This is a genomic window from Polyangium sp. 15x6 (assembly GCF_029960785.1).
GTDB lineage: Bacteria > Myxococcota_A > Polyangia > Polyangiales > Polyangiaceae > Polyangium.
Genome location: NZ_JASBQE010000011.1, coordinates 57,672 through 173,014, shown reverse-complemented (window position 1 = coordinate 173,014; position 115,343 = coordinate 57,672). Strand labels below are relative to the sequence as shown.

The window sequence follows — 115,343 nt, the reverse complement described above, 5'->3', positions numbered from 1 at the left end:
ATTTACAAGCCCAAGGATGCGTATGGTGGGGACGTGATCACCGGCTGGATCGCGCGGTTTTACCCATACCTGGTCGGGGAGGGCCGCGCGGCCGAGCGGAATCCGCTGCTGGATCTCCCCCTCGACGAGCCGTCGGGCGGCGGCGAGGACCGCTGGTACCAGGGCCCAGGCATTCGCACCCGCGAGGTGCTCGGTCGCCCGTCGACGGTGCGGATTCACGTGGTCGACATGTTCACGAACGAGCGCCACGTCGTCGCCCTCGACGGTGGCGTGACCGCCGTCTCGCAGGACGCCGACGGCCGCCTCGCCCCCGTCTCCGGCTGGGCCTTGCGCCGCAGCAGCCCTGCCATCGGCGAGGTCCTCGAGCGCATCCGCGCCGGGCATCGGTTCGTCCCCGCGCGGGAGCGCGACGACCGCGCCTGGTACAGCCTCGCCGGCCCGGCCGACTTCATGGCCATTTACCATGCATTCGAAGAAGCGACGTTGTTCGCCGAGACGAACCCCTGGAGGCTCCTCCCGCCCGAGGAGCAGCATCGCGTCGTTTTTTCCTTGCCGTACGAGCGCACGACGGACGTCCAGCGCTTCCTCGACCTGCCCGACGGCACGTTCCTCGCAATGACGCGGCACGACGGCGAGGCGCTCCTCGTCCGCGGCCGGATCGACGCGATCGAGCCTCCGCCCCCGCCCAAGGCGAAGGGGGACCCGTATGGCCCCGAATCCATCGAGGTTTTCCCGCAGCAGCGGCGCTCCAGCCAGTCGTTCGAGGAGGTGACGATTCTTCGCCTGCCGCTCGGCGAGGTATTGACCCGAGCCCTCGACAGCGGCGGCGCCACGGAGTTGCCCGAGGACGGTCGATTGCGCGACATCCTCGCGGAGTGGTACTTCCTGCCCCCGCCGCCGCCTCGGAAGAAAAACCGGCGCTGAAAGGCCACTCGAGGCGGAAACACGAACCGCGCGGGCCCGCGACGCCGGGCGCGGGGTCTTTCTGGTCATGGGCGAGCCGCGCGCGACGCTCGTCCGTCCAGCCATTCTCGGGGGACGCGGCCTGAACGAGCCTCGGGGTAGACCCGAGGGCTTCCGCGCGCCGGCGGCGCCGTACGAAAGAAACGTATTCGCCCGATTCGACGCAGGACGTCCAGAGGGGGCACGCTTGACGTCGATCGCCCCCGACGACATGAGATTGCCTGGACGGCGGTTCGGGCGCGCGCGGGCTCGTGCTCCATGCCGCTCGTGGCGTATTTTCATCCGGGCAGGAGATGGTTCGATGTCGACCCGATGCAATCGAGCGAGTGCCCTCGTCTGGATGGGCAGCGTGCTGATCGGGATCGGCATCCTGCTCTCCGTCCTCCAATGGATTTTGACGGCCTACCTGGTGCTCCATGGACGCGCCGATGACGTGCATAGTGGCGTTCTTCCGCGCTCGCTCGACGTGAATGCCCCGATCGGCAGCGGCAAGTGCATCACCATCAGCCACCCAGGCCTCGTCCTCGCGGCGCTCGGCACCATTCATCATGTCGCGGCGGAATGCCTGCTCACGCGATGGGGAGCGCGTACCCTGGTGCGGGTGGTGAGAGCAAGACGCCGCTTGTGGAGGTGAGGCACCTTGATGTGCGGGGTGGGGCACGCGCGCCTCTGGTCCGCGCTCGCCCGATCCCCTATACAGGGTGGCCATGCTGGCCCGCGTCAAGGGATGGCTGACAGACAGGCGTGTCCCGCTGCTCGTCGCGCTTCTCGCGATTCTCCTGCTCCTGCCCACGCTCGGGGCCGGGGCGATCATGGACGATCACGCGCACCGGATGGCGTATCATCCGACGTTCACGCGGCCCGGGGGGCCCCACGGCGACTGGGATCTTTTCCGCTTCCTCGAAGAAGATCCCGCCGCGCTGAAGTACCTCCGCGATCAGGGGATGTGGCCGTGGTGGACCGTCGACGGATCGAAGCTCGCGTTTCTCCGTCCCCTCGCGTCGTTGTGGCACGCGCTCGATTATCGCGTCTGGCCGAACGCGCACTGGTTCATGCACGCCGAGAGCGTCCTCGTATTCGCGGCGACGGCTTTCTTCGCGGCGCACCTCTATCGAAGGCTGCTCGGCGCCACGGTCGCCGCCGGGCTCGCGGCGCTGATCTTCGCGGTCGACGACGCCCATGCGATGGTCATCACCTGGATCGCCAACAGGCACGCGCTCCTCGCGACGCTGTTCGGCGTGCTCGCGCTCGTCGCGCACGATCGTGCTCGCAGGGACGGCTGGAAGCCGGGCGTCTTCCTCGCGCCGCTCGCGCTGCTCGGGGCCATGTTCTCCGGGGAGACCGGGCTCGGCGCGCTCGCGTATCTCTTCGCGTACGCCCTCTTCCTCGATCGCGCGCCCCTGCGATCCCGCGTGGCCGCGCTCCTCCCGCACGTCGGGGCAGCGCTCGTCTGGTTCGTCGCATACAAGCTCGGCGGTTATGGCGCGGCCGGCGGCGCGTTTTACATCGACCCGTTGCGGCAAACGGGCGAGTTCGTCCGCGCGGTCGGCGAGCGTCTGCCCGTGCTCCTCGCCGGGCAGATGGCCGCGCCGCCCGCCGACATGTGGATGCTCTGGCCGCCGACCGAGACCCGGCGCCTCGTGACGATTTGCCTGCTCGTGCTGCTCGTCGTGGGCGGCGGGATCTTCGCCGTGCTGCGCCGCGATCGCAATGCCGCGTTCTTCGCGCTGGGGATGGTGCTCTCCCTGCTGCCGACCTGCGCGGTTTGGCCGGGCGATCGGCTCTTGCTCTTCGCGGGGATCGGGGGATCGGGGCTCGTCGCGTCGATGCTCACGGCCTCGCGGGAACACCTCGGGCGGGCGGCGCGCATGTACGTGGGCGCGGTGGCCGCGGTCCTCGTGCTCTTCCACCTCGTGCTCGCGCCCCTGCTGCTGCCGCTGCGTGCGTGGTCGACGGGATCGATGCTGCACGGCTTCACCGAGCGGGCGATCGCCAGCATGCCCAGATTGGATGGGGCCGAGGGGCGGACGCTCGTGGTGGTGAGCGCGCCCGACAGCGTGATCGTGAGTACGGTCATGGCGGCGTGGGTCAACGAGAATGCACCGTTGCCCTCGGTGCTCCGCGTGCTCTCGACGGCGGTCGCCGGGACGCTGAAGGTCGGCCGCGTGGACGATCGCACGCTGTCGGTGACGCTCTCCGACGGCTTTTTTCGAGATCCGACGGCAACGGTGTTCCGTGACACGGAGAAGTACCCGCTGCGCGTGGGAGACCGCGTCCCGCTCGGGGCCATGGTGGCCGAGATCGTGTCCCTGACCGAGGATGGCAAGTTCCCTTCGCGGATCGATTTTCATTTCGATCGATCGCTGGATGATCCTTCGATGGCGTGGGTCGTCTGGGAGAGAACCCGATTCGTGCCGTTCGTGGTGCCGAAGGTCGGGGAGACGAGCGAGGTGCCCGTGGCTTCGTATCAGGTCGCGATCGGCGGGTGATTCACCAGCGGGCGCGCATCTCCTCGGCCCAGCCGAAGAGACCATCGACGATCACGCGCTCGCCCCCGTCGCCCTTCACCTCGCCGGAAAAACGACCGAAGCATAGATGGAGATCCGCGCCGGCCACGACGAGCGGCACCTTCGTCCGTTTCTCGTGCGCCGGCTGGAAGTCGAGCCGTACCCGATCGGAGTTTTCCGTGATGATCCGCCAGGGCTTGCGGAAATCGCGGCGGTCGTAGTCGAACCGGACGTCTTCACCGATCTTGTGGAGCCGGCCGTCGATACAGATCCCATTTTCGGTCGCCCCCGTCCCATCCGTCCACTTGCCGCCGAATTGCAGGCCGACGACCTTCCCACCGACGATTCCCGACGCCGACGCCCAGTTCCAGACAGAATGCGTGGGCCAGACGCCGCGACCGAAATCGAGGCAACCGAAGGCCTGCTCGTCCGGGCCGATCACCTGCTCGACGCCGTCCACCCGGACGGTCCCGGTCGCGGGGAGCGTGTTTTGCTTCGAGGTGAACTGGAACAACCTCTCGCTCCACGGCACCACGACATTGAGCGTCTCGTGCCCGGGCGGCCGAACCACGAGCACGTCGGCCTGCACCAAGCGCCCGCGGCTCTGGAACCTGGTCACCAGGCGTGTGCCTCGGCTCTCCTCCCGGAACTCCAGCCGGAGCCCGAGCCCATCGAACACGATATCGCCGCCGCCGACCGTGTCGGGCTGCGAGAACCCGAGCGCGAGCGGGACCGGGACGACCCTTTCGAGCTCGCGGCCGGTCTCCAGATCGAGGAGGAGCGCGCTCGCCATGCCGAGGTAGTCGAAGTCCGCGTACGTCAGCGACAGGACGCCGCCCTTCCAGGTGACGCCCCAGTAATCCCAGCGCTTTCTGCGCCCCCAGGGGCCACCCAGGTTGCATCGATGAAGCGGCCGGCGCGACCAACCCTTCGCCTCGGGGTTCAGCCGACCTTCCAGCGTGCAGAGGGCCACGTCGCGGTGGAGCTCGTGAGAAATTCTGCTCATCCGGAGAGCCTCCACGAATTTTCTCATGAACTTTCTAGCTTGTAAAGAGGCTCGCTGGGGGCCATATCCCGGGGCGCGCCAGGCATCCCCCCGGAGAGTCGACCCATGTCCTCACGATTCAAGCCCGAGGTCTACGCCATCGATTTCGGCACCACCAATTCGCTGCTGGCGGCGGCGAACGCCACGTCCACGTGCCCCCCGATCCCCCTCGACGACGCCGCGTCCGACCCGACCATCCTGCGTAGCCTGCTCTTCTTCGGCAAGAACGAGTTCTCGTGCGGCGCGGTGGCCATCCGCGACTTCGTCGCGAGCGGCATGCAAGGGCGGCTCATCCGCTCGATCAAGAAGTTTCTCCCTGATCGCGGCTTCGCCGGAACGCAGATCAACCAGCGCGTCGTCACCATCGAGGATCTGATCAGCCGCTTCTTGCGGATGATGCGGGACCGCGCGAACCGCCATTTCGACGCCGATGTCACGCGCGTGGTGCTGGGGAGGCCGGCCATGTTCTCGCTCGATCCCGAGGAGGACCGGCTCGCCCAGAGCCGGCTCCAACGCGCGGCGCAGAGCGCGGGTTTCTCCGAGGTCGCCTTTTGCCCCGAGCCAGTCGCCGCCGCCCACGATTTCGAGCTCGAGCTCGATCGGCCCATGACCGTCCTCGTCGCCGATTTCGGCGGCGGGACCTCGGATTACACGGTCGTGCGGATGCGGCCGGAGGGCTTCGCGGCCGCGGACGTGCTCTCGCTCGGTGGCGTGTCCGTGGCCGGCGACGCGCTCGACGGGAGCTTGATGCGCCACAAGATCGCGCGCCATTTCGGCGCGGAGGTCACCTACCAGGTCCCGCTCGGCAAGAACCTGCTCACGATGCCGCGCGGGATCATGGAAAAGCTCTGCTCGCCGGCGGACATGGCCGTGCTGCAGCACCGGGACATGCTCGCGTTCCTGCGCGACGTGCAGGCGTGGTCGCTCGGAGAAGACGACCAGAAACGGATGGATCAGCTCCTCTGCCTGGTCGAGGATTCGCTCGCGTTCCAGGTGTTCGAGGCCATCGAACACAGCAAGTGCGCGCTCTCGGAGGTGACGAGGACGCAGTTCGCGTTCGAATATCCGACGATGAACATCCACGAATGGATCACCCGCGACGAGTTCGAGGCCGGCGCCGAGCGCTCGATCGACGCGATCTTGCGGTCGCTCGATCGGACACTCGAAGAGGCTGGGCTCGGCTTCGGGGCGATCGACGTGGTTTGTTGCACCGGAGGGACGGCGCGGGTCCCGCGGCTCGCGCGCGCTCTCGAAGAGCGATTCGGGCAAGGGAAGCTCCGCAAGCTGAGGAGTTTTCATTCGGTCGTGCAGGGGCTCGCGGAGCGGGCGCGGAAGATGGCGCGGGGCCTCGATTGAAGCCTCAGCCGAGGAGGGGGTGCAGCGGGACGAACCCGAGGTAGGCCTTGGCCGCCAAGGGCTCGTCCGGCGCGAGGACGAGCTTGATCCCGAGCGTGGTCGATACGGGGCTCGGGGCGCGATGCTCGGGCAGGGCGAGCCGCGCGTAGGGTGGGAACTGGAGGAGCGCGTCGCGTTTGTCCGGCGTGCACACTCCCCAGGCGACGAGCTCGTCGAGGATCGGGCACCAGCGAGGATCGCCGGGGGGATGATGCAGTTCGATGCCGAGCGTCGGCAGGACACGGTCGCCCATGTCCAGGTGAAAGCCGATCCGCATGTTCGCGGGGACCGTGGCGGCGAGGAGCGGTTCGAGCCGCGGACGCGCTCCGGGCCATTCGATTCGATCGAGATGAGCCGGGAGCTCGTCCCGGGGGATCGTGGCGACGAGGCGGAGCGCCTCGATGCCGCGCGACGCGAGCGGCGCGACGTGAAGGACGCGGCCTCGGCGAGGCAATCGTTCGACGAGACGAGTCATGGTGTCGAATGTCCCGCACGGGAGCGGGCGCCCGAGCAGGAGCGTGGTCGCGCGGTCGAGGATGTCGAGACAACCGGCGCGCCCTCGTTCGTCCTGCTCCTCCGGCGGCTCTTCGTCGCAGATGTGCCGCTCGATGCAGGCGAACGGGAGCGGCTGCCGCGCGGCGACGGAATCCCCGTTCACGTCGAATTCGAGCCACAACGCGGGAATCTCGGTGTGGAGCGGCGACGCGGGATCGACCCATTGTCCGCAAAAATCGAGCACGCCGCGCCACGCCCGCGCATCGAGCGCGGGAGCGCAACGCAGGAGGGCCCGCGGTCCGCCCGAACGCGCGAGCAGATACATCAGGAAATCGACGCGCGGGTTTTCCTCGAGGCGGCATTCGAGGGCGATGCCGGACGCGGCCCTCGGCAGCCCTCGCGTGACGGCCTGGAGCGCGCTCCGGGCAGAGGCCGCAAGCAGTGCCTCCGGGAGAAGCGGCGCGACGAGATGGAGCATCGCGTCGGGCGCGACGATCACCGCTTGCCCCCCTTCGATAGGCCGTGGATCTCGAAGCCGAGTTGGAGGTTCTGCAGCTCCGCCGGCGCCGAACCCTCGTTCCCGCCCTCCCGACGCGGATCCGCGAACGCCCAGTACACGCCGTGGGGTGCATTCGGTGGGAGGGCGAAACGCAGGGTGACCTTTTCCCCGCCGCGCGTGGTCTCCACTCGCCCGATCTGCCCTCGAATGCGGATCTTGCCCTGCCGCAGCTCGCATCGCGTGAACGCGCCCTGAAGCTTGGTCCCGAAAACCGTGAGGAGAAGCTTTCCGTCCCTCCGATGCCAGAAGAAGCCCGTGACCGTTTGTCGGCCGTAGACCCAGGGCAAGGGCGTCGGTGTGATCAGTTGCGTGCTGGATTCGTTGTCACCGAGCTCGTTCGACAGGGCCTCGAGAATGCGACGCCGATCGCTCGACAGCAGGATCTCCTTCTCCTCCGCGGACAGATCCTCCCGCTGGGATACGACCGCGACCGGATCCCGCCGGTATGCCTCCTGGATATCCGGATCCTGCGAAAGGCTCATGACGAACGCGAGCAGCATGAGTACCTCCCCCTATGCATCGAAGAAATGCACCGTCAGCGCGGGCGACGGTAAAAGACGTAATTGGAATCCATCGTGCTCGCGAGGGCGATATCCGGCGCCGACGAATGCGTGTAGCGGACGCGGATGCGCTCGCCGGGCGAAAGGCGTCGCGCGAAGGAGATCCAGTTGTCGCCGGGGACCACCACGTACGCGCCGCGGCCGAGGAGAGCGCCATCGCGGCGTACTTCGAGGATGTCCTCGACGAGCTGGGCCGATAGGGTCAACCCCGCCTGCGGTCTTTCGATGGCGAAGGACTCGACGGTCTCGACGAGAGCGCTCCGATCGAGATCCGCCACGGCAATCGCCTCGCCAACGCCGCACGTGCTGGAGGACCACGCTGGCGTCGACTCGAAGGCGCGCGGCGTCCCGAGAAAGATGACGAGCGGCGCGCCATACCCGTAAAACTGCGGGCCCCAGCGGCTCGCGAGCAGGTCGAGCGCGCCGTCGCCGTTCACGTCGGCGAGGCGGACGCCCGCGCCCCAGCCCGAGGTGTCCGAGGTCCAGATGGGATCGGAGCCGGAAAAAGGCCAGTAGGCCATCAGGCGTGAATCGCTGCCGATGCCGTTCGCGCAACTCCCGGGCGGGGGCGGGCTCGGGTAGAGGTTGCCCACGTATGCGCGGGGCGTCTCCGGCGTACGAGCCGGCGCGAGATCATCCGGCGGCAGGATGTCCTTGTAATGGTCATTGTAGAACGTGACGACTCCACGACGACCGCCGATCATCCCCACGTCGACGAAGAGCGGAAGGCCGCGCTCGACACGCGCGGTCCAGGAGGCCACCGTGTCGAGGTTCACCTTGCCGTCCTCGTCGAGCGCACCCCGGTGAATCGGCAAACCACGCGCGGCGATGAGGAGATCGAGGACCCCGTCGCCGTCGACGTCCGCGAATTTCGGGGTGAGGGCGTGCATGTGAGCGTCGGATTTCCATGCAGGATCGGACGACAGCATGCCTCCGTCGTTTTCATAGATCCGCACCTGTCCGGGCGAGGACACGAGCTCGAAGGCGACCCCGACGGCGAGATCGAGATCGCCGTCCGCGTCGTAATCGCCGAGCGCGGCGCCGAAGCTCGAGAACTTGTCGGCCGTGCGAAAGCTGGGCGTCCGTTCGAGGGTGCCTTCGCGGTTGAAATAGACCTTCGCGTACCCCCGCGTGTCCGCGTCGAGCCAGGGGCCCACGGTGACCGCGACGTCGACGCGTCCGTCGAGATCGATGTCCCCCACGGCGATGCCGGCATGAAAATCCTCGTCGGCGGAGGACCAGCTCGGCTCGCTCGGGAAGCCACCCCGACCGTCGTTCCGATACACGGTCACGGGTCGCCGCGCGAGGTCGTTTCCATTGGCGACGACGAGGTCCTTGTATCCGTCGCCGTCGATGTCCGCGAGGGCGGCCCCGAGCGAATGCATTTTCGCGTCGGCGGAGCGATACCCCGGCTCCGTCGGATAGGGAGGCGCGGCGCGCGGAGGTCGCTTCTCGACGCCGCCTCCGGGCGCGGGCTCACGAGGCGCCGCCCCGAAGAGGGCTCCTACGAGCGCGAAGCACACCATCCCGATCCCGATCCTGGTCGCGGAGCCCCATGCCATTGCGGTCGGTCCCCCTCATTCCGGCGCTTCGATCCCGAGGCCGGGCGCGAAGATCGCTGCCCAGCGGTCGGGCCGCCGCACGCCGAGTTGCGCCATGACCGTATCGGCGACGGTCACGAGCGCGCGCCCGGCATCGCCGCCGGAGAGCTCGCCCTTGCGGCGGCGCGCGCAGGCCGCGTGAAGTGCCATTTCGGCCTCGTCGAAACCACGAATGGCGGCGTCGAGGTGGGCGAGGGCCTCGTCTTCATGCCCGCGGAGCCGCGCCACGGCGGCCCGAAGCAAGGCCGCGGAAGGGGGAGCGTCGGCGCGAATCTCGCGTTCGAGCCGCGACGCGATTCGCTCGGCTTCCCGCGCGAGCCACGCGCGGCGGCGGGGGGGCACATCCCCGGCAATGGCAATCGCGGTGCGCGCGCGGAGAAACAGCATGTCGATCCGGGACGGCTGCACGCGGAGCTGCTGCGACCGGACAATGGCGCCCCACGCTTGCAGGACGCGCCTCCGCGCCATGGCGGCGTGGTCCTCGTAGAGGTCTGCATAGGCCTCGATCCGGAGCGCGTACATGTGCTGCACGTGCATGCCCCCGCGGGTCCAGGACGCGACGCCCTCGCGCACACGGCGACGCGCCTCCTCGACGTCGTCGGCGGCGATTCGCGTGACGGCGGATGCGCTGGACGCGCTGATGGCCGCGAAGAGATTGCCGAGCGACGTGGCCTCGCGATGCCAGGCCGCGGTGCGCTCGGCGAGTTCCTGCAGGCGCCCCATGGCGTCGAGGGCGATGACGGCGACGACGTGCGCCATGTTGTGGTACATCGCGAGATCGAGCCTGCGGCTGCGGAGATGGCGGCCGATGGCGTCATAACGATCGAGCGCCGCTCGCCAGCGCCCTTCGATCATGGTGGTCGCCGCGCCGTACATGGATACGGTCTCCAGGACATCGGGATCGTCGCAGCCGCTCGCGATGTCCGCTGCCCGCGCGAGGAGGCGCGCCCCCTCGGCCACCGCGGACGGTCCGCCTTGCAGGAGCGACAATTGCGCATACGTACCGAGTGCCTGGGCGATCCGCGCGGGTTCGCCGGCGTCGAGCGCGAGATCGAGGCCGCGTATCAAAAACGCGCACGATCGCAGCGGATCGACGTCCGTCAGGGCCATGCTCACCGCCATGCAAACGTCGATCCGGGCGAGCACAGCAGGATCGACATCGGCGGCGTCGTGCGGCTGGAAATCATAGCCACGACGCCGAATTCGAAGAATCCCCCGGAGGGCCATCATGGCGACGCTCACGGTCGTCCTGGGCGGACGCAGGCCAAGCCCAGGGAGGAACGTCGACAGGACGCGGTTGCCCTCGTCCAGGTGCCCGCCTACGAAAAGTTGCTCGATCGCGCGACGTCGCAGATCGAGCGCCTCGCGGGGGGGCGCGCCGTCGGCGCATTCGAGGTAAACCTCGGCCGCTTCCCGGCAACGGCCCGCGTGCGCCAGCGCGTGGGCCCGACGGACCTTGATTTCGTGCGTCGTCTCCGGGGTATCCGCGGGCCCTCCGCGCCCCCAGTCGAGCGCGAGCGCGTAAAGCTCGGCCGCATGGGCGAAGGCCAGCGCCTCGTTCGCCCGGTCGGCCGCAGCGATCGCGTAATGCGCCGCCTTGTACCTTTCTCCAGCACTCTGGAAATGCATCGCGAGCTCCTCCGGTTCGACCTCGGGCGACGTCTCCAGCACGGAAGCCAAGCGCTCGTGTCGCGCGGCAAGCGCAGAGGCGTCGAGCGTGGCGAGGATCGCGTCGCGGAGCCGATCATGGGAGACTTCGCAGCCGGGGCGCTCATGCACGCTGCATACCCTCAGCAATCCTGCCGAGCGCAGAGGCGTCAGGTAAGCGAGCGCTTCGTCGGCGAGCTCGGCAGCCGCGAATGCGATGTCCTGTTCGAGCGGGCGCCCTGCGACCGCCACGATTTCGAGGAGCCGCCTCGAGGGCGCGGGCGCCGCGCTGAGCCTCTCCCGCATCGCCTCGCGCAGATCGACCCGCGGCACGGCGCTTGGCCCGGCCGCGCGGACGTGCCGCGCGAGCTCCTCGATGGAAAAGGGATTGCCCTCCGATTCCCGCAGGATCGCCCGCGCCGTCGCCTCGTCCGCCGAGGGCCCGAGGCGCTCCATTGCGAGCGCGATCGCCTGCTCGTGCGTGAGCGGCCCGAGGTCCACGTCGTGGAGCCGGATCCGGCCTCCCGCCGCGGCGACGAGCTGCCCGAAGCGCGCCACGAATACGCTCCGCTCGACCTCGTCGCTGCGGTGACAGGCGAGCAGGAGCATCGCAGGCGCGTCGGGCGGCGAGAGCAGCTCGAAGAGGAGCTCGGCGCTGTCGACGTCGCCCCATTGCAAATCGTCGATGCAGAGCACGAGCGGGCCGCGCGCGGCGAGGCGCCGGAGGAGGTCCTTGAGCGCCTGAAATGCACGAATACGCGCCCTGGGCGGGTCGATGGCCTCCGCTCGGTCCTCCGCCTGCGGGGCGGGGTCGATGAGCCCGAGCACGGGGAAGATTCGCTCGAGGTCCTCCAGATTCGGCGGAACCAGAGACCGCGTCTCCTCCGGCGGGAGGTTTTTCACGTACCGCGCGAGCGCGTCCACGAGGCTATCGAGCGCCTTGTACGGCACCGATTCGCGATCATGACAGCGGCCGCGAAGGACGATGGTTCCTTCCCAGCGATGGATCGCCGCGAGGAACGTCGATGCGAGCGCGCTCTTTCCCACGCCGGACGCGCCCGTGAGCCGGACGAGCACCGCGGGGCCGGACGAGCTCTCCCGGAATGCCTCGAGGAGCGCCGCCATTTCGCGCTCACGCCCGACGAGGGCGTGCCTTTGCCGGATCTCGACGAGCCGTGGATGCTCGACCTCCGCGGGCGCCTCCGTCACCTTGAGCCGGGCGGCGATCTCCTCGTCCGACGGTCGCCTCCTCGGATCGCCCCGGAGCAGCGCAAGGCAAAGCTCTTCGAGATCCTCGGGCACGTGCTCGGCGAGGATCGACGGAGGAATCGGGCGGGTCGAGAGCTTCGCGCAGAGGACGTCCTCCACGCTGCCCTCGAACGGGAGGTGCCCCGCGAGCGCCTCGTAAAGCATCACGCCCACGCTATACCAATCGCTTTCGCGGCTGCTCGGTTCGCCCAGGATCTGCTCGGGCGCCATGTACGCGGGCGTGCCGACGATGCCCTCGTGCACAGCCGGAAGCTCGCCGGACGGCAAAGGCGAGAGCTCTCGCGCGAGCCCGAAATCGAGGATCACGACCCTGTCGGCCTTCGTGAGGAGCACATTCGAGGGTTTCAGATCCAGGTGCAATACGTCGGCGGCGTGGAGCGCGCGGACGCCACGCACGAGGCGGGAAAACACGAACCGGAGCCGCGCGGCGTCGAGCGGACGCGCGGACGCGCGCGGGACGGCCCCATCCTCGATGTCGCGGGGAGGCTTGCGCCGCACGGTCGACGCGGAGAGGTCACCCGTGCGTTCAGGCACGAAGCCGCTCAGCAAATGTTCGCCTTCGACGAACTCCATCGAGAGCGCCCAGCGGCCCTCGTCGTAGATGAGCTCGTGGAGCATCACGAGGTTCGGGTGCGTGATGTCCGCGAGCACGCGGAACTCCTGCTTGAAGCGGAGCAGCGCCGCCGCGTTGTCCTGGTAGAGGACCTTGAGCGCCACCCGCGCGCCGTACCGGAGGTCGATCGCCTCGTAGACGACGCCGAACCCGCCGGCGCCGAGGCGGCGGAGGATCGAGAATCGTTCGCTCGATTGGTTCTCCTTGCGTGGAGCGCCCATGGTGTACGCGGCGAGGAGGCGCGGCGGTCTTGCCGCCCTATGGTGCCGGCGTGGACGTTCGGCATCCGGTGGACGCCACGAATTTCACGCGGCCACGTCGGCCGGCTCGGCGTCCTTACTTCGCCCATCGACCCGCGCGCGTGGATCGGACAAGATTGCAGGAGACCAACATGGGTTCACGCGCAGCGCAAATCACCGAGACCATGCCTCTCCCGCCTGGCGGACGCGAGGTCGGTGCCGCCATGCGGCAGACGCGCAAATGGCCGACCCTGCTCGTCTACCATCGCGACGGCACCGAGCTCGTCGAGCTCCGGCCCGGCGTCCGGCAAGTCATCGGACGGACGTCCCCGTCCGACGTGCAAATCGACGACGATAGTTTGTCCCGACAGCACGCTTGTTTCACGCTGCTCGAGAGCGGGGGCGTGCGCGTCGAGGATCTCGGCTCGCTGAACGGCACGTGGGTGCAGGGCGAGCGGGTGACGGAGGGCGTCGCGCGGATCGGCGACGAGGTGATGCTGGGGCGCGTGATCATCACGATCGGCGAGCGCGCGCCGGAGGCGAGCCTGCTCGCCGGGCTTTTGAGTTACGAGCGGCTTCGTAGCACGCTCGAAGACGAGGTCGTGCGGGCGCGTTTTTTCGGGCGCAGCGCCGCGATTCTGATGGTGCAGGCCGGCGGCCGCGAGAGCTTGCACGTGAGCCGGTGGCTCTCGCGGGTGCAAGCGGAGCTCCGGCCCATCGACAAGGTGGGGCTTTACAGCCTCGACGCCGTGGCCGTCCTCCTGCCGGAAGCGACGCTCGGGGTCGCCTGCGACCTCGCACAAAGGATCAGCGAGCCCAAGGAGGGCGGCCCAACGCTGCTCGTGGGCGTGGCCGCTTCGCCGGAGACCGCGACGTCCGCGGAAAAGCTCCTCGAAGCTTGCCGCGCAGCCCTGCAACGCGCGGCGCCCGGGCGACCCGTGCATTCGCTGCCGGGCGGACCGTGGACGTGGGGAGGTCCGTCGGGACAACCCAATGCGAGCGAGCAGCCCGTGGTGGAGAGCGCGGCCATGCGCCAGGTCTTCATGACGGTGGCGCGGCTCGCTCGCTCCTCGATCCCCGTGCTTTTGCAGGGGGAGACGGGCACGGGCAAGGAGGTGATCGCGCGGGCGCTGCACGAGCAGAGCGCCCGGCATGCCCGTCCGATGGTATGCGTGAACTGCGGCGCCATTCCGCAGCAGCTCGTCGAGAGCACGCTGTTCGGGTACGAGCGCGGCGCGTTCACGGGTGCGGTCCAGCAACAAAAGGGCATCTTCGAGGCCGCCGAGGGCGGGACGGTGTTCCTCGACGAGGTCGGCGAGCTGCCGCTCGCGGCGCAGGCGGCGCTCCTGCGCGTGCTCGAGACGAGGCGCGTCGCGCGGGTGGGCTCGACGAAGGAAATCGACGTCGACGTGCGGCTCATCGCGGCGACGCACCGGGATCTCGAAGCGATGGCCACGTCCGGCAGCTTTCGATTGGATCTCCTGTTCCGCCTGAACACGATGACGCTGGACATTCCGCCGCTCCGGGAGCGCGTGGAAGAAATCGAGCCGCTCGCGATGCGCTTCCTGCAGCTCGCCAACCAGGCGAACGAGCGCCGGATCCAGCGCATCCAGCCCGACGCGCTCGCCCTTTTGCGGAGCTATCCGTGGTCGGGCAACGTGAGGGAGCTGCGCAACGCGATCGAGCGGGCCGTGGTCATCGCGGAGGGGGACTCGATCTCGGTGCACGACCTGCCCGAGCGCGTGCGCGCGCAAGGGCGGATCGGCTCGCACGCGGCGAAGGAAGTCATCGTCGCGTCCGCGGAGCCCGCCCCGGCGAACGACGCAGGCGGGCTCCGCGCGCGAATGCAAAGTTACGAGGCGCAGGCCATCGTGGAGGCGCTCCGCGCGTCGCAGTGGAACCAGACGGAGGCGGCCCGCAAGCTCGAAATGCCACTCCGGACGCTCGTGCACCGCATGAAGGTGCTCGGCATCAAAAAGCTCGGGTTCGGGACAGCCGAGCCGCTCTCGCAAGCGCACCCGTCCGACGAGGGCGGGAGCGACGACGAACCGGACGAATGAGCCCGAGCGAGCGCGCAGCGTGGGGGGCGTGATCGAGCGCCCGCCGCGTCACGCTGCGCGCGGTCGGGAGCTCGACGATGAACGTCGCGCCTCGTCCAGGCTCGCTCTCGACGCGGATCGACCCGCCGTGCGCCTCCGCGGCCGCACGCGCGATGTAAAGACCGAGGCCGAGGCCGCCGAAGCGCGAGGACGAGACCGCTCGTTCGAATCGCTCGAAGATGCGCGCTTGGTCCTCCTTGGCGATTCCGATCCCGTGATCCTGCACGACGAGCCGGGCTCCGCCCTCCACCTCCGCGACCTCGATGGCCACGGGCCTGCCTTCGCCATAGACGAGCGCATTGCGGACGAGGTGCAAGACGAGCTGCTCGACCAGCATGCGGTCCCATTGCCCGCGAGGCGCGCCGGAGACGCGGATCGTGACGAGCGCGCGGGCGTCCGGGCGCTGCGCCACGCGGTCGACGATGTCGCCGACGAGCGCGGCGAGATCGACGTCCTCGCAGGCGAGCGGGAGCTCGCTCGCCACGATTTGCGTGGCGTGCAGGAGCTCGTCGCAGAGGAGCGCCAGGCGCCCGAGCTGGCGGTCGAAGGTCTCCACCATGGTCGGAATACGCGCCGGGGCCTCCTCGGGGTGCTGCGAGAGGAGGCGCCGCATATGCTGCGCCTGAAGCCGGAGCGCGGTGACCGGGGTCAAGAGCTCGTGGGAGGCGAGCGAGATGAACTCGTCACACGGCGCCCGCATGCAAGGCGGTTTTTGTCGGGCCTCGACGGGGGAGCCCGATCGGGCAGCGAGGGCGGGGGAGGGATGCCGAGCACACATGGTTGGACTCCTCGTCGGTTTTCCCTCGAGCATCGACCGTGCCAGGACACGCATCTCTTTCTTTCGCCGGATCCGCGCGTAACTCGCCATTGATTCGGGCCCGCTCGGTCGCCGTTGCCTTGCGTGGTCAGGCAACGAGCGGCAGACGCCGCCGCCCGTTTGCCGCGACGCGCGCCCAGGCCGGCAGGCACCGAATTCTCCGGCGAAGCGCATCGATGTACGAGCGCGCGGGGTGTGGTTCGCGCCTTGCTCGGGCGCCCCTGAACCAAAACGCGTGACGTGACCCGCGCTGCGGCCGTCACGCGAAGGGAGCCTTCGTGCGTTTTTCGTCCCGCATCGGGGCACGGCTCGGCGCCGTGCTCGCCCTCGCCACGCACGCGCATGCAGCATCCGTCGGAGCGGCCCGGGGCCGCTCCGGTCAAAGCGAGCGCGTGGAGCCATCGAAAAAGGTCGGAGCAGGGAGCCTCCTGTTGCTCCCGCCCGGGGTCGTCGTCCCTTATGCCGCCACGACCCTCGACGGCGCCCTGTCCGGCGAACGCCAGATCGACCTCGGGCTCGGCGTCCTTGGGGCGCCGCGGACGAGCTGCAAATCGAAGCGCCCCTCGGGCCCATTCACCTCGGTCCCGCGCAGGGCCAGGGCGCGCATCGCCCCGAGCCGAGCCTCGGATTGTCCATCCCGATTCGCGCTCACCTGCCGCTGTCGAGGCACGTCGAGGTGCGCCTCGACAGCGGGCTCGAGGTGAAAAAGCTCGGCGAAGCGCCGGCCGCCGTTCCGCTCGGCATTGCATTGCGCTACAAGGCCAGCCGGTCGCTCGGGGGCTGGTTCGTCTTGCCGCATATCAGCGGGCCGCAGCTCTACACGCCGCAGACCGGGCGTGTGGATACCGGCACGTTCAGCGTGGGCGTCATCTTGGGAATTCCCTTGCGACGCTGAACACCGAGCGGCTGCTCGCACCGCTCGCTCCTCGGGTGCCCGGATGCGTTACGTGTGCTCGGACCGGCGCGGGTTATACCACCTAGGAGCGCGGACTATACTGCAGGCATGTCCAGAGGGCGGGACGAGCCCGCGACGTTCGGCCCCTACTGTGTCCGAGGCATCCTCGGGCGCGGGGGAATGGGGATCGTCTACTGGGGCGAGCACCGGGACACGGGGCAAGAGGTCGCCATCAAGACCGTCCAGGCCGCCTTTGGGCAGGAGATCGCCAGCATTCGACGCGAAATCCACGCCCTCGGCCGCCTCCGGCATCCGAGCATCGTCCAAATCCTCGCCCAGGGCGTGGACGACGGGCGGCCGTGGTATGCCATGGAGCTACTCCGCGGACGCACCTTGCGCGCGTTCATCGAGACGCGGCGCCCCGGCGAGCCTCTCTCGCCCGAGGAGCTCACGACGCTCTGCCGCATCATGCGCCGCCTCTGCGAGGCGCTGTCGTGCCTGCACGGCGCCGAGTTCGTCCACCGCGACCTCAAGCCGGAGAACATTTTTCTCCGGGACGACGGCGAGCCCGTTCTCGTGGATTTCGGGATCGCCGCGAGGTTTTGCGGGACGAGCGGGCGCGACGCGCTCGAAATGGGCGTGGTGACGGGCAGCCCACCTTACATGTCGCCCGAGCAGATCCGCGGCGATCTGGTGGACGCGCGAAGTGACCTTTATGCGCTCGGCTGCATCCTCTACGAATGCATCACGGGTCGGCCACCCTTCGAGGGGCACACGCCCCGCGACGTGATCGCGAAGCACCTCAGCGAGGCGCCCACGCCGCCGTCGGCGAGCGTGCCCGGCATTCCCGCGGTGCTCGATCGCCTGGTCCTCGATCTGCTCGCCAAACGACCGCAGGATCGAATGGGTTATGCCGAGGACGTGGCGGCCGCGCTCGCCGCCTTCGCGCCGGCCGAGGCCACGCAGCGGTGCTGGGCGGAGCCTTATCTCTATCGACCGAGCTTCATCGGCCGGCACGACGTCGTCTGGAAGCTGCAACGGCACCTCGGCGCCGCGCGGAGCGGAGAGGGGAAGTGCGTGTTCATCGGCGGCGAGAGCGGCATCGGCAAGACACGCCTCGTCGCCCAGCTCGCCGGCCTCGCGCTGCGGGCGGGTTTTTCGGTGGTGACCGGCGAATGCGTCGCATTCGGCGCGCACGGGGCCGGCGCCGCGCCGCTCCATCCGTTTCGTCCGCTCTTGCTCGCCATCGCCGACCATTGCCGTCGTGTAGGTCCCGAGGAGGCGGCGCGCATTCTCGGTGATCGCGCGGCCATGCTCGCCGCGTACGAGCCTGCCCTCGCCATGCTCGCGTCGGAGGCGACGGCGGACGAGCCCCTTTCCGCGCTGCCCTCGGCGACAGCCCGGCAGCGGGTCGTCGCGGGCTTGACCGAGACGCTGCTCGCATTCGCCGAGACCGAGCCGCTGCTTCTGGCGATCGACGATCTCCAATGGGCGGACGAGCTCTCTCTGCGACTCCTTCGGGATCTCGTGTTCCGGCCGCTCGCGGGCCAGCGCATGCTCGTGGTGGGGACGTACCGCACGGACGAGGTGAGCGACGCGCTCGCGGGCCTGCTCGCCGCACCTCGAGCGAGTCGAGTCGAGCTCGGCGCCCTCGATCCAGCGAGCACGCGGCAGGTCGCGCGCGACATGCTCGCATTGCCGGACTTGCCCCGGGCGTTCCTCGATTTCGTGGTCGACGCCTCCGACGGAAACCCGTTTTTCCTGGCCGAATATTTACGCACGGCTCTGTCCGATGGGCTCTTGTACCGGGACGCGGGCGGTGTCTTCCGTGTCGCCGCGAAGGGCCAGGATCCGAGCGCGGTGCGTGCCGCGCTCGGTTTGCCGCGCTCGCTCGCGGGCCTCATCGAGCGGCACCTCGCCGGCCTCGACGCGCCGAGCCGCTGGCTCGTCCATCTCTCGGCGACGCTCGGACGCGAGGTGGACGAGGAGGTCCTGCGCCGCGCCGCGGATCTGCCCGAGTCGACGTTGATGGATGCTCTCGGCAGCCTGCGGCGCGCGTACGTGCTCGAGGACGGAGGCGGGGGCCGGCTCCGGTTCCTGCACGAAAAGCTCCGCGAGCGCGCTTATGCCGAGATCCCCGAGGACGAGCGGAAGGATGCGCATGCGCGCGTGGGGCGAGCGCTGGAGGAGGTTTTTCAAGGCGAGCAGCGAAGGGAGCATGTCGAGGCGCTCGCGTATCATCATCGGCAGAGTGGCCAGTTCGAGAAAGCGGCGCAGTATGCCGTGGAGGCCGCGGCGAAGGCAGCGCGCGCGTACGCGCTCGACGATGCGCGGCGACGTTACGGCGACGCGCTCGCCCTGATGGAAAAACTCCCCCAGACGGAGGACGTCGCGAGGGAGCGCGTGAACGTCACGGTGCGGTGGGCCGAGGCGTGCCTGTACGAGCCATCGCAGCGGCAGATCGAGGTGCTCGCGGAGGCCCGGGAGATCGCGGCTCGGATCGGGGATGCGAGCGGAGTCGTGCGTTGCGATTACTGGGCAGGCTGGATCGCTTATGCGCTCGGCGATCACGCGGGGGCCATCCGGATCTCGGAGCGCGCGCTCGACGAGGCGCGCGCGCTCGGCGACCACAAGCTGCATTACCAGCTCGTGCTGAACCTGGGCCAGAATCACGCCGCGGCAGGGGCATACGACGAGGCCCTCGCGTACATCCACCAGGGCATGTCGATGAAGGAGCAATCCCCCTGGGGCGGCCGGACCGCGGGGTGCGCATACGCCTACGGATACCTGGGCATGATCCACGGCGATCGCGGTGAATTCGCGGAGGCGCACGCGCACCTCGATACCGCGCTCGCCATTGCGGCCGAGCTCGGGCGCCGCTCGCTCGAGAGCTCGGTGCTCGTGCAGCGCGCGATGGTCGAAGCGTGGCAGGGCGCGTTCGAGGCGTGCTCGGCGACGGCGGAACGCGCGCAGCAGCTCGCCGCGGTCCTGGGCGCACCTTACGTCGCGACCATGAGCAAGACCGCCGAGGGGCTTTCGCTGTTCTCGCTCGGCAAGAGAGAGGAGGGGCTCGCGCTCCTGCGGGAGGCTGTGCAATGGATCGAGGCCACGGGGACGCGGCTCAGCGTCTCGTGGAGCTACGGCGCGCTCGCCGAAGCGCTCGCGCTCGCGGGACGGACCGAGGAAGCGGCGGCCTATGCGCGCGCCGCGCTCGCGCGGGCAGAAGCGGGAGATCGGATTGGTCTTTCGACGGCGCACCGGGCGCTCGCGCTCACGGCGCGCGGGGACGCGGCGCGCGTGCACGTCGATGCGGCCATCGAGACGGCGCGCCAGAAGAAATCCCCGCGCGAGGAGGCGCTCGCCCACCTCTGCGCGTCCAGGGTTTTTCGGGACGAAGGGGCGCCCGCCGCGGCGCGCGAGGAAGCGGCCGCGGCGCTCGCCGCGTTCGAGGCCATGGGAATGGCCGGCTTCGTGGTCGAGGCGCGCGCGCTCCTCGCTCCGGTCGCTCTCTCGGGGAGCACGTGCGCCGCATAGAGGTGGTCAGAGCCCCGATACGAGCAGCGGGGCTGCGATCTCGGCCATCAGCGGACCTGCCAGAAATCGACCGATGCAGGCGTGTGAGCCGTAGCCGAAGAGCAGAGAGTGTTCGTCCGGGCGACCCGGCTGGAACACGTCGGGGTCTTCGAGCGCCTCCTCGTCGGCCATCGCCGAGGCGAGCGAGAGGATGACCCGGCTGCCCTTCGCAATGCGGGTCGCGCGGGGTGTGCCCGCAGCGAGCTCGTAATCGGTGAGGGCGGTCCTGTAGAGCAGCGACGGATAGGGGTCGAACCGAGCGGCTTCGAGCAGGATGTCCGTCAGCCGGTCCATGTCCTGTTTCCTCGCGGCCTCGCGCGCCTTCTCGCAGGCCTCGGGCGCGCCTCGGAGGTGCGTGAGGGCATGCAGGAGGGTCATCGCGGTCGGGACCATCATCCCGGAGACGAGCCCGCCCAGGATTTGACGGATGGTCACGCGATCGAGCCCGTGCGTGGTGGAGAGCATGAGGAGCCGGCCGAGCACGTCGTCACCCGCGGGTTTTCCACTCGCGATCGAGAGCTCCCGCGCGCGCAGGAGTTCTTCGAGGTAATGCTGGTATGCGATTCCGGCCGCAGCGCCGGAGGCTGCGCGCTCGCCGCTCGGCAGCGGGAAAAAGATGTAGGCCGACGCCACGCTCAGCCAGAGGAAAAGGTCCTCGTCGGAAGGTCCGGGCACGCCGAAGTATTCACCCGCGACACGCACCACCGAGGCGATGACGACCTGCGGAAGAACGTCCGGCGCGCCGCTGCCGCGTTTCTTCAGGAGATCGAGGACGACGGGCGTGACGAAGCGGGCACGCTCGAGGAGCCTCGGCAGGTCCCGAGGCCGGACGACGAGGCGCGCGAGGGATGCCTCGCGCTTGTGGCGCTCGCCGTCGAAGCCCAGGAAAAACGGGCCCACGGTGGCCGCCATGCGAGCACCGTATTCCTGGGCCGAGAAGACCTCGGGTTTGGCGAGGACCTCCTGCACGTCCCGGAAGCGCGACACGAGCACGCCGTGCGGGGTCTCGAAGATGGGCTGCTCCTGGCGCAACGCGCGCCAGTTCTCCGCGGTGTCGCAGAAGGGCCTCTGCGCGGTCACGGGGTCCAGGAGGCAGGCTTCGACGCAGTCCTTCTTGTCCTCGTCGTTTTGCGCGAGCGCGTACTTCTGCAGGAACTTTTCGATTGCATCAGGCTTAGGTTTCTCCGCGTCCGCGATGTACCGGATCGCTTCGATGCCGGGCACGAAGAAATACGCGCCTCCGCGCACCCGGACGAAGCTCGGTAGCCCGCAAAGGGTGTGGACCGAGGCGAGCTCACCGTTCGGGCCGGCCGCGGGAATGGTGAACGTCCCCTGCGGGAAGGGAGAGCCTGCGACGGGGTCGTGGACGGTGCTGGGCTCGCCGCTGACGTTTCCGTTGTTCAGCCATTGCTGCACGATCTCGAACTGGAGCGAGAGCGAGGCGCAGTAGGCGATGAACATGAGCCCGCGATCCACGTGGTCCTCGTCCTGGCCCTCCAGAAGCGGCGGGCCATACGCCATCCCGCGCCGGATGAGCCGGTGCGTGCGGACGGCGGTGCGCCTCGCAATGGGCATGGCGTCACGCGGGTTCACGCGACGGATGTGGGCGCCGAACGGGCAGCGGAGGCCCTGCGAATCCTGCTCCTGGTAGCCGAAATCGTCGCGCCGCTCGACGGGCATGTCGGGTTCGTCCTTGTCGGGGGCGAGCACGAGCGGGACGCCGCTCCGCCACCGGCCCATGAGCTTCGCGGCGACGAGCTCTTCGTCCATTCCGAGAATGGCCGCGTTTTTCGCGACGAAACGGCGAAATCCGGGGACGTCCTGGCGTAACTTGCGCAAGGCGATGTACGTGCCATTGCGGCGCAGCGCCTTCGGGCTCGGCCGAGCAGCGACGGCACCGAAATCATCGGGGTGATCGAGCAGGAACGCGCCGGGCTCGAGCGCGCGCTCCGGTGGTGCGTCCGTCCCGTCGCCGACGATGCTTGGATTGCTGCCGCCGTCGGCGAACCCGAAATGCTCCCGCCCACCCTCGAGCCCCGCCGCCGTTTGCACGTGGAGGACTCGCACCCGCGCGTTCTCGGCCTGGGCGCGCAGTTCGTCGGCGCGCGCGTCCGCCTCGGCATCGCTGCGCGCATAGACGATCGCCATCGCGTGCAAGGCCGGCGCGCCGCGGGGCAGGAGATCCCAGCGCTCGGGCGCGTCCTCGCCGACGTCGCCGAGGAACGCCGCGCGCCGCGCCATTCCCTCGCGAAATTCCTCCGGGAAGCTTTCGAGCTCCTCGGCGGAGAGCCCGAGCGCCCCGAGCCCCTCGAACGTGAACGCGAGGTTCAGCGTGGTCGGCGGCCCCGGCGGCCTGGTGCGGGCCGTCGTGACCTCCGGGATCTTCGTGGCGATGAAGTGGCGCCCGGCATCGGCGTCCTCGAAATGGAGGAACAGGAAGCGCGCGTGGCGCATGTGGAATGTCTTGGCATAGGAGAGCAGGAGGTGGCCCTGCACGTCCTCGAACTCGATCATGGAGTCTTTCCTCGTTTTCATGAATTCTCCCCCTGCAATGTCGCCATGACTTCCTCGAAATGACGCTCGATGGGCTCGATCTCGGCCGGCGCGAAGAGCCTCTGGTCCTTGAGGCCCTGGATGTCCGCGCGAACGCTGCTCGCGATGGACCGGAGGAAGCGGCTCTCCGCTGCCTCGTCCACGCCGGAGAGCCGCGCGATCCCACGCTCGAGCTCGGCGAACAACGAGACGAGGTCGCCGCCGCAGCGGGCCTTGCGCCGGAATTCCTCGAATTGCACGTGGAGCGCCTTCCACCACCGGATGTCGATGACGGTCACGCCCGGGTTCGCCGCGTAAAACCGGTCCGCCTGCACCATGTGGCGCTTCACCCACGCGACGAACGGCTCGAACTGCGCGGCTCCGGGGTATCCATCGCAATGCATCCAGACGAGATCGAGGCCCCAGGCCATGCGGACCGAGAAGTCTTTCAGGTACGGCTCGAGCTCGCCCACGAACATCGAGACGAAGAGGAGCCGCCGGCCGCCGTCGAGGATGGACCACTGGGCGAAATGCACGGCGTCGATGAGGTCGAGCACGCTCGGCCCCGTGTCCTTGCCATCCGAGGACCCGGCGAGGACCACCCGGAGGCGATCGACGTACCGGAGCGCGGGGAGCGAGGGCACGAATCCCTGCAGGATCGGCGTGACGAGCACGAGCGATTGCACACGCGTCGCCGGAGCGATGGTTTCCAATTCACGCATGATGTCTCCTTGATCGTACGGGCAGATCGTCGTGAAAACTCATACCTCGGGCGTGAACCGCAGCTTCCCCGCCGGACTGAGCTTGCGCTCGGCGAAAAAGAACTCGTCGGTCGGGTGGCGCTTTCGCCACGTCTCCTGGAGCTCGGACCACCGGGCCATCAGATCGACGAGCGCGTCCATCCGCGCCTCGGCCTGGTGGAACCATTCGTCCTCGGCTGGGCTCACGGAGCCGTACCATGGTTTGTCGCTGCGATAGGCTTCTTGCTCCTGTTCGAGGAGATCGTGGAGCTCCTGCCTCAGGCCGTTCGTGGTGAAACTCTTGCAGAGGCGCCCCAGCTCGACCTCCATGCGGGACATCAGGAGCACCGTGCGTACCCATCGATGCTGCGGGAAATCGAATCGTTCGAGAAAGAGCCGCGCCGCGGTGTCGCCTTTCGCGACGAGCCTGTCGATGGTCTCGACGTTCATGTCCAGGTTGAGCCCTCCCTCGTGTTTTTCGAGGTAGACCTGGGCGACTCGCTCGCGGTAGCCAGGCAGCGCGGCCTGGCTATCGTCCCGAAAGCTCTGCGCCAGCTCGAAGACCGCCCATAAAAAATCCTTCATGTCGGCGATCTCGCGGAACGTGGGGCTCGACGTGTGTCCGTCGCGCGGCTCGGGCAAGGAGACGTCGTTCCCGCTCGCGTGGTGGCTCTCCTTCGCGCGAGGCGCCTTCTCCCGCAGGTTGATTCCGAAGGTCGGAAAGCGGGGGAACCAGCTGTCGAAGAAGTGGATCGGGAAATTGATCCCGATGCCGCCGTCGCTGAACCAGTGGCGCCGGAGCGCCCCCGATTCGTCGACGGTATACAGCGGCACCGCGCAGAGCAGCACGGGAAAACTGAGGCTCATCCGCATCGCCACGAGGACGGGCATGTTCTCGTCCATCGAAAAGACGTGGTAGCCCGGCGGGAGCGCGGCGCTCTCGTGCGGGGGCGCGACGTTCACCAGGAAACGGACCACGCTCTCGGGGAAGAGGCGCCGCATCTCGTTTTCGTCGAAGACGAACGAGCGGTCTTTTTTGATCGTGCCGTCGAGCTCTTCCTCGGGCATTCCGCGCGGCTGCCGGACGTTGAGGTCGGAGGTGACCACCTTGAAACGAATGCCCCTCGCATGAAGCATTCCCACGGTGAGGGGGCGATCGACGGGCAGGCCGGCCATCTCCTGGAGGCCCTCGTGCATCCATTCGGTGAGGGGGCCCTGATCATGGCGCGAGCCGTCGTCGATCGAGCCCGTGCACAAGCCGAACAGGCTCTTGCCCTCGTCGTCGTGGACGTGCCGGAGGCACGCGAAGAGCGTCCCCACGATTCCGCCGAGATAGGCTCCGGAGACGAGGAGGCCCCCGCAGAGGGACAAACCGAGGAGCAGGGGGAGCCACGAGAGCTCGCTCGCGAGCGCCATTGTAAAGAGCGCCGCGGTCGGGACCACGATCGCGAGGGAGACGAGGGCGCCCATGCGAGCGCCGCACCGCCGACCCCGCGTGTAGCCTTCACCGGGGCAGGCCGCGCAAATGGAATCGATGCCCGACTTGCGCACCTCGGTGAACAGGCGCCGAGCGGGGTGGGGCGAGCGTCTTTCCTCGCCGTTCTGCGGCTGCCTCTCACGCAGCCGCTTCGCGAGGAGGAGCATTTCGAAGATGGGGCGAGCCTGCGGTGTCGGCTGGAAGAGGCCCATCAAAAAGCCCTCCCGGTCGAGGTCCTCTTGCATGCGCTCGAACCGAGCGAAGCCACCTCCGTCGGCTCGGCCATACTCGGCCGCAGCGGCGGCCGCGGCCGCGATGGCGCCGGCCGAGGCGCCGCCAATGCAACGAAAACGGCGCTCCTTGGCAAGGCGGAGGACCGCCGAGGGATACACCACGCCGCTGGTGACGCCGCCCTTCATCACGAGGTCACACCGGGCGCGATCGTCGTCCGGGACGCGCCGATAGACCTCGTTGGGATCGCCGCTCGTTCGATAATTCATACCTTTACCCCCCGTGCCTCACGCCGAAGTGCAACCGTGAGGCCAGGCGCGCCGCCGAGCGTCCCGGCGGCCGCAGCTCACTTACGATTCGCAGGAGAAACGCGGTTTGGCGCCGATCCGTCATGCTACGGTTCGGCCGTTCTTCGGGGGAGGGATGGGGCAGGTCCTTGCGTGATCAGGCAAGGCGGAGAGCCGACGTGCGGGCCCAGAAATCCCGCAGGATCCGAAGCACCTCGTCGGGCTCCTCGACGTGCCCGAACGAGCCGCTGCGCTCGAGCACGCGAAATTCGGCCGAGGGCGCAAACGCCAGCGCCTGGGCGAGCAGTCCGGCGGGGCCGAGGCCGGCCAGCAAGACCACGGTCTCGCCTTTGCCGGCCTGCTCCACCCACAAGCGATGCCCGCCGACGTCGTGGAGACGCCCTGCGGGGTGAACGAACGCCCGAGGCTCCGCGGCCGCGGCGGCCTTTTCCGTGCTCATGGTGGCGCTCCTCCTCGTGAATCGTCGAGCTGAAGCTGCCGCTCCCTGTCGCGGATCTTGTGGTAATCGGATAGCACCTGCGAGCGGTCCGCGTGCGCGAGGACCACGAAGCCGAGGTCCAGGCTGCCGAAGAGATCCCTCGTGGGCTGCAATCGATCGCCGTTCCGGAAGCGGATCACCGAGAAATGGTGGCTCGGGAGCGCCTCGACATCGGCGAAGACCTCCGCATTCCGCACGATACCCGGCGCCCGGACGATCAGGAACACCACGAGGACATGCGATTGCAGGCCGAAGCCTTCGCGGACGTACCCGAGCCGAGCGAAATATCGCACGGTCCGGTCCACCTGGCTGTCGCCGGTCGCGACGCGGCAAAACCTCGGCTGGCCGCCGCCGTGCGGGCGCGCGCCGACCTCGATGAGCCGAGGCCCCTCGCGGGTGAGCATCAGCTCCACGTGCGCCGCGCCGAACCGGATCCCGACCGCGTCGAGCACGCCACGCGTGTAGCCGATCAAGCGCTCGATCCCCGGAGTTTTGGGGGATAACCATTCCATGCGCTCGTACACCGCCATGTGCGGGCCGTTGTCCACCTTGTGGTAGCGGCACACGTCGGTGACGGTGTGTTTGCCCTCGTAGGTGAACGTGTCCACCACGTATTCGGTGCCGATCACGTGTTCCTGCACGACGAGCCGATCATTGACGATGCCGAGGCGGTTCGGACGGCCGAGCATCGAATGAAACACCTCCCGCCAACCTTCGCCGCGGGGGACGCGGGTCACGCCGTCCGTGCTGGCGCTCTTCGGCGGCTTGATCACGAGGTCCCGGCCGGCGAGGTGCGAGCGGCAGAGCCATGCCTCGACCTCGTCGGCGTCGCTCGTGCAGAGCTGGCGGATGATGGGCAAGCCGGCCCGGGCCACGGCCGCAGCCATGTCGCCTTTGTGCCGGCGCGCGCTCGCCTTCTCGGGGTCGTTGGCGACGTCCGGGACGACCCGCGGGGCGAGCGCGTCCGCGAGCTCCACGCCCGATTCGCAGCCCGGCAGCACGCACCGGGGGCGCAAGGCCCGCAGGCGCGCGACCAAGGGCTCGAGGTCGTCGGTCGCGGTGAGGATCGTCTCGAAATGCTCCGGTCTGTAGGAGGCAGCGTAAACGGCCGGCGGCGAGGGGCTGGAGACGACCGCCACGACCGGAACGCCGGCCGCCGCGAACGCGGGCGCGAAGAGGGCGCCCGAGGAATAGGGGTCGACGATCACGGCCGGCCCATTCGGGTTACTTCGCCACATGGTCTTCCTCCACGCAAGCGAGCCGGGCCGCACGGCTGCAGTATCTGGCCCACGCGTCCTCGACCTGCGGACAGAGCCCGCGCGCGCGGACGGCGGAATGCACGAGGCCGGGCTCGATGACGAGGTCGACGGCAATGCGGTGCGCGCGAAGGTGGCGTGCGTAGGCTTCCGCGTCCACACGCAAGGAGTCGAGCTCCGCGCCCATCAGGTACGCAGGCGGCAGGCCGTCGAAGGCCCCGCGAAGGAGCGGGGACACGTACGGGTGCGCGACCTGTCCGGGATCGGGCGCGTAGCAGGCCGTGTAGTATTCCATTTCGCCGCCCGTGAGCAGCGGGGCGTCGGCGCCGCCGCGGCGCCAGCGGGTGAAGTCGAGGACCGGGCTGATGAGCGCCTGGCCGCAGAGCCTGGGGCCGCCGCGGTCGCGGGCCATCATGGCCACGGCGACGGCCATGTTCGCGCCGGAGCTGTCGCCGGCAATGACGATCCGGTCGGGATCGATGCCGAGCCGCGCGGCCTCGACGACGATGCCGCAAAGGGCGCCGTAGCAGTCCTCGAGGGCCGCCGGGAAGGGGTGCTCGGGTGCCATGCGAAAGTCGGGTGCAATGGTGACGAGCCTCGAGCGGCTGGCGAGCTCGGCGACGACGGTGTTGTGCGTCTCCAGCGAGCCGACGACGAACCCGCCGCCGCGAATGTAGACGAGCAGGCCGCGGCCCACCGGGGAGCGCGGTCGATACACGCGCATCGACAGGCGCCGCCGCCCATGGGCGACCACGTCGTCGGTGATGGTCACGTCCGGCGGCACCTCGTACGGGAATTCGCGGGTGAGCCCGAGATAGAGAGCGCGCTGCTCCACGAGGGGGCGCGTGTAGAAATCGGGCGGCATGGCCCGATTGCATCGGTCGATGAAGGTGTGGAGGCCATCGGCGAGAGGCATTCAATCCTCCTCGGGGGCGCTCGGAGCGCCGGTGGGGGTCGAAGGGCAGGGGGAGAGGACGCGGCCGCGCGCGGCGGCCCAGCGCTGGACCAGGCCATCGCGAATGCCGAGCGTTGGTGACACCGATTCGGAGAAAAACAGGCGCGCATTTCCGATCTTAAAATCGCGGGGGTCGGGGCACAACGCGAGCAGGTACGACGTATATGAGACCTGGAAGAAAAGCGTCGCCGTGCCGGCGAGGGCGACCAGGACGAGGAGCAGCGGGAACGAGAGCGCGCCGAGGACGGCGAGCGCCGCGACCGTCAAGAAGATCACGGCTTGTGAGGCATCACAGATGATCATCGTGAAGCGCCGCGGCAGCCGGTCGACGACGGCACCCGCCGGCAAACCGAACAGCAAAAAGGGGACGAAGAGGACAAAGGGCAACAACGCGGCCCCCTTGGCCTGCGTATTCATGCTATTGCCCGCCTCCCACGGCTTTCGGGGATTCCCCCGGGCGCAGCTTGATCACGCGCGCGGCCACGTCGGCGCCGATGGCGCATTCTGCAGCGTTTTTTCCTGTCGTGACGACGTACGCGTAGCGGCTCGTGACGTGCCCGGCCGGCGGCAATTCGAGGCGCTGCCCGGGCGTCGCGAGGGCGGCTGCGACGTCCACGGAGGCCGGCAGGGCGGCCTTATCCATCTCCACCGCGCCCACGATCGTGTCCTCTGCCGGATAGAAAAAATGCACGGACGCGACCCGCAGCCGGCTCGGCGTGGCGCGCGGCGAGCGGCCACAAGCCACGTCCACGGCGACCTGCCCCGCGTCGATGCCGGAGGCGACCCAGCCGATGTAAGGAATGAGGTCGCCGCCCAGCCGGGCGTTGATTCCGATCACCTTGGGACCGGCGTCGGTCAGGCGGAGCCCGGTATGCGTGATCCCGGTCCGGAAGCCGACCGCCCGGTGCGCCGCGTCGAGCACGCCGAGCAAGGCCGGGTCGAGGAGCAGCGGATCGGCCGCGTCCACGACGTGCCCGATTTTCTCGAAATGCGGAGGGAAGCCGAGGATCTTGCGCGCGACGAAGAGCGGGATCGGCCGGCCGTTCACCCACGCGGCGTCCACGCTGATCTCCGGCCCTTCGAGGTACTCCTCGACGAGCACGCTCGCATCGTAATGAGGTACGCCGTCCTCCGTCGACGTCCGGGCGTGGTGATACGCCGCGGCGAGCTCGTCGGGGCTCTCGACGCGGCTCACGCCGATGCTCGCGCCGAGCGCGCGCGGCTTGACCACGACCGGGTACCCGATCTGCCAGGCCGTCGCGGCCGCCTCCTCGACGGAGGAGACAAGCTTGGAAATCGCTTGCGGCACGCCAGCCGCGGCCAATGCGCGGCGGGTCTGGTGTTTGTCGCGGCACCGGGCGACCGCGACCGGGTCGGTGCCCGGCACGCCGAGCGCCTCGGCGACGCGGGCCGCGTGCACCATGCGGATCTCGTCCCAGCAAATGACGCCGTCGATCGGGATGCGCGCCGCGACCTCGCGGACGGCGGTGATCATGGCCTCCGCGTCGAGCGTGTCGACGATCTTGGAATCCGTGATGTACGACCGTTCCCAGGAAGGCTCCCGGTCGAGGAAGAGAATCACCCGCGCGGCCTGCGAGATCATTCGCAGGAGATATTCGCGGTAAACGTGATACCCGCTGCTCACGAGGAGGACGGTGGGACGGCCACTCGGGTCGGCATTCGGATGGACCTTCGGCATCGTGGTCTCCTTGTTTTCTCGTTGGGCTCGGGCCCCTCGGCGCCCGCTCACTCAAGCGTCGTGCCACCGAGCCACGATCCCCGTCCGGGCCACGATCCGGGGCGTTTGTCGCTTCCTTGTCGACCGGACGAACCCCGCTTGCTTGCATGGTCGAGCAAAACCCTGCAAGACAACGCAAGAGTCAGCAATGCTCGGGCTCGGCAGGCGCGCGGAGGTCGCCGGAGCGGGCAACAGCGGCGCTGGCGGCCTGAAAGACGCGAATCGTGTCTGGCACGCGGAATGCTGTGAGGGGGGCTTGCAGCACACCGCCCAAAGGAGGACACATCTCGTGAAGTTGTATGAGGGAATGAGCGGAAAGGACCGTTCACCCGCATCCGATACGGGTCCGCAATCGAACCGGGAGCAGCGGCGAGCCCCCCGCGCGAAGCTACGCGTGGTGGTCGATCGAGCGCGCGCGAGCGCCCTCGTCGAGGAGGGCCGTCACCTCGCCGCGAGCTTCCAACTGGAGCGGGCCCTCGAACGATTCGAGGAGGCCTCGACGCTCGACGCCGACAACGAGGCCATCGTTCTGACGATGAATGGGCTCCAGCGCAAGCTCGTTCCACGCTGTCATTTCGCGATGCTGAACGATCACGAGCGAAACCAGGCCTTCGAGCGCGCGCTCGAGATCGCCATCGGAGGCTCGCCGTGCACGGTGCTCGACGTGGGTTCCGGGACGGGGCTGCTCGCCATGATGGCGGCCCGCGCGGGGGCCGGGGCCGTGTTCACCTGCGAATCGGTCGTGGCGATCGCGCGATTGGCACGGCGGATCATCGCGGAGAACAAGCTCGACCATCACATCTCGGTCATCCCCAAGGTGTCGACGGACCTCGTCGTCGGCCGGGACATGCCCCGGCGGGCCGATTTGCTGGTGACCGAGACCGTCGATTGTGGTTTGCTCGGCGAAGGGATCTTGCCCATCGTCCGCCACGCGCGGGAAAAACTCCTGCGACCGGAGGCGAAGATCATCCCGGGGCGGGCGAAGGTCTGCTTCCAGCTCCTCGAGAGCGACGCCGTCCATCGCAACAACTTCGCCTTCGAGGCAGGCGGCTTCGACGTGAGCCTGTTCAATCAGGTCTCGACGAAGACGTATTTTCCGGTGCGCCTGCGCGCGCACCCGCATGCCTTCCTGAGCCCGGCCGCGGAGGCCTTCGAATTCGACTTCGAGCGAGGCCCCCTGGATCCGCGGACATGCACCGTATCCGTCACGACGAAGCAGCGGGGCCGCGTCCACGGCATCGCGTTCTGGTTCGAGCTCGATCTCGGCCGCGGGGTCGTGCTGACGAACGCACCGACGAACCACCAGAGCCACTGGATGCAGGCCGTCCAGTGCTTCGAGACGCCGATCGACGTCGAGCGCAACCAGGTCGTGACCGTCACGTGCAAGCACGACGACACGAGCATCCGGTTCTCGATCGCTTGACTCACCGACCGATCCTCCATGGAATGACGATGCAGCACAAGAAACGCCCCCGCTCGGATGAACGCCCCAAAATCCCGGCCGTCGACGATTACGATTTCTTCGCGCGGTGCCTCGAGGAGTTCGGCGAGAGCAACCTCTTCGCCGACATCGAAACCTGGCTCGTCGAGGACAACCCGTACCGCCGCCCGCTGCGGCCGCACGTGTTCAAGTACCTCGATTTCGGCAAGCCGCTCGCCCGCGAGGAGCTGCTCACCTACACCAGCCTGACCGCGTGTCGCACGTTGCTCACCATTTACGAGAGCGACTTCATCCTGCTCCCGCGCCGCGACCTCGCGTCGAAGCGCGCCGATCTGGATGAATTCTACGGGCGGCGCGCGCAGGTCCTCGGCGCCATCGTGCGCCCGTGGCTGGAGTCGTACCTGTTCGGCTTCCTCGACGACGCGATCTCGATCTCCGGCCGCTGGACCCTCTCCTCCATGAGGGAGTATTTCGAGAGCTTCGTCGCCGAGGAGCGGCGACGGAGCGATTGCTCGATGGCCACCGCCATCCTCACCTCGGACAACCCGCAGCATGCGGCCCGGACGTGCCTCGTCCAGCTCGCGGGCGATTTCCTCCTCGAATCGTCGGCGATGGGGCGGAACGTGGGCGGCAGCTACGGGCCGCTCCAGTCGGAGATGTTCAAGATCCTCATCGACGAGCTCGGCTACGGCGTACATCGGACCCGGCACAGCTCGCTCTACGAGGCCACCATGGAGAGCGTCGGCCTCGCCTCGATGCCGCACACGTACTGGCAGTTTTACCTGACATCATCGCTCCTCCTGAACAACTACTACAATTACGTGTGCCGCAACCACGGCCGTTTTTTCCGGTACATCGGAGCGCTCTTCCAGGCCGAGACCGGCTTCATCGAGATGTGCCGCCGCATGGCCGACACGCTGCGCAAGGTCTTCGGCCCGGGCGTCGATGTCCGTTACTTCCAGGAGCACGCCCATATCGATCAACACCACAGCCGGATGGTCTTCGACAAGATGATCCTGCCGGCCGTGGAGATGTTCGGGGAGGGCATCATCCCGGACATCGTGCGCGGATTCGAGGAGGGCAAGTTCCTCACCGGGATCGCGAATCAGGATTTCCTCGATCAGGTCGTCTGGTCGGACGGCAGCGCTCACTGGAAATTGCTGGCCCCGGCGATCCACCGGAACATCGAGCAGAGCCGGGAGAAGCCGAAGGTGCAGCGGTTCATCGAGCCACGCGGCGAGCTCTCGGTGACCCACGTGCACGACGGCGACGAGCTCTGCTTCATCCAGTCCGGCATCATGCGATTCGTGACGGGCCACGAGCGGTCCGTGCTGCTGCACGCGGGGGAGGGGACGGTGATCCGTCGCAATCGGCTGCACGGCGCGATCATCGAGTCCGAGGAGTGCACCTACGACATCCATTCCATCGGAGATTACGAGCAATGGCTGTCGTGACGTTCGATCCGGGCCACGCCCGCTTCGTGAAGGCGGGGAGCCGGAGCTTTTTCCTGAGCACGACCGATGGGCGCGTCTTTCATCTGCTGCGAACGACGTGCCCGCATCGCGGCGGTCCGCTGCACCTCGGGCAGCTCGACGCGAGCCGCGGCGTCATTCGTTGCCCGTGGCACGACAACGACATTCCGCTCCGTTGCCTGGAGCGCGACGCCGCGCCGCTCGTCATGCGACCCGGCAGCGCGACCGCCGTCCTGCCGGACCCGGGCGGAGAGCCCATCACCGTCGACGGCCGCCTGATCCTGGCGACGCAGCGTTGACCCGATCACCCGGATGGTGTAGGGTTTTCGCGTTCAGGTGGCGCCATGAAGGTCTTCCGGTAGCAACGCGGTCCTCTCGCCGGGCGGGTCTCCCCGCCGCCCGCGTTGCTCTTGCCGGCGCGCTTCGTCGCCGTTTGTCCCGCGCTCACATTGCGCGAGCGAGCCGGCCTGCGTTCGACCTTCGACCACCGAGGACCTCATGGCGCCCTGTCTTCCGCTTGCCATCAAGCTCACCCGCCGCGCCGTCGCGCGGCGTGACATCTTCTGCGAGCTCGTCCAGAAAATCACGAAACCTTCCCAGGCCGAGGCGGCCTTCGCGTTTCATGCATTCGCTTTCAAGGCGGACGAGCATGCATTCGCCCGCGAACTTCTCTCCCGCCGTACCGAGCTCTGGCTCTTCCGCGCGAACCAACGCGCCTTTTGTGGCGATTTCCTGGCCGTCGACATGTCGAGCCCGCGGCGGGCCGAGCGGCGGGCATACGTGATCGAGCTGAAGCGGGGGATGCCGATGCGGATCGGCGGTGGGGCGGTGGGGCTCCAGCTTCAAAATGCAACGGTCGCCGTGCGAGCGCTCGCGCGGGAGCGTGGCTTGCTCGGGGACGAGGCCCCGTGCGTCACCGTGTCGGGGGACGGGGCGGAGATCATCGGGATGTTCACGTCCGCGCGTTCGACGACGGAATACGCGTAAGGCGCCCCTCCAAAACAGCAGCGTGGACATCGTGCTCGCGGCCGGGGTCATGAGCGTGTATGAGACCGCGCTCTGCTGGAGAGTTCATGGCAAAATCGACGAATTGGGCCGTTCTGCCCCGTGTATCGGATCTGTCTCCGCCGCTTTCCGGTCGGCCGGCGGCGATCGACGAGACTGTCGTGGTCGCGCCTCGCGGCCTCTACGTCGCGGTCTTCGACGCCCTCCCGCCCGAAGCCGAGAACGAGCGCGACGACAAGGACGCCCTCCGGGTCCGTGTCTTCTCGCATGATGGGCGCACTTTCACCGAGGTCCTCGACCACAGCCCGGCGCGCATCGGTTATCGCTTCGGGGACGCGCGGCTCGGGAAGGCGGCGGTGTCGGATGCCGGCGTCGTCGCCTTCGCCGTGGGGAGCACGATCCACGTCGTCCGACCCGGCGGAAGCGCGTCGAAGATCGAGGCCCCCGGCGCGTGGCCCTTCTTCGATCCCATCACGCCCGAGCGGCTGCGCCTCCTCGTGTACCGCGACGGCGGTGAGGTGATCGAGACGCACGACACGAGCACGAACACCCTCGTCGACACGCTCCGCATTGGCAACAGCGGAGGTGTCCCGCCCCAGGTCGATCCGGCGACCGGCGATGTCCTGCTCTACGACGGCTGGTACGCGCGCGAGGGCGGTGCCTTCACCCCGATCGATGGCGGCCAGAGCCCCGGCCATGTGCTCCGCGTCGGACGTGGCACGCTCCACCTCGGTCATGACGTCGAGCAACCCGGCGCCACGCAACGCCGCGGCCGCGACGGCACAGAGATCCCGGTGCCCGAGGCGTTTCAGGCCTGGCGACGCGCGGACGCACGGCGCGCGCGTAACCCGATGCTCGCGAGCGTCGACGGCCGCTTCATCCTCGGTCGCTATGTCGGCAAGGACACGCTCTTCGACGCGGAGCGCCTCGAGCCGGAGGAGCTGCCCGTGGTGCCGCCCCAGCATACGCTGCGCGGCCCCGGGGTCTGGGCGCTCCTCGACGAGCACGTGGCGATCGCGTCGCGCTTCGGCCTCTTCCTCGTCGACCCGCGCACGGGGCGCCCGATCGGCGACGGACCCGTGGCGTTGCTCGGCCTCGCGCTCGCCGGCGAGCGTGTCGTCACGCTTCATGAAGACGGTGTCCGCGTCGACGGCGGCGCGCCCATCCCGGTCACGCCGGCCGTCGAGCCCGTCCTCGATGGGCTCCGGATCTCGCCCGGAGGCCGCTGGGCGGCGGTGCGCTGCGGCCATGCCGGCTTCCCGGTGGTGATCCTCGACCTCGCCGAAGGCCGCGAAGTGCGGCGGATCGAGCCCGCCGCCTCCGTCGCGTGGATCGACGGGGATCGGCTCGCCGTCCACGGCTCCACCGGTCTGCGCGTGCTCGACGTGACGACCGGCGTGCTCACGGCGCTCGGTGACCTCCCGGGCTCCGCTTGCCTCGGCAGCGACGGCGCGGGCCGCTTCTTCGTCGGCACCGACACGACGCTCGTCGAGCGCGACGCAAGCGGCGCGGTTTTGCGCACGCTCCCGGTCCCGAAGAAGCTCAAGGGCTACACGTGGCCCTCGGAGCTCGTCGTCCACGGGAGCGAGGTCTACGCGCTCGCGAGGTGCCGCATCTTCCGCTGGGATGCGGCCGGCAACTGCGAGCGGCTCAACGCGCTCGAGAACGGCATCGGGGGCGCGAAGACCGATCCGAAGTTCTCCGACGGCCCCTTGCGCAGCGTGGCCGTGAGCCACGACGGCCGCTGGATCGCCGCGACCGCGAAGACGAAGAGCCACGCGCTCGGCGTCGTCCTCTGCGATCGCGACGGCACCATCGCCGGATGGACCGGCCCGATCTTCGGCCGCCGGAGCGTCCACGGCGAGCGCGCCTTCTGCGCCTTCCGCGGCAGGACGCTCGTGGTCGGCACCGAGCACGGCGACGTCGGCGTCTACGCCCTGCCGACCTGAGAGGCCGCGCTCTCCGCAGGTCACGCGATTTTTTTCCAGGAAATGCCGTGGAGCGAGGTGATGTCGTCGTTGATGCGCGACGACAAGTCGTCGTACACGCGCGTCATGAGGACGCCGTTCGGCTCGCAGAGCGCCCGCAGCCGGTGCACGACGCGCCGTGGCTGCGTCGTGTAGTCGGGCGGCAGCGGGCCCAAGCCGCCGTACCGCGTGGCAATCGCGACCAGGCGAATCCCGAGCGGCCGGCAGAGCGCTTGCTCGATGGCCTCGACGATCGCGAAGCGCAACCACGGCATCTGCCTTCGCAAATAGAGGCCGTTCAGCAGGACCGCGGGCCCATCGTCGCAGAGCCCGAAGCTGCCAAACACGAAACCCTGCGCCTCCGCGACGCCCGCGCGGGGCGCGCGCACGACCTGAAAGCAGAAGGAGAGCGGGTCCTTCCAGAGCGCGAGCACCATGCGCTGGGTGCCCGAATCGTGCCCGTACGCATACATGGAGCTCGTGCTGTTGAAGCAGCACGGCACGCAGTCGGCGAAGCGCAAGAACGCCGCGAAATCGCGCCGTTTGTCGAGGTACCGCAGCGCGAGGGTGCCGTTCGATCCCAGGGGCAGCGGTCGCATCAACGCGGGCACGGGCGGCGCGCCTTGGACGAGCGCCTGCACGGCGTGGTCGGCGCCGGGCAAGTGTCGGCGCAGGCGCGCGATCGGGCCGACGGCGACCGGGCCGACGTCCTTCTGCAAGCGCTCCACGATACGCTGCCAATCGCGTTCACTCCACGCGGCTGCGTTGTGCCCCGGCGACACGGGGCACAACGCGGAGAGCAGCCGCAGCCGATCTGGGTCCTCGGCGAGCCCACGCACGAATTCCTCGGGATCATGCTGGAACAGTGCTTCGCGACGTTCGAGGATCTGGCGCACGCGCTCCTCGCCGGCCTCCGGCAGATCGGGCGTATCCACGATCGCCAGCACCTCCGGGCCGGGAGGCGTGCCGACATCGCGCGTAAAGGTCCGGACGAAGTCGGCGAGCCACGAGGAGACACGATCGCCGAGGCGCAACATGAGGCGCGTGAACACACACCGGTGCGCGTTCGCGGTGCCGGGCGGGAACAGATCCTGCTTCTCGATCTGCTCCGCGGCCCAGCCTGCCTGTCGATCGCGGGCGAAGACGTCGTAACGCTCGACGAAAACCTCCGTCGCGCGCTCTGGCGAGAGCACGGCGAGCGCTTGGAACAGGCCTTTTCTGATCTCCCAGTGCCCGATGTGTTTCGCCGAAAGCGCGTGCGCGCGTTGCAGGATCGTCGCGGCTTGCTCTCCGCCGAGGTTCTGGAGGCAACGAATCCGCGATATCGTGGCGACACGCGTTTCCTCGCCATGTACGAGATCCACGTCGAGCACGCGGCGCAGGTGGGCGCGGGCCGCGTCGAGCAGCGCCACGCGGCGCCGCTTGCGCATGCTCGTGATCGAGATCCCCTCGTCGTAGTGGGCGCGCGCGGCGCCGAGGGCGTCGCGGAAACGTGGATCACGACGGCAGCGATCCCAGCTCGACGCCGGGCCGAGCGCGCCGAACGCGAAGGCCGCCTCGGGCGTGACGGGCCCGTCGCCGTCGAGCTCGGCGAGCGTGCCCTGCAGCGTGGAGGCGCTCGCGAGGAGCTTCAGGCAGTGCTCCATGATCCACGCCGCGTCCGGGACGAGAACGTCATTGCCCGGGTTGATTCGATGGAACAACGCGCGGCGCAGCGAAGCATCCTCGAAGGCACGACGCGACAGCAGGCCGTCGTGGTCGTCTCCACCGCGTGCACGAACGAGCGCGTGCCGGAGCAGCCATGCCTCGCGAGCGAGCAGCGTCTCCATCGGCTCGGGCTCGCCGGGGAGCCGCGGATCGTGCAGCGCCGCGCGCCGCGGCGGGACGAGCAGCGTCATCGGCAAGGCAAGCACGCGCTTCTCGGCTCGCCGCACGAGCCCTGCGTCGAGATCGAGGCGCGCGAGCAAGAGCTGGATCGCGGGTGCGAGCGCGGGATCCTCCACGCGCTGGATCCACCGCCTTGCGGCGAGCCGCTCGCCCCGATCGGCGAGAGACCCCGCGATGGCAAGCTCGGCGCGACCTCGCAGATAGCGCCCCGGCGCGTACACGAGCAGCGCCTCGGCGTGGTCCAGGCGCTCCGCGTGGAGCGCAGCCCCGACCGCGCCGAGCCAGCCATGATTCCACGCGCTTCGATGCCGCACGGCGCGCAGAAGCGCGATGACTCCCGCGGGCCCACGCTCCGGATACCGCGCAATCGCAAGGAGCGCGCGCGCCTCCTGTCCTGCGCTGCCGTCGATGCGCGGCAGCATTTCCTCGGCGAGGGACAACGCGTCCCCGCCCATCACGAAGAGCTCGCGCACGAGCGGCAACGACGGCGTATACACGCGCGCCTCCTCCAGCGAATCGAGATTTCCCACGAACGAACACGCGCGCTCGCGCCCCGGGTGATGCTCGATCCCGTCCTCGATCCGCGCGAGGGCGCGCTCGCGCAGCCATCCCTTCGGCAAAGCCCTCGCGCGCTCGAGGGCCTCGCGACGCCGGCCGCTCGAAAGCTCGACGCTGAAACGATGGATCCGCGCGAATTCGACGCTGCCGAAGAGCCCTTCCGCGCGCTCGGCGATCCGCGTGAGGGCCCGCGAGGTCGGCATTTCCTCCGCCGCGAGCCGCTCCTCCAGATACGTCACGAGCAACGCTCCCGCCGGGCCGGCCTCACAATCCTCGCGTAGCCCCACGAGCGTGCGCAGCGACGCGAGGATCTCGCCGGAGAGCTCACCCTCGCGCGCGACGGACCCGAGATATCGCCGCTCCAGCGCACGCGCAGCAGCGGCGAGGTGAATCAACGCGCCGGCACGCACGGCGGGCCGGCGGAGGACTGCGGAAATGGCGACCATTCGACGAACAAAAACAATCACGCGCGCCATCGAGCCCGTTGCAAACGGGTTCGATGCGCCATAGGCGGAGTCCATGCGCTCCTCCATCGGGCGGACGCGGACGAATGGCGCGTACGCGGCGCGGCTTCGGTCGGCCAGCAGATCACGTGCAGCGCGCGCACTCGTCCCCGTCCGCCCTGGGTACGAGAAACACCAGGGGCGACGATGTGGGACGGGCCTTCGCGCTTACACGAAGAAGAAGAGCATGGCGGCGTGAGCTTGCACGCGTTGAGGGTGCCTTGTCAAGAGCCCACGCGCCTGCCTGCACGGCGCGGCGCTCACGCCCCGTTTGGCCCTCGGACGTACCACGGCTACCATGCGGGTCCCCCATGAAGGAGAAGCTCGACCTCTCGGCCAAGCAAGCACGGCGTATCGCCCTCGCGGCGCAAGGTTTTGCCGAAGCGCGCCCGGCGAGCGTGAACCGACGCCACTTCGCGAAGACGGCGGAGCGGCTCGGCGTGATCCAGCTCGACAGCGTCAACGTCCTCGTCCGCACGCACTACCTCCCCGCATTCTCGCGGCTCGGCGTGTATCCGCAGGCGCTCCTCGAAAAGGAGGCCTGGGGCAAGAAGCGCTCGCTCTTCGAGTACTGGGGGCACGAGGCCTCGCTGATGCCGCTCGCGCTCCAGCCCTTGCTGCGCTGGCGCATGGCGCGCGCGCGGGCGGGGGAGCTCTGGGGCGGGCTCGCGCGCTTCGCCAAGGAGAAGCGCGCTTATATCAAGAGCGTCCTCGCCGAGATCGAGAAGCGCGGTCCGGTCACGGGGGGCGATTTCGCCACGGGCCCCCGGGGCGCGCCGGGCTGGTGGTCGTGGTCCGACGGCAAGAGCGCGCTCGAATGGTTGTTCTGGGCTGGATACCTGACGACGGCGACGCGGCGCGGCTTCGAGCGGGTGTATGATCTGACCGAGCGGGTCATGCCTGCCGACATCATGGCCTTGCCCACGCCGCCCGAGGCCGACGCCCAGCGCGAGCTCGTCCGTATGGCCGCGCGTGCCATGGGCGTCGCGACCGAGGCCGACCTGCGCGATTATTTCCGATTGCCCGTGCAGGTGGCTCGCGCCCGCGTGCAGGAGCTCGTCGAGGCCGGCGACCTCTTGCAGGTGTCGGTCGAGGGCTTCCAGAAGCCGGCGTACCTGCATCCCGAGGCGCAGACGCCGCGTCGGATCGCGGCGCGCGCATTGCTTTCGCCGTTCGACAACCTGATCTGGTTCCGCGACCGCACCGAGCGGCTCTTCGGGGTGAAGATCCGGCTGGAGATCTATACGCCGGCCGAGAAGCGCACCCACGGCTATTACGTGCTCCCGTTCCTCGAAGGCGACACCATCACCGCGCGGGTGGACCTGAAGGCCGACCGCAAGGCAGGCGTGCTGCGGGTGCAGGCCTCCCACACCGAGCCCGGGGCGGGGCCCGACACGCCCGACCTATTGGCGGTGGAGCTCTCCCATATGGCCGAATGGCTCGGGATGGAGCGCGTCGAGGTGGCGGCGCGGGGGAACCTGGCGAAAGCGCTCGGGGCAGCCGTCTCGGCGCTCCCCGCGTGACGACCTATCTTTCCGCGCCGAGCGCGAGCGGCTCTCGCGCGGCGATCCATTCGGCTGGGATCGACGCGCGCCCGGCCGACAGCGCCACGACGCCGCCCGCCATCGCGCACGTCGTGTCCCGATCCCCGAGACCGCCGACGGTCGTCCAGAGCGCTTCCTCGTAGCTGTCGAGGTGCCGCGCGGCGCACCACAGCGCAAACGGCACCGTGTCCCACGAAAGCACCCGATACCCCGATCCGAGCGTGCTCGCCGCCGTGCGCGGATCGTCCTCCAGCGGGATCGTCAATGCCTTCGCCAGACCGTCCTTCGTCTCACCGTCGGGCGTGAAGCGGAACGCCGCGCGAAGCAACGCCTCGCCCGATCGAACCTCCTTGCCCGTGCCCATCTGCCACGCCACCGCCGCCGCGACCGCCACCGCGACGGCGCCTGCCTGGCCGTCGGGGTGGGCATGCGTCACCTCGGCCGAGGCCTTGGCTTGCCGCACCACCTCGTCGAGATCGTCGGCGAAATAAGCGCCAAGCGGCGCGACGCGCATGGCGCCGCCGTTGCCCATCGAGCCTGTCCCGCCGAAGACCGCCTTCGCCGTGACCTGCCACGGAGTCCCCGTGACGATGTTCCGCAGGATCTCGTGAGCCGCGCCGCCGTACCCGCGATGCGGCTCGGCGCCGTACCGCCTGGCGAACACGCGCGCCAGCGCGTCTTGCTCGATCGTGCCGAGGCGCTCGAGCACCTCGACGATGCCCAGGGCCATCACGGTGTCGTCGGTGTACCTCCAGGGAGCGGCGGGGACGGCTCGCTCGGCGATCAGACGCTCGACGTGGTCGGGGTGCACGAAGAAGCGCTCTCCGAAGGCGTCCCCCGTGGAGAGGCCGTCGAGGGCGAGCAGGGCGCGTTCCATGCGGGCTGCGTGATCGGCGGGGAGGTTCATGGCGGGGGAAGAATACCTCAGGTGCCGCGCCGAGCGGTCCGGGTGATTCCGCCAAAGGTCCAGGCGCGCCCCGTCTCGGGTCCAGGCGCGGCTGGGTCAACCCTGACCGCTCCGTCCTCGGCTTCAGACGCTCCGTGCGGAACCTCGCGCATGGCTTCGCCGAGATCCAACCGCTCGACCTTCGGTCCAGGCGCCGCGCGCGCAGCCCGCGCACGGTTCCGGGTCAGGTCCACGCGTTCCCCGGTCAGGTCCACGCGTTCCTGGGTCAGGTCCACGCGCGGTCGTGTGAACCCCACTACGGTTCCGCATCAACCGCATGCGGTCCCTGGAGAGCCCCACGCGCCTCCGGCCCAGGTCCAGCCCTACTCCAAGGTGCCGGTGAGCTGCACGCCCGCACCGTCGTTCGACACGCTGGGCTGGATGATGACGCTGGGCTCGCGGGGACGGCTGGCGACGCCGATGATCAGGCCGGTCAGCGAGATCCCTGTGAGAATACCACCGGCGGCGGCAATTCCCGTCCACGTCGCGGCTGCCGATTTCGACTCTGCGTTATTCACCATGACGAGGCCCGTGACGACAGCCCCGACGCCGAGCCCGATCCCGACGCCGCTTGCGATCATGAGCTTCGTCGGCCAAGTCGGCTCCTCATTCTTCCCCCCGGTAGCGAGGTTCGCGTTGACGCTGAAATTCACAGGGCGGCTGAATCCAACAAAATGAGTATCATACTTCGTTTGCATTGCGATCGACAGCGGCTTCCGCTCTCCGGGCCCGACCTCCACATAGGTCTGATTCATCCAGTACGAGTCTTTCTTGGCCTTCACGGTGTGCTTCCCGGGCTCCACGTAGATCTCCGAGAAGTAGGGCCACTCCCGGACGTCCTCCCCGTCGATCGTCACGCGCACGTCGGGTACGTTGATCTTGATGGCAATCGCGCCAACACTCTTCTTGCAATGGCTGAAGACCTCGCGAACCAGCTCGACCGGACGCACGAAATCGAGTTGACGCGTCCAGCCCTGGAGAGCGGTCTGGAGGTTCCGAGCGCAAGGCAGCATGTTGCCGGCCCGCGCGTCGGCGAGGCCGAGCTCGACGTAGGTGTTGCCGTACGGCTCCAGTCGCCAGGCGTCCCTGTACTTTTCGAGAGCCTCGTTGGTCTTCCCTTCCTTTTCGAGCGTCTGGGCTTCCCGGAGCAGAGCCAGCGTGTCCGGGTACCACGTCGAGAGGGCCCGGCCCGACGTGTACGACAGGTACGGGATCTTGGGGGGCTCGGTCGGGGAAGCGTCCACCGTGGGGGCCGCCATCACCGACGAGGAGACGAGGGAACCAGCGAAGAGAGCCGCGCTTGCGGCGTGCAGGAGTTTCATGCGCGCGAGCGTACCCCCGATCGACGAGGCCGGTCAAGACAAACCGTTTGCCCAGGTGCACGCCGGCAAACCCGGGGTTCGTCCAGGACCAACGGTCGCCGCGACGTGGACGGGCGGCGTGCAGCTCACCTTCGCCTGCCGGTCCTCGTCTCCCGAGTCCCTCGCACACTCGACCTACAGAGGCGGCTGCCCCTCTGGATACACGAGCTTCAGTCGTTTCTCCCGCAGTCGGGCTTCTTCGCGACAGACGTCTTCGATCTGTCGGACCAGCTCTTCGGAGAGCCCGAGCTTCGCTGCCATTCGGATCACCATCGCCCTCTCCCGGTCGCTGCATTCGCCATCCGCGCTGCAGGCTCGAATCGCGTCGTAGACGAGAAAACGCCGGCAAGCATTCGACTCCGGCGTCGACGAGATGAGCTGCTCGATGTCTTCGTCGGCCCCGTAGGATTTGAGCTCGTCGACCAGCGAGTCCGGCGCGCCGAACGCAGCAGAGTGACCGACCGCCCAGTCTCTCTCTTCGGGTGCCAATGTACCGTCACCATTGGCACAAATGAGGACCGCCTTCATGTAACCTTCGAACGTGGCAGCCGTTGGAAGTGCGCGAAAATCGGCCTTGTCTTTGAATAACCACAAACATCCGCGCTCGCGATTCGTCGTCATATTCACACCTCGGTGCTGCGGCAGCCATCGTGCCAGGCCGCCCGCATGGCGCGCACGGTTTCATGCCTTGCAGGAGGTATCAAGTTTTCGTTTCGCCCACCAGGCGCCCCTATCACCCATGCGACCCGCGCCTTCGCCCCGAACTCCCTCTGCGCCAGACAATCTTCATGTCAGCACCGTGCGGCTGAGCCGTAGCGATTCACAGCGCGTCCCCGCCGGCTCCGCCGCCGTGGGTTGCTCTCCACTCCCTCTCCGCCTTCGAAGGCATCCCTCGGGTCATCTTCTCGAGCGCGCGCATGCTTTCTCCGAGCGAGTCCCGGACGGGCATCTCGACGGCAAACTCCTCCGCCGCCGCCTCCGCGACGCGCCGCCACTTTTCATCGACTGGCTGTCCGAGGTCTTCCGACAGCTCGACCAGTGCGGGGAAGTAATATGCGGCGCGCGCCAGAAACTTGGGGTCTTGATGGCTGAATGCCTCCTCGAAAGCCTCCAGGGCTTCGCGATGCCTTCCGAGGAGCTCCAAGATCCCCGCCTTTTCAAGGCCATACGACCATCGATCCGTGACGTTCTCGAATCCGAGCTGCGCCTTGGCTTCGGATGCTTGCAGGGCTTCCTCGTACCTGCCTGCCTCGTAGAGAATGTTCGCGCGCTCCGTTGCGATGCTTCGATCCATCCATCCATCATGATCACGATGGCGGTTCGCCTTTTCGAACCCATCCACCTGCGCGAGCGCCTCGTCGTATCGTTTGCTCTCCAGGAGCTCGATGATATCGATGGTTTTGTACTCCACCGCCTCTTGCACCTCCAGCCGGTCGAGGCACGTGGCGCACACCTCGTTCGTGCGCCCCGCGCGCGTGTATGTATTCGTCGCCTCTCGCTTCTCGCAGAACGAGCAAGGTTGAGCTTTTTCACTGGGAGACGGCATGATGTTTCACTCGTCGAGTTGGGGAGGCTTGCGAGTCCGGTCGTCGTTTTCCGAGTCCCTCGCACACTTCGGCAGCATCTCCCGGGTCATCTCCGCGAGCGCCAGCATGCGCTCTGCAAGCGACTCATGAGCGGGCATCTCGATTCCATAGGCTTCCGCCACCGCTTCAGCGAGGCTCTGCCACTTCGGGTCGACAGGCTGTCCGAGCTTTTCCGAAAGCTCCACCAAGGCGACGAGCTTTTCCCCTACAGAAAAGAGGTAAGGGTCTCGATGGCCGAGCGCATCTTCGAGGGCAGCCAACGCTTCTCGCGGTCGCCCGAGCGCGTCCAATGCCAGAGCTGTTTCGAAGCCATGCTCCCATCGCTCCGACACCCTGGTGAAGCCGAGCTGTGCCCACGCTTTACAGGCTTGCTCCGCCTCGGCATACCGGCCCGCGTCGGAGAGGATCATCGCGCGGACATGAGCGACCCTGCGGGCGAACCGTCGGTCATGGTCACAGCCTCGACTCTTCTCCAGAAACGCATTCAGGCGCTCGAGCGCTTCGTCGATGTGTCCACGTTCCGCAAGCTCCAAGCTTTGACCGAGTACGTGCTCCAATTCATCTCGCATGCTCAGCCACTCGAGACACCTCGCGCAAACCAAGGTGAGGGGTGCCCCAGGGTACGCGAACGGCTCCGTCGCCTCATTTTCGTTGCAGGACCAGCAAATCTCAGGTTTTTCGTCGGGAGCCTGCACGGCGCTTCACTCCTGCAAGGGCATCATTTCGGGCGAGAACCTGGACGCGGGCACTTGTCTTCAGGCCACACGGCCTTCTTTACACAGTGGTCGAAACATGCTTCACATTGCTTGTAATTGCCGAACTTCCTCCTGTTCCACTCTGGTTGCCATGGGTTCTCGAGACACTCCTCCAGCAGCGGGTAACACAGCTTCTCGACCTTCCTCGGCCGCCGACGGATCGCCTCGGCCGTCTCCTCCACGGCATGCGCGGTGACAACCACGATGATCGTCACCCCCGCGGCAACGATCAACACCGGCACCAGGCTCACGGCGGGTCCCAGGACCACGACATTCCCCATGGCGCCGCGGGCGTGCGGGGACAGCATCACGCCCTCCGGCGCCGAGGATCGCAGCGGCGTGACGACCCCAGGCAACGACATCGCCTGGAGCGCGTGCTCCATGCACGTTTCGATCTCCCGATCGCCGATCTCCGACTCCCGGATCTTGGCCGCGCGGACCTCTCCGCTCTCCATTACGTCGACGTCGAAGATGATGGCGTAGTGGGTGCCCTTCAGCCGACCGGCGCCATGCTCGGCGCACGCCTCGAGCTCGGAGACCGTCGCCGCAGGGACCGACGGGCCATCGCCCGAACCGTGATGGCTGGGCCGCGGGTTCCCGATGGGGCCGCTGCCACAGCCGAACGGCGTGAAGACAAAGCCCAAGCCGAGGGCGAGCCCCAAGGATGCCGTAAGCCTTGTTGCCATGGAGTTCATGTTTGACAGTTTACAGGTCCACCCATCAGCAACAAGAGCGGCGCGGACTCGTGGACACATGTGCGCTCGCTCATGTAGCGTGCGCAACCTCCAGGGAGGACGTTCCGCATGGCGCTCGACTTGACGACTCTTTCTCCGGAAGCTCGCGCGGCCTTCATCAAGGATGGCGAGCGGTTCGGCTCCGAGGACACGCTCGAACAGGCCAACCAGACCTTGAACGCATACCTGACCCACGGCTCGAAGCTCGTGGCCTTCGGCTTCGCGCCCGAGGATGCCGCCGAATTGAAGGACGCGCGGGATCTGCTCATCGGGGCGGGCGTGGGGCGCAATGCGAAACGTACGAACAAGAAAATCGACACAGCCGCGCACGCAAAGGCCATGCGGGACGGGCAGGGGATTCGATTGCGCGCCCGCTCGGTGCTCGCCGGATCAAAACGCGCGCTGCTCCTCGCGGGCCAAGCGGAAGCGGTCCAGAAGATCGACGTGCTGCTCGGCCAGGACTCCGCGGCCGCGGACGACGCCGAAGGGCTGGCCCAACAACTCGATGCCCTGCACAGCCAGCTGAAAGACACCACGGTCGCGAACTTCGCCAAAAATCGCGGCGGGCCCCAAGCGGTCCTGGATCTGCAAGCGAAGGCGCAAGCCCTGCGCGACGCCGCGAAGGTGAAGGCAGAGCCGCGGGGGACGCCCGTGGAGACGGAGACGCTGGACCTCATCGACGGCATCATCGTGAGCCTCGCGCGCACGGCGAGGGAAGCCGCGGAGGCGGCGGCGCGGGAGCTCGGGGAGCCGGCGATTGCGACGGCATTCGAGCTGTCGGCCCTGTACAAGCGGCGCGCGAAGAAAAAGGCCGAGGAGCCCGCGCAGGGCGGTTGATGCGCTTGCCGTTCGTCCCTGACGACCGGTATCCTACCGCGCATGGCCGAATCCCTGTTCCAGCTCCTGCTCGACACGCGGAAGGATGCACAGGGATTCACGCTACGGCTCCTCGATGCCCGCGGCGTGCAGATCGACGCCCGCGAGGTGCGCCTCGCCGACCATCCCGCGAGCGATTGGGAGGGCATCTGGGACACCCGCGCCCACGTCGGTCGGGTCGCCAAGGGGCCCGGCGACGAAGCACGCGTGCTCGACGAGGTCGCGGCGTTCCTCGGCAAGGCGATCCTCGGAGAGACCATCACGCGCGCCCTCGCCGAGGGCAAACGCCAGCGCACGCTCCTCGTGCGGATCCCCGCGCCCGGAGACGACACGAAACGAAATCAGCTCGCCGCGGCGCTGGCCCGCATTCCCTGGGAGCTCGCGCGTGCGCCAGAGGATCCGCTCCGCCTGCTCGACCGGAACCTCGTCGTCCGCGTCGCCTTCGGACGAACGGCGGATGCGATTCTGAACGAGCCTGTCGAAATCGGCGCCGAGGAGCCGCTCAAGGTCTTGCTCGTCTTCGCCGAAGCCCCCGGCTCCTCGCGCCTGCTCGCGGCCCGGCTGGAGCGCGAGCGGCTCCTCGCGCTTTTCTTCGACGAGATCCTGCCGCACCGCCGCGTCGAGGTCGACGTCCTTTGCCACGGCGTGACCCGCGCGCGGCTCGCGACCCAGATCAAGAACCGCGGCGGGTATCACGTCGTCCACTGGAGTGGCCACGGCACGCAGGATGGCTTGCTCGTCGAGCCCGACGAGCCCGGCGGCCCGAGCGTATCGCTCCGCGGCAAGGAGCTCGCCGACATCTTCGGGGAGAGCGGCTTCTTTCCCTCGCTATTTTTCCTCGGCGCGTGCCATGGTGGCCACATCCGCGAGGCCAGCGAATGGGCCGCGTTGCAAGCTCGCGCGAGGCACCCCGAGATGGGCGAGGAGGTGCGCAGCGGGGAGCTCGCGCCCTTGCCGAAGATCGTCGAGGAGACACGCGGCCACGTCGGCACCGCGCTCGGCTTGCTGGAGGCCGGCGTCGAGCAGGTCGTCGCGATGCGGTACGAGGTTCGGGACGTGTATGCACGAAGGCTCGCGCGTCGTTTCTTTCGCCATGTGCTCGCGGACGAGGCGTTGCATCCGGCGGATGTCGCGCTTTCCCTGGCGCGCAAGGAGCTGGTCGACGACGCGCAGCGCGCCGGGCAGTACCATCCTGCGGATCACGCTGATCCCGTGATCCTCGGCGCCCGACGCGTGCAACTTCGTCCGGCCTCTGGCGCGAGCGCGCAGATGGAGCGCCGAGATCCTCGGCCACCGCCGCTCTTACCGCGGCCCATACGGGATCTCGATCCGCCGCACGGCTTCCTCGGCCGCTCCGTCGAGCTCGGCAGGCTCGGTCGCGAGTGGATCGATGGCACGACGCAGCCCATGGCGCTCCTGACGGGGCTCGCCGGCATGGGCAAGACGACGCTGGCCGCGGAGGCGATCCACCTCTGGCACGACCGGTTCCGCGTGGTGCTCGCGTTCCAGAGCCGCGCGGTGCCTTTGCGGCTCGACGAGCTTTACCGACAGGTGCACACGAAGCTCCTGCTCGAGTTGCCCCATTACCGGGAGACGGTTCGGAAGAACCCGACACGCGCGATCCATTTCGAGAAGCCGGGCGACCTCTCATCTGACACCTGGCTCGATGCGCTCCAGCAGAACCTGCTCGACGTCATGCGGAGGGAGTCGATTCTGCTCGTCCTCGACAACTTCGAGACGCACCTCGGCTCCGAGCGCGCCGAGCGTGGGTATTCCTGCCTGGATCCACGCTGGGACGCGCTGCTTGGGGTGCTCGTAGACGATCTCGCGGGACGCGCGTCGCGTGTGCTGGTCACGAGTCGCCACGTGCTGCAAGCATACCGACCTGGCAAGGTTTGCTGGGTGCAGATCGGGGCGCTCTCGAAATGGGAGACTGCGCTCTTCGTCCAGGGCCGGCCGCATCTTCAGGCGATGGTGGATGCGGGCGGCGAGACGAAAGAACTGCTCGACAAGATGCTCACGCGAAGCGGCGGGCATCCATTCGTGCTGGCGCAGCTCGATGCGCTGGTGAGGCAACACGTGCGGCCGGGACGCGGGTTGTCGGAGAAGGGGCGGGCAACGATCGAACAGGTGGTGGATGGACTGGAGGTGCAGGGGTTCTCGGAAGCGCCGGGGTTTTTCGAGTCGGTGGTGACGGGGGCGGAGCGGGAAGCTGCGCAGGCCTATTGGGAGGAAGTGGCCTTCAAGGCGGCGGATCGTTTGATAGAGCGGCTGTCGGTGCCAGCGCGGCGGCTTTGTTATGTCGTCACGCGGGCGGAGGAGGCCGTGCCGGAGGAAATGATCGAAGCCGTTTGGCGAGAATGGGTGCCTGCGGAAGGAACGACGCTCGAAGAGTTGTTGGAGGAGCTTTCGACGAGCGGGCTTGTGCAGCGCGGAGATGGGATGCTGGGGTTCCATCCGCTGGTGGGGGAGCGGACGGCGGCGTGGAGAGCGGCGCGGGCGAAGGAAGCGGACGGGTCGGAGCAGGCAGGGATCCTGCGGGCATTTGGCGGGTGGTACGCGTCACGATTTTGGACGCGGATGCAGGGCGGTAAGATGGTCGAAGCGCTGGAAGCGGGGCGGCGTGGAATCCGAGAGTTGGTGAGGGCAGGGGCGATCGAGGGGTTGGCCCGCGTTGCGCCGGGAATGGTCACCTCCACAAGGGACCCCGCACAGCTAAGTCCGATCATCGCGGATCTTCGGGCCGTGATCGATCTAACACCGCCAGGAAGAGCCCGTTGGGTCTTGCGATCAGCACTGGCAGATGCCCTGGATAATGTAGGGCGGCCCAACGACGGGCTCACGGTCTTCCAGCAGGCCGCAACCGAGGCAGAGGAGGCAGGGCACCATGAGGACCTCAGCATCATCCTCCAAGACTGGGCATGCGCACTCGTAGGTGTGGGTGAATTCGAAGAGGCGAGGCGAACGTACCAGCGCAGCGCCAGGGTAGCGGCACAGGCAGGCAGGCACCGCGTATATGTACTCGGGAGCGAGCTTGAGGCCCTGCGGATCGACGTGATCCAGGGCCGAGCCGCAGACGTGCTTTCCGCCATCGAGGCACGGCTGGGGGAGGTGCACGCCTTCTGGCAGCGTCGACAAACGGGTGAGGAGGTTCCAAATGCGCCTGGTGTTGAGCAGCTTGCCCGTGTCCTGATCAGCGCTCTGGATATCGCGCGCGAAGCCCTCTCTAACCTCGAACAGTGGCAGGAAGCGCTGGATCGAATTGATGCAATCGAAGCTGTGGACCGCGCTCGTGGTGAGAGCATGCACACGCTCGCACGCACCCGGTTCAATCGGTACCAACCGCTCCTTGAGCTTGCCCGCCAGGCATCTACCAGGGGAAACGCGACTGAGGAGCGGCGCCTGTGCGAAGTGGCCAAGCGTCTGCTAGAAGAATGCCTCGACATCTTCCGAGGTGCCGGGGACGTCATTCATGAAGTCACTGCGCGATCCGCACTGGCCAACGTCTGGTCCAGGCTCGGCGACCCGGCGCAGGCCCTCAAGCAGGAGCAAATGGCGCTCGATGTACGAAATGCGCAGCCCGCTCCTGAAGCTCGCTCGGTCTCGCACCATAACCTTGCCGCCTACCTCCAGGCAACTGGCAAAGGAATGGAAGGCTCCCGGCACTGGCTCGCGGGGCTTGTTTACCGTCTCGCGACTGGCCTTGATGTGCACCCCTCACTCCGCGCCTTGGCCTTTCACCACCACCTTACCTCCTCACGCGGTGAAACCTTCACCCCGCCCACTCTCGCGTCCCTCCTCCAGGATCCCGAATTCGCCCCCCTGCGCCAGTTCCTCGCCGACCGAGGCGAGGACATCGAAGCCCTCGACGACCGGATCCGCGCCGCCATCGAAACGGCATCCGGGGCCGAGAACGAATGACCGCTCGCGCGCCAAGCCGGTTCGCCCCATGAAACGCTCCCCCCTCGTCCTCCTCGCCCTCGTCGCAGCCTGCGGCGGCGCCCCCGCCTCGCCCTCGGCCTCCGCCCCGCAGGCCCCCGGCTCCGCGCCGACCGCGCCCGACGCCTCGTCGGCGGCTTCGCTCCTGCCGCGACCGGTCTTCGACCTCCCGCCCGCCGAAAGCCCATCCGCCTCGCTCGCCGACGCCGTCCGGGCGAGCCACAAGATCCTCGTGGGCACGATCTCCGAGATCCATGCCTTCAAGCGCCCCTGCGAGGTCGACCTCGTCCTCGAAATGCGCACCGAAATGGTCCTCCGCGGCGATACGCCGCGGTGGGACACCTTGTTCGTGTCTTTCCCGCGCGCCGCGGGCGCAAACAAAGATTGCGCCCGCATACCGATCGGATATCGCGGCGCGCCCGCGCCGTCGCGCCTCGCCGTCGGGCAGCGCCTCGTCTTTTTCGTGGGCTGGCACCGCGAGGTCGCGCGGGAGCCCTCGCCCCCCGCTTCGCGCTGGAATTCGCACGCCCTCCACGATCGCCACATCCTCGGCGAGGATCTCCTCGCCGTCGCGGACGTGGACGAGATTCCCGCCATCGTGCGCCTGCGCGGGCCGCTCGTCACCGACGCGCAGCTCTCGCCCCTCGCCGGAAAACCCTCCTCGCGCGTGGAGGGCGACGTCGTGATCGACGCCGCGACGGGCCTCGCGTGGCAGCGGGGCGTCGCGCAACGAGAGCTCGCGATCGTCTCGGCCACGCACCATTGTGAAAACCTCGTGCTCGGGGGCCACGACGATTGGCGCTTGCCTCGCTTCTTCGAGTGGCTCTCCATCGTCGACCACGGCCGCGCGAGCCCCGCGCTCGATCCCTCGGTGTTTCGTGGCCCTGCTGAAGGCCTGCTCTGGGCCGGCACCGAGGACGCCGGCGCCAACTGGGTCCTCGATGTCGCCGATGGAAACCTTCATTCGACCCATTACGACGATCCGAGCCCCTACGGAAAGTACCACGTCCGCTGCGTGCGCTCCGCGGAGGGCCCCTCGCTGCGCGCCGCGCCGCCCGGCGCGCGTTACCGGAAGGTGGGTGGGCTCGTCGAGGACGCGCTCCAGCGGCTCGGTTTTTCAGGCGCGATCGCCGCGCCGATGCGCTGGGCCGAGGCGAAAACGTTCTGCGAGGCGAAGGTCGAGGCTGGTCACGACGATTTTCGGCTCCCCACCGCGCGCGAGCTCGTGAGCTTGTCCGAGGCGAGCCTCTGCGAGGACCTCTGGCAGGACGCCCCGGAGGGCGAGCAGGGGCTCTGGACGTCGACGCTCCATCCCAGCGACAAAGGCCGCGCGTTCCAGGTGCGAAACCTCTGCTCGCCGCAGTACTGGTCCGAGCCGACGGTCGGGCCGCCCGACTTCGCGAGCGAAGGCGAAGACCACGCGCGTTTCCGGGCCCTGTGCGTGCGCGACCTCGCGCCGCTCCCCAAACCCGGGGCCCTGGTCCAGAGCCGCTACCCGAGCGGCCACGCCTTCGCCGAGGGCGCGCTACGCAATGGGAAGCGGCACGGCACGTGGACATACCACCACGATCAGGGTCCCCCGTGGATGCGCCTCGAATACCGGGACGGCGTGCTCGACGGGGCATTTTCGATTTTTCACGACAGCGGCGAGCGCCGCGCCGAGGGCGCGTACGCCGCCGGCGCGCCGGCCGGGACGTGGACGCATTTCGACGCGCTCGGGCGGCGTGAATCCGTGGTGCCCTACGAACGCGGCCTGCGCTCCGGACGATCGACGACGTATGCGCCCGAAGGATCGAAGCTGCGCCTCGAAGAGACCTGGGCCGAGGGCCTGCGAAACGGGCCGGTCGTCGCGTACGACGAGGAGGCGGGGACGAAGGCGAGCGTGACGCTCTACGCGGCCGGCTTTCGCGAAGGCGCCATCGAGACGTTCCACCCGAACGGCAAGCGCGCCATGAGCGGCGCGTATCGAGAGGACGAGCCCGTCGGCACCTTCACGCGTTTCCACCCGAACGGCGCGCACGCCGCCGTCTTCTCCTTCCGCGGGGGCGAGCTCGACGGCCCGTACGAGTCCTTTCATCCGGACGGCAAGCCCCACGAAAAAGGCACGTACCACGAGGGCTTGCGCGACGGCGATTTCATCGCGCTGTATCCGTCGGGCAAACGCGCCGCGGAGGGCCCGTTCCAGCGAGGGACGGGGACCTTGCGCGAATTCTACGAGAACGGCAAGCCGCGGTACGAGCAGCCGCAGGTGGGAGGGCTCCGCGAGGGGCTGACCGTGTTCTTCCGGGAGGACGGCTCGAAGGACCACGAGGTCGGCTTCTCCCGCGACGGCCTCGACGGCCCTTGGCGCGAGTACGATCCGAGCGGGCGATTGACATTCGAACGGCATTTCGACAAGGGCCGGGAGCACGGGCCGTACGTGCGATTTCACTCGAATGGACAGAAATACGAGGAGGGCACGTACGCGCAGGGGCTGAAGGTCGGCCCCTACCGGCGCTGGGACGAGGACGGCAAGATCTCCGAGGAGGGCGAGTTTCTGGGCGGCCTGTACCATGGAACGTGGACCGACTACATCGCCGGCAAGCCCTTCGTGCGTCGTTTCTACGAGCGCGGGGTCGAAGTGAAAGATCCCGAGTGGATCAGGTGACGAGGAACGTGCGCCGGTCGACGGCGCGGCCCCATCACCAGCGGATCACGAACCGGCTGGCCGGGAACAGGCGTTTCGTCGTTTCCCGGCCGCCCGGGTGCATCAGGCCGTCCGCGCCGCTCCCCGAGAACCCCAGGGAGCGCTGGAACCGGGCCACCGCAGCCTTCGTCTTCGTCAGGTAGTTGCCCGTGATGGGCAGCTTGGCGCCGACGCGGGCATTGAGCTCTCGCTGGAGCGCCTTGACCGAGTCCGAGTTCCTCTGACCGTATTTCAATTCTTTCCAGTGCACCTCGACCTTGCCGCCGCGAGGCCGCGGCGGCTTCGGCGCTCCGCCCTTTGCGGCCACAAGGATCCGAGGGTTCACATCGTCGCCGTAACGATACGGAGACCTCCGCACCTCGAAATGCAGGTGCGGTCCGGTCACCTTACCGGTCGCGCCGGAGAATCCCACGAGCTCACCGGCCTTGACGACCTGGCCGCGCTTCACGGAGATGCGGGAAAGGTGGGCGTAGAGGGCCTGGTATTTGCCGGTCTGGATGACCACGCAATACCCATACGAGGGCCCTTTGCCACCGCCGCCCCAGTTCGCGGCGACGACCTTGCCCCGGGCCGCGGCGACGACCCGTGTGCCCTTGGGACAAGCGTAGTCGGCGCCGGTGTGATAACCGCGTGCCCACTTCTTGCCACGCTTTCTCCACGGCGTGGTGATGCGGTGCCCGGGTACGGGATTGGCCATGTCGCCCCTCTCCTGAAGCCCGCGGCGCCATTCCTTCGCGGGGAGGGCGCCGCAGTGGCAGCCATACGTGCTCTACCGTGTGCATGGAGCCCGAAGGAGGTGCGTCAAGGCCGCGGTTTCGGCCCCCCGAACCTACCGCGCCGGCACGATCCGAAAGATCCCGCCGGGACCGACCACCCATCCAGGCTTCGCCCCCGGTGCGAGCACCCATCAGGTGATCCTGGTGGGCGAGGGGATGCAAGGGTTCGACGGGGAGGGGATGCACGACGTGGCGTCGTTCGAGGCGCCGGCCGGGTGGTTCACGTCGGCGGTGACGCAGGACGGGAGGACGGTCGTGGTGCGGGAGCTTCTGGAGACGGAGTCGAGGTAGGGATGACCGCGCCGGCGAGGGCCATCGCCCTCACGGCGCGTCCCTGCCGGCTTCGCCGCCCTGTTTCCTTCTCCACTCCCTCTCCCTCTTCGACGGCAGCTCTCGGGTCATCTCCGCGAGTGCGAGCATGCTTTCTTCGAGCGAATCCCGTACGGGCATGTCGACGGCATACTCCTCCGCCGCCGCCTCCGCGACGCGCCGCCACTTCTCATCAACTGGCTGCCCGAGATTCTTGGAGAGTTCGACCAGGCGGGGCAAGTAATAACGAATGCCCGATGCGTACGTCGGATCTTGATGACTGAATGCCTCCTCGAAGACCTCCAAGGCTTCCCGATGCCTCCCGAGCGCTTGCAGGGTATGCGCTTTTGCGCTGCCGTGCGACCATCGATACGTGACGTTCTCGAATCCGTGCTGCGCGACGGCATCCGAGGCTTGCAGCGCCTCGGTGTATCTCCCCGCTTGGTAGAGGATGAACTCGCGCGTCCATGCGACGCTTCGAGCCAGCCATCCGTCACGATCGCGATGACGGTTTGCCTCCCAGATGGCGTCCAGGCAAGCGAGAGCCTCATCGGACTGTCCACCCGTCGCCAACTCATACAAGTAGATGGTCTTGTCCTCGATCGCATCTTGCACGGCCATACGGTCGAGGCAGTTGGCACAAAGGATTTCGTCCATTTGGCCGCGTATGTACCTCTCGACGGCCGGATGCTTCTTGCAGACCGTGCATGATCGAGGGCTATCGGGGTGAGATTGCATGATTGACTCCTGGCGGCTCAGTTCGGGGGGCGGCGATAGCCGGGACGCGGACACTTGTAGTCAGGCCACTCCCTGTCCCTCAGGCACTCGGAATAACAGTCCCCACACTGCTTCCAGTCCCCAAACCTCTTCCGATTCCACTCGGGCTGTGGTCGGTACTCCAGACATTTAACCTCCTCCCTTTTGCACATCCTCTCGATATCGCGCCTCCGACCGGCCGCCTCGGCCGTCTCCTCCACGGCATGCACCGTGACAACCACGATGATCGTCACCCCCGCGGCAACGATCAACACCGGCACCAGGCTCACGGCGGGCCCGAGGACCATGACGTTCCCCAGGGCGCCGCGGGCGTGCGGGGACAGCATCACGCCCTCCGGCGCCGAGGACCGCAGCGGCGTGACGACCCCGGGCAACGACATCGCCTGGAGCGCGTGCTCCATGCACGCCTCCATCTCCCGATCGCCGATCTCCGACTCCCGGATCTTGGCCGCGCGGACCTCTCCGCTCTCCATCACGTCGACGTCGAAGAGGATGGCGTAGTGGGTGCCCTTCAGCCGACCGGCGCCATGCTCGGCGCACGCCTCGAGCTCCGAGACCGTCGCCGCAGGGACCGACGGGCCGTCGCCCGAACCGTGATGGCTCGGCCGCGGGTTCCCCATGGGGCCGCTGCCACAGCCGAGCGGCGTGAAGACAAAGCCCAAGCCGAAGGCGAGCCCCAAGGATGCCGTAAGCCTTGTTGCCATGGAGTTCATGTTCGGGAGTGTACAGACAGTCCAGGCCACGCGCCTCCCATCTGGACACCTGTGCGCTCCCTCATGTAGCGTGCGCAACCTCCAGGGAGGACGTTTCACATGGCGCTCGATTTGACGACTCTTGCTCCGGAAGCTCGCGCGGCCTTCATCAAGGATGGCGAGCGCTTCAGCTCCGAGGACACGCTGGAGCAGGCGAACCAGACCTTGAACGCATACCTGACCCACGGCTCGAAGCTCGTCGCCTTCGGCTTCGTGGCCGAAGACGCCGCCGAGCTGAAGGACGCGCGCGATGCTTTGATCGAGGCCGGAATCGGGCGCGAGTCGAAGCGGACGAGCAAGAAGGTCGATACAGCCGCGCACGCGGCGGCGATGCGGGACGGGCAGGCCATTCGATTGCGCGCACGTTCGGTGCTCGCCGGATCAAAACGCGCGCTGCTCCTCGCGGGTCAAGCGGGCGTGGTCCAGAAGATCACCGTGCAGCTCGACCGGGACTCCGTGGCCGCCGACGACGCCGAAGGGCTGGCCAAGCAGCTCGATGCCCTGCGCGCCGCCTTGAAGGAGCCCCCCGTCGCAGAGGCCGCGAAGACCCGCGGCGGGCCGCAAGCGGCCCTCGACCTCGAATCACGCGCGCAGGCGCTCCGCGACGTGGCGAAGACGAAGGCGCAGCCGCGGGGGACGCCCGTGGAGACCGAGACGCTGGACCTCATCGACGGGATCATCGTGAGCCTCGCGCGCACGGCGAGGGAAGCCGCGGACGCGGCGGCGCGGGAGCTCGGAGAGCCGGCCATCGCGACGGAGTTCGAGCTGTCGGCCCTGTACAAGCGGCCCGCGAAGAAGAAGCCCGAAGAGCCGGGGCAGGAAGGCTGATCGGCGCGCCCACGGCAGCGCCCCCTACTCGATGGATCCAGCGAGCTGGACGCCGCCGCCGTCCTTGGCGATCTGCGGCGTAATGATCACGTTCGGGGTGGGCGTGGGGCGGCTGGCGATTCCAGCGGCTCCGATGATGAGGCCGGCCAGGGAGAGCCCCGTGAGGCCACCGCCCGCGTAGGCGATGCCTTGCCCCAGCGTCGCGGAAGCGTCGCTCGTAGCGTTCGAGTTCATAATCAACCCGGTCACGAGAGCGCCGACGCCGAGGCCCATCCCGATGCCGCTCGCAACCATGAGGTTCCGAGGCCACGTGGGATGGTCGTTCTTCGACGATGTCGACAGGTTGGCGTTGATCGAGAAGTTCACGGGCCGCTCGAACCCGATGATCTGCGAGTGCACCCGCTCCTGCATGGCAATCGAGAGGTCCTTCCGTTCTCCCTTGCCGACCTCCACGGCCGTCTGGTTCATCCAGAACCCGAGCTTCGTGGCTTTGATGTGGTGCTTGCCCGGCTCGACGTAAAACTCGTTGAGATACGGCCACTCCGCGACCTCCTCGCCGTCGATGGTGATACGTGTATCCGGCACGTTCACCCGGATGGCGATGGTCCCGATGAATGGCTTGATGGCGTTCAGATACGTCCACAACTCCTCGCTCGTGTGGACCGTGAGGCCCGAGGCATGCCCCGTCGCGAGCACTTCCTGGAGCCGCCGAGCGGCGGGCAGGTAGTTCCCCGCCCGCGCCTGCGCCAGCGCCACCTCGACCTGTACGTCGATGAGGGGCTGTTGGTGCAAGGCATTGTCGTACGCTTCGAGTGCTTCCTCGATTCGCCCTTCCTTTTCGAGGGCCTGGGCCTTCATGAGGCTCTCGCGGCTCCGGAGAAAAAACATCTCCTTCGAGCGACGCGACGTATACGACGTGTACGGGATGATGGGCCGCTCCGCGGTGGGCGCCGGAGCGGGGGGCTCATCGGCCCGAGCTGGCAAGCCGACGACGAGCACCGCGAGGAGAACCGCATTTGCGAGGCGTAGGTGATTCATGCAGCCAAGCCTACGCCCACTCGCATAGGGCGGTCAAGACGAACTCTGTTCTCGGACGAACCCCGAGGCGTTCCTGGGCAAACCGAAGGTTCGTCCAGGACCAACCGGTCCTACCGCGCCGGCACGATCCTAAAGATCCCGCCGGGACCGACCACCCAGCCTGGCTTCGCCCCCGGCGCGATCATCGACGAGAGCGCCGCTTCTTTCCCGGCCGCGCTCGTGTCCACGCGGCGCAGGGCCTTGCCGTCCCAGCGCAGGAGCGTCGCGCCGTCGCCCGCGATCCAGACGTCGTTTGGCTTCGTCGCCGCCACGCTGCGGAGGAGCACCGGGTGCCGCGCGCCGCCGTCGCGCTCGAGGTGGAAGGCCTCCACCGTGTTGCCTTTTGCGTGGAGGACCGCGCCGGCGAGGCCGACGGCCCACGCCTCGCCGGGGCCTGCGGCCGCCACGGAGAGCAGCGCGCCGTCGGGCGCGCGGTGGCGCGTGAAGGTGCGGCCGTCGAATCGGACGAGCGTGCCCTCGCCCTCGGGCAACACGCGGCCGTCGGACATGCGGGTGCCCGTCAGGCCGCCGGCGAACCAGGCGTCGTCGTCGGCTCGGACGGCCACGTCGGCGTAGGCCGCGGGCGGGAGGCCTGCCACGAGGCGCACGCCGCGCGGGCCTTGGATCACGGCGTGTGGGCCGTCGTCGTCGGCCGCGGAGACGGCCCAGATCGCGCCCGAGGGCGCGACGGTGACCGCGGCCAGATCCGCGAGGGGCGCGGGCTCGGGGGACGCGCGTCCGCCGCGGACCGGGAGCCATCCCTCCGGCGTGAGCAGCGCGCCTTCGCCCGCGGCGGTCGGCGCCACGCACCGCTGACAGCCGAGCGCTTTGGGTTTTCGCTCGGTGCATTGCGCGCAGAGGTTGCAATCCGGCTCGGGCGCGTACCAGCAGAAGAACGGCTCCGGCTTGGGCGCCTGGTAGAGCACGCGCGTGCGGGCGCCGTCGTATTCGATGACGCGCGCGCCGTCGTGCAGCCAGACGACGCCGCCCGGGCCCTCGGCGACGTGCAGGGCGGCGCGGAGCGGCTTCTGGCCGTCGACGTCGAGCACCACGCGCTCCAGGCGATAGGACGGATCGGCGCCCGCGACGGGCAGCGCGACGCTCGGAGAGGCCGCCGGCGGCGGAGGCGAGGTCGTGCCTTCGAGATCGGCCTCGGCCCGGGGCTCGGGCGTGACGTGCCACAGGCCGGCCTCGCCGTAGAGCCACACGTCTCCGCGGCCGCTGCCGGTCACGGAGAGGCCGCTCATGCGCTCGATCCCGAGGATGCGCCACCAGCGCTGGCCGTCGAAGCGCGCGACGTCGCCTTCGATGCCCGTGACCCAGACGTCGTCCCGGCCGCTAGCCCACGTGGACCTGGAGGGGACGGGGCTCTCGTGGTCGCCGAGGACATCGGGGATCTCGAGACCCTCGCCATCCGGGACGATCCTCGGCTTGACGCCGCTGCCGAATTCGACGCAGACCGCAGGATCGCTGCTGCACAGGGCTTCGCGACCGCCAGCGCTCACCGTGTGGGTCAGCTTCGTCCCGTATTCGATCTCGATCTTCGAGAAGGTGGCGCGGAGCTCCCGCCGCTCGCGATAGGCCGCCCCCGCGCGCTCGAGCACGCACGGGCGCACGGCGCCCCCGACACGCACGCCGAGCACGAGCAGCGCGCCGGTCGGGTTGCGCGAGAGGTTCAAGGGGACGAACCTGCTCGCGCGCGCCGGCGCGCCTTCGGCGAACACCTCCTTGGGGAAGCTCATCGACGGCACGCCGAGGTCGGACCAGGTCCGGCCGTCGTAATGGAAGAGCCGATCGGCGTCCTCGCCCGGGGCTCGCTCGCGCTTGCCGAGGACCCAGACGTCGTTCGGCGCCGCCGCGACGACGGATTGTACGTGCTCGAAAGGTTTTTCCGTGGAGAGGCCTTCCCGCTGGGCGCGATAGGCGATCGTGGGCTTCCAGGGCACCGGCGGGGGCGTGGGATCTTCCTCGTTCCGCTTGTTTTTTCGCTTCTCGACGACGCGCACGCCCTCCACGGGCCGAGACTCCGCGGTCTCCCGCACGGCGCCGCGATCGACGAGCACCGCCCCGTCGTCCGTATGCACGCGGAAGCTTCCACCGGCGCGAGCTTCGATGCGGGAGACGGAGCCGCGCACGCCGAGCTGGTAGAGCGGCTTGCCGTCGGCTTCGAGCGCGACGAGCGAGCCGTCGGAGGTGCCCGTGAGCACCGTGCCGTCGGTCCCGACGGCGACCTTGCGGGAGCCCTCGGGCAGGGTCGGATCGAGCGAAGGGAAGCGGCCGACGTGCACGCTCCATATGGGCTCGCCGTCCGGTCCGAGCCGGGAGACGTGGCTCCCGTCGGAGACGGCCATCACGCCTGCGCGCGCGTCGATGTCGGAGAAGCCGAGAGAGACATCTCGCAGGAGCTTGCCATCTCCTGCGTCGAGCACGTGCAGGGGCCTCTTGCCCTGGGGGTTCGGGCCGGAGAACTCGAACACGAAGAGGCGATCGCCGCCGCCGTTGGGCGACGCGAGCGCCTTTCCCGCGGGTCCGGCGCGGAAGAGGCGCCAGGTAAAACCCCCTTTTTGGAGCGACGTCCTCCATGTCTCCTGGCCGCGCGCGTCGATGCGGAGGACGACGGGCGTGTAGGGGTTCTTCGGCGCTTGCTCCATCACGACGGCGTAGGCGCCGCCGTCCAGCGCGCCGAGCACCGCGAGCGCCCACCCGATCGGCGCCTCGTACAGCTCGTCGCCGTCGGGGTCGTACCCCGTGAGCACCGTCTTGGCGTCCGTGCCGGAGAGCTCGATCCACGGCAAGCGAGGCGCAGGCGCGGGGGCGGCCGCGGAAGCCTTGGCCGAAGCCGAGGGCGCCGGGACGTGCGCGGGGGGCGGCGGCGGCGGCGCGGCGCTGCACGCGCTGGCGAGGAGGAGAGGGACGAGCGCGCGCCTCACGGTTTCTGCCCTCCCGGCACGCGGAACACGGCGCCCATGCGGAGTTCTCCCTCGCCCGTCGTCCCCTTGGGGTCGCTGCCCACGAGCCAGAGCTCGCCCGAGGAGCTCCGCCATGCGTGATCGATCAAAAGCGGAGGCGCGGCGCGGCGCAGCGCGGCGCCGTCCCAGTGATACAGCGCCTCCTCGCCGAGCAGCCAGAAATCCTTGCCGTCGCCCTTCCTGTACGTGGCGCCGGGCGCTTCGAAGCGCTGCCCGCCGCCTTTCTCGGGCTCCCACCGGACGAGTTGCTCTTTTCCCTCTCCCTCGGCGCCCAGGATCCACGCGGCTTCTTTCGCGTCGAACCAGATGTCGTTCACCCCTACGAGCCCGAGCGCGAGCGGCGTCCAGGAGAGGCCATTGCCACGCCACGCGCGGTCGCCGGACAGCCAGAGCCAGAGGTCGTCGGGCGCGCGCGCCGCGATTTGCGCGTCGGGCCCGTATCCCAGGTCGTTCGGCAGGGGCACGCGCCGGCCGTCGAGGAGGAGCAGATTGCCGCCATACGCATTGACGAGCACGGCGGAGCCCTCCAGGCGGAGCGAGGCGCCGTCGACCGAGATTTCGACGGCATGCCCGCCGTCGCCGCGCCCCTCCGAGCCGGGGTAGACGTAGTCGTCCGCGCCTTGCTCGCACGCCCAGCGGCCCTTCTTGCCGAGCCGCGACTCGACCACGCTCGCGCGCATGCCGCCCGTCTCCACGAAGGCGCGGACGATCACGTCGTCGCCCTCGACCCGGATCGAGTTCCACGTGACCGGCAGCGCGCAGCTCGGGCCGAAGGGCTGACAGTTCTCCACGGCCTCCTTGGCGCACATGGCGGGCTGCTTCGCGCAATCGACGAGCGTGCCGCAGCAGCTATCGGTGAAGCACTGGGGCGTGCCACGATCGTCGACGCGCGCGCCGTCCCAGCGCAGCACGTGCCCGTCGACCGAGACCATCCACACGTCGCGCTCATTGCGCGCGTCCACGCCGACGATCTGGGGCATCCGCGGCGGCAGCGGCACCGGCTCGAAGCGGCCCGCGAACGTGGCCACCGGGCCCGCGGCGAGGGTTACGGCGGAGGGGGGTTCGTCCCCCTGGAGAAGGCTCAGCTTCGGCGGCGCGGCGGGGCCCTTGGCCGCGTCCGTGGGCGGAGGCGGCTCCGCGGGGGCTCGGAGGGGCGGCGGGGGCGGCGAGCCGCTGCACGCAGAAAGCGCGCCGAGCACGAGGGAGGGGACGAGGGCGCGCGCGGCGCGCGCCGGACCATGGGAATTCGCCATGAGCGAAGAAGGAAGGTCGACGATCCAGGAAGTTTCGTCAATGCGATTCGCGCGCGCGAAGGCAGCGCGAGGCATTTACGAAAGGCGGGGCGCGAGCCATGACCAAGCGTGGGGGCTCGTGGGCGCGGCCCCGCGGAACGGGCAAAGGGGGAGAGATGCGGCGGCGGAAGTTCGGGGGAATCGGGCTCGCGCTCCTCGCCTCGCTGCTCGGATGTGGTGGCCGATCCGAGACGGCGACGCCTCCGTCGGGCTCCCTGGAAGATCGGCAGGTGCGCGCGCTGCTCGATCGCATGACGCTCGAAGAAAAGGTCGGCCAGATGAACCAGTACATCGCGCCGATCTACGCCCGGAGCATCGATTCCCCTGATTTCGCGAAAAAACTCGACGATCTGCTCGCGCGGGGGCTCGTCGGATCTTTCCTGTTCGTCACGGATGCCGAGGAGGCGAACGCGCTGCAGGAGAAGGCCTCGCGCTCTCGGCTCGGAATTCCGCTGATCGTCGGCATCGACGCGGTGCATGGCCTCGCCCCGGTGCGCGGCGCGACGATCTTTCCCACGCCGATCGGCATGGCCGCGACGTTCGACGACGATCTCGTGGAGCGCAGCGCGGAGATCACGGCGCGCGAGATGCGGGCGACGGGCATGCATTGGGCGTTTTATCCGGTCCTCGACGTGGCGCGGGATCCGAGGTGGGGCCGGACGGCGGAGACGTTCGGCGAGGATCCTCTCGTCGTCGCGTCGATGGGCCGCGCCACCGTCCGCGGCTTGCAGGGCCCCGACCGCTCGCATCTCCGCACTCTTGCTTGCCTCAAGCATTTCCTCGGCCCGGGTGTGCCTCTCGGCGGCCGGAACATGGGGCCGGTGGACGTCTCCGAGCGGACGTTGCGCTCGATGTTTCTCCCGCCGTTCCAGGCCGGCGTGGAGGCGGGGGCGCTCTCGGTCATGGCCGCGTACAACGAGGTCAATGGGGTGCCGAGTCATGCCTCGGGTGAGCTGCTCACGCGCATCCTTCGGCGCGAATGGGGCTTTCGGGGGTTCGTCGTGAGTGACTGGGGGGCCATCGAGATGCTCCACACCACGCACCACGTGGCCGCGTCGAAGAAGGACGCGATCCGGCAGGCGGTGCTCGCCGGCGTCGACATGCACATGCAAGGCGAGGGGTTTTCCGAGCCGCTCCTCGAGCTCGTGCGGGAGCGCGCCGTGCCTGCGTGGCGCATCGACGAGGCGGCGGGGCGCATCCTGCGGGTGAAGCGCGCGCTCGGCTTGTTCGAGCAGCGGTACGTGGACGCGTCACGCGCCTCCTCGGTGCTCGCGGCGCCGGAGCACCTCACGGTGGCCCTCGAAGCGGCGCGGAAGTCCATCGTGCTCTTGCGGAACGAGGGAGGCGTCTTGCCCTTGCGCAAGGACCTGAAGAAGGTCCTCGTGACCGGCCCGAATGCGGAGAGCACGGCCTTGCTCGGAGACTGGACCGTGCCTCAACCCGCGGAGAACGTGATCACCGTGCTGGAAGGCATTCGCGCGGCGGTGTCTCCGGCGACGGAGGTTCGATTCGTGGATCCGGGCCGGGTGTTCGAAGAGACGAACGAGGCCCTCGCGCTCGCCGCCGAACAAGCCCGCGGCGCCGACGTGGCCATCGTGGTGCTCGGAGAGAACGAGACGCGCTACGACGAGGCCGGCGTCCTCGACCGGCCGCGGCGCGAGCGAACCGGCGGCGAGGGCGCCGATCGCGCCGATCTGACGCTCGTGGGCCGGCAGATGGAGCTCGTCCGGGCGATCGTCGAGACGGGCACGCCGACGGTCGTGGTGCTCGTCAACGGTCGACCCCTCGCGATTCCGTGGATCGCGGAAAACGTCCCCGCCGTGCTCGAAGCCTTCGAACCGGGCCTCGTCGGGGGCCGGGCCGTCGCGGAGGTGCTCTTCGGCGACGTGAGCCCGAGCGGCCGGCTGCCGATGTCCATTCCGCGCTCCGTGGGGCAATTGCCCGTCCATTTCAATCACCCGCCGTCGGCCGAGGGGACGTACGTCGACGAGAGCTCCGAGCCGCTTTACGCATTCGGCCATGGATTGAGCTATACGCGGTTCGCCTATTCGAACCTCCGGGTCCCCGAGCGAATCCGGCGCGGGGAGGCCGCCTGGGTCTCCGTCGTCGTGCAGAACGCCGGCGCGCGCGAGGCCGACGAGGTGGTGCTCATGTTCGTGCGCGACGTCGTCTCCAGCGTGACGCGGCCGGTGCGGCAGCTCGGCGGCTTTCAGCGTGTGCGGCTCTCGCCGGGGGAGAGCCGGGTCGTCCACTTTCGGATCCCGTTCGAGTCGCTCGCGCTCCATGACCGCCGGATGGCGCGGGTCGTGGAGCCGGGGCGATTCGAGGTGTCGATCGGCGGTCTTTCGGGATCGTGGATCCTCGAATGACGATTCCCCCACGCGCCGCCCGCTCGTGTAGCCTGGCCTCGTGGATCGCCTTCTCGCTCTCCCCTCGTCGGCGCTGTGCGTCGGGGCGCTCTGGCTCGTGCTTTCGCTCGTGCTCCTCGTCGCGTGGGTGCTCGCGCGGAGGCCCGTTCGGCGCCTCGACGAGGCCATCGCGGGCCGCGGCGCGCTCCGGCGAGGGCCCGCTGCCATCGGCGGCGAGGTCGAGCTCGCGCCCGACGAGCCGGTCCCGCTCGAGGTGACGATCGCGCAGACGGGGACACCGAAGAAGCTCTACTACGCGCCGCCGCAGAACGTGCGGGACGTCCAGACGATCCACTATACGAACTGGGAGACGTCGAGCGAAAAGGTCGCGGCGCGTCCTTTTTTCGTGCGCCGCGCGGACGGCGAGCGGGTTTTGGTGGAGCCGCCCGCAGAGGTAAAATTCCGCGGCATGATGGATGTCTGCGTGGAGCACACGGAGCTGTTCCGCAGCTTCGAGGGCCGGCTGCGTCCGGGGGACAAGGTGTTCATCGAGGGCACGCTCTCGCGCGCCGAGCCGGAGCGTCCGCCGGAGCCTGCGCCGGAGCCGGAGACGAAGGGCGGCGGCGGGTATCGCGTGGCGGCCCCGCGGGAGGTCGTCGCGCCCGAGGTCGTCCCTCCGATGTGGATCCTCGGTCCGCGCGAGGGAAAGCCCATGCTGATCACGCGGCAACCTTTCCGCCGGCCGATCCCGGGCGCCGCGGAGCGACGGCGCGCGCACGCGCTCGGCGTCGGGTTCTGGTTTGTCGTGGTGCTCGGCGTGCTCGCGCAGATCGTGCTGCAGTTTCCCCTGCTGGATTGGGCGTACGGCGTGGTCGCCGTCGCGGCCGGCGCGATGATGCTGATCGCCGTGGGGATGGCTTTCGAGAAGCAGACGCTCCCCGAGCCGGAAGATGGGCTGGAGGCGAAGCTGACGAGGAACGAGATCCCGAGCCGGCTCCAGGTCCCGTGGCATCAGCCGGGCCTCCAGGGCTGGGACCGGGTCGTGGAGTCGCCGAATGGGGGGCTCGGGACCGGCGTGGATGAGAATGGCGAAGGGTATGGGAGGATCGGATAGCCTGTCGACGCCCTGTTTAAGTCACTTGACTTCATCAGTCACACGCCTTAAACCCTCCCTGACCGAAGTTCTGGTACGCTGATGAGGATCATGGTCAGCCCGAGGATCAGGCAGACGCACGGAAGCGAGACGCGCGAGGTCATCCTCGCCGCCGCGGAGCGGCTCTTCGCCGAGCACGGGGTGGCGGCGGTCTCGAACCGGCAGGTGAGCGAAGCGGCAGGACAGGCGAACAACTTCGCCGTCGGCTACCACTTCGGCACCAAGGCCGACCTCGTGCTGGCCATCGTGCGCCGGCATGCGCCCGCCATCGAGCGGCGGCGCGAGGAGATGCTCGCGGCGATCAAGGGTTCGTCCGACCTCAGGGACTGGGTCTCCTGCCTCGTGCGGCCCTCCACCGAGCACCTCGCCACGCTGGGCAGCCCCACCTGGTATGCACGTTTCATGGCCCAGGTGACGACGGACCCCGCGCTCCGAGAGCTCGTGATCGGCGAGGCGATCGCCTCGCCGTCGATGCAGGCGACGATCGAAGGGCTGAACCAGCACACGTCGATCCTCCCCGCGGACGTGCGAGCGGAGCGCGGCGACATGATCCGGCAGCTCATGGTGCACATCTGCGCCGAGCGAGAACGCGCGCTGCAAGCGGGCACGCCGACGCCGCGCGCCTCGTGGGAGGCCGCCGCGGTGGGGCTCGTGGACGCGATTGTCGGGTTATGGCTGGCGCCGGTCTCCGTGACGGAAACATGAAACGAGTTCATGCAGGACGGGTGAGAGGAGAAGAACCATGCGCGTGATCGTGGATCTCGATAAGTGCTGCGGGGCAGGCCAGTGCGTGCTGGTCGCGCCGAAGGTGTTCGACCAGCGCGACGACGGGATGGTGATCCTGCTCGACGCGTCGCCGCCGGAGGAGCATCACAAGGCCGTGCGCGAAGCCGCCACGGTGTGCCCCGGCGCCGCCATCATGCTGGAAGAAGGCCAATGACGAGCCCGTCGAGCGTGCTCGTCGTGGGCGCCTCCGCGGGCGGCCTCGCCGTCGCGGAGGCGCTGCGGCGCGAAGGGTTCGCGGGCCGGATTTCGCTGCTCGGCGCCGAGCGGCATCTGCCCTACGACCGGCCGCCGCTGTCGAAAAAGGTGCTGTCCGGCGCCTGGAAACCCGAGCAAGCGCAGCTCCGCCCCGAGAGCGCGCTCGCGAAGCTCGATGTGGAGTTCGTCCTCGGCGACCCCGCCATTCGCCTGGATGTCGCGGCGCGCGAGGTCGCGACCGCCTCGGGACGTAGCCTGCGCGCGGACGTCGTCGTGCTGGCGACGGGTCTCGAGGTGCGTCGGCTGCCGGGACAGGAGGCATGGGCGGGCGTGCACGTGCTGCGCACCGTGGACGACGCGCTCGCGCTGCGCGCGGATTTGCTCGAGGGGCCGCAGGTGGTCGTCGCGGGCGACGGCGTGCTCGGCACGGAGATCGCCGCGACCGCGCGAGGCATGGGCCTCGATGTCACGTTGGTCGGCCCGCAATCGGCGCCGCTCGCGAGTCAGCTCGGATTGCAGGTCGGCGGGTATCTGGCGAGGTTCCACGAGGAACAAGGCGTGAAGCTTCGTCTCGGGATCGGCGTGCAGGAGCTCTGCGGCGCGGAGGGACGGGTCACGGGCGTCCGATTGGCGAACGGCGAGGTCTTGCCCGCGGACGTGGTCGTGGTGGCGATTGGCTCACGCCCGGCGATGGGATGGCTCGCGGGCAGCGGGCTCGCGCTCGGCGATGGAATCGTGTGTGATTCGCGGTGCCAGGCGGCTGCGGGCATTTACGCCGTCGGCGACGTGGCGTGGTGGCACCACGAGGGGCTCGGAACGGGGGTGCGGCTGGAGAACCGGACCAATGCCGTCGAGCAGGCCATGGCGGTGGCGGCCAACATCCTCGGAAAGGATCGGCCGTACACGCCGGTGCCGTATTTCTGGACAGACCAGTACGATGCCAAGATCCAGGTGCACGGCTTCATCCCCGCCGATGCCGAGGTGGCGATCGTGGAGGGAGATCCTGCGCTCCGGCAGTTCGTCGCGCTTTATGGGAGCCGCGGGAAGGCCACCGGGGTGCTCGGGTGGAACATGGTGAAACAAACCCGGCAGCACCGGCAGCACGTGGTGGATGGAACGGCGTGGGAGGCCGTGCGGGCGCTCGCCGTACCGCAATGAGCGTCAGAGCGCCTCGATGAGGCTCACCTGCCAGAGCGCGCAGGCTTCGCGCTTGCCCCCGGCCGGCGCGCGTCCGCCGGTGATCCGCACCTTCGAGCCCACGCCCACGACCTTGCCGTCCTTCGTGTGGAGCTTGAGGTCCTTGTCCGTGAAATTCTTCGGCAGCCTCTCGATCTGATTCTTGCCGTCGCCGACCGGCACGTCGGCATTCACGCGTTTGCCCTTGTTGCCGGGCTCGGAGAAGAGGTCGAAGTCACACGTGTCGCTGCAGACCTTGAGCATGCTCCGAGGCGCGCCGACGTAGCCCTCGATAGCCACCTTCTTGGTGACGTTCAGGCCCTTCTCCATGGTGGGGTCGAACTCGGCGGCGCAGACGTTCTCGAACGTGACGGGCGTGCCCGGCTTGGGCTCCTCGCAGCCGAGGCCGAGGGTCGCGAGGAGGGCAGCGGCGACGAGAACGATGGGGAGACGGTTGGAGGAGGCTGTCATCGTGCGGCCGATGTTACGCGGAATCGAACGGGCGGCCACATGTTTGTACGAACCCCCTCCCGTGGTGCTAAGAAACGAACCTGTCATGCAGCGATTTTTCGTTTCGATGCTCGCCCTCGCGCTCGTCCCGCTGGCCACGGCCGCCGCGGCGCCGAAGGATCCCAAAGCGGGGCTCGCGTATTACGAGAGGCCGAGCACGCTCTCCCACGTGGCCGCGAAGTTCGGCATTCCGGTCGACGAGATCGCGCGCCTGAACGGCATCAAGGACAAGGACCGTTTCCATCGGTACGGCATCGTGCTGCCGGACGTTCCCTCGACACGGAAGCTGCCGCGCTACGTGCCCTGGGCTCCGGCGCGGCCGCGCGCGATGTGTGCGGTCACGTCGTGGAAGCTCGTCGCGGCCCAGGAAAAGGGCTGCACGGAGGCCTATTGCGGAACCGGCCCCGGAGGCGGGCGCGCGTGCCTTTGCCGGGACGATCAGGCGGAGACGACGATGTCGCTCACCACGAACGGGAAAACCCTGCGCTGGCCCGCAAGCATTTCGATGTGGAACCCGTGGGGATCGAGCTTCGTGGACGTGACGTCTGCCGACCTCGACGGCGACGGCTCGCCCGAGGTGATGCTTTCGACGCTGGGGGCCGTGTCGAACGGGCTCGGCCAAGAGTATCGCGAGTTCATCGTGGTTCGCGACGGCCGGGAATGGTTCCGCTACGACAGCGGCACGTTCACCGCGAAGACGGCGCTCGTTCGCGTGGGGAACGAGTGCCACCTCGCTTCGGCTCACTGGGAAGAAGTGACCCATCCGCTGAAGGGCCCGGCGCTTCACCTCGTGGAGCGGACGTTCGACCCGACGAACCTTCGTGTCGATCGCGAGATGGTGGGCATTCGCGCCGGCGAAGGCCAAGCTTACGAGCTGCCTTTCGACCCGCTCGCCCCGCGCACCCTGCCGACGCAGTCCGGCACGGTGGTCGCGATCTCGCGGGTCGACGTCGGCACGACGATCAAGATTCGCACGGATGCGGGGACCAAGACCCTGCCGGACGCCCGCTTCGGCGACGCGAGCACGGGGCGCGTGCTCCCCTTCGGCTTCCTTCCGAGCAAGGGCTCGGTGGGGAAGGGGAAGGTGCTCTTCGGACGCTCACACGATACCGATATCGTGTGGCTGCCCGGCGCGAAGCAACGTTAAGCCGACGCTTGTTGCTCGCAGAATCGCTTCAGGATGCCGAGCGTCGTTCCCCAGTAGAAGTCGAGGTGCTTGTATACCGCGTAGTCGACCAGATTGCTCAACGTCAAATCCAGCCGCGTGCCGCTGCCCGACGGGGTCGATACGAACCTGATGACGACGTGATTGTCCGGGGCATCGGGGAGCGCTCCCCTGGAGAGCGTGCTCCAGTGGGTGTACTCCAGGATGCGCTCCGGATCGAACGCTCGAACCGTTCCTCGGTTCTCGAAAGGGATCTTTCCGTGCAGCTTTCCGCGGAAGAGGATCGGGCTCCCGAGCTCCCAGTTCGTCGTCACTTCGATCTCGTCGTCGTCCGCAATCCACGCTCGGATCGAGCGCGGATCGGTCAACGCGCGCCACACGTCCGCAGGCGAAGCGTGGATCTCGACGCTTTTCGTCACGTTCTCGGGAACGTCCTTTGCGAGCTCGGAGGGCATCCAGAAATCCTCGGGTGAGGTGTGCCATGAATCCTGGGCTCACAGCAAGCCCAGGAAGGCTGAAGGTCAGCGCGGGTGGCGCTGGGCGGCATGCTGCTCGGCGCGCGCCTTGCTCCAGATATCCATCATCCAGCCCGGGTACTCGGCGCGCAGCTTGCTCACCTCGTCGAGCAGCCTGAGCTCGTCGGCATTCAATGTCACATGGACGGAGCCGAGCGTATCGTCGAGCTGCTCGATGCGTTTGGCGCCGAGGATGACGCTCGTCACGGTCTTCTGGTGCAAGAGCCACGCGATGGCGAGCTGAGCCACGGTGACGCCTTTGCGCGTGGCCATGGCGGCGAGCGCGTCGAGGACGTCGTAGCCCCGATCGAGCTCCACCGGCGGGAACGCGTTCGTCGCGCGCCTCGTGCCCTCGACCTCCTGCATTGCGCGGGTATATTTGCCGCTCAGGAAACCGCCGGCCAGGGGGCTCCAGACGAGGAGCCCGAGCCCTTCGCTCTGCAGCATGGGCACGATCTCGCGCTCCAGCTCCCGACCGACGAGCGTGTAATAAGCCTGCACCGAGGCGATCTTCGCGAGCCCATGCAGCGCCGACAGGCCGAGCGCCTTCGTCATCTGCCAGGCCGCCCAGTTGGAGACGCCGATGTAGCGGACGAGCCCTTGCCGCGCGAGATCCGTCAGCGCCTCGAGCGACTCCTCGATGGGCGTGGCCGGGTCGAAGCCGTGGAGCTGATAAAGATCGATATGGTCGAGCTGCAGCCGATCGAGGCTCGCTCGGACGGCGTCCATGATGTGGCCACGGGAGCTGCCGTGGCGGTTCGGGCCACGCCCCGATTCGCCGAAGACCTTCGTCGCCACGATGATCTCGCTGCGTCGGACGCCGAGGTTCCGGAGCGCCTGGCCCGTGATGCGTTCGGACTGCCCATCCGAATAGACGTCGGCGGTGTCGATGAAATTGACGCCCGCCTCGAGCGCCCTCGCCACGAGCGCGTCCGCCTCCGCCTGCTTGACCTGACCGAGGTAGCCGAGGGCCCACTCACCGCCGAACGTCATGGTGCCGAGGCACAATTCCGAAACGAAAAGACCAGTGCTCCCGAGCTTGTTGTAACGCATGAATCACGACCTCCGACGGCGCGTATAGCCTCGCGCCTACTTTTCGAGTAGAGTCCACGATCGGAAAGGGCTCATGAGCCTGGTTCAACGATGAGACGAGAAGATTGGCCCGATCTCGCGGCCTTCGTGACGATCGCCGAGGAGCGCAGCTTCACGCGGGCCGCCGCGCGCCTCGGTGTCTCCACGTCGGCGTTGAGTCACGCGATGCGCGCCCTCGAGGATCGCCTCGGCGTGCGGCTCTTGAGCCGCACCACCCGCAGCGTCGCCCCGACGGCGGCCGGCGAGCGGCTCCTCGCGACGTTGAAGCCGGCCATGGACGACGTCGCGTCGGCGGTGGAGTCGCTCGACACGCTGCGCCGAGAGCCTGCCGGGCACGTGCGCCTGACGGTGCATTCGCTCGCCATGCAGTCGATCGCGCCGCGCTTGCCCGCGTTCGCCCGCGCCTATCCCGATGTCGTCGTCGACATCACGGTCGACAACACGCTGACCGACATCGTCGCGAACCGCTTCGACGCCGGCGTTCGTTATGGAGAGCTCGTCGACAAGGACATGATCTCCGTGCGCGTCGGCCCGGACGAGCGCGGCGCCGTCGTCGCTTCGCCCGCTTATTTCGAGCGATTTCCCCCGCCGAAGAAGCCCCAGGACATCGCCCGGCATCGCTGTCTCTGCGCGCGGATCTCGCCCTCGGGACCGATCTATCGCTGGGAGCTCGAGAAACGAGGGCGGCTCGTGCGTGTCGAGGCGTCGCCGGTCTTCATTACCAACGACGCGGACACGCTGCTCACGGCGGCGCTCGCGGGGATGGGCCTCGCCTACGTGATGGAGTCGTACGCATTGCCGCACCTGCATTCGGGCGCTCTCGTCCGAGTGCTCGAGGACTGGTGTCCGCCGTTCCCGGGAAGTTTCCTTTATTATCCGAGCCGCCGTCAGCTCACGCCGGCCCTGCGGGCGTTGATCGAGGCGCTCCGTCATCCCGCGCCGGCGGAGCCTCGCGGAGCTCGGCGGGTGGGGGTGTGACGACGATGAAGCGCCACGTTTGGTTTCTCCTGGCGATTGCTCCCCTCGTCGCGGTCCCCGCGGCGTTCACCACGGTCCTCGCCACGGGATCGCCCGTGCTCCGCGCCGCGATTCCAATCGAGGCGCATGCAAGGGATCACTGCACGTGGCACTGCCACAACCACGGCTGCTCCCACGCGCCACGCCTCCCGCGCGCGCTCGCGGGCGACGAAGGGCTGTACGGAAAGACGATCGCGGGGCTCAAGGCCGCGGGAAGGGCTGTCGTGCCGAGCGCGCCCCACGTGGGCTATGGCGTCGTGAACCTCGCGCTGTTCTGCGTCGCGTGGCCCGGGATCATGTACGCGCTTTATCTCCTCGTGCTGTCGCAGCGGCGCAAGATCCGCGCGCTCCGGCGGGGTGCGTCGTGACGGAAATCGGGTTCGCCATCTATGCCGCCTGCGTGGACTTCATGATCCGCGCGGCCGCGCTCGCGGGAGCGACGTACCGCGACGCGAATGCGTTCATGTTCTTCGTGCTGTGGCCCGCGGTGACGGTCGTGCTGCTCGTGGTCGTGGCATGGCAAGCCGTCGTGCTGCGGCGGCTCGAGCGTCGCCGGTGAAACGCTCAAAGCCCGCGTGTATGCTCGGGCCGGAGCTCGATCCGGCCCGAGAGCGCGGCGTCGATGACGTCGAGGATCCGCGCGCGATCCTGGGGGAGGCGTCCGCCGATGGGCAGGTAATTCGAGGCGTGGTTCGTCCGGAAAAGCGCCTTCGTGGGCGCGGCCTCGGCGACGAAGGTGCGCAGCTCGCGGAGCAGGCCGTGTACGTCCGGTAAAACGAATCGGCCGCGGCGCGAGAGTGTGGCGAGGGGTGTGTCGGGGACGACCGTCAGCGTGAGCGCCGCGAGGTACTCGGGATCCATCGCGGTCGCGAGGCGAGCCGAGGCGCTCGCGTGCTCGCCCGTGCGCTCGGTGCCGCCCGCGCCGAGGAGGAAGATCGCCGAGGTCTTCATGCCCGCGGCGCGGGCGCGGCGCGCGGCCTCGACGTGGTCGTCGAACGAGGAGCCCTTGGCAATCCGCTTGAGCACGAGGTCGTCGCCGGATTCGGGGCCGATGTAAAGCAGGGAAAGGCCTTGCTCGCGCAAGGCGCGGAGCTCGTCCGCGGTTTTCTCGAGCAGATTGGTCGCCATCGCGTAGCAGCTCACCTGCCGGAGGTTCGGAAAGGCGCGGCGGCAAGCGTCGAGAAGGGGGAGCCAATGGTCGAGGGGCATGACGAGGGCATCACCGTCGGCGACGAAGACCTTCTCCACGTGGTCGCCGAACGCCGCCCCCGCGGACGTGATGTCTTGCAGGGTCTCGGCGAGGTCGCGGATACGAAAGGCCTTGTCCCGGTACATGTCGCAGTACGTGCACTTGTTCCAGGAGCAGCCGATCGTGGCCTGCAAGATGTACGAGTGCGCCTCGCTGGGCGGACGGTAGAGCTTGCCTTCGTAGCGCATCGCCAGCGTGGAGCCTACACGAGCTGCGCGGAGGAGGCCAGCGGTCGGCCTACCGCCTCGCTGTGGGTGTGATATCGTGCCGGCCCTGACGCCTCCCGCCCCGCGACGGCGATCCCTTGCAGCACCAACCATCTGCGCCGCGGGCCGGGAACCGAGACGATGTCCTCCCGCAACGCCACCGCGACCGGCTTCTCGGCCATCCTCCTCTGGTCCCTGCTCGCCCTCTTCACGGCGGCTTCGGGCAAAGTCCCGCCATTCCAGCTCGCCGCCATGACGTTTCTCGTGGGCGGCCTCGCGGGTGTCGCCACCTGGATCCCGCGGCCGCACGCGATTCGATCGCTCAGGCAACCGCCCATCGTCTGGGCCCTCGGCACGGGCGGCCTCTTCGGGTATCACGCCCTTTATTTCGCGGCATTGCGCCTGGCACCGCCCGCCGAGTCCGGCCTCGTCAATTACCTCTGGCCCCTGCTCATCGTGCTCTTTTCCTCGTTCCTGCCCGGCGAACGATTGCGCGCGGCCCATATCGGCGGGGCGCTCGTCGGCTTCACCGGGATCCTCGTGCTTTTCCTCGGCCGTGGAGCCCTCGACGCCCGCGCCGAGCACCTGCCGGGGTATGCCTGCGCGTTCGCAGCAGCCTTCGTGTGGGCGGGTTATTCCGTCCTCTCGCGGCGCTTCGGCGAGGTCCCGACCGATGCCGTGGCGGGCTTCTGCCTCGCGACCTCCGCCCTGAGCTTCCTCGGTCATCTCGCATTCGAAACGACCGTTTGGCCCGAAAACATCACGCAATGGCTCGCGCTCCTGGCGCTCGGCATCGGTCCGGTCGGGATCGCGTTTTATGTGTGGGACATCGGCGTGAAGCGCGGGGACATCCGGCTGCTCGGGGTGGCGTCGTATGCCGCGCCGGTGCTATCGACCTCGATCCTCGTCCTCGCCGGCCACGCAGAGCCGAGCATCACGCTCGCCGTCTCCTGCGCGCTGATCGTCGTGGGCGCAATGGTTGCGACGCTCGGGACGAGGCGCCCCGATCCACATGCGAGCGGGAAGGGCACGGAGGCGAATCCCATCACTCCATAGCGCAGCCTATTTTCCCGACGGCGTCCCCGATCGCTTCTCCGAAAAACCGTGCTCCTCGAGCTTCGCGTAGAGCTGCGGGCGCGGAATGCCGAGGAGCTTGGCCGCCAGGGTGCGGTTGCCGTCGGCGCGCTGGAGCGCAGAGGCGAGCAGATCCCGCTCGAGGCGCGCCACGGCCTCGCGCAGCGGTAGGCCGAGGTAGCGGTTCATCGGCTCGGTCGGAGAGGCAGGGGTCGCGAGCTCGGGCGGGAGCGCGCCTTCGTCGATGACCTCGCCATGGCACATCTCCGCCGCCCGGCGGACCACGAGGAAGAGCTCGCGTACGTTGCCCGGCCAGTCGTGGCGCACGAGCGCGGCCATGGCTTCCTCGGAGATCGCGCGCGCCCGCGTCCCCACGATCGCCCGCGAGACGAGCAGCGGCACGTCGCTCCGGCGCTCGCGCAGCGGCGGAACCGCGATTTCGAGGACCGCGAGCTGATAATAGAGCTCGGCAATCAGCGGAACCTCGAGCGAGCCCGGCGCGAGGCGCGCCAGCGTGACGACCCGGACCGGCGGGGACTCGGAGAGCCACGCGGCGAACGCGCCCTGCGCCGCCGGCGTGAGATCCCCGGCGCCGTCGACGAGGAGGGTCCCGCCCGCGCGCGCGCCCGCGAAGAGGCCTCGGAGCTCGGCGGCGTCCGTCGACGGATCGACGCGCACCACCACGAGCGGCTCGCTGGCGCGGCTCGAATACTCGTGGATCGCGCGGGCCACGAGCTCCTTGCCAGCGCCGGCCTCGCCCTTGACGAGCACCGGAGCCTGCGAACCTGCGGCGCGGCCGATGAGCTTCCAGACCGCGTGCATGGCCGCGCTCCGCCCCACGAGCGGCGTGCTCTCCGCGTGCGCCAGAGCGGCCGCCGGAGGCGCACGCCGCTGCTTGATGGCGCGCGCGACGGTGGCGACGAGCCGTTGCAGGTCAAAAGGTTTTGTCAGGTAGTCGAAGGCCCCGTCGCGCATCGCCTCGATGGTGCGTTCGCCGTCGTCGTACGCAGTGGCCACGATCACCGGTAGATCGCGGTGCTTGCCCGTCCGAAGCTCACGCAGCAGCTCGAGGCCGCTTCCGTCCTTGAGCCGGATGTCGACCAGGGCGCAGTCGAAGCTGTTCGGCTCCTCGAGCCGCGTGCGGGCTTCGGCCAGGCTCGCGGCGGCCACGGTCGTGTGACCCACGCGCGCCAGCGCTGTCGCGAGCCCGAGCCGGATGCCTTTTTCGTCGTCCACGATGAGCACCGTGCTCATGCCGCGCCTCCTTCGGCCGGAACCGAGAGCTCGAACCGCGTGACGCCGCCCTCGCGAAGGTACGAGAGGCGCCCGCCGCTCGCGACCGCGATGGCCCGCGACACCGCGAGGCCGAGCCCCGTGCCCTCGGGTTTGGTCGTGAAAAACGGCTCGAAGAGCTCCGGGATACGCTCCTCGGGCACGCCGGGGCCGTCGTCCTCGACCGTCAGCACCGACAATCCCTCGCGCCGCTCGATCCGCACGCGCACCTCGGCGCCCGTAGGCGACGCCTCGACCCCGTTCTTGACGAGGTTGTCCACGGCGCGCGCGCACGCATCGGGGTCGACGACGGCGCGCGCGCGGCCGGTCACGGCCAGGGTGACGCCGCGCTCCTTCGCCCAGGTCGCGAGCAGCTCGAGCCGCCTTTCGACCACGTCCCGGAGCTCCGTGTCCACGCGCCGTCCGATCCGGCGACCGCTGACGACGAGGAAATCCGTGAGCAGGCGATCGAGCCGCGTGATCTCCTCGTCCACCGCGTCGAGCTCCGCCACGACGTCGGCCGGCACGCCCTCCGAGGTGCGCGCCATGTCGACGCGCAGCTTGATCGACGCGAGCGGGTTTTTTACTTCGTGCGCGACGCCGGCGACGACCCGGCCGAGGGCGGCGAGGCGCTCCTTGCGGCCGAGCTCCTCGGCGAGGCGCTCGTGTTCGCGCTCGGCCGCCGCGAGGCTCGCCGCCAGGCTCGCCACGCCCTCGGCCACGCTCGACAGCTCGGCGATCGCGGGGCGCGGCACCTCGGCCGAGAGATCCTCCTCCAGCGCCGCGAGCGATCGCTTGAGCCCGCGCGCCCCGCGCGTGGCGGCGATCACGGTGCCGAGCGCGATCACGCCGAGCAGCACGGTCGCCGACGTGAGCAGGCCCGTGATGAGGCGCCAGTTGGCGACGAGCTTCGACATCGACACGGTGTACGCGGCCCAGATCAAGCGGCCGTCCGCGCGCCGCCGCGCCCCGAGGAAGAGCGTGCCCTCCTCGACGTCGAGTGATCCGACCTCGGCCCGATCCCGCTTTGCGACCGCCGCGAGCGTGGAGAGCGCCCGATCAACTTCGCTCGAGATGCCCGAGCGGATCGGGATCGGCCCTCCCGGGACGGCCGGATCCAAGGCCGTTCCGCCGCGCAGCCCGAGCAGCGTGAAGCGCGCGGGGCCGTCGCCTGCGTCGGCCTCCTCGGCCCAGCGCGCGAGCTCGCGTTGCACGAGATCGCGGCCTCGCTCGAGGCGCTGCTCGCTCGACATGCGGATGAGGCGGTTCACGGACACCACCGAGACCCCGAACACGAGCGAGGCCAGGATCGTCACCGCTCCGAGCAGCCACCTCAGCGAAACACGCGGGAGCCTCATCCAGCCCGCGAATGATGTCCCGAATCCTGACAGGTGTCATCGCCCGTGACGAAGCAGGGGCAGGGCTCGATCGGGCCGAGCCTCGGCCCTCGGAGAGGCGGTAGAGGGGGAGGGCGAGGAAACGCCTGATGACGGTCCGAAGGTCGTTCTTGCCCACGCTACTCGTCTCGCTTCTCTTGCTCTTCCCACGCGGCGCGCGCGCCGGATCACTCACGCTCGAACAGGCCGTCAAACAGGCGCTTTCGAACCACGAGCGCGCCGGCAAGGCGCCGCTCCGCGTGAAGGCCGCCGAAGGCCAGCTCGACCGCGCGCGCTCTTCGTTCCTGCCGAGCCTGGTCGCGGGCGCGAACGCGACGCTGCGCGGGACCGAGGATCGGATCGGCCGCCAGCTCTTCGGCACGGGCACGGTCACGTTGACGCAGCCCATCCTGAACCCCTCCGCGATCCCGCAGTACACGCAGGCGCGGCGCCAGCTCGCGGCCGAGCGCTGGGGCGCGGTCGAGGATCGGCGCAGCCTCGCCTTCGACACGGCGCGCGCGTTCCTCGTGGTGCTCACGCGCGAGCGCGTGCTCGAAGCCGCGACGCGCAGGCTCGAGCGGGCCCGCGCCAACCAGCAGAACGCCGACGCGCGCGCGCAGGCGGGCCTCGCGAGCACGAACGACGTGACACGCGCGCTGCTCGAGACCGCCGCAGCTGCCAGGGAGGTCGCGCAGGCCGAGGGCAACGTCGCCACCGCTTATCTCGAGCTCGGCTTCCTCGTGGGCAGCCCCGTCACGGGGCCGCTCTCGGCGCCGGATCGCACGACGCGCGCCGCGGAGAGCGGAGGCGTGCGTGGCGAGGACGAGGTCCGGCAGGCCGAGGCGCGAAGGCCGGATCTCCGCGCCGCCGAGGAGCGCACCGCGGCCCTCCGCGCGTCGGCCCAGGAGCCTCTGTATCGCCTCGCGCCCACGCTCACGCTCTCGGCGCAGGTGCGCTTCAACCCCGCGCCCGCGCCGCCCGACACGACCCACGACGAGACGCTGCAACTGAACCTCACGTGGCCCATCTTCGACGCGGGCGCGCGCTACGGCGATCGCAAGACGCGCGTCGCGCAGGCCGAGAGCCAGGCCCTCGACGAGCGGCAGATCCGCCGCTCCGTGGCGACCGACATCGGCATCGCGCGGGCCACGCTCAAGGCCGCGCGCGATAGCTACCGCATCGCCGAGGAGGCCGTCGCGGCCGCGCGGAAGAACACGACCGAGACCGAGATCCTCTACCAGCAGGGGCTCGCGCGGGCGATCGAGCTCGTCGACGCGAACGCCCGCCGCTTCGAGGCCGAGGTCGCCCTCGCCACGGCGAAGCTCGCGATGGAGCAGGCCTACCTGGAGCTGCGCTTCGCGCTCGGCCAAGGACCCACCGACGACGACACCGAACGTTCCGCCGCGACGAACGGAGGTGCGCAATGAAGCTCGCGCGTGTGCTCTTCCTCCTTTGCTTGCCCCTCGCCGTGTCCTGCAAAGGCAAGCCGACCGAAGGCGGCGCCGCCGGCGGAAGCAAGCCGGGCCGCGAGGGCGGCGGGGGCCTCGCGTTCGCCGTCGACGTCATGCCCGTCGAGGCCAAGAAGGTCACCTACACGGTGAACGCGCCGGGCACGATCGAGGCGTTCGAGCGGGTCCAGGTCACGGCGCGCGTGGCCGGCGTCGTCGATCGCGTGGCCTTCACCGAGGGCCAGGAGGTCAAGAAAGGCGACGTCCTCGTCGTCATCGACTCGGAGCGCTACCTGCTCGCGGTGAACGGCGCCAAGGCGGCGCTCGCGAAGACCGAGGCCGCGGTCCGCGACATGGAGGCCATGGTGGCGCGTCGCGAAGGCGCGAGCGGCATGAACCCCGGCCTCATCCCGGGCGAGGAGCTCGACAGTTACAAGAGCAAGGTCCTCACCGCCAAGGCCGATCGCGACATCGCCTTCCAGGCGCTCCGCACGGCGCAGCTCAACCTCCGCGACTCGTCCGTGCGCGCGCCCATGGCCGGTGCCATCCAGACGCGCACCGTCGAGACGGGCCAGTACGTACAGGCGGGCTACGTCATGGCCACGCTCCTCCAGAGCGAACCGCTCCTCCTGCGCTTCCAGGTCGAGCCGCTCGAAGCGCCGCGCCTGAAGGTCGGCACGACCGCGACGTTCACGATGCGCGAGACGCTGCGGAAGTTCTCCGCGAAGATCACGCTCATCGCGGCGGCCGCCGATCCGACGACGCACATGGTCCCGGTCACGGGCGAGGTCGACGACGACGGCCACAAGTACTGGCTGCGCCCCGGCTCGTTCTGCGACGTCACCGTCGACATCGGCGGTCAGCGCGAGGCCGTCACGATCCCGCGTCTCGCCGCGCGCGCCACCGATCACGGCTACGTCGCGTACGTCGTGGAGAACGGCGTCGCCAAGGAGCGCGTGCTCTCGCTCGGGATGAGCACGCAGGACGGCTGGGTCGAGGTCCGCTCCGGCCTCGCGGCGGGCGACGTCCTCGTCGTGCGGGGCGCCGAGGCGCTGAACGACGGCGCCAAGGTCAAAGCCACGACCATCACACCAGAAGCGCTCCTCACGGCCACCGCCCCGAGCGCCAAGCCGACGGCTTCGAGCGCGCCGCCTCCGGCCGATCCTGCATCGGGCGAGCCTGCACCGAGCCCGCCCCCGACGCCGACCGGATCGGCCAGCGCGGGGGTGCGGCCGTGAACCTCACCGACGTCTCCATCAAGAACCCCGTCTTCGCCTGGATGCTCATGGCGTGCACGATCCTCTTCGGGATCGTCGCGGCCACGCGCATCGGCATCAGCCAGTTCCCGGACGTCGACTACCCCAACATCAGCGTCAACCTCTCCTGGCCTGGCGCCTCGCCCTCGGCCGTCGAGCGCGAGATCATCGAGCCGCTCGAACAGGCCCTCGCGCAGGTCGAGGGCGTCAAGGAGATCTCGTCCCAGTCGCGCCAGGGCTCGGCGCGGATCACGGCGAGCTTCGACATCTCGCGCAACGTCGACCTCGCGCTCCAGGACGTGCAGGCCAAGGTCGCGCAGGCCCAGCGGCAGCTCCCGCGCGACGTGCCTGCGGCCACCGTCTCCAAGTCGAACCCCGACGACACACCGATCGTCACCGTCGGCGTCTCCGGCCCGTTCTCGCGCCAGCTCCTCGCCGACGTCGCGCGTTACCAGGTCCAGGAGAAACTCCAGACCGTGCCGGGCGTCGGTCAGATCACGCTGAACGGCTACCTCGATCGCAACATCCGCATCTGGCTCGACACGAGCCGGCTCGCGGAGAAGGGCGTCGTCGCGAGCGACGTCATCGACGGCATTCGCCGCGAGCACGTCGAGGTCCCCGGCGGCCAGCTCGAAGCGGGCGGCCGGCAGCTCAACGTCCGCCTCCTCGGCGAGGCGCTCGACGTCGAGGCGCTGCGCAAGCTCGTGGTGCGGCACGTGAACAACACGCCCGTTTACCTCGAGGACGTCGCCGTCGTGGAGGACGGCTTCGAGGACGTGAACTCCGTCGCGCGGCTCGACGGCATCCCTTTGCAGGCGCTCGGCGTGCTCAAGCAACGCGGCACGAACGCCGTCGCCGTGGCGAGCGCGGTGCGCGAAAAAGTCGCGGAGATCCAGCGCAGCCTGCCCGAGGGCATGAAGGTCGAGGTCCTCTTCGACACCACGACGTTCATCGAGGAGTCCGTGCACGAGATCGAGATCGAGCTCGGCCTCGCGCTCGTCCTCACGGCGCTCGTCTGCTGGCTCTTCCTCGGCTCGCTCTCCAGCACCGTCAACGTGATCCTCGCGATCCCGATGTCGCTGCTCGGCACCGTGGCGGTCGTCTACTTCCTCGGCTTCACGCTGAACACGTTCACCCTGCTCGGCCTCTCGCTCGCCGTCGGCCTCGTCGTCGACGACGCGGTGATGGTCATGGAGAACATCTACCGGCACGCCGAGATGGGGAAGGCGCGCGCCACGGCCGCCGCCGACGGCACGAAGGAGATCACGTTTGCCGCGCTCGCGGCCACGGTCGCCGTCATCGCGATCTTCCTCCCGGTCGTGTTCATGGACGGCGTCATCGGCCGCTTCTTCTTCCAGTTCGGCGTGACGCTCTCGGTCGCCGTGATGCTCTCGTACTTCGAGGCGATCACGCTCGCGCCCGCCCGCTGCGCGCAGATCCTCGACACCTCGCGCGAGGGGCGGAGCGCCGTCGGCAAGGCCATGGATCGCGGCTTCTCCGCGCTGGAACGTGGCTATGGCCGCGTCCTCGGCATGGCGCTCCGGAACCCCTGGAAGGTGCTGCTCAGCGCGGTGGTCCTCTTCGGCGTCACGGCGTTCGTCGTCCCGCGGCTCGGCACCGAGTTCGTCCCCGCGCAGGATCAGAGCCGCCTCGACGTCCGCATCCAGACGGAGACCGGGACCAGCGTCCAGGCCGCGGCGCCGCTCTTGCAAACAGCCGAGCAAAAGCTCGCGGCCCGGCCCGAGGTCACGCGCATCCTCACGACGCTCTCCGCTTCGCGCGGCGTGATGAGCTTGACCCTCGTCCCGCCGAACCAGCGCAAGCTCTCCGCGCAGGAGGTCGCGGCCGAAATCCGGCGCGATCTGCGCGGGATCGCCGGCATCCGCGCGTCCGTGCAGGATCCCTCGCAGCAGAGCTTCGGCGCGCAGCGAGGGTATCCGGTGGACTTCACGGTGCGCGGCGCGGACTGGGACACGCTCGTCACGGCCGCGATGCAGCTGAAGAACGACCTCGAAAAGAGCGGCGTCGTGACGGACCTGACGACCGACTACCAGATCGGCGCGCCCGAGGTGCAGATCGTGCCGGATCGCCGCCGCGCCACGGATCTCGGCGTCCCGGTGAGCGACCTGGCGAACACGGTGAGCGCGCTCGTCGGCGGCAACATCGTCGGCAAGTTCTCCACCGGGGGCCGCCGCGTCGACATCCGCGTGCGCCTCCTCGCCACGCAACGCTCGCGCCCCGAGGATCTCGGCGAGATCCGGGTGCGGGCGCAGAATGGGACCACGATCCCGCTGTCGCTCGTCGTCTCGCAGAACGAGACGGCGGTGCTGCAATCGATCAACCGCGTCGATCGGGAGCGGGCGATCCGGATCTCGGGCAACGTGGCGCCGGGGCATTCGCAGATCGAGGCCATGAACATGGTCAAGGATCTCTCGAAATCGCTGCCACTCGGCTACCGGACCGTGGCCGGCGGACAGGCGTCGCAGTTCGACGAGACCACGGGCGGCCTCGTCTTCGCGCTCGTGATCGGGATCCTCGTCGCGTACATGGTGCTCGCGAGCCAGTTCAATTCCTTCCTGCACCCGGTCACGGTGCTCACGATCCTGCCCTTGGCGCTCTCCGGCGCGGCGCTCGGTCTGCTCGTCACGGGGAAGACGCTGAACATCTTCAGCATGATCGGCGTGCTCCTGCTGATGGGGATCGTCAAGAAAAACTCGATCCTGCTCGTGGAATACGCGAATCAATTGCGCGAGCACGAGGGGTTGTCCGCGCACGAGGCGATGCGCAAGGCGGGGCCGCTCCGGCTGCGGCCGATCCTGATGACCACGATTGCGACGATGATGGCCGCCGTGCCGGCCGTGCTAGGCATCGGGCCGGGAACGGAGACGCGGAGCCCGATGGCGGTGGTGGTGCTCGGCGGGCTCACGGTGTCGACGCTGCTCAGCTTGCTCGTGGTGCCGGCGTTCTATCGTGTCGCCGACGACATCAAGGAGAAGCTGCGCCCGAAAGCCGCGCCGGCCGAGGCGAGACAAACATCAGGTTGAACGCGTGAAACCAAAGCGATCGTGCTCGCCGAGGCCTCGAACGGCCAGGGCGAGCCCGTCGCGGAGCGTCGCGAGCGTGCGCACGCGTGACAGATCGAGCCCGAGCGAAAGGATCGTCTGCGCGACGACGGGCCGGATCCCGGTGATGATCCCCTCGGCGCCGAGCAAGCGAACCGCGCCGAGGATCTTCAAAATGTGGCCCGCGGTCGCGGTATCCACCACGTCGACGCCGGTGAGGTCGAGAATGGCGAAGCGGGCTTGTGTATCCGATACCGCGGCGAGAAGATCCTCCGTCACGCGCGCGGCGCGGCGGCTGTCGACGACGCCGACCATCGGCACCGTCAGCACGCGATCCCATACCTGGATGATCGGGGTCTCGAGGTTCCGGATGACGTCCTGCTGGCGTTCGATGAGCGCGAGCTTGGCGGTGAGCTCGGCCTTCGTCCGCATGGACTCCGTGACGTCCAGCGAAAGCGTGACGACCCCCGTCACACGCCCCTCGCCGTCATATGTCGGCGTATGCCAACTTTCCCACACGATCCCATACGACTCCGTGATCTCGTGGGCCGGAGCGCCGGAGAGGGCTTTTCGGAGCCCTGTGGCGCCCTTGTCCTCGAGAACGGCAAAAGCGTTTTGACCGAGGAACTGGCCCCGCCGGTGCCCGACCCGATCGATCGCCTTGCCGTCGTGGAACGTGAAGATGCCTTTTGCATCCACGGCCCACACGACGATATCGAGGTGATCGAGCAGAACGCGGAGCACCTGCGCCATCTCGAGCCTGTGAATGGGCCCCATGGAAGGCGGCGCCTCGTCGGGGACGGCCCTTTGGAGGCGCGCTTCGAGCTCCGCCACACGCGCCCGCAACGCCTTGCACTCCAGCTCCAGATCGTGCTGTGACACCGGGTCTCCCATCCGCGATCCGCTGGTCGCCCGCCGACCATGGCCATCCGCGCGGAATGGGATATTTCAGCATATTCGCGTAAACGTGGTTTGACGCCCGTGTTAAGGATCGTGAAGGACGATGAAAATCACGTGGCGCAGCTTCCACGGCGACAGACCTCGGCTTTTGCGGCATCCGATATCCCCGACGTATTGCCCCGAGCGGCGAAGGTCGTACACACGACGAGGCAACTTCCTTGCGCGACGAGAAGGGCGTGGCGGGTGGCCTTCATGTGCAGCCGCGCGCCTGCGACGTGCGCGGTCAGGCGGGCCGGGGCAGGGAAGGTGCCATAACCCAGCATGGCAGGCTCCTTGTACCAGCCGACGCCTCGCCTGCCCAGGGCGCCCCGAGCAGGAATTCCGCGCTGATCCACTCTGTGCCACGCCTGGCGTCGGTGCCGCGCCTCCCGATGCGCGGCGCCCCGCGCGTGTCGAAAATTCTCCGGGGCACGGCCATTGCTCGTCCGCCCGGCATGAAACGTAGCGTTCTGCGGCGCGCCGCAATCTTGCTCCTCGCGCTCTCGAGCACCTCGGCGCTCTGGGCCTGTGGCGATAACGGTGGTCAACCGAACCCCGGCTCTGGCGGCGGAGACCAGGGCGGCGGAGATCAGGGCGGCGGTGGCCAGGGCGGCGGGGACCAGGGCGGCGGCGGCCAGGGCGGGACCGGCGGGTTCGAGTGGCCCGTCGACACCTATCCCATTCCGATCACCCCGTCCGATGCCTGGAAAAACCAGATCTCGTACCCCTACGAGCCCTTCCTCTCGGAGCCCAATTACAGCAGCATGGATGGCGGCGTCCGGTGGATCAAGTTCACCGTCCTGATGCACGACCCGACGAAGGTGTATTACCAGGACAGCTTTTCGTACCCCTTCCATGCGCCCTTCGCGGTCGAGCGCCTCGATCCGTTCTTCGGCATGTCGATCGCCGAATTCAACGACGTCTCGCTGCACGCCGAAGGCCAGAAAGCCATCCTCGGCGCCGTGCTCATCCCGCCCGATCCGGTGCGCTTCCCCGAATACGGCATCCAGCTCGTCCGGCAGGATGCCTACGACCCCGAGATGGCGCGCGTCGTCCTCGATCTCGTGAAAAAGAGCGTGGTGGCGGAGACGGGCGTTCAGCCGTTTTATTTCCCCACGTACGAGCAGAACGCCTCCGCGCAGGAGAACCAGGGCTTCTTCGCCAATGCGGGCTTCCCCGTGAGCAGCGTCGATCGATGGATCGGGGGCAGCCAATGTTATTCCGCGGGCTGGGCGCTCGGCAAACTCCGCTACGTGCCCGCCGATCAGATCGAGGCCGCCTACACGAACGGGACGCTGAAATCGGAGGACATCCTCCTCACCGATGCAATCCCCGCGGAGCTGCCTTATCTCGCGGGGATCGTCTCCCTCTCGCCGTCGACGCCCAATGCGCACACCGCCATCCTCGCGACCTCGTTCGGCATCCCGTTCGTGTACCTCGGGAGCGAGGCGGAGCGCGAGCACGCCAAGGCCCTCGACGGCAAGGAGATCATCCTGCGCGCGAAGAACCAGTACGCCCGCTGCGACGCCGGGCTCTTCGACGTGGACGGCGCGCTCACGGCCGCCGATCGTGACGCGCTGCTCGCGCAGAAAAAGCCGGATCCCCTGGCCTTCTCGCCCAAGCAGACGCTCGGCGCCATCGTCGCGAACACGAACGATCTCGGCCCGGCCGACATCATTCATTTCGGCGGCAAGGCGGCCAATTACGGCCTCCTCCGCGACGTGATCCCCGACGATTCGCAGGAGGCCCTCGCGTTCTCGTTCGATCTATGGGACGGCTTCCTCGATCAGACCATGCCGGGCGGTAAAACGCTGCGCCAGGAAATCGGCGAGCGGCTCGCGAGTTACCAGTACCCGCCGAACCTCGCCGCCCTCAAGGTCGATCTGGCCGCCATTCGCGCCCGGATCGAGGACGACGCGACCTTCTCGGATGCCCAGCGGCAAGCGGTCATCGCCGCGCTCGCCTCGTTCGATCCGGCGCGCAAGATCCGCTTCCGCAGCTCGACCAACGTCGAGGACAGCGACGCATTCACGGGCGCGGGGCTCTACGACAGCGCGAGCGGCTGCCTCGCCGACGACACCGACGCCGACGCCACCGGCCCGAGCCATTGCGACGCGGGCCAGAGCGGCGAGCGCGGCGTGTTCCGCGCGCTCCAGAAGGTCTACGCGAGCTTCTACAACGACAACGCCTTCATCGCGCGCCTGCTCTACGGCGTGAAGGAGAGCGACGTCGGCATGGGCGTGCTCGTCCATTACTCCTATCCGGACGAGGACGAGATCGCGAACGGCGTGGCCACGAACGTGCGCCGCACCGACCCGATCGACGACATGAAAATCGTATCGCAGATCGGCGCGCTCAGCGTGACGAACCCCGAGGGCGGCGCGCTCCCCGAGGTCGTCCACGGCTTCCGATACCAGTGGGGCACCTCGTTCGATACCGTCTCCGGATCGAGCCTCGTGCCGCTCGGAGGCCACGTCATGGAGTGGAAGAGCGATTACGAGAAGCTCGGCGCGCTCCTTGGCAAGGTGGCGGATCGGTTCGCCGAGGTCCATCCCGGCAAGCAGACGTTCGCGCTCGATTACGAGTACAAGAAGATGAAGCCGAGCGGGGCGCTGCTCATCAAGCAGGTGCGCGAGCTGCCGCTGCCTGACGACAAAGCCTCGCTCACGCCCTTCCTCGTCCCCGAGCAACGCATGCTCTGCACGTTCCAGGGCGAGCAGAGCGACGTCTTCGCCCTCCATCGGCTGAAGGCCCGCGCGTCGCTCCGGGCGCGGACGGGGTTCGTCGACGCGGCGAGCCTCGCGGCCGAGACCTTTTATGACGGTGTGACCTTCGCACACCTCTCGGCCAATGGCGTGGAAACCCTCACGGGCAACCCGGGGACGTGGCCCTCCGCCACGCACAGCTTCATGACAGACCAGACGCTCGATCTCTTCACGTCGGGCAGCGGCGCGGACGCGCGGACCTTCGAGATCATGACGAACCCCGTGCCCACGCTGCTCTCGCCGTCCGACGGCCCGATCCTCGCGCTCCGCGACATGGAGGTCCATCTCGCGGCGGAGTATGCGACGCCGGTCCCGTATCTCGACTGGGATGGCAGCCCGGCGAAGCGCATCCGGGACGAGGCCGTGCGCCTCACCGAGTGCACGGACGAAGGGCCGCTCCCGGTGGGCTCGTCGATGCAGACACGGACGATCGAGGCGGGCAGCGTGAAGATCGTGACGAAGTTCTATTGGCCGGCCCCGCCCACGGGCGTCGTCGCCGGATACACCGCCCCGCTCCTGCGCTGGGAGGAGACGCAAATCGAGGGCCTCACAGCCGCACCCATCGTGCTCAAGGGGCATTATTCGCAGACGTACCGGCCGCAGCACCACAACTTCGCCGAGGATTTCCTCTTCGAGCCGGCCCTCGAGGAGGGCTTGCCCCCGGAGGTACTCACCGAGCTCGCGGCAAAGGGCGTCCGGCAGATTTACGTGCTCGGTACGACCATCGGCACCATCGACCCGGCCGGGCAGATGAAGCAGCTCTGAACCGGCCCTCGCGCGTTGGGGCCGCCGCGCTGGGGCGTTGCCCCAGGCCCCACCAGGGGTTGTCCACCCCTGGACCCGGACCAGCGCAAGCGCTGGACCCTTGGTCGATGAACTGCGCGATGCGCAGTTCATCGAACAGGCCGAGGCAAGACCGGCGACGACCCTGCCAACCAAGACCGCCGTGACTGGCAGCCCCCGCGGGGTCCGGGGCAGCGCCCCGGCGAAGCGCCTCCCAGAGAGAGAGGCTACAGGTTGAACGGGTAGCCGAATCGCTGGATCAGCCGCAGCCGTGGTGTGCGGTCGTTGATCGGCCAACACGTGCCGGCCGTGAGCCTCGGGAAGTCGATGGTTCCCCAGTACTGGTTGGCCGTCCATCCCCATGCGTTGCTGAACAGGTTGACCGTCCACAGCGTCGGTGCATTGAAGGACCATCCGCTGGACAGTGAGCACTGGATTCCGAGGCTACTTCGCCCGCAGAGATCCGCTTTGCCGTCGGCGTTGACATCAGGGAACTGGATCGTGTTGGCGTGGTAGTCGTGATGCCATTGGTTCGCATCGCTGTACATCGTGTCCCACTGGCTGGTGCCCGCGAACTTGGTGCCATCCGAGAGCCCGCAGCGGACGCCGCTGCTGGAGCGACCGCAAACGTCCGCCATCCCGTCTCCGTTGAGGTCCGGAAACTGGATCGTGCCCCATCGGGACGGGGTGGTGTACCATTCGCCGGTATCCGTGAAGTCACCGCTCCAGGAAGACAAGGCGCCGAAGCCCAATCCCGTCGACAATGCGCACTTGATGCCGTCGGTGAGGCGACCGCAGACGTCCGCCCTGCCGTCGCCGTTCACGTCTGGAAACTGAATCGTCGCCCAGAAGTCCACGTGGTCGGTCCAGCTCGAGTTGTTGCCGAACTCCGTCGACCAGAGCAAGTTCCAGCCGAATTGCGTCGAGCCGTTCGAGATGGCGCATCGGATGCCTGTCGTATCGCGGCCGCAGACGTCGGCCCGACCGTCGCCATCGACATCGGGGTACTGGATCGTGCCCCATCGGCTGGGGTCCGTGTGCCACTGCCGCGCGTTCGAATAGTCGGTGGACCACAAGGACAGCGCGCCAAAGCCCGAACCGTTCGAGACAGCGCACGCGATGCCCCCCAAGGCTCGCGCGCAGACGTCTGCCTTCCCGTCACCCGTGATGTCCACGAATCGGAGCGTCGCCCAGATGTTGTCCGCCGATCCCCACAGGTTCGCGTCTGTCCATTGCGAGCCCCAGATCGTCGCTGTTCCGAAGCCGGTCGCACTGCCGAGCGCGCAGGAGATCCCGCTCGCTCCCCGACCGCATACGTCGTCCCGGCCGTCGCCGCTCACGTCTGCGAACTCGATGGTCGCCCATTTGGAGCCGTTCGACCACTCGGGCTGCGCGAACACGGATGCGCCACCCAGGAACGGGCCGAATGCGCTCACGCCGTCGGATGCCGAGCAGCCGGCCCCCGTCGTCGTGTGAGCGCAGATGCCGACCGTCGCGGGCGTGCAAAACCCGTTGTTGGACGTCTCGTGTGATGTCGTCTCGAAACCAAGGGCGCCATTCGGATCGGTGCTGAGACCCTCGGACGAGGTCATGTCCGCGAGGTCGTCTGGCACGGCAGACCCGCAGGCCGTGACGAGGCTCAGGAGAAGAGCCGGAATGATCCTGGTCTGGTGAAATTCGATGGCTCGCATGTCATTCGCTCCCTGCAGAATGGAACGGCTCTCTTCGACGCTCGAGGGCGCCGGCGCTGCATCGAGGAGTCACGCGCGGTGCGCCCGACGAGGGCCACGTCGACGTCACCACCAGCGCTGGGCAGGATCCATGGTCATTTCTATTTCCGTCGATGAAAGCCGGGGGCCGAGAGCTCGGCGCGCGAGGAGACGCCGAGCTTTCGATAGACGCTCGCGAGCTGATTGGCCACGGTGCGCGTGGAGCATCGACGCCCAGCCGCGATACGCGCGTTCGACATGCCGCGCGCGGCCATCGACGCAACGTCGCATTCGCTCGGCGTCAGCGACGCGGCGTCTGGAGAGGCCGCCTCGGCGGCCCCGATCATGACGCGCGACGCGAAGATCGAGAACTCCGAGACCTCCGCGTCTCGGAGCGTCAGGTAGCGATCGACGAGCTCCGTCCGAGACCTCACGCCGAGCTTCATGCGAATCGAACGGATGTGCGTCGCGACCGTGCCCTCGGGTATGCCCAGCTCGTATGCGATGAGCTTGTTCGAGTGCCCGTTCGCCACATGATGCATGATCGGACGTTCCGCTTCGGTCAGCGCGCGTGGGTCGGGGGACGACGGCGCGTTCGGCATGGCGAGGACGAAGCGCTTGCCATCGGTATCGAAGCTGTCGATGAGCGACCAGCGGCCCGAGGTGAGCGCCGTCCACGCGTCGAGCGCCGCGAACGGGTCCTCCCGTCGCTGCCGCCCGCGCGCACGATCGATCGCGATTGCCGCACGTCGAAGGGCCTCGCGCGCAGCGCTCGCGGCCCCGCGCACATGCAGTACCTTGCCGTCGGGCGCGAGCACGGCGTCGGCTCCTTCGGCCACGAGCTTCGCCGCCGATCGCTGACGATGTCGGGGGTACCGCTCGGCATGAGGGAGACGCTATCAGAGGCGTCGACACGGAAATCGGTACGATCGCCGTTTCCGAGCGAGACCCTCTGCCCGCCATTTTCCACCCACGAGCTACGCCATTGCCATACGACGGCGATGACACCCTCGACGCCAAAATTGGGGCTTTCGAGGCCGCCGACCGCCAGCCGACCGTCCGGCAGCGAGATGACGCCCTGACGATCCGCCATGATGCTGAGCTTTCCGGCCTTGTCGAGCTGAATGCGGGCCGCGCCGTCCTTCCCGAAACTCGTGTCGAGCTTGCCCGTCGTGTCCATGCGCGAGAGCACCGCCGAGCCCGTGTTCGGAACCCCATTGCCATCCGGGTCCATCGAGACCGTCCCGCCCAGGACGAGCTTCCCGTCCGGCTGGAGCGCCATCCACTTCGAGTGCGCGTTCTCGCCGGAGCTCTTCGGTATGCTCGCCCCGCCGACGCCGTTGAATCCGAAGCTCTGATCCATGACGCCGGTATCCAGGATGCGCGCAACCAGGAAATTGCTCGCGAGCACCAAGGCGCGCCCTTGCTCGTCGAGCATGAGCTGCCTGATATCCGAGAGTTGTGTTCCTGTCGTCGTGACGATGCCCTTGTCACCGTAGCTCTCGTCCACCGTGCCATCGGCGGCGAAGCGCGCGACCGCTGGCCGTAGGCCCGACGTCGCGCCGACCAGGATCTTGCCGTCCTTCTGGAGCGCGACCTCCTTTCCCCACGCGTCAATGGGAAACGCCGAGATCACGGTGCCTCCGACCCCGAACGTCGTGTCGATCGCGCCCGTCGGCGTGAGCTTCCTCAGGATGATTTGCGGAGGATTTACGCCGGTGGTGCCGACGAGGAACACGGAGTCGTCGGGCGCGACGGTCGCATTGAACTCCTTCGGCATACCCACCAGCGCCGCGGTCGCGTCGAACGTGGGGTCGATCTCGAACTTCGCGTCCAGGCGCTTCAGCACCACGTCCAACATCGAGTTGAAGCCGCGGCCGAGCCACTTTCCGGCGCCCGCCGGCAGGAACTGCTCGTAGTTCCCCTTGAACTGCGTCGCGTCGATGCTCGGATCGAGCGTGCCGTCGGGCATGAAGCGCATCAAATAGGGGCGCATGTGCGCGCCAAACCCCGTCTCGTCGGCGAACAAGCGCACATCGTCCGTAGACGTCGGGGCCCTGTAATAGCCGTTCTCACCGAACGACGTGTCCACCGATCCGGGGGACGCCGGCGTGACGCTGCCTCCCCCGCTCCCGCCACCCCCGCTCCCGCCACTCCCGCCAGTCCCACCACTCCCACCGGCGCTCATGCTGCTGCTGCTTCCGGAGCCGCCTTCGCCGCCGGAGCCTTCACCCGGGTTCGGCTGCGAGGAGCAGGCCGTCGCCAGGATGAGGAAACAGGGAATCCATGCGTAAGCAATCGATCGCATCAAAGCCGCTCCATTCTCTATGTGCCGACATGGGTGGAAATGTTCCAAGCGAGGGCCGGCGCGCCTTGCGAGGCGCGTGCCAGTTCCACAGGCGGGTGGAAATCCAGACGCGTTCCTCCATGTCGAGCCGGGGCCCAAGGTGCCAACCACTTCGGGGAGGGGGAGCGTGAACGGAAGCGGACAAGGACGCGTGAACGGGAGCGGAGGCGGAGGCGGAGGCGGCGCGGGCGGGGCTGGCGGCACGCGCTCGACCCTCGACCTTGTACCGTCGGTGATACTGGGCCAGGCGGAGCCGTCTCCGCGCCGCGGGTGTGACCGAATTCGATGGGATACCCATTCGCATCGTCGACGGATAGGCGCGCGAGCGGACGCGGCGGCAGACACGGACCTCGCGCTCGTCTGTCCTTTCTGGAACGACGATGGAGCGGCCCCGTCTCGCGACACAGCCCTGGATCCAGGCACGCCCTTGCGGTAGTTGGTATCTCGGGTGACCATGGCGCAAGGTTTTTTTCGAGGCAGGATCGGCCGCCTGCTCGGGCTCCTTCTTTTCCTCACTGCAATCGTGGGTGGCGTCGGAGCGTGGAACATCCACGAGGTATCGAGCGAGCTCTCGGCGCTCTCCGCCCAGAATCTGCAGGCATCCCTACACCTCTCTGGCGCCGAGCGTAATTTGTGGGAGCTGCGCTTCGCGCTCCCCAATTACATGCTCGGGGACATCGCCAGCCGCGAAGAAATCGCCGCTGCGAGCGAGCTGCGAATCGCGCGAACCACGGAGCACCTCGACGCTTATGCGGCGCTGCCGCTCTCGGCCGAGGAGCGAGCGCTCGTCGACGCGTGGCGTCGCGCGTTCGCCGCTTATACCCGCGCGCGACCCGGCTACTTCGAGCTCATCGACGCGGGCAAGCTCGACGAGGCCAAGGTCTACCGCGCGAAAGAGACGAACCCGCCCGCGGCGCAAGCCGTCCTCACCCTCTCGAAGCTCATCGAGGCCCAGGAGACGCTCGCCAACGAGCGGGTCACGCGCGCCGAGACCGCCGCGACCGCGGCCATTGGGGGCACGATCGCCCTCGTCGTCGCCGCGCTCGGCCTGGGTTTCTTTCTCAGCCGCGCGCTTGCGCGCGAAATCGGCGAGGTGCTGCGCGGCCTCGGGCGCTCGTCGACCGATCTGGAGGCGAACGCCCTGGGGCTCTTGAACGGCGCGCGCGAGCTGTCCTCCGCGGCCACCGAGATCAGCTCCACGCTCCAAGCGCTGCTCACGGCGTCCAGGCAAATCGCCGAATCGACGCGGGGCGTCGCCGCCATCGCCACGGAGACCGGCGCGAGCGCCCGCAACGGCGACGAGGTCGTCAAGCGCGCCCAAGAGAGCTTCGCCGTCATGCGCGCCAGGGTCGACGAGATCGTCAAGCGCATGGGCTCGCTCGGCCAAAGCTCCCAGGAAATCGTCGGTATCGTCGACATCATCAACGAGCTCAGCGAACAGACGCACATCCTATCGGTCAACGCGGCCATCGAGGCCGCCAATACGGGCGAGGTGGGGCTGCGCTTCGGTACGGTCGCCAAAGAGATCCGCAACCTGGCGAGCCGCGTGAGCACCTCGGCCCGCGGCATCCGGCAGTTGACGGACACGGTCCGCGATGCGACCACCCAGACGACGAAAGCGACGAGCGAGGGCACGAAAGCCGTCGCCGCGATCGTCGCCGAATTCGGCCATGTCCTCGATTCCTTCGAGCGCATCCACGGGCAGGTCAGCGCCACGACCATGGCGACGCGCGAAATCGAAGCCAGCACGAAGCACCAGACGACGGCCGTGGCGCAGGTCAATGCCTCGATGACGGAGCTCGCGCGATCCGCAAAGGACACAGAGCAGAGCTCCCAGGAGTTGTCGCAGACCTGCGCAGAGCTGCGGCAAATCGCGACCCGCCTCGCCGATCTGACCGGCGCCGCGCGATGAAGCGCGCCGGCGTGTGCCCGCGTTGTTCCATTCAAGGCGCGCCGCAGTGCGCGACAGGCACCAGATAGCCGCCCACGTAGCAGACGCGCGACGCGAGCCGCGCGGCCAGGTCCGGGTGCGAAGGCGGCCGCACGAAGTTCGTGTCGCAGCTAGCCGCGCCGAAATGCTGAAAACCCCTTTCGGGGACCACGGCGGGATGGCCCGGCTCGAACGTTCGCAGCGACGGGACCTCGAACGCCGAGAATCCATAATCGAAGACGCACACGCGCGGCGGATCCGAGCCGAACGAGAGCGGATACGCGTGCGACATGGGGCTCATGGGGGGGCTCGTCGCCTTCACGGCACCCGTGTCCAGGTCGAGGAGCTGGACCACGGCGCGCGGCCACTCGCTGGTGGCTCCCGGGGCATACGCGATGCGCGCGACGTACCGCCCATCGGGGCTGATCGCGGGCACATAGTCCTCCGCTCCGCCCCGCGGAAGGGGCCTGTGCGCCCCGCTCGTCAGGTTCCAGCGGCCGACGCGGGTGCTGAGCCACTTGCCGTCCGCCGTGATCGCGGCGTCCCTGAAGCCGTCGGAGGAGCATTCCGGGCGATCGGCCGAATCCTCCGCCGTGCGTTTCGTCGCGGGCGTGGCCAGGGTGCGAAGGACCTCCTCCGTCTCGAGGCCCACCTCGCGGAGCCGGCAGTCCTCACCGAGCACATAGGCGCGGCGACCGTCCGGATGCACCGAGACGAGCGCCCCAGGCAGCTTGGCCGAGCGCCTGCGCGTGGGATCGAACAGGCCGAGCTGCGCGCTCTCGCTCGTCACGAAGTACGAGCCATCCAGCGCCAGCGGGCCGCGCTTCAGCAGCATCCCCGGGAGATACGCGAATGGCTCGCCGGTCTCGATGTCGAAGAACCACGCGCCGCTCCGCAGCCGCTCCGTGAAACCGGCGTGCATCCGTCCCCTCACGACGACGCCATCCCCGGCGTCGCCGAGCCCCGGCGCCTTGGCCCGGCCGAGCGAGAGGAGCTCCTTCACCAGCGCCTCGAACGCCGCGGCCGCCGCTTCCGTGTCGCCGCGAGCACGCCTGTCGTACGCGTCCGCGACCCGCAAGGCGAGCTCCTCCTCGGTCGGCGGAGGGCGGAGGGCCGCGGAGGCGGGCGCCGCCGTCTCCTGCACCCGCACGGGCGCCGCGCTTTTCGCAAGACGCACCGGCGCGGCACCCGGCGCCGCGGGGGGCGCGCGGCACGCTGTCGTTGCGGCGATCGCGAGGGCGAGCACGCCATGTTTGTTCATCCTGGCGCGCGCCTCGACCCGGCGTCACCGGTAGGTGTTGTTCGAGGTGTGGTCGCCGGAGAGCCAGCGAGCGAGCTCGCGATGCGCGTTCTTGCGCCGCGCCTCCTCGAGCTCCGGAGCGACCGCCTTCGGGGCGTCGCACGTGAGCTCGACGATCATGTCGTTCGGGTCTTTCACGTAGACCGACCGGCAATACCCGTGCTCGAGCACGTACGTGTCCGGCTCGCGATAGCCCGCCTTCTCGATGCGCGACTCGATCGCGCGCTGCGTCTCGGCGTCGACCGACAGCGCGATGTGGTGGAACGGCGACGCTGGCATCGGCGGACCAAAAAGGTGCTGATCGCGGCCGCTGGCGAACTGGAAGAACGCGAGCGCGCTCCCGTCCTCGAGACCGAAGAAACAGTGGCAATAGGTCCGCACCTCGCCGAAAAGCTCGTCGGCTTCGCACCACGTGGCGACCAGAGGCAGCCCGATGATCTCCTCGTAGAACACGCGCGTCTTTTCGAGATCCTTCGAGACGTATGCCGTGTGATGCAACCGGCTCGGCCGTCGTGCGCTCATGCAATCTCCTTGATATCGAAAGGCTAGTTTCTGCATTCCAGCGGTCAAGCCGTTTCGTCTGCAATCACGCGAACCGGGTCACGGCGCGTCGCCGGGGCGCTGCCCCGGACCCCGCGGGGGCTGTCCGCCCCTCGACCCGGACCAGGCACGGCCTGGACCGAGGGTGGAAGAACTGCGCGATGGCAGTTCTTCCAACGGGCCGGTGAGACGGCGTTGCCCGTTGAAAGGGCAGCGCCGTTGTCTTGAGTGGCAGCGGTCGTAGCAGGTCTCGACTCGGCCTGTTCGATGAACTGCGCATCGCGCAGTTCATCGACCCTGGGTCCAGCGCTTGCGCTGGTCCGGGTCCAGGGGCGGATAGCCCCGGTGGGGCCTGGGGCAACGCCCCAGCGATGCGCCTCAGGACGCATGCGCCTCAGGTCTTGCGGTGGGCGAGCGTCTTGGTGCCGATGGCGAATGCAACGGTGGCGGTCGAATCGTTCACTGCGCGCACGGTTCCTGAGCCGAAGATGCGATGCACGCGCTTCTCCCTGCTCGCTCCTGCCTCCGCTCCCGCCCGGACGTCGCCGAGCAGCCCGCAATCATCACCGGGAAAAACCAGCGCATCCCCGGGGCAAACGAAGGCCCCTCCCGCCGCGGGGCGAAAGGGGCCTCGAATTCGCTCGTCCGTCCTCTATCGTTCGTTCAGGGAGGCGTGATGATGTGGTGCTCGTCGTCCGACACCCCCGCGCTGGCCCGCTTGCCGAGCCGCTCCTCGTACCAGCGACGCGCCACTTTCCCGGCCACCTCACGGCTGCCGAGCCCGAAGGCCAGCGCCGCGGCGAGCGCGATCGCGCCGAGCGTCAGCGAAAACGCGAGCGTCACGATCTCCTCGGCGATCTGCAGCTCGCGCAGCGCCATGAACGCGCCGAGCGCCAGAATGCCCGCCCGGATCGCCCCTGCCACGAGCGGACGCTGCGACGTCGTCGTCGCCGGCGCCTCGCCCGGCACGACCGTCCCGTTCGTCTCCAGCATCCGCGCGCGCACCCAGTTCCCGAAGAGCAGCGCCGCGCCGAAGATCACCGCCGCCGCCAGCACGTGCGGCAAGTACGCGATGATCGCCGCGATCCCCGAGGCCACGGCGCCGAGCCGCCACGCGTCGGCCGCGTACATCACCACGATGAGCATCGTCACCCAGAAGACGATCGACGCGCCCCAGCGCGATCCCTGCTCCGTCCGGTCCGCTCGCACCGCGATGCCGAGCCTGTCGACCAGCCGGTCGAAGCCCACCCGGTGCAGGATCGGCCTCGCGATCGAGGCGAGCAGCCTCGCGATGAAATAGCCGACGATCAGGATGGCGAGACCCCACAGGAGATCCGGCAGAAACGCGAGGAAATCGTTCCACGCAGCCCTGAGCCAATACGTGCTCCGATCCATGTTCGGTCCTCCGACCCGGACACGAATGCAATGCGCGGACCGGCTCGATCGGGCGTATTCTTCCGTCCGACCGGCGAAATGCGCCAGCCCATCCCGTTTCTCCGCGGATTGCCGTTTCGAGCGCGGAAGACCCGGAATCGAGGCGACGTCAGGAGTGCGGCACGGCGGGCGCGGGCGCGGACGGCGGCGGCTGCGCCGCCATGTTGCGACGAATGTAGAGCGCCACGCCGGCGCCGACGAGGGCCGCCAGCACCACCGCGAGCACCCAGACCGCGGTCGCAGGGCCCGCCGCGGGCCCGGGCCGCGAGGACACCTTCGCCGACGAAGGAGCGCTGTGCGGCGCGGAATGCGGCACGATGAGCGCGGACGGCGGCGCCGGGCGCGGGCTCACCGGGCCGAACGGGGAGACGAGCGGCTCGGGCGGCGCGGGGCGTTCACCGGGCGCGAGCGGCGGACGCCCGCGTCCCGGCGAGATGCGCACCGTGGGCATACGCCGCGGATCGACGCTGCTCGCGATGGCGACCTTGCCTGCGGTCTCGGCGCTCGGCGCGTGGGCCGCGGGGAGCGCCGTCGGGCCCACGTAGGCGCGCGCCTCGCGCTCGCCGCCGCCGACGAGGACGTTGCTCTGGTTCGGAGGGGCCGAGGGCCTGAGGACGGGGGGCGGCTCGGGCGACCCCCCCGCCCCGAACGAGGGATCGATGAGATCGCCGTCGTGCTCCGAATTCGAGGGTCTTCTCGCGCTCATGCGTCTCTTCACGCACCCCCTCGTCGCCGCGCATCGTCGCGGCGCCGTGTCGACGGAAGGACGGGGGCACTTTTTGCGTATCCCAGGCCCGAGAGGTCGCCAAGGGGGTATCGAGCGGCTCCGCCACTTTCCTGCCACCCGCGGGCGTGATGGGAGGACAGCCAACGCCCGCGGAATCGCGTGCGTGCTGTCGTCAAGCTTCCGTTGATTTTTGCTCGCTTCCCTTGCACTCTGGCGTCTGGCGTCGCGTGGCGCCCACGTACGCATCGAGCACTTCGCTCCATGCGTCATGGGGGACCGCCGGGGCGCCGCGGTGGGGGAGCCCGCCGCTTTTCGGAGCGCCGGAATCCACGGACATGAACCCGCTCGTCCCCGACTTCATCCTGTACCAGGACACGAGGGGGAAGACCGAAGGCAACTTCGCGGCGGCGGCGCTCTTCATCGACATCCCGGGCTTCACGAACCTCACGGAGAAGCTCTTCCCGCATGGCCGCGAGGGCGCCGAGATCCTCGCCGGCACGTTGCGCTTCTACTTCGACCCGCTCATCGGGGCGGTGCACGAGCTCGGCGGGATCATCGTCGGCTTCGCGGGCGACGCGTTCACGGCCGTCTTCCCGCACTCGACGGGGCGCAACGTCGCCGAGCACGCGCTCGCCGCGGCGCTCAAGATGCGCCAGTTCTTCTTGAGCCGCGCCGTCCGCGCCACGCGCTTCGGCACCTTCCCCTTCTCGTACAAGGTCGGCCTCTCGTGGGGCGCCGTCGAATGGGGCATCGTCCGCACCTCGCCCGAGCGCGCGTACAGCTACTTCCGCGGCCAAGCGATCGACAAGTGCGCCTCGATCGAGCACCACGCCGAGAAGGGCGACATCCTCATGGATCACGCCTTCCAGCAGCGCATCCCGGGCCGCGCCGTCACGCCCGTCGCCGAGGGCGTCCTCAAGCTCGCGGACGTCTCCGACATGCCGCTCCCGCCCGTGCCGCGCGTCCGCCCGCACGGCGACGGCGCGCACTTCGTCCCGCCTGGGATCCGCGACATGCCGCCGCAGGGCGAGTTCCGCCACGTCACGAGCGTCTTCCTCTCGTTCGATCAGATCCCGAGCTTCGAGGAGCTCATCAAGCTCGTCGACGTCGAGGCGAGCCGCTACGGCGGCACGTTCACGAGCGTCGACTCGGGCGACAAGGGCATCAACTGCCTCATCCACTTCGGCGCTCCGATCACGCACGAGAACGACACCGAGCGCGCGCTCGACTTCGCGCTCGGCCTCCGCAAGAACGCGCCGAAGGGGATGCAGATCCGCGCGGGCATCACCCACGGCCTCCGGTACGCGGGCTTCAACGGCGGCACCGAGCGTCAGGAGTTCGCCTGCCTCGGCCCCGCGACGAACCTCGCGGCGCGCCTCATGATGAAGGCGCCGTGGAAGGAACTCTGGTGCGACGGCGAGGTCTCCGTCCGCGCCCAGGGCACGCACCACTTCAAGCCCACGGGCGATCACCTCTTCAAGGGCTTCGAGCAGCCGATCAGCGCCTACACGCTCGATCGCAAGCGTGTCGCCGTGCAGCGCGAGTTCCTCGCCCGCGGCCTCGTGGGGCGCGAAGAGGAGCTCCTCGCGCTCACCACGCACCTCGGCCCGATCTTCGCCGGCCAGAACGCGGGCATCACCTACGTCGACGGCGAACCCGGCCTCGGCAAGAGCTTCCTCGTCGACACGTACCGCCGCAAGCTCGAGGACAACAAGAAAGACCGGCCGATCCTCTGGATCGACGCGCGCTGTGATCAGACGCTCCGCTCGAGCTTGAACCCCTTCGAGTACGCGTTGAAGGAGTACTTCGCGCAGTCGTCGGCGACGGGCCGCGAGGAGCGGCACGTCAACTTCGACGACGCCCTCGATCGTTTGATCGACCGCCTCCCGGACAGCGAGGCTCTGCTCAAGCGCGAGCTCGAAAAGGCCCGCAGCATCTTCGCCGCGATGATCGGCATCCGCTGGGACGGCTCGGTCTACGAGCGCATGGATCCGAAGCTCCGCTTCGCCGGCGCACTCTCCGCGCTCTCGCTCTGGCTGCGCGCCGAGAGCCTCCTCCAGCCCGTGATCTTCCACCTCGAAGACGCGCACTGGGCCGACGGCGACTCGCTCGAAGCGATCAGCCACGTCGCGCAGGCGGTGAAGGATTGCCCCGTCGCGATCCTCTGCACCTGCCGCAACAACGACGACGGCAGCCCCTTCCGCATCGAGCTCGACGACAACGTCCCGCAGTACGCCGTGACGCTCGGCCCGCTCTCGCGCGAGAAGCTGCGCGAGCTCGCCGAGGGCCTCATGGGCGGCCCCGTCTCCGACGTCCTCGCCATGTTCCTGAGCGAAAACGCGAACGGCAATCCGTTCTTCGCGCAGGAGATCATGACGTTCTGGCTCGAAGCGAATCAGCTCGCGGGCAAGAAGAAGGAGAAGGAGGACACGGGCGTCTCGACGCCGAGCATTTTCCTCCTCCCGAACGACGTCAACAGCCTGCTCATCGCGCGGCTCGATCGCCTCGAGCCCAAGGTCAAGCGTGTCGTCCAGGCCGCGGCCACGCTCGGCCGCGAGTTCGACCTGCGCATCCTCTCGCGCATGATGGACGACGACCCGCTCCTGCCCGAGCTCGTCCGCGTCGGCGAGGAGCAGTGCATCTGGTCGCCGATGTCGAAGGGCCGCTACCGCTTCAGCAACGTGCTCCTCCGGAACGCGGCGTACGAGATGCAGTCCCGCGCGCGCTTGCAAGAGCTGCATCGCCGCGCGGCCGAGGCCATCGAGATCGTGCACGAGGACGAGCTCACGGGTCAGCAGACGGCGCTCGGGCGCCACTGGCAACGCGCGGGAAATCCGAAGCGCGCCCGCTGGTACTTCCTCGCCGGCGCGCGCAAGGCCGCGGAGCGTTACGCCCACGGCGAGGCCAAGCGCCTGTACCGCGCCTACTTCAAGCTCACGACCGAGCCCACGCTGGAGAGCGTCGTCGTCAGGTACGAGTTCGGCCGCGACGTCCTCGAGCTCCAGGGCCGGCACGAGGAGGCCATGCAGGAGCACGTGCGTGTCCTCGACGAGGCGCAGAAGCTCGGCGATCGCGCCTCCGAGGCGCTCGGCCTCCTCGGCCTCGGCCGCGTCAACTGGGCGACGGGCCGCATCGAGAGCGCGCGCGCCTTCTACGAGCAGGCCCTCACGACGGCGCGTGAGGCGCAGAGCTTGTGGAACGAGGGGCTCGCGCTGAAGAGCCTCGCGGTCTTGCACAAGGAGCAAGGCCGCTTCGAACTCTCGCGCACCTTCTTCGAGCAGGCCCTCGACATCGCGCGCAAGGTTGGAAATCGCCGCGACGAGGGCAAGATCCTGGGAGACCTCGCCAGCCTGCACCACCAGCAGGGCCACGTGAACGAGGCCGTCGCGCTCCAGGAGCAGGCCCAGGCCATCGCCCGCGAGCTCGGCTGAGCATGTGTCTCATTGGGGCGGCGCTTCGCTGGGGCGTTGCCCCAGGCCCCACCGGGGCTATCCGCCCCTGGACCCGGACCAGCGCAAGCGCTGGACCCGGGACGATGAACTGCGCTCCGCGCAGTTCATCGCACAGGCCGAGTCAAGACGGGCGACGACCCTGCCAACCAAGACAGCCGCGCTGACGTTCGACTGGCAACGCTGTCCCTGGTCTTCCAACGGGCCCGATGGAAGAACTGCGCAACGCGCAGTTCTTCCATCCCGAGTCCAGCGCTTGCGCTGGTTCGGGTCGAGGGGCGAACAGCCCCCGCGGGGTCCGGGGCGGCGCCCCGGCGCCACGGCCCAAGAAGAGACCAGCGGGCTTGTGCGCCGGAGGGCGACCATGTGCGCCGCCCTTGCCAGGGGAGCCCCTGTTCGCCGAAGATGACGGCCCCTCGAGCCTCACTCGACGACGATGGAAGGGCAGCAGAGTCCGCCGATACCTTCGACGCCCGCGCCCTCTGTCGGGCGTGGACTCCGTGGATCGCGCCTCCTCTCCGGCCTCTTCGCGGGCGCCATGTCGGGCACCCTCGTCGCTACGTTCAGCATCACGCTCGCGGCGCTCATCTTCTCGGGCAACCTCACGAAGTACCTGCCGGCGGGCATCGGCATGGCCCTCGCGGGATCGGCCATCATCGGCGCGATCGTCGCCCTCGGCAGCTCCTTCCGCCCCGTCATCGCCGCGCCGCAGGAGAACACGGCCGTCGTCCTCGCCCTCGTCGCCTCGGCGATCGGCAGTCACATCACGGCCAAGGGCGGCGACCCGTTCCCCACGATCGTCGCGGTCTGCTCGCTCTCCGCGCTCGTCACGGGTGGCCTCTTCCTCGTCCTCGGCGGCCTTCGCCTCGGCACCCTCGTCCGCTTCATCCCGTATCCCGTCGTTGGCGGCTTCCTCGCGGGCACGGGCTGGCTCCTCCTCACGGGATCCATTTCCGTCATGGCGGGGACCGAGTTCTCCCTCGCGTCGTTGCCGCTGCTCCTCCGCGCGGAGGCGATCGTCAACTGGGTCCCGGGCCTCACGCTCGGGGCCTTCTTGACGATCCTGCTCCGGCGCTACCACCACTTCTTGCTCTTGCCGGGCCTGCTCGTCTTCGCCGTCGCCATGTTTTACGGCGTCCTGTATGCGGCGGGTGGCACCGTCTCCGAGGCCCTCGAGCGCGGCATGCTCCTCGGCCCCTTCCCGAGCGGCGCCCTCTGGCCGCCGATGGCGCCCTCCGATGCGCTGCGCATCGACTGGGCCGAGATCGGCGCGAACGCGGGCAACCTCCTCGCGATCACCATGCTCGCGACGATCTCGATCCTGCTCAACGCCTCGGGCCTCGAGATCGCGACCGAGCGCGAGATCGACCTCGATCGTGAGCTTCGCGCGACGGGCATCGCGAACCTCGCGGCGGGCCTCGGCTTCGGCATGGTCGGGTATCTCTCGCTCAGCGAGTCGACCTTGAACCACAAGGCCGGCGCCGAGAGCCGCGTCGCGGGCATCCTCTCTGCGTGCATCTGCGCCGCGGCCCTCTTCGTCGGCGCCTCGGTCTTCTCGTACTTCCCGAAGCCCGTCCTCGGCGGCCTGCTCGTCTTTCTCGGCTCGGGTTTCCTCCTCGAAACCATCTACGACTCCTGGTTCCGCCTCCCGCGTGTCGAGTACGGCCTCGTCGTCATCATCCTCGTCGTCATCGCGTGGATCGGCTTCCTCCCGGGCATCGGCGTCGGCATCGTCGTCTCGTCCGTCCTCTTCGCGGTCAACTACAGCCGCATCGACGTCATCAAGCGCGCGGCCGTCGGCTCCGACGTCCGCAGCAACGTCGAGCGTGGCGCCGGGGATGAGCTCACGCTGGAGGAGCGCGGCAGGGAACTCTACATCCTCCAGCTCCAGGGCTACATCTTCTTCGGCACCTCCTACTCGCTGCTCAAGAGCGTGCACCACCGCATGCTCAGCGACGATCCCGGCCCCACGCGGTACGTCTTGCTCGACTTCCGCCACGTCGACGGCATCGACTCCTCGGCGGTCCTCTCCTTCGTCCGCCTGCGCAAGCTCGCCGAGTCGAACGGCGTCACGCTCGTCCTCACCGACCTCCCGAGCGCGGTCAAGAAGCAGCTCGAGCGTGGCGGGTTTGCCGACGGATCGAAGCGCGTCCGCTTCTTCCCCGACCTCGATCACGGCCTCGAGTGGTGCGAGAACTTGATCCTGCGCGCCGCGCCGCCGAGCATGCTCCCGCCGACGAAGCTCGTCGACGAACTCGAGAGTGTCTTCCGCACCCGCGAGTTCGTCTCCCGCTTCCTCGAGTACCTCGAGCGTGTCGAGGCACCTGCGGGCTACCAGATCTACCGCCAGGGCGACGTCTCCAAGGACCTCTACCTCATCGAGTCCGGCGAGCTCACGGCCTGGCTCGAGCTCGACGGCGGCAGGACCAAGCGCTTGCGCACGATGGGCCCGGGCACCGTCGTCGGCGAATCGGGCCTCTACCTCGGCACGCGCCGCTCGGCCACGGTCGTCACGCTCTGCCCCACGGTCCTCTACCGCCTCTCGCTCGACTCCCTCGAGCGCATGACCCGCGAAGCGCCGCACCTCGCGGCCTCGTTCCACCAGTTCGTCGTTTGCCTGCTCGCCGAGCGGATGGTCCTCGCGACGGGCGCCTCGAAGACGCTCTTCAACTGAGGCGGCAGGCGCCATGAAGATTCTCCCGAGGCTCCTCTCTTCCGCGCTGATCGCCGGGGCGACCCTCGCGCCGCGCCTCGCTTCGGCCGACGGCGCGCTCCGCACGGTCCTCGTCATCGACGCCTCCTCGTCGATGCGCGGCACCGACCCGAAGGAGCTCCGCAAGGTCGCGGCCGAGCTCTTCGTCGACCTCACGCGAAACAGCGACGAGCTCGCGGTCGTCGGCTTCGACGGCGCCGCGCGCGACGCCATGCCTGCCCTCGTCGTCGTGCGAACGCCCGACGATCGCGCTCGGATCAAGCAGGCCGTCCGCGCCGTCGGCAACGATGGAAACTGGACCGATTTCACGGCCGGACTCGAAGGCGCGCGCAGCCTCCTCGCGGGCAAACCTCGCGCGCCCGGCGATCAGGACCTCATCGTCTTCCTCACGGACGGCCGCTGCGATCCGGACCCGCGCGGCGCGCTCGCCGACGCCGCGCGCGCCGGCGGCAAGACCAAGGTCGAACAGGTTTGTCAAGCCAAGGTCCTGGACGACCTCGTCCCTTCCCTCGGCAAGACCCGCATCTACGCCGTTGGTTTGTCCAAGAGCGCCCCGCGCGCCTTCCTCGAAGACCTCGGCCGCCGCACGGGCGGCATCGGCGTCGCCACCGATCGCCCCGACGAGCTCCCGCGCCTCTTCGCCGACATCTACGCCCGCCTCTTTGGCAGCCGCCTCTCCGAGGGCGCGTCCTCTCCTTCGATCTCCGTCCCGGTCGACGAAGGCGCGAGCTCGCTCGACCTCGTCCTCGTCGGCCCCCCCAAGCTCGGCATGCGCCTCTTCGACCCGAAGGGCGCGGAGGTCTCCACCGCTGGCGATCGTCCCGGCGTGTATTTCTCGGACAACCCTGCCTACCGCCTCCTGCGCCTCGACGCCCCCGAGCCCGGCGCGTATCGCCTCGACGTCTCCGGCGGCGGCACCGGCGGCCGGTATGCCGTCCTGCAAAACCTCGATTTGCACCTCACGTTCCCGGGTTTGCCCGAGGTCCTCGAAATCGGGAAGAGCGCCACCCTGAAGCTTCGCCTCGCGACCCCGGGCGGCAAAGCCCCCTCGAAAACCTTCCTCGACCGCCACGCGTTTTCCCTCGCGGCCGTGGAAGGCGCGAATGCGTGCGACGACGCGGCCCTCGCCTCGGCGGCGCCCGTGCCTCTCCGCTCCCTCCCGGACGGCTCGTTCGAGGCCACGATCACGCCCTCGAAAAAAGGCGCCTTGTGCCTCCTCGGCCGCATGAGCCCGGGCGACGCGGGCGTCCTCACGCGTGAGGTCAAGAGCGCTGCGATCCGCATCATTCCTCCGATTCACCTGAAAGCCGCTGTCGCGAGCCCGTTTGGCCCGGTCAAACAGGACAGCCGCGCCAGCGCCCGCATTTCCCTGGAAGGCAGCGACGTCGGCGAGCTCATCTTCGCTGATGTCGAAGCCGATATCGAAAACCAAGGCAACCGCGAGGGCATGTCGCTCTCGCCTCGCGACGTCGAGATCGGACCTGCCACGAAGAAGCATTTCGACGTCACCCTCAGCGTCGGCCGCGACGCGCCGCCCGGCCCGCGCGAGATCACGCTCCGCCTCGTCCCGAAGAAACCCCAGGGTTTCGAGGATCGCGCCGTCTCCGTCCGCGTCCCGGTCACGATCGTCCCGCTCACCTTCTGGGAGCGCCACGGCCGCAACGTCCAGCTCTTCCTCCTCGCCTTCTTCACCTTCTTCCTCGTCATCGGCCTCATGCTTCCGGCGCGGTTCCGGCGCACCGCGATCCTCCATTACGAAGATCGCCGCGACCCCGACCTCCCGCGCCAGGCCAAGTTCCCGCTCGGAGCCAAGGTACGGGCGGGCCTTTATCGATCGGCGTGTGTCGCCATCGGCCCGATGGGCCCCGTCCCGCGCGGCGGCGTCGTCGAGCTCCGCGCCGGCCCTGGCGGCGCCGTCCTCGCCCGCCCTGCCGCCGGCAAACGCGCGACCGAGCTCCCTCGCGACGACGACTTCAGCGCGGGCGAGCCCCGCGAGCCGCGGCTCGTGAACGGCTGGTTCCGCGTCTCGCCCGGCGTGAAATATGCGATCGAGGGGACAGGGCTCGTATTCTGGTGGAGTCCGCGGTAAGAAAGCGAACTCGGGAGGACCTATGAGGACCAACGAGTTTGTCTTGGCTTTTGCGATTCCCCTCGCGCTCGCTGCTGCCGGCTGTGGCTCGGACGTAGAGGAAGACCCGTTCGCCGACTGTGAAGGCCGTGCCTACACGGCGACGATCGTCGACCCGACGGACGGCGCGACCGACGTCCCTACCGACGTCCACGTTCGGATCCAGTGGTCGGGCGGCATTCCGGATCGGTATACCTCGATGCTGCGGGTTGGCGGGGAGTTCCTCAGCCCGGAGTCCAGTGGCCTCGACGAAGGTGGCGACTACGACATTTACCCCTTCGCGCCGGGGCATTCGTATACGTTCGAGGTGGGGTGGATCTGCGTGCTCGACGGCGGCGAGAAGTCGAAGAGCTACGTGCTCGACAGCGCCGCGTTTACCACGGCCGCGCCCTGATCCGAAAGATCCGCTTTCCACGGCCCTTCCGTCTCTGGTACGCTCTGCGGCCCCCGCTCTCGGGGAGGGGAACCGCATGCCGCTCAGCGAAAAGAAGATCGCCCCCGCATTTTTCATTGGCCTCGGGGGCGCGGGAGGCGCCATCGTCGACGAGCTCGCCCGCAAGGTGAAGCAGGAAGACTCGTTCGAGCGATACAAGGACCTCGTACACTTCTTCGCGTTCGACACCGACGCCGACGACCTCGCGCGGCTCGTCTGGATCGACGCGGCCCACAAGTTCGTCCTCTCGGACTTCGACAAGCCCGAGTATGTCGAGCTCAAGCGTGGAAAGCTCCACGCCAAGGCCGATCCTCTCTTCGAGCAGTGGTGGCCCGCGTGGTACCAGCCCCGCGCGCACCGCGGCAAGGGCGCGGGCCAGATCCGCATCGAGAGCCGCCTCTCGCTCTACCACCACCTCGGCAACGATCGCGCCAAGATCCTCGAGACCCTCGAGAAAGCGATCCGGCGCGCTTACGACGTCCACAACCCCTTCCGCGCCAACAAGGCCGCCAAGATCCACGTCTATGCCTCCCTCGCCGGCGGCACCGGCTCCGGCGGCTTCGCCACCATGGCCCTCACCGTCCGGCGCCTCCTCGGCGGCCAGCGTGGACACCGCATCATCGGCACGTTCGTCCTGCCGAACGTTTTCCGCGGCAAGGGCCTCCCGCCGAACCAGTTCGACAAGATCATGTCGAACGGCTACGCGGCCCTGCAAGAGCTCGAGCTCCTCCAGAGCGCCGGCCCCGCCGCGCCCGTCGAGTTCCACTACGACCCGGACAACCCCGAGCGGGTCCTCGTCGATCGGCCGCCCTTCGATCAGATCTATCTCGTCGAAGAGAAGACCGAGAGCGGCGTCGTCCTCGCCGACTCGCAGGAGGTCTACCCTGCGATCGCCGACGCCGCGCACGCGCAGATCTTCACCTCCATCCTCGATCGCGAGGGCTCGACGCTCGACAACGACACGCGCGAGCTCATGCAGCTCGACGAGCAAGGTTTTACCAAGTCGTTCGGCTCCTTCGGCATCGGCGCGCTCGTCCTGCCCGTGGAGGACGTCCTCGAACACGCGGCCTTGAAGCTCGGCGCGGAGCTCTTGCTCGCGGCCGTCCCCGGAGGCAGCGCGGCGCTCGGCGACGGCGCCGATCTCGACGCGGCCGATCAGGCCTTCGTCCGCGGCCTCGAAAGCAAGGCCGAAGGCAAGGGCGAAGACGCCGAGCCGTATCGCCGCGCCGTCGAGTGGGCGCGTGGCGGCGGCAGCGGCGGCGAGGGCACGATCGGCGCGTTTCTTCGCCGCACGCGCGAGGACGTCGCCAAGCGCATCGACGAGGCCATCAAGCTCCGCGGCTGGGACGAGGCCGAGCTCTCGGCGTTCGAGCGCGACCCCGAACGTGTCCGCTCCGAGACCGCGCAGGCCTTCGCCGCGCTCAAGGTCCAGGTCGGCAAGAGCGAGGACGCCGCGCGCGAGCGGGCGCGCGAGGCGGCATTGCGTGTCGCGGCCGAATCTGGCGAGCTCTCGCTCACCGAGCTCGCGAAGGACAAGGGCCCGACCGAGGCGCGTTACTTCCACGCCTTGCTCCGCCAGGCCGTCGCGGCCGAGCAGGAGACCGCGCGCAAGGCCTACGAGCGAGGCCTCGTCCTCTCGGACGGCCGCCTCGGCGAGGACTTCAAGCGCCGCGTCGACGAGCTCGCCGCGGCCGCGCCGGAGACGCTCCTCGAAAAACTCCCTGGCCGGGAAAACGATTACTTCGAGGTCGCCGCCGCCTTCGCCGGCTGGTACCGCGACGTGCTCGACGGCCTCCGCGCGCGCATCCGCGCGAATGCCTTGATCGAGTATTTCGCGGCCGTCCTGCGCGAGCTCGATCGTCGCCGGCTGTCGAGCTTCCACTTCTTCGCGCGTGTCGATCGCATCCAGCGCCGGCTCGAAGAGCGCGCCGCGCGCATCGTCGCCGCGGGCGGCCGGCGGCACGAGGGCGGCGACGCGAACCGCTACGTCCTCGACGTCGAGGTCCTCCAGGACCACCGCACTGGCCATCGGCTCTGGGATCACCTTTATGCGCGCCTCGTGCGCCCGAGTGATCTCCAGCTCTCCGGCGCGCTCTCGCGCCTCGCGGCGGTCGCGAGCCAGGGCGGCGCCGAGCAGGACATCGAGCGCCGCATCATCGACGACCTCGTCCAGCTCGCCTCCGCCGCGCTGCGCGGCCGCGTCGCGGGTGGCCTCGAAGAGCGCGGCTTGCGCATCGACGAGGAGCTTCGTTTCGAGGCCCAGCTCGTCTCGGCCACGCGCAGGCTCGAACGCCGCGGCGGCCCGCTCCCGCCCGCGTCCGATCCGCAGTGGATCGAGGAGGCGCGCCGCACGCCCGAGGACGAGATCCAGAAGTACATCAAGGACAAACTCGAATTCGCTGCCGCGAAATGCGCGCCTTTCCTCACGCTCGGCGCGGGCGCGCCGCTCCTGCCGGACAAGGCGTACGTCGTCATGCACGGCGATTACGAGCGCACGCTCGGGCCGATCCTCGCGCACCTCGCCACCCACCGCGTCGATCGCGGGCAGATCGTGACCTCGGATCACCCCTACGAGATCATCTTCTACCTCGCGCGGCTCGGCTGCCCGCTGCACGCGGTGAAGAGTTTGTCCGACTACGAGCGCCGTTACCGCGCGGTGAAGGACAAGGAGCTCGCCGAGGGCGCGAAGGTCCCGGGTTTGCCCAAGGGCGTCCCGCAGATCCCGCTGCACATCGACAAGAACTGGGAGGGCGCGCCGGAGCCGGACACGCGCCTCTTCCGCATCTCGATCGACGGCGTGCGCGAGAACGACTCCAAGCTCGCCTGGATCGAGCGGATCTCGCACGTCCGCAAGAAGGCCGGCGAGGAGCAGGTCCGCACGGACGACATGCGTGATTTCACGCTCGCGGTTTGCTTCGGCGTCATCCGCCGTGCCGACGGCGTCTACTGGATCGAGGACCCCGATCTCCCGGAGGACCGCCGCAAGCTCGGCAAATTCCGCGACCAGGCATTCACGAGTTATCGCGGCCGCGTCGACGCGCAGAAGACCTGGGTGCGTCGCGCGTATGCGGCGCACCTCCTCAAGATCGAGGAGGACCGCAATCACGCCGAGCTCGCCTCGCGCCTCGAAGCGCACGTCACCGACATCGAGCGCCTGGTCAAACTCGCCGACGGGGCGGGCGGCAAACCCGAGCTCGAACACCTCGCCCGCGAGCTCGAATGCATCGTGGTGTTCCGCCGGGAAAAAGGGCTCTGAGGCCCCGGGGGGCGCGTGCGCGTGATCGACGATCGAACGAGGCGTCCCACGCTGCTCGTCGGCGTGGGCGCCTTCGGCCGTGACGTCGCGCGCGCGGCTCGCGGCGCCTCGCTCGTCGCGCTCGAAATCGCCGTGGGCGAGGAGGGCAAACCCGACGGCGCGGCCCTCGATCCGAATGCAAAGGACCCGTACTCCCCGGTCGTGAAGCGCGCCGAGGACGCCCTCGCCGCGCTCCTCGACGTCGGCCATTACCTCGGCTCCTCGTCCCCGACCGACCCACGCGGCCCGCTTTGCGACATCCTCGTCGTCGCCGACCTCGGCGAGCCCTCTGTCGCGCCCCTCGTCGCGCCCCTCGCCGCCGCGCTCGCTTCGGGCCTGCGCCGCGCCTTCTCGGCCATCCTGCGCTCGGGTGACGGCGCGCTCGTCGTTTGCCCCTTGCTCTTTTGCCCCCGCACCGGCGACCGGGCCGCCATGGCGCGCGCGGCCTCCTCCCTCGCCGACCTGTCCCGACAAACCGCGTCCTCGGCCCGCGCGCGCCTCGGCGGCCGCGTCTATCTCGTCGAGGACCAGAGCGGCAAATACCTCCTCTCCCGCGCCGAGATGGTCCGCTCCTTCGCGGCATTCCTCTCGACGCTCTGCTTGTCGCAGGTACGCGACGACGATCGCGGCGTGCGCCGCCTCGTCGAGGACGACGGCCCGCCCGGCACCTTCGCCACCTTCGCCTGCGCGAGCCTCGCCTTCGATCACGCGGCGCTCTCCCGTATCGCTGCCGCGCGCCTCGGCCGCGAGATCCTCGCGCTCCTCCGCGCCCCCGTCGATCCGGCCGCGCTCGACATCGCCTCCCTCGCCCCGCCGCTCGTCCCCACGCAGAGCCGCCTCGACACCGAGCTCGCCGAGGCCGAGCCGCTCGCCGATTTGCTCGGGCCGCCCACGATCGACGTCCCTCCGATCGAATGGGACGACGACCCCGAGACGCTCCTCGAACGCAAGTTCGGCTCGCTCTTCCGGGCGCGCGCCGAGGCCACGATCGGCGCGTTTCGGGACGAGGTCGAGCGGTTCCGCATGGACAAACTCGCGGCCGCCCTCGAACAGCGCGGCAAGGTCCGCCTCGAAGGCGGCGAGCGCGCCATCGAGACGAGTGTCGCCGAGCTCGTCGCCGAGCGCCCCACGGGCCACGCGCGGGCCCTCCTGGTTTTACGGGACGCACGCACCCGCGCGAAGGGCTATCTCGACGAGGTCGTCCGCGCGATCGAAGCTCCCGAGCTCTCGCCACTCCCGCCCTCGCCGCTCGCGGAAAAACTCGCCGCGCTGGAGGAGGCCATCTCTCATCGCCCGCGCCCGCGCCGCATGGTCGTCCTCGGCGCCGCGCTCGGCCTCGTCTCCGCGCTCCTCCTTTCGGGCGTGCTCGTCTCCTCCTATCGCGCCCTGCTCGCCCCATTTCCACCCTTCTTCGACGCCGTCTCGGCTTTGCCCAGCGGCCGCCTCCGCCCCTTCTTCACTGCGCCGGTTCCGCTCCTCGCCGGCGCCGCGGTCTCGGCGTATTCGACGGGTTATCGACTCTGGAAGCACCGCAAACGCCATCACAACTGGGCCTGCGAGGCCCGGGACGACCTCGCGCAGTCGATCGCGCGCCACATCCGCGAGGACCTCGTCGGCCATTACGAGCGCCGCTTGCATTACGCGCGCCTCCTCTGGGTACAGCGCGTCCTCGCGCACCTGCTCGGCCGCATCGAGCAAACCATCGCCGCCCTCGAAGCCACACGCGCGGCCCTCGCCGCCGCCGATCGCGCGCTGCACCGCGAAGAACACGAGGGCGAACGAAATCTCTTTTCCGGCGGCCTTCTTTCCTCCTCGGTCCTCCACGCGACCATCGTCGGCCCCGACGACGTCGACGCCATTTACGCCGAAATCCGCCCGCCCGAGCCGAGCGCTGCGGCCGAGCGCTGGCTCCGCGAGAGCCTCGCCGAGCGCCCCTGGACCGAGGCGCCGTTCGCCGCGCACGACGACCTCGTCGCCTTTTGCCACGCCGAGCTCGAATCCTTCGAGAAAACCTCGCCCTTCGAGGAAGGCAAATCCGCGCTGCACAAGGCCGCCGAATCTTCCGCGAAGAGCTTCCTCCGCCGCCTCTTCCTCAAGCTCTCGCCCGGCCTCGAGCTCGCCCCGAAATACGCGGCCGAGGCCCCCGCGCCGCTCCGCCTCCTCTTCGCGCCGCCCGAGGCGCGCAAGCTCGTCGACGCCGCGCTCGCCGAGGGCGGCTTCGAGGGCGCCTGGGATGTGCGGGCCCTCTCGCCGGATCCCGATTCGATCCTGCTCGTCGTCGCGCGCACCGGCTTACCGCTCGAATCGCTCGCCCTCGCGCGCGCATCGGACGATGGGGACTCCGCTTGGACAAGCCAAGCTGCGCCCCCAAACCCCCCGGGGGAATCGTGATCGACGCGATCCTCGCGCTCCTCGGCGAATGGTCCCGCCTCGCCCAGGCCAAACCCATTCGCACGAGCCTCGGCGGCATGGCCATCGCCATCGCCATTCTCCTTTATCTCGGCGCCCTCGCGAAAGCTCGTTTCGAACTCCGCGCCATCCGCGTCTCCACCGGCCCTCTTTTTGCGCTCGCCGGCCTCGTCATCTTCGCGCTCTCGCTCGTCGTGGCGATCGTCGACGCCTTGCTCGCCCATTACGACATGCTGCTGATCGAGGAGCGCGTCCTTTTGCTCCTCGCGCCGGGGGAGGGGCGGGAAGCATACGAGGCCTTGCGGAAGATCCTCGCCCTCGCCGCGGGGGGTCGATTCGTTCTCCCCGGCCCCGTGCATTTGCCGCTCGCCTTGCTCCTCGGCGTCGTCGTCTACCTCGGCCTCGTCTTCTGGGCTGCGCGGACGATCGAAGAGCTCGGCTCGCTCGAGCAGAAGCCGGACGACGTCCTCGCGCGCGAGCGCCTCGAACAGCAAAAAGCCATCGCCAAGGCCCTCGCCGAGGGCCGCCCGCTCCCGGTCAAACCCGTCGAGAGCGCGCCCCTCGCCGACGACCGATTCGGCCGCGTCTTCAAGCTCCTCGGCCACTGGACCAGCGTCGAATACGTCGAGTCCCGCTTCGTGCGCTGGCAAGGCCCGCTCGTGTTTGCCCTCGGCGGCCTCGCCGCGCTCGCCCTCCCGGCCGCGCTCGCCGGGCATTTTTCGGCGCCGCTCTGGGTCGGCTCCGCGATCGCGCTCGACGGCCTGCGCCGGAACCTCGCGACCCGCACGAAGAGCCCTGACAAACCCGAGCCCGAGAAAAAGGAAGAACCCCCCGCGCCGAGGCCCGAGCTCCGCCCGCTCGTCGAGGCCATTCACGCGGCGCAGGGCCCCTTGCTCCTGCCCCCGGAGACGCCCGGCGTCGAGCCCGCCCGCATCTCGCCCGGCACCGATTTACGCGCCAAACGTTTGCTCGACGATCTCTCGCGCGAGCTCGGCGCCGGAAAAGGGCTCTACGTCCATCAGGGCCTCGCCTGCGACGCCTTCGAGGAGCGGAAGAACATCCTCCTCTGCACGCCGCCGCTCTCGGGAAAAACCACGACGCTCGACCTGCTCCTTTTTTACGCGCTCCTCGTCGAGGCCGAGAACGTCCTTTGGCTCGCGCCCTCCGCCGCGGCCGCGCGCGCGGCCGAGCGGCGCGTCTTCGCGCGCGCGGAGGCCCTGCGCTGGAAATGGAACGTCCACGCGGCGAACATCGCGTCCGGCGCGGGCGCGGCCGATCCGACGCACGCGTCGCCCTCGCTCGTCTTCGCCGACCCCGAAGGCGTGCACCGCGAGCTTTGCGGCCGGCAAAAAGAATGGTCCGCATTCCTCGGCGGCATGGGGCTCGTCGTCCTCCCGGACCTCGAAGAATGGCACGGCGCCCCCGGCGCGCACCTCGCCTTGCTCCTCCGCCGCCTCCGCCGCGCCGCCGGCCGCGTCTCCGCGCGCTCCTTCGAACGCGGAGAGCGCATTCGTTTCCTCTGCACGGCCGATCCTTCCTTCCGCGACCTCGGCCAGCTCGGCGAGCGCCTCGTCGGCCGCCCCATGCTCGTGCTCGGCCCCGAGGTCGACGGCGCCCCGCGCCCCCCGATCGTCTCGTATTTCCTCCCCCCGCGCCCGCGCGCCCAGGCCGACGTGCACCCTGCCGTGCGCGCGCTCGGCGAATCCCTCGCGCAGGGTTTTTCCGCGGAGCTCTTCGGGTACGACGACGTCCTCTCGCGGGCCGACGTCGCGCGGGCCAACGAATGGACCCTCGGCCGCGACGTCGCCACGCGCGGCCGCGCCTTCGCCGAGGAGCGCCACGAGCTCTCGCGCGCCCTCTCCGAGGCCGAGGTCGTCATTGCCCGCGTCCGCGCCGCGACGTATGGAAAGAGCCCGATCCTCGCCGCCCACGTCGGCTTCCGCGCCGCCACCGTCCCGGAAGCGCGCGTCGCCGCCCTCGGCGCCGGCGAGCGCGTCGGCAAGGCCATCGCGCCCCCGAAGCCCGAGCCCAAAGAGGTTTCACCGGACCAACCTGAAACCCCGCAATCGCCCGGCGAGCTGCAAGCCGAGGCCATCGCGCAGACGGATCTCGAACGGAAAGTCCTCGTCCTCTGGCAGCCCGATCCCGACCCGTTCTCCTCGCTCCTCGCGGCCGAGCGCCCGCATTTCCGTCACCCCGACCTCGACCTCGGCTGCGCGCTCATCGTCGATCCGCTCGCCGAGGTCATTCAGCGAGCGCACCTCCGGGCGGCGCTCGTCGAGGCCTCGTGGAGCGAGGACGAGCTCGCCGCGGACTTCTCGCGCCCCCTCGTGCAAAGCGAGCTTTCCCCTGCGGAAAACGCCTCCATCGAGGCCCCGCGCCTCGCGCGGACCGTGCACACCGTCCTAGATCCCGAGACCGGCGAGCGCCGCGAGGTCTCGCGGGTCTCCGCGGCCGGCGAGGCGCACCCGACGCTTTGCTTCGACGTCGCGGCCGAGCCTGCGCGGCTCGTCGATCGCCACACGGGCGAGGTCCTCTACGGCGTCGAGCGCGCGCGAATGCTCTCGGCCGCGTATCCCGGCCGCATCTTCGTCTTCCGCGGCGGCCGGTACGTGGTCAAACCGGCCTCCGAGCAGGACGGCCTCGCCGCCGGCCGCGTCGCGTGCGAGCGCGAGGAGCGCTTGCTCGTCACGAGCCCCATTCGCGAGGTCACGGTCACCCCGATCGAGCGCCGCAAAGAAGCTCTCTCCAAGCAGGGCGGGGAAGGGGAGCGGGCCGAGCGCCGCGCCGAGCCCCTCCGATCGCTCGGCGGCGCGCAGTTCGTCTTCGAGCGCAGGCTCGTCGAGGTCGAGGAACGTAGCCTCGGCCTGCGCCGCCACGGCCCCGACGGAAAGCCGCGCGACGTGACCCTCTACGCCGATCCGCTCCTTCACCGTTATTCGACGAAGGCCGCGGTCCTCGCGCTGCCCGAGGCCTCGTTCGGTACGATCGCCGAGGGCACGCTCCACGCGCTCGTGCACCTCTTCCGCGTCACTTTGCCGGCGTTCGTGTGGTGCCGCGAAGAGGACCTGCTCATCGTGCGCGCCGCGCGCTTCGGCGCCGCCGAGACGCCCGCGATCGCGTTCGTCGACGCGCATCCGGGCGGCGTGGGTTTCTCCGAGGCGGTGACGCTCGACGTCCTGCGCGTGGCCTGTGGGTTTTCCCTGGCGATCGTCGAGCGTTGCCCGGCGCGGTGCGCCGCGGCCGAGGGGTGCCCGTCGTGCTTGCAAATTCCGCAATGCCACGCGGCGCCCGGGGAAGAGACGAAGCTCGACAAGCGCGGGGTGAGGGAGCTTCTCGGAAAGATGCTGGGGCAGCCCGAGCGATCGAAAGGTGGACGTGCGGAAAAAGTTGGAAGCGGCGCGAGTGGAGGACATGAGGTAAGGTAAGAGCCTGCCAGGGTGTGACCCGATCTCCGGCCTAGGGTTGAGCGATGATCAAGACGTTTCACGCCAAGAACTACGGATGCCT

General features: G+C 68.7%; 82 protein-coding genes (2 of these 82 cut by a window edge). 41 read left to right on the top strand and 41 right to left on the bottom strand.

The window, feature by feature from the left end; genetic code table 11:
• The 3 genes from QHF83_RS11355 to QHF83_RS11345 all read left to right on the top strand — a co-directional run.
• On the top strand, window positions 1–924 hold the 3' portion of the coding sequence (locus tag QHF83_RS11355) for a DUF4419 domain-containing protein (RefSeq protein WP_282417808.1). Its footprint begins 699 nt before the window's first position; only the last 924 of its 1,623 coding nucleotides appear in the window; the start codon falls outside the window, past its left edge; it ends in the stop codon at window positions 922–924.
• A 340-nt stretch (window positions 925–1,264) separates the two neighbouring features.
• Window positions 1,265–1,597: a hypothetical protein gene (locus QHF83_RS11350; protein ID WP_282417807.1), complete on the top strand. Its 333-nt coding sequence runs from the start codon at window positions 1,265–1,267 to the stop codon at window positions 1,595–1,597.
• Window positions 1,598–1,670: 73 nt separating this feature from the next.
• Window positions 1,671–3,452 carry a hypothetical protein gene (locus QHF83_RS11345; RefSeq protein ID WP_282417806.1) on the top strand — a complete coding sequence of 594 codons (1,782 nt, stop codon included), beginning with the start codon at window positions 1,671–1,673 and terminating at the stop codon, window positions 3,450–3,452.
• Between the two features lies 1 nt (window position 3,453).
• Here the strand turns inward: QHF83_RS11345 and QHF83_RS11340 are convergent, their stop codons facing one another.
• Window positions 3,454–4,476, bottom strand: a complete 1,023-nt coding sequence (locus QHF83_RS11340) for a DUF2804 domain-containing protein (protein ID WP_282417805.1) — start codon at window positions 4,474–4,476, stop codon at window positions 3,454–3,456.
• Between the two features lie 105 nt (window positions 4,477–4,581).
• Here QHF83_RS11340 and QHF83_RS11335 point away from each other — a divergent pair, with 105 nt between their 5' ends.
• Complete coding sequence (locus QHF83_RS11335; protein WP_282417804.1) at window positions 4,582–5,871, top strand: Hsp70 family protein; 1,290 nt, start codon at window positions 4,582–4,584, stop codon at window positions 5,869–5,871.
• 4 nt (window positions 5,872–5,875) lie between these two features.
• Here QHF83_RS11335 and QHF83_RS11330 read toward each other — a convergent pair whose 3' ends face one another.
• Genes QHF83_RS11330 through QHF83_RS11315 form a run of 4 tightly spaced genes read right to left on the bottom strand, consistent with a single transcriptional unit; the run spans window position 5,876 to window position 12,875 of the window.
• A complete protein-coding gene (locus QHF83_RS11330) occupies window positions 5,876–6,904 on the bottom strand; it encodes a hypothetical protein (protein WP_282417803.1) in 1,029 nt (342 codons plus the stop codon).
• Window positions 6,901–7,464: a hypothetical protein gene (locus QHF83_RS11325; RefSeq protein WP_282417802.1), complete on the bottom strand. Its 564-nt coding sequence runs from the start codon at window positions 7,462–7,464 to the stop codon at window positions 6,901–6,903. The genes QHF83_RS11330 and QHF83_RS11325 overlap by 4 nt, the downstream gene beginning before the upstream one ends.
• A 35-nt stretch (window positions 7,465–7,499) precedes the next feature.
• On the bottom strand, window positions 7,500–9,086 hold the full coding sequence (locus QHF83_RS11320; protein WP_282417801.1) for a VCBS repeat-containing protein: 1,587 nt from the start codon (window positions 9,084–9,086) through the stop codon (window positions 7,500–7,502).
• 15 nt (window positions 9,087–9,101) lie between these two features.
• A complete protein-coding gene (locus tag QHF83_RS11315) occupies window positions 9,102–12,875 on the bottom strand; it encodes a serine/threonine-protein kinase (protein WP_282417800.1) in 3,774 nt (1,257 codons plus the stop codon).
• A gap of 170 nt (window positions 12,876–13,045) precedes the next feature.
• Between QHF83_RS11315 and QHF83_RS11310 the strand changes: the two genes are divergently transcribed.
• On the top strand, window positions 13,046–14,953 hold the full coding sequence (locus QHF83_RS11310) for a sigma 54-interacting transcriptional regulator (RefSeq protein ID WP_282417799.1): 1,908 nt from the start codon (window positions 13,046–13,048) through the stop codon (window positions 14,951–14,953).
• Here QHF83_RS11310 and QHF83_RS11305 read toward each other — a convergent pair.
• Complete coding sequence (locus tag QHF83_RS11305; protein WP_282417798.1) at window positions 14,865–15,692, bottom strand: HAMP domain-containing sensor histidine kinase; 828 nt, start codon at window positions 15,690–15,692, stop codon at window positions 14,865–14,867. The genes QHF83_RS11310 and QHF83_RS11305 overlap by 89 nt on opposite strands.
• A gap of 745 nt (window positions 15,693–16,437) precedes the next feature.
• On the opposite strand from QHF83_RS11305, the gene QHF83_RS11300 reads away from it, so the two are divergent.
• Entirely contained in the window at window positions 16,438–16,704 is a 267-nt protein-coding gene (locus tag QHF83_RS11300) for a hypothetical protein (RefSeq protein WP_282417797.1), read from the top strand.
• A 108-nt stretch (window positions 16,705–16,812) separates the two neighbouring features.
• Window positions 16,813–20,238, top strand: a complete 3,426-nt coding sequence (locus tag QHF83_RS11295; protein WP_282417796.1) for a serine/threonine-protein kinase — start codon at window positions 16,813–16,815, stop codon at window positions 20,236–20,238.
• Window positions 20,239–20,244: 6 nt separating this feature from the next.
• On the opposite strand, the gene QHF83_RS11290 is transcribed toward QHF83_RS11295, so the two are convergent.
• The 8 genes from QHF83_RS11290 to QHF83_RS11255 all read right to left on the bottom strand — a co-directional run bounded on the left by QHF83_RS11290 (window position 20,245) and on the right by QHF83_RS11255 (window position 29,953).
• On the bottom strand, window positions 20,245–22,812 hold the full coding sequence (locus QHF83_RS11290) for a cytochrome P450 (RefSeq protein WP_282417795.1): 2,568 nt from the start codon (window positions 22,810–22,812) through the stop codon (window positions 20,245–20,247).
• Window positions 22,809–23,531 carry a hypothetical protein gene (locus QHF83_RS11285; protein WP_282417794.1) on the bottom strand — a complete coding sequence of 241 codons (723 nt, stop codon included), beginning with the start codon at window positions 23,529–23,531 and terminating at the stop codon, window positions 22,809–22,811. Before QHF83_RS11285 ends, QHF83_RS11290 begins: the two co-directional genes overlap by 4 nt.
• A gap of 39 nt (window positions 23,532–23,570) precedes the next feature.
• On the bottom strand, window positions 23,571–25,526 hold the full coding sequence (locus tag QHF83_RS11280; protein WP_282417793.1) for a patatin-like phospholipase family protein: 1,956 nt from the start codon (window positions 25,524–25,526) through the stop codon (window positions 23,571–23,573).
• 175 nt (window positions 25,527–25,701) lie between these two features.
• Window positions 25,702–26,004, bottom strand: coding sequence for a hypothetical protein (locus tag QHF83_RS11275; protein ID WP_282417792.1), 303 nt, complete (start codon window positions 26,002–26,004; stop codon window positions 25,702–25,704).
• Window positions 26,001–27,281 carry an ATP-grasp domain-containing protein gene (locus QHF83_RS11270; RefSeq protein WP_282417791.1) on the bottom strand — a complete coding sequence of 427 codons (1,281 nt, stop codon included), beginning with the start codon at window positions 27,279–27,281 and terminating at the stop codon, window positions 26,001–26,003. The genes QHF83_RS11275 and QHF83_RS11270 overlap by 4 nt, the downstream gene beginning before the upstream one ends.
• Window positions 27,268–28,215, bottom strand: a complete 948-nt coding sequence (locus tag QHF83_RS11265; RefSeq protein WP_282417790.1) for an alpha/beta hydrolase — start codon at window positions 28,213–28,215, stop codon at window positions 27,268–27,270. The genes QHF83_RS11270 and QHF83_RS11265 overlap by 14 nt, the downstream gene beginning before the upstream one ends.
• On the bottom strand, window positions 28,216–28,671 hold the full coding sequence (locus QHF83_RS11260; RefSeq protein WP_282417789.1) for a hypothetical protein: 456 nt from the start codon (window positions 28,669–28,671) through the stop codon (window positions 28,216–28,218).
• A gap of 1 nt (window position 28,672) precedes the next feature.
• Entirely contained in the window at window positions 28,673–29,953 is a 1,281-nt protein-coding gene (locus tag QHF83_RS11255; protein WP_282417788.1) for an ATP-grasp domain-containing protein, read from the bottom strand.
• A gap of 328 nt (window positions 29,954–30,281) precedes the next feature.
• Here QHF83_RS11255 and QHF83_RS11250 point away from each other — a divergent pair, with 328 nt between their 5' ends.
• The 5 genes from QHF83_RS11250 (at window position 30,282) to QHF83_RS11230 (ending at window position 35,859) form a co-directional block, all read left to right on the top strand.
• Window positions 30,282–31,415 (top strand): 50S ribosomal protein L11 methyltransferase, encoded by a 1,134-nt coding sequence (locus tag QHF83_RS11250; RefSeq protein WP_282417787.1) that lies wholly within the window; start codon window positions 30,282–30,284, stop codon window positions 31,413–31,415.
• Window positions 31,416–31,444: 29 nt separating this feature from the next.
• Complete coding sequence (locus tag QHF83_RS11245) at window positions 31,445–32,887, top strand: iron-containing redox enzyme family protein (protein ID WP_282417786.1); 1,443 nt, start codon at window positions 31,445–31,447, stop codon at window positions 32,885–32,887.
• The gene (locus QHF83_RS11240) at window positions 32,875–33,204 is read left to right on the top strand and encodes a Rieske 2Fe-2S domain-containing protein (protein WP_282417785.1); all 330 of its coding nucleotides are present in this window, start codon (window positions 32,875–32,877) and stop codon (window positions 33,202–33,204) included. Before QHF83_RS11245 ends, QHF83_RS11240 begins: the two co-directional genes overlap by 13 nt.
• Window positions 33,205–33,403: 199 nt before the next feature.
• Window positions 33,404–33,892, top strand: coding sequence for a hypothetical protein (locus QHF83_RS11235; protein WP_282417784.1), 489 nt, complete (start codon window positions 33,404–33,406; stop codon window positions 33,890–33,892).
• 179 nt (window positions 33,893–34,071) lie between these two features.
• Window positions 34,072–35,859, top strand: coding sequence for a hypothetical protein (locus QHF83_RS11230; RefSeq protein WP_282417783.1), 1,788 nt, complete (start codon window positions 34,072–34,074; stop codon window positions 35,857–35,859).
• A 20-nt stretch (window positions 35,860–35,879) separates the two neighbouring features.
• On the opposite strand, the gene QHF83_RS11225 is transcribed toward QHF83_RS11230, so the two are convergent.
• Window positions 35,880–38,843 carry a hypothetical protein gene (locus QHF83_RS11225; protein ID WP_282417782.1) on the bottom strand — a complete coding sequence of 988 codons (2,964 nt, stop codon included), beginning with the start codon at window positions 38,841–38,843 and terminating at the stop codon, window positions 35,880–35,882.
• 293 nt (window positions 38,844–39,136) lie between these two features.
• On the opposite strand from QHF83_RS11225, the gene QHF83_RS11220 reads away from it, so the two are divergent.
• On the top strand, window positions 39,137–40,348 hold the full coding sequence (locus QHF83_RS11220) for a winged helix-turn-helix domain-containing protein (RefSeq protein WP_282417781.1): 1,212 nt from the start codon (window positions 39,137–39,139) through the stop codon (window positions 40,346–40,348).
• Between the two features lie 4 nt (window positions 40,349–40,352).
• On the opposite strand, the gene QHF83_RS11215 is transcribed toward QHF83_RS11220, so the two are convergent.
• The 6 genes from QHF83_RS11215 to QHF83_RS11190 all read right to left on the bottom strand — a co-directional run bounded on the left by QHF83_RS11215 (window position 40,353) and on the right by QHF83_RS11190 (window position 45,712).
• Window positions 40,353–41,276, bottom strand: coding sequence for an ADP-ribosylglycohydrolase family protein (locus QHF83_RS11215; protein WP_282417780.1), 924 nt, complete (start codon window positions 41,274–41,276; stop codon window positions 40,353–40,355).
• Between the two features lie 362 nt (window positions 41,277–41,638).
• Entirely contained in the window at window positions 41,639–42,574 is a 936-nt protein-coding gene (locus tag QHF83_RS11210; protein WP_282417779.1) for a hypothetical protein, read from the bottom strand.
• 237 nt (window positions 42,575–42,811) lie between these two features.
• Window positions 42,812–43,297, bottom strand: coding sequence for a hypothetical protein (locus tag QHF83_RS11205; RefSeq protein WP_282417778.1), 486 nt, complete (start codon window positions 43,295–43,297; stop codon window positions 42,812–42,814).
• Window positions 43,298–43,496: 199 nt separating this feature from the next.
• A complete protein-coding gene (locus QHF83_RS11200; protein ID WP_282417777.1) occupies window positions 43,497–44,099 on the bottom strand; it encodes a hypothetical protein in 603 nt (200 codons plus the stop codon).
• Window positions 44,100–44,228: 129 nt separating this feature from the next.
• Window positions 44,229–44,819, bottom strand: coding sequence for a hypothetical protein (locus QHF83_RS11195; RefSeq protein ID WP_282417776.1), 591 nt, complete (start codon window positions 44,817–44,819; stop codon window positions 44,229–44,231).
• A 161-nt stretch (window positions 44,820–44,980) separates the two neighbouring features.
• Window positions 44,981–45,712 (bottom strand): hypothetical protein, encoded by a 732-nt coding sequence (locus QHF83_RS11190; RefSeq protein ID WP_282417775.1) that lies wholly within the window; start codon window positions 45,710–45,712, stop codon window positions 44,981–44,983.
• A gap of 108 nt (window positions 45,713–45,820) precedes the next feature.
• Between QHF83_RS11190 and QHF83_RS11185 the strand changes: the two genes are divergently transcribed.
• From QHF83_RS11185 to QHF83_RS11175, 3 genes are all read left to right on the top strand, one after another.
• The gene (locus QHF83_RS11185) at window positions 45,821–46,588 is read left to right on the top strand and encodes a hypothetical protein (protein WP_282417774.1); all 768 of its coding nucleotides are present in this window, start codon (window positions 45,821–45,823) and stop codon (window positions 46,586–46,588) included.
• A 342-nt stretch (window positions 46,589–46,930) separates the two neighbouring features.
• Window positions 46,931–50,548: a CHAT domain-containing protein gene (locus QHF83_RS11180; protein WP_282417773.1), complete on the top strand. Its 3,618-nt coding sequence runs from the start codon at window positions 46,931–46,933 to the stop codon at window positions 50,546–50,548.
• A 28-nt stretch (window positions 50,549–50,576) separates the two neighbouring features.
• Window positions 50,577–53,213: a DUF1566 domain-containing protein gene (locus QHF83_RS11175; RefSeq protein ID WP_282417772.1), complete on the top strand. Its 2,637-nt coding sequence runs from the start codon at window positions 50,577–50,579 to the stop codon at window positions 53,211–53,213.
• A gap of 34 nt (window positions 53,214–53,247) precedes the next feature.
• Here QHF83_RS11175 and QHF83_RS11170 read toward each other — a convergent pair whose 3' ends face one another.
• Window positions 53,248–53,949 (bottom strand): peptidoglycan DD-metalloendopeptidase family protein, encoded by a 702-nt coding sequence (locus QHF83_RS11170; RefSeq protein ID WP_282417771.1) that lies wholly within the window; start codon window positions 53,947–53,949, stop codon window positions 53,248–53,250.
• Between the two features lie 214 nt (window positions 53,950–54,163).
• On the opposite strand from QHF83_RS11170, the gene QHF83_RS11165 reads away from it, so the two are divergent.
• The gene (locus QHF83_RS11165; RefSeq protein WP_282417770.1) at window positions 54,164–54,319 is read left to right on the top strand and encodes a hypothetical protein; all 156 of its coding nucleotides are present in this window, start codon (window positions 54,164–54,166) and stop codon (window positions 54,317–54,319) included.
• Window positions 54,320–54,349: 30 nt separating this feature from the next.
• Here the strand turns inward: QHF83_RS11165 and QHF83_RS11160 are convergent, their stop codons facing one another.
• Window positions 54,350–54,994 (bottom strand): hypothetical protein, encoded by a 645-nt coding sequence (locus tag QHF83_RS11160; RefSeq protein ID WP_282417769.1) that lies wholly within the window; start codon window positions 54,992–54,994, stop codon window positions 54,350–54,352.
• A gap of 98 nt (window positions 54,995–55,092) precedes the next feature.
• On the bottom strand, window positions 55,093–55,827 hold the full coding sequence (locus QHF83_RS11155; RefSeq protein ID WP_282417768.1) for a hypothetical protein: 735 nt from the start codon (window positions 55,825–55,827) through the stop codon (window positions 55,093–55,095).
• 99 nt (window positions 55,828–55,926) lie between these two features.
• Between QHF83_RS11155 and QHF83_RS11150 the strand changes: the two genes are divergently transcribed.
• A complete protein-coding gene (locus QHF83_RS11150) occupies window positions 55,927–56,694 on the top strand; it encodes a hypothetical protein (RefSeq protein WP_282417767.1) in 768 nt (255 codons plus the stop codon).
• A 24-nt stretch (window positions 56,695–56,718) separates the two neighbouring features.
• On the opposite strand, the gene QHF83_RS11145 is transcribed toward QHF83_RS11150, so the two are convergent.
• From QHF83_RS11145 to QHF83_RS11135, 3 genes are all read right to left on the bottom strand, one after another.
• A complete protein-coding gene (locus QHF83_RS11145) occupies window positions 56,719–57,732 on the bottom strand; it encodes a tetratricopeptide repeat protein (RefSeq protein ID WP_282417766.1) in 1,014 nt (337 codons plus the stop codon).
• Window positions 57,733–57,842: 110 nt separating this feature from the next.
• Window positions 57,843–60,701: a hypothetical protein gene (locus QHF83_RS11140; RefSeq protein WP_282417765.1), complete on the bottom strand. Its 2,859-nt coding sequence runs from the start codon at window positions 60,699–60,701 to the stop codon at window positions 57,843–57,845.
• The gene (locus QHF83_RS11135; protein WP_282417764.1) at window positions 60,698–61,993 is read right to left on the bottom strand and encodes a hypothetical protein; all 1,296 of its coding nucleotides are present in this window, start codon (window positions 61,991–61,993) and stop codon (window positions 60,698–60,700) included. Before QHF83_RS11135 ends, QHF83_RS11140 begins: the two co-directional genes overlap by 4 nt.
• Before the next feature lie 98 nt (window positions 61,994–62,091).
• Between QHF83_RS11135 and QHF83_RS11130 the strand changes: the two genes are divergently transcribed.
• The 5 genes from QHF83_RS11130 to QHF83_RS11110 all read left to right on the top strand — a co-directional run bounded on the left by QHF83_RS11130 (window position 62,092) and on the right by QHF83_RS11110 (window position 67,672).
• Window positions 62,092–64,401, top strand: a complete 2,310-nt coding sequence (locus QHF83_RS11130; protein WP_282417763.1) for a glycoside hydrolase family 3 N-terminal domain-containing protein — start codon at window positions 62,092–62,094, stop codon at window positions 64,399–64,401.
• Window positions 64,402–64,441: 40 nt separating this feature from the next.
• Window positions 64,442–65,494 (top strand): hypothetical protein, encoded by a 1,053-nt coding sequence (locus tag QHF83_RS11125; RefSeq protein WP_282417762.1) that lies wholly within the window; start codon window positions 64,442–64,444, stop codon window positions 65,492–65,494.
• 90 nt (window positions 65,495–65,584) lie between these two features.
• Window positions 65,585–66,238 carry a helix-turn-helix domain-containing protein gene (locus QHF83_RS11120; RefSeq protein WP_282417761.1) on the top strand — a complete coding sequence of 218 codons (654 nt, stop codon included), beginning with the start codon at window positions 65,585–65,587 and terminating at the stop codon, window positions 66,236–66,238.
• A 37-nt stretch (window positions 66,239–66,275) separates the two neighbouring features.
• Window positions 66,276–66,473 carry a ferredoxin gene (locus QHF83_RS11115; protein WP_282417760.1) on the top strand — a complete coding sequence of 66 codons (198 nt, stop codon included), beginning with the start codon at window positions 66,276–66,278 and terminating at the stop codon, window positions 66,471–66,473.
• A complete protein-coding gene (locus tag QHF83_RS11110; RefSeq protein ID WP_282417759.1) occupies window positions 66,470–67,672 on the top strand; it encodes an FAD-dependent oxidoreductase in 1,203 nt (400 codons plus the stop codon). Before QHF83_RS11115 ends, QHF83_RS11110 begins: the two co-directional genes overlap by 4 nt.
• Before the next feature lie 3 nt (window positions 67,673–67,675).
• On the opposite strand, the gene QHF83_RS11105 is transcribed toward QHF83_RS11110, so the two are convergent.
• Window positions 67,676–68,161, bottom strand: a complete 486-nt coding sequence (locus tag QHF83_RS11105) for a hypothetical protein (RefSeq protein ID WP_282417758.1) — start codon at window positions 68,159–68,161, stop codon at window positions 67,676–67,678.
• An 85-nt stretch (window positions 68,162–68,246) separates the two neighbouring features.
• Here QHF83_RS11105 and QHF83_RS11100 point away from each other — a divergent pair, with 85 nt between their 5' ends.
• Window positions 68,247–69,347, top strand: coding sequence for a LysM domain-containing protein (locus QHF83_RS11100; RefSeq protein WP_282417757.1), 1,101 nt, complete (start codon window positions 68,247–68,249; stop codon window positions 69,345–69,347).
• Here the strand turns inward: QHF83_RS11100 and QHF83_RS11095 are convergent.
• Both QHF83_RS11095 and QHF83_RS11090 read right to left on the bottom strand, forming a co-directional pair.
• A complete protein-coding gene (locus QHF83_RS11095; protein ID WP_282417756.1) occupies window positions 69,344–69,820 on the bottom strand; it encodes an SRPBCC domain-containing protein in 477 nt (158 codons plus the stop codon). The genes QHF83_RS11100 and QHF83_RS11095 overlap by 4 nt on opposite strands.
• A gap of 66 nt (window positions 69,821–69,886) precedes the next feature.
• Window positions 69,887–70,933: an aldo/keto reductase gene (locus tag QHF83_RS11090; protein WP_282417755.1), complete on the bottom strand. Its 1,047-nt coding sequence runs from the start codon at window positions 70,931–70,933 to the stop codon at window positions 69,887–69,889.
• Window positions 70,934–71,023: 90 nt separating this feature from the next.
• On the opposite strand from QHF83_RS11090, the gene QHF83_RS11085 reads away from it, so the two are divergent.
• Genes QHF83_RS11085 through QHF83_RS11075 form a run of 3 tightly spaced genes read left to right on the top strand, consistent with a single transcriptional unit; the run spans window position 71,024 to window position 72,548 of the window.
• Complete coding sequence (locus QHF83_RS11085; protein WP_282417754.1) at window positions 71,024–71,950, top strand: LysR family transcriptional regulator; 927 nt, start codon at window positions 71,024–71,026, stop codon at window positions 71,948–71,950.
• A 5-nt stretch (window positions 71,951–71,955) separates the two neighbouring features.
• The gene (locus tag QHF83_RS11080; RefSeq protein WP_282417753.1) at window positions 71,956–72,357 is read left to right on the top strand and encodes a hypothetical protein; all 402 of its coding nucleotides are present in this window, start codon (window positions 71,956–71,958) and stop codon (window positions 72,355–72,357) included.
• Entirely contained in the window at window positions 72,354–72,548 is a 195-nt protein-coding gene (locus QHF83_RS11075) for a hypothetical protein (protein ID WP_282417752.1), read from the top strand. The genes QHF83_RS11080 and QHF83_RS11075 overlap by 4 nt, the downstream gene beginning before the upstream one ends.
• A gap of 5 nt (window positions 72,549–72,553) precedes the next feature.
• Here the strand turns inward: QHF83_RS11075 and QHF83_RS11070 are convergent, their stop codons facing one another.
• On the bottom strand, window positions 72,554–73,426 hold the full coding sequence (locus tag QHF83_RS11070) for a radical SAM protein (protein ID WP_282417751.1): 873 nt from the start codon (window positions 73,424–73,426) through the stop codon (window positions 72,554–72,556).
• Between the two features lie 159 nt (window positions 73,427–73,585).
• Between QHF83_RS11070 and QHF83_RS11065 the strand changes: the two genes are divergently transcribed.
• Window positions 73,586–74,500: an EamA family transporter gene (locus QHF83_RS11065; RefSeq protein WP_282417750.1), complete on the top strand. Its 915-nt coding sequence runs from the start codon at window positions 73,586–73,588 to the stop codon at window positions 74,498–74,500.
• 6 nt (window positions 74,501–74,506) lie between these two features.
• Here QHF83_RS11065 and QHF83_RS11060 read toward each other — a convergent pair whose 3' ends face one another.
• Together QHF83_RS11060 and QHF83_RS11055 are read right to left on the bottom strand one after the other, a co-directional pair.
• A complete protein-coding gene (locus QHF83_RS11060) occupies window positions 74,507–75,772 on the bottom strand; it encodes a sigma-54 dependent transcriptional regulator (protein ID WP_282417749.1) in 1,266 nt (421 codons plus the stop codon).
• Entirely contained in the window at window positions 75,769–77,106 is a 1,338-nt protein-coding gene (locus QHF83_RS11055; protein WP_282417748.1) for an ATP-binding protein, read from the bottom strand. Before QHF83_RS11055 ends, QHF83_RS11060 begins: the two co-directional genes overlap by 4 nt.
• A 170-nt stretch (window positions 77,107–77,276) precedes the next feature.
• Here QHF83_RS11055 and QHF83_RS11050 point away from each other — a divergent pair, with 170 nt between their 5' ends.
• The 3 genes from QHF83_RS11050 to QHF83_RS11040 are packed head-to-tail and all read left to right on the top strand — an operon-like array spanning window position 77,277 to window position 82,914.
• Window positions 77,277–78,593, top strand: a complete 1,317-nt coding sequence (locus QHF83_RS11050; protein ID WP_282417747.1) for a TolC family protein — start codon at window positions 77,277–77,279, stop codon at window positions 78,591–78,593.
• Complete coding sequence (locus QHF83_RS11045; RefSeq protein WP_282417746.1) at window positions 78,590–79,852, top strand: efflux RND transporter periplasmic adaptor subunit; 1,263 nt, start codon at window positions 78,590–78,592, stop codon at window positions 79,850–79,852. Before QHF83_RS11050 ends, QHF83_RS11045 begins: the two co-directional genes overlap by 4 nt.
• The gene (locus QHF83_RS11040; protein ID WP_282417745.1) at window positions 79,849–82,914 is read left to right on the top strand and encodes an efflux RND transporter permease subunit; all 3,066 of its coding nucleotides are present in this window, start codon (window positions 79,849–79,851) and stop codon (window positions 82,912–82,914) included. Before QHF83_RS11045 ends, QHF83_RS11040 begins: the two co-directional genes overlap by 4 nt.
• Here the strand turns inward: QHF83_RS11040 and QHF83_RS11035 are convergent.
• Window positions 82,906–83,814, bottom strand: a complete 909-nt coding sequence (locus QHF83_RS11035; protein WP_282417744.1) for an STAS domain-containing protein — start codon at window positions 83,812–83,814, stop codon at window positions 82,906–82,908. The two genes, QHF83_RS11040 and QHF83_RS11035, sit on opposite strands and share 9 nt — an antisense overlap.
• Before the next feature lie 512 nt (window positions 83,815–84,326).
• Here QHF83_RS11035 and QHF83_RS11030 point away from each other — a divergent pair.
• On the top strand, window positions 84,327–87,401 hold the full coding sequence (locus QHF83_RS11030) for a PEP/pyruvate-binding domain-containing protein (protein ID WP_282417743.1): 3,075 nt from the start codon (window positions 84,327–84,329) through the stop codon (window positions 87,399–87,401).
• Window positions 87,402–87,646: 245 nt separating this feature from the next.
• On the opposite strand, the gene QHF83_RS11025 is transcribed toward QHF83_RS11030, so the two are convergent.
• The 3 genes from QHF83_RS11025 to QHF83_RS11015 all read right to left on the bottom strand — a co-directional run bounded on the left by QHF83_RS11025 (window position 87,647) and on the right by QHF83_RS11015 (window position 91,157).
• Window positions 87,647–89,110 carry a VCBS repeat-containing protein gene (locus QHF83_RS11025; protein ID WP_282417742.1) on the bottom strand — a complete coding sequence of 488 codons (1,464 nt, stop codon included), beginning with the start codon at window positions 89,108–89,110 and terminating at the stop codon, window positions 87,647–87,649.
• Window positions 89,111–89,250: 140 nt separating this feature from the next.
• Window positions 89,251–89,670, bottom strand: coding sequence for a LuxR C-terminal-related transcriptional regulator (locus QHF83_RS11020; protein ID WP_282417741.1), 420 nt, complete (start codon window positions 89,668–89,670; stop codon window positions 89,251–89,253).
• Between the two features lie 20 nt (window positions 89,671–89,690).
• On the bottom strand, window positions 89,691–91,157 hold the full coding sequence (locus QHF83_RS11015; RefSeq protein ID WP_282417740.1) for a hypothetical protein: 1,467 nt from the start codon (window positions 91,155–91,157) through the stop codon (window positions 89,691–89,693).
• Window positions 91,158–91,929: 772 nt separating this feature from the next.
• Here QHF83_RS11015 and QHF83_RS11010 point away from each other — a divergent pair.
• Complete coding sequence (locus QHF83_RS11010) at window positions 91,930–93,387, top strand: methyl-accepting chemotaxis protein (RefSeq protein WP_282417739.1); 1,458 nt, start codon at window positions 91,930–91,932, stop codon at window positions 93,385–93,387.
• Between the two features lie 31 nt (window positions 93,388–93,418).
• Here the strand turns inward: QHF83_RS11010 and QHF83_RS11005 are convergent, their stop codons facing one another.
• The 4 genes from QHF83_RS11005 to QHF83_RS10990 all read right to left on the bottom strand — a co-directional run bounded on the left by QHF83_RS11005 (window position 93,419) and on the right by QHF83_RS10990 (window position 97,385).
• Window positions 93,419–94,666, bottom strand: coding sequence for a hypothetical protein (locus QHF83_RS11005; protein WP_282417738.1), 1,248 nt, complete (start codon window positions 94,664–94,666; stop codon window positions 93,419–93,421).
• Window positions 94,667–94,690: 24 nt separating this feature from the next.
• On the bottom strand, window positions 94,691–95,227 hold the full coding sequence (locus QHF83_RS11000; protein ID WP_282417737.1) for a VOC family protein: 537 nt from the start codon (window positions 95,225–95,227) through the stop codon (window positions 94,691–94,693).
• A gap of 681 nt (window positions 95,228–95,908) precedes the next feature.
• Complete coding sequence (locus QHF83_RS10995) at window positions 95,909–96,640, bottom strand: hypothetical protein (RefSeq protein WP_282417736.1); 732 nt, start codon at window positions 96,638–96,640, stop codon at window positions 95,909–95,911.
• Between the two features lie 148 nt (window positions 96,641–96,788).
• Entirely contained in the window at window positions 96,789–97,385 is a 597-nt protein-coding gene (locus tag QHF83_RS10990) for a hypothetical protein (protein ID WP_282417735.1), read from the bottom strand.
• Between the two features lie 356 nt (window positions 97,386–97,741).
• Here QHF83_RS10990 and QHF83_RS10985 point away from each other — a divergent pair, with 356 nt between their 5' ends.
• From QHF83_RS10985 to QHF83_RS10950, 8 genes are all read left to right on the top strand, one after another.
• Complete coding sequence (locus QHF83_RS10985) at window positions 97,742–100,837, top strand: tetratricopeptide repeat protein (RefSeq protein ID WP_282417734.1); 3,096 nt, start codon at window positions 97,742–97,744, stop codon at window positions 100,835–100,837.
• A 556-nt stretch (window positions 100,838–101,393) separates the two neighbouring features.
• Window positions 101,394–103,529, top strand: a complete 2,136-nt coding sequence (locus QHF83_RS10980; protein WP_282417733.1) for a SulP family inorganic anion transporter — start codon at window positions 101,394–101,396, stop codon at window positions 103,527–103,529.
• A gap of 13 nt (window positions 103,530–103,542) precedes the next feature.
• The gene (locus tag QHF83_RS10975) at window positions 103,543–105,657 is read left to right on the top strand and encodes a vWA domain-containing protein (protein WP_282417732.1); all 2,115 of its coding nucleotides are present in this window, start codon (window positions 103,543–103,545) and stop codon (window positions 105,655–105,657) included.
• A 43-nt stretch (window positions 105,658–105,700) separates the two neighbouring features.
• On the top strand, window positions 105,701–106,090 hold the full coding sequence (locus QHF83_RS10970) for a hypothetical protein (protein ID WP_282417731.1): 390 nt from the start codon (window positions 105,701–105,703) through the stop codon (window positions 106,088–106,090).
• A gap of 76 nt (window positions 106,091–106,166) precedes the next feature.
• Entirely contained in the window at window positions 106,167–109,385 is a 3,219-nt protein-coding gene (locus QHF83_RS10965) for a tubulin-like doman-containing protein (protein WP_282417730.1), read from the top strand.
• A 21-nt stretch (window positions 109,386–109,406) separates the two neighbouring features.
• Window positions 109,407–111,815 (top strand): hypothetical protein, encoded by a 2,409-nt coding sequence (locus QHF83_RS10960; RefSeq protein ID WP_282417729.1) that lies wholly within the window; start codon window positions 109,407–109,409, stop codon window positions 111,813–111,815.
• Window positions 111,812–115,261 (top strand): Zn-binding domain-containing protein, encoded by a 3,450-nt coding sequence (locus tag QHF83_RS10955; RefSeq protein ID WP_282417728.1) that lies wholly within the window; start codon window positions 111,812–111,814, stop codon window positions 115,259–115,261. The genes QHF83_RS10960 and QHF83_RS10955 overlap by 4 nt, the downstream gene beginning before the upstream one ends.
• 44 nt (window positions 115,262–115,305) lie before the next feature.
• Window positions 115,306–115,343, top strand: the 5' end (the start) of a protein-coding gene (locus tag QHF83_RS10950) for an ATP-binding protein (RefSeq protein WP_282417727.1). Its footprint extends 1,075 nt past the window's final position; the window shows 38 of its 1,113 coding nt (coding positions 1–38); the start codon lies at window positions 115,306–115,308; the stop codon falls past the right edge of the window.

Coding starts and splice junctions, on each gene's coding strand:
- QHF83_RS11350 (WP_282417807.1), top strand. CDS start 1,265: ATGTCGACCCGATGCAATCGAGCGAGTGCCCTCGTCTGGATGGGCAGC.
- QHF83_RS11345 (WP_282417806.1), top strand. CDS start 1,671: ATGCTGGCCCGCGTCAAGGGATGGCTGACAGACAGGCGTGTCCCGCTG.
- QHF83_RS11340 (WP_282417805.1), bottom strand. CDS start 4,476: ATGAGCAGAATTTCTCACGAGCTCCACCGCGACGTGGCCCTCTGCACG.
- QHF83_RS11335 (WP_282417804.1), top strand. CDS start 4,582: ATGTCCTCACGATTCAAGCCCGAGGTCTACGCCATCGATTTCGGCACC.
- QHF83_RS11325 (WP_282417802.1), bottom strand. CDS start 7,464: ATGCTGCTCGCGTTCGTCATGAGCCTTTCGCAGGATCCGGATATCCAG.
- QHF83_RS11320 (WP_282417801.1), bottom strand. CDS start 9,086: ATGGCATGGGGCTCCGCGACCAGGATCGGGATCGGGATGGTGTGCTTC.
- QHF83_RS11315 (WP_282417800.1), bottom strand. CDS start 12,875: ATGGGCGCTCCACGCAAGGAGAACCAATCGAGCGAACGATTCTCGATC.
- QHF83_RS11310 (WP_282417799.1), top strand. CDS start 13,046: ATGGGTTCACGCGCAGCGCAAATCACCGAGACCATGCCTCTCCCGCCT.
- QHF83_RS11305 (WP_282417798.1), bottom strand. CDS start 15,692: ATGCGGGCGCCGTGTGACGAGTTCATCTCGCTCGCCTCCCACGAGCTC.
- QHF83_RS11295 (WP_282417796.1), top strand. CDS start 16,813: ATGTCCAGAGGGCGGGACGAGCCCGCGACGTTCGGCCCCTACTGTGTC.
- QHF83_RS11290 (WP_282417795.1), bottom strand. CDS start 22,812: ATGAAAACGAGGAAAGACTCCATGATCGAGTTCGAGGACGTGCAGGGC.
- QHF83_RS11285 (WP_282417794.1), bottom strand. CDS start 23,531: ATGCGTGAATTGGAAACCATCGCTCCGGCGACGCGTGTGCAATCGCTC.
- QHF83_RS11280 (WP_282417793.1), bottom strand. CDS start 25,526: ATGAATTATCGAACGAGCGGCGATCCCAACGAGGTCTATCGGCGCGTC.
- QHF83_RS11275 (WP_282417792.1), bottom strand. CDS start 26,004: ATGAGCACGGAAAAGGCCGCCGCGGCCGCGGAGCCTCGGGCGTTCGTT.
- QHF83_RS11270 (WP_282417791.1), bottom strand. CDS start 27,281: ATGTGGCGAAGTAACCCGAATGGGCCGGCCGTGATCGTCGACCCCTAT.
- QHF83_RS11265 (WP_282417790.1), bottom strand. CDS start 28,215: ATGCCTCTCGCCGATGGCCTCCACACCTTCATCGACCGATGCAATCGG.
- QHF83_RS11260 (WP_282417789.1), bottom strand. CDS start 28,671: ATGAATACGCAGGCCAAGGGGGCCGCGTTGTTGCCCTTTGTCCTCTTC.
- QHF83_RS11255 (WP_282417788.1), bottom strand. CDS start 29,953: ATGCCGAAGGTCCATCCGAATGCCGACCCGAGTGGCCGTCCCACCGTC.
- QHF83_RS11245 (WP_282417786.1), top strand. CDS start 31,445: ATGCAGCACAAGAAACGCCCCCGCTCGGATGAACGCCCCAAAATCCCG.
- QHF83_RS11240 (WP_282417785.1), top strand. CDS start 32,875: ATGGCTGTCGTGACGTTCGATCCGGGCCACGCCCGCTTCGTGAAGGCG.
- QHF83_RS11235 (WP_282417784.1), top strand. CDS start 33,404: ATGGCGCCCTGTCTTCCGCTTGCCATCAAGCTCACCCGCCGCGCCGTC.
- QHF83_RS11225 (WP_282417782.1), bottom strand. CDS start 38,843: ATGGACTCCGCCTATGGCGCATCGAACCCGTTTGCAACGGGCTCGATG.
- QHF83_RS11220 (WP_282417781.1), top strand. CDS start 39,137: ATGAAGGAGAAGCTCGACCTCTCGGCCAAGCAAGCACGGCGTATCGCC.
- QHF83_RS11215 (WP_282417780.1), bottom strand. CDS start 41,276: ATGAACCTCCCCGCCGATCACGCAGCCCGCATGGAACGCGCCCTGCTC.
- QHF83_RS11210 (WP_282417779.1), bottom strand. CDS start 42,574: ATGGCGGCCCCCACGGTGGACGCTTCCCCGACCGAGCCCCCCAAGATC.
- QHF83_RS11205 (WP_282417778.1), bottom strand. CDS start 43,297: ATGACGACGAATCGCGAGCGCGGATGTTTGTGGTTATTCAAAGACAAG.
- QHF83_RS11190 (WP_282417775.1), bottom strand. CDS start 45,712: ATGAACTCCATGGCAACAAGGCTTACGGCATCCTTGGGGCTCGCCCTC.
- QHF83_RS11185 (WP_282417774.1), top strand. CDS start 45,821: ATGGCGCTCGACTTGACGACTCTTTCTCCGGAAGCTCGCGCGGCCTTC.
- QHF83_RS11175 (WP_282417772.1), top strand. CDS start 50,577: ATGAAACGCTCCCCCCTCGTCCTCCTCGCCCTCGTCGCAGCCTGCGGC.
- QHF83_RS11170 (WP_282417771.1), bottom strand. CDS start 53,949: ATGGCCAATCCCGTACCCGGGCACCGCATCACCACGCCGTGGAGAAAG.
- QHF83_RS11160 (WP_282417769.1), bottom strand. CDS start 54,994: ATGGACGAAATCCTTTGTGCCAACTGCCTCGACCGTATGGCCGTGCAA.
- QHF83_RS11155 (WP_282417768.1), bottom strand. CDS start 55,827: ATGAACTCCATGGCAACAAGGCTTACGGCATCCTTGGGGCTCGCCTTC.
- QHF83_RS11150 (WP_282417767.1), top strand. CDS start 55,927: ATGGCGCTCGATTTGACGACTCTTGCTCCGGAAGCTCGCGCGGCCTTC.
- QHF83_RS11145 (WP_282417766.1), bottom strand. CDS start 57,732: ATGAATCACCTACGCCTCGCAAATGCGGTTCTCCTCGCGGTGCTCGTC.
- QHF83_RS11135 (WP_282417764.1), bottom strand. CDS start 61,993: ATGGCGAATTCCCATGGTCCGGCGCGCGCCGCGCGCGCCCTCGTCCCC.
- QHF83_RS11130 (WP_282417763.1), top strand. CDS start 62,092: ATGACCAAGCGTGGGGGCTCGTGGGCGCGGCCCCGCGGAACGGGCAAA.
- QHF83_RS11120 (WP_282417761.1), top strand. CDS start 65,585: ATGGTCAGCCCGAGGATCAGGCAGACGCACGGAAGCGAGACGCGCGAG.
- QHF83_RS11115 (WP_282417760.1), top strand. CDS start 66,276: ATGCGCGTGATCGTGGATCTCGATAAGTGCTGCGGGGCAGGCCAGTGC.
- QHF83_RS11110 (WP_282417759.1), top strand. CDS start 66,470: ATGACGAGCCCGTCGAGCGTGCTCGTCGTGGGCGCCTCCGCGGGCGGC.
- QHF83_RS11105 (WP_282417758.1), bottom strand. CDS start 68,161: ATGACAGCCTCCTCCAACCGTCTCCCCATCGTTCTCGTCGCCGCTGCC.
- QHF83_RS11100 (WP_282417757.1), top strand. CDS start 68,247: ATGCAGCGATTTTTCGTTTCGATGCTCGCCCTCGCGCTCGTCCCGCTG.
- QHF83_RS11095 (WP_282417756.1), bottom strand. CDS start 69,820: ATGCCCTCCGAGCTCGCAAAGGACGTTCCCGAGAACGTGACGAAAAGC.
- QHF83_RS11090 (WP_282417755.1), bottom strand. CDS start 70,933: ATGCGTTACAACAAGCTCGGGAGCACTGGTCTTTTCGTTTCGGAATTG.
- QHF83_RS11085 (WP_282417754.1), top strand. CDS start 71,024: ATGAGACGAGAAGATTGGCCCGATCTCGCGGCCTTCGTGACGATCGCC.
- QHF83_RS11080 (WP_282417753.1), top strand. CDS start 71,956: ATGAAGCGCCACGTTTGGTTTCTCCTGGCGATTGCTCCCCTCGTCGCG.
- QHF83_RS11070 (WP_282417751.1), bottom strand. CDS start 73,426: ATGCGCTACGAAGGCAAGCTCTACCGTCCGCCCAGCGAGGCGCACTCG.
- QHF83_RS11065 (WP_282417750.1), top strand. CDS start 73,586: ATGTCCTCCCGCAACGCCACCGCGACCGGCTTCTCGGCCATCCTCCTC.
- QHF83_RS11060 (WP_282417749.1), bottom strand. CDS start 75,772: ATGAGCACGGTGCTCATCGTGGACGACGAAAAAGGCATCCGGCTCGGG.
- QHF83_RS11050 (WP_282417747.1), top strand. CDS start 77,277: ATGACGGTCCGAAGGTCGTTCTTGCCCACGCTACTCGTCTCGCTTCTC.
- QHF83_RS11045 (WP_282417746.1), top strand. CDS start 78,590: ATGAAGCTCGCGCGTGTGCTCTTCCTCCTTTGCTTGCCCCTCGCCGTG.
- QHF83_RS11030 (WP_282417743.1), top strand. CDS start 84,327: ATGAAACGTAGCGTTCTGCGGCGCGCCGCAATCTTGCTCCTCGCGCTC.
- QHF83_RS11025 (WP_282417742.1), bottom strand. CDS start 89,110: ATGCGAGCCATCGAATTTCACCAGACCAGGATCATTCCGGCTCTTCTC.
- QHF83_RS11020 (WP_282417741.1), bottom strand. CDS start 89,670: ATGCATCATGTGGCGAACGGGCACTCGAACAAGCTCATCGCATACGAG.
- QHF83_RS11010 (WP_282417739.1), top strand. CDS start 91,930: ATGGCGCAAGGTTTTTTTCGAGGCAGGATCGGCCGCCTGCTCGGGCTC.
- QHF83_RS11005 (WP_282417738.1), bottom strand. CDS start 94,666: ATGAACAAACATGGCGTGCTCGCCCTCGCGATCGCCGCAACGACAGCG.
- QHF83_RS11000 (WP_282417737.1), bottom strand. CDS start 95,227: ATGAGCGCACGACGGCCGAGCCGGTTGCATCACACGGCATACGTCTCG.
- QHF83_RS10995 (WP_282417736.1), bottom strand. CDS start 96,640: ATGGATCGGAGCACGTATTGGCTCAGGGCTGCGTGGAACGATTTCCTC.
- QHF83_RS10990 (WP_282417735.1), bottom strand. CDS start 97,385: ATGAGCGCGAGAAGACCCTCGAATTCGGAGCACGACGGCGATCTCATC.
- QHF83_RS10985 (WP_282417734.1), top strand. CDS start 97,742: ATGAACCCGCTCGTCCCCGACTTCATCCTGTACCAGGACACGAGGGGG.
- QHF83_RS10980 (WP_282417733.1), top strand. CDS start 101,394: ATGTCGGGCACCCTCGTCGCTACGTTCAGCATCACGCTCGCGGCGCTC.
- QHF83_RS10975 (WP_282417732.1), top strand. CDS start 103,543: ATGAAGATTCTCCCGAGGCTCCTCTCTTCCGCGCTGATCGCCGGGGCG.
- QHF83_RS10965 (WP_282417730.1), top strand. CDS start 106,167: ATGCCGCTCAGCGAAAAGAAGATCGCCCCCGCATTTTTCATTGGCCTC.